Genomic DNA, 115,343 nt, shown 5'->3' with positions numbered 1-115,343 from the left:
TGAAAACCTTACCAAGGTACTTTATCCTAACGATGAGAACCTCTCCGGCAAGGAACTTCGCTTAAAACAACAATATTTCTTTGTTTCCTGTTCGCTTCAGGATATCCTGCACCTGCACCTGTTCCAGGGTAGAAGTTTGGAGAGCCTGCACGAAAAATTCACCATTCAGCTTAATGATACCCACCCTTCAATTTCAGTAGCAGAACTTATGCGGTTGCTGGTGGATCGCCATGATATGGAATGGGATACCGCGTGGGAGGTTACAAGACAAACCTTTGCCTACACCAATCATACGCTTTTACCTGAGGCTTTGGAAACCTGGCCGGTAAGCCTGCTGGGGCAAATTTTGCCACGCCATCTGGAGATTATTTATGAAATAAACAGTCGTTTTTTACATGAATTGAGGGACCAGAATTTTAGCGGGGAGCAAATTGCCGGGATGTCTATTATAGATGAGCGGGGAGAACCTTCAGTACGTATGGCACATCTGGCAACTGTGGGCAGTTATAAAGTTAACGGAGTTTCAGCCCTGCATTCTATGTTGTTAAAGAACCAGGTGCTTAATGATTTTGCAAGTTTTTGGCCAGAAAAATTTACCAATGTAACCAATGGAATCTCCTACCGGCGGTTCCTGGCAGTGAGTAATCCCGGCCTGGCGGGACTTATTACAGAAAAAATTGGAGAAGGTTGGTATACTAACCTTGAGGAAATAAAAGCTATAGAAAAGTATGTGGAAGATGAAGAATTCCAACAAAAATGGGCAGCAGTAAAACTGGAAAATAAAAGAAACCTGGCTCGTTATATACAGGAGCAAACGGGAATTTCCATAGCTCCTGAAATGCTTTTTGATGTGCATGTAAAAAGGATACATGAATACAAACGCCAACATCTTAAAATACTTCATATTTTAAGCCTTTACCTTAAAATAAAAAATGGAAAGGCCGGCGAAGTTGCTCCCTGTGCCTTTATTTTTGGAGGCAAAGCCGCCCCGGGATATTTTATGGCCAAGCGCATTATCCGGCTTATTACCGCGGTTAGTGAACTGGTAAATAATGATGCAGATGTAAATGATAAAATTAAGGTTGTTTTTCTGCCAAACTTCAGTGTAAAACAGGCGCAAAAAGTTTATCCCGCGGCCGATCTTTCCGAACAGGTTTCCCTTGCTGGCAAGGAAGCCTCGGGTACGGGGAACATGAAATTTGCCTTAAACGGGGCATTAACAGTGGGAACACTAGATGGGGCCAATGTGGAGATATGTGAACAGGTGGGGGAGGAGAATTTCTTTCTTTTTGGCCTTACTGCTTCAGAAGTGCAGGAGGTTAAGGCAGAAGGTTACCGGCCTTATAAGTTGTATGAAGAAAATGAACAACTAAGGCAGGTACTTGATTTCCTTGTTTCAGAAGAACTTTCTAACGGAGACCCTGAACTTTTTCGCCCGGTTTATGAGAACCTTTTGCAACAGGATCCTTACCTCTTGCTTAAGGATTACCAGTCTTACATGCACTGCCAGGAGCACATTCATGAAGTATGGCGTAATAAAAAAGAGTGGATTAAGAAATCTATCCACAATGTTGCTAATATGGGGAAATTCTCTGCAGACCGGTCTATACGAGATTACAGTGTCGAAATTTGGGATGTGGAACCTGTTATAGTGGAATGATATTAGCAGCCGAGGTATTGGGCCAATGCTGCTGAAATGTTTTGCCTGCAATTTGTTTCATAATGACTATAAGCGGGACTGGGATTCATTTCAAAACAATAATATTTCTCCTCTTTAGGATGATATTTGAAGTCGATGCCAGAAAAGTGCATTCCTGTACTCCTGGTAAGTTTTATACAGGCTTTGCTTATTTTCTCCGGAAGGCTAAAGCTTGTGTAACTGGCTTTTTGGTCGTATCTATAATCGGTTTTTGCTGAGGTGATCCTGCTGGCAAAAACCGTTTCTCCCAACACATGCACCCGCACATTGTCCCCCGCAATATATTCCTGGAATTGTGTTGGGCACCAGCATATTTTTGGAAGTTTTTGGAGATCTTCCTCCTTAAGTGTTTTTACAATAGAGCGTTCCCCGCTGGCAGACTTATAGATAATCGTTCCTTTTTGCCTGTAAAAGTGAACTACTTCCTCCGGCCGGTTGGTAATAAGGGTTTCGGGAACAGATAAACCGAATTTTTTAATAAGGTTTATCTGGAAAGGTTTGGACATATTGGAAGTCATGGAAGAATTTTTGTTCAGGACTTTTGCATTTGTGACTTCAAACCACTGCATCAGGCTTTCATGTAAAACACGACATTTAATTTTAATAATTTCGTCCTTTCCGGCATACTCAGGAATAGTACTGTAATTTACCAGGCGGTTATAAATTCCGGTAAATTTTTGGAGATCATATGGTTTATTTTCAAGGCCAAGGCTTCCTGTAATTTTTCCTTCGGAAATCTGGAAATGAAATTCAATATTTTCAAAATTTCGCTGGTTGAAAATAACATGAGGGATATTTTGCTCCTTCAGTCGCTGGACCAGGAGCGCCACGGGTTTTTCAGAAGGAATTCCGCAGACTAAGACCATATCAATTTACATTCTTATTTAACATTACGCCTATTTCATCTACATTAAACCGGTCCAGATATTTCCTGAAATCTGGTAATAACGTGGCATTACTGAACAACCAGTTTTTATCGTTTATAATAAAATTGAACTCTATTGTAGGGTTATTGCTCCATTTTGAAAGATTAAGGCATAATTCCCTAATCCCGGCAGGAATTGGAATACTGCTGAAAAGCAATTCTCCAAACAACACCAGAATTGAAATTTCCCGGGCAGGAATCGCGCCTGGTAAAATGGGATAATCTATAGTTTCGCCTCCTAGAGCCAGTACCTTTTTTAGCCATACCGGTATAGGCAAAAGGTTGCCGTGTAAGCAATTTGGAGTGGGAGGATTGTTGATTTTGTCTTCAAAAGAGGCCAGCGCGGCAAACAGGATCGCATGGGACTCCTGCATGGCATATTGCAAATCTTGCTGTTGCACCTGCACTGCATGTTCAAGAGGAATTTTTTGAAGCCTGTTAATAATATACCCGGTGCCATTATTTGAAATATAAGTACCGTCTTCCAGCTTTACTGCAAAGCCGGAAGATGAGGTGCTTATACGTAAGCTGAAATACCGGTTATACCAAAGCATTTCTTCAGTTACCAGTTTCAGGTTTTTAACCTGTGGCCGGAGCAGCTTAAAAAGCCAAAATGCTGAAAGGTCATCTGTGGAAGAGAAAATATAGTTCACCTTTATTTTCTTTTAATACAGATGTTCAGAATCTTTTTGATCTTTATACTGCTTGGCTTTTTTAGATTTTTGCCTGTATTCTTTTTGAAGGTCCTGCTCATTTTTATAAGAACTGCGGGAAAGATCTGGCCGCAGGTTACTTTCAATAAAATGTGACAGCTGATTAACCGTATTTTCCAGCGCCTCAATTCTCCTGGTTATTGGATTGTTGAAGTTGTCCCCGGGATTTTCGAAAATATCCTTATCCTTCTCTTTAAACTCCTTACGATCCTTTTCTTTTATTTCCTTGAGCTCTTTATCTTTATCCTTTTCCTTCTCCTTAAATTCCTTGACTTCTTTATCTTTCTCTTTTTCTTTGATTTCTTTTCCTTCTTTGTCTTTCTCCTTTTCTTTTTCTTTAATTTCCTTTCCTTCTTTTTCTTTTTCCTTAATGTCTTTGTCCTTATCTTTTTCCTTGAATTCTTTTACCTCTTTAAACTCCTTATCTTTTTCCTTTTCCTTGATTTCCTTCAATTCCGGTTTTCTCTTTGGCAGGCAAACACTTACATCCATTTCGGTAAGCACTTCTGCTATGGGGTTTGCAATACCAAAAACTCCTTCTTCCAGGATAATATTTCCGTCATCATCCCGCTGTTCAATATTCCCGGCAAAATAAAGGCCTATCACTTCATTGCTTGCGTTTACCACCACAGAGCCGGAGTCTCCTCCCAAACCAAAGGCATTGCTCTGGGCAGTGTCCACATCAATCCCAATCTGATCGGTAAGTGTAACATCTCCAACCCCGTCGTAATTAATGATTACGGTAAGGTCAATACTGTCTATAGTCCCGTAGGTAAGTTCTGTGGTTCTTCCCCTTTTTCTCACATTCTCACCAATAGAAGCAGTAGCGATACCACTTATATCTCCAATGTCCTGGATGCTGCAGGCCACATCCCTCTCAGTATCCAGAGTGGCAACCGCGCAATCCACACTGCCTCCAAGCGAAGCACGTGATAATTCGCCTACCACATCTGCGGGGCAGCTGCCACCATCAACCCGGCTGGGCTGCGCCATGGTATCCCCGGCAGACCAGCTGTTATTAAGTGCCATCACGTGAAAATTGCTCAACATCATTTGGTCATCGGTAGTATTGTCATTAACAATCATCCCTAAGGTTCCAACATAAATATATCCTCCAACTGCCCGGCAGGGACCAATACTTATGCCGCCCTGCAGGGGATCATATCTTCCCGTATCTGCCATTAAGGCCAGTTCAGACACTTTTTTCCTGACTACATGCGGCCTGAATTTCATCTGGATAACATCGGTTTTAAACTTTCCCACTTTAGAGGGAATTTGTTCATCATCAGGAATGTCTTTTTTGGCCTTTTTATCGGTTACATAGACCCTTATGGCGAGCTCATCGGTTCTTTTTCCCTTTACAATTTTCTTTCCCACATCCACAGCATTTACTCCTGGGATCTTAAGCAGGGAATCTTCAACTTCTTGTTTTTTCTTTCTAATGCTGGACAAATCTTTCATGACTTAGATATTTAATAGAGGTTAATATTAAATTAGGATCTAAAACCTGAATAAATTGTGGGTAGAGTTTACAATTTACTGTAAATAAGTGTTTTATGCTATTTTTTCACCCTGTTTTTGATGTTGTGGATTCTGCAGAAAGAAAATTTTTATATAGTGTGGAGAAGGAAATATGATCAATAAGGCGGTTATCAGGAGCATTTTGGCAGGAAGCCGGGCAAATTAAATTTTTTTTAGAAAAAATATCTCTTAACAAACGTAAAGCGGTAAAAAGCCAGTTAAACCTTAAATTTGATATAACCTGAAGCAAAAGCTATGGAAAAAAAGGACTACAAAATAAATATTGTTGGCGCAGGATTGAGCGGACTTACCGCCGCCAGGATTTTAGAAGCTAATGGTTATTATCCCGCAATTTATGATAAGGCAGAAAAACCAGGCGGCAGGCTGCAAACCGATATTGTTGAAGGTTACCAGCTGGATCGTGGGTTCCAGGTTTTATTAAGCGCCTATCCAAAGCTAAAGGAATATGCAAATATGGATGCTTTAGAACTACAGCCGCTAAAACCCGGGGCAGTTATTTTTTCTGAAGGCAAAAAGCATCGTATTGGAGATCCATTTCGGGATCCTTCAGCGTTATTGCCTACAATATTTTCTAATATTGGTGCGCTTGCTGATAAGTGGAAGATTTTAAAGCTTACGTTGGAACTTCGGAAGAAATCACCTGAAGAAATTTTTAGCAGTAAAGAGATGAGCACTTTGCAATACCTGCAGGAACAGGATTTTTCAGAAAAAATCATTAATAGTTTTTTCAGGCCTTTCTTTGGAGGTATTTTTTTAGAACCTGAACTAAAGACCTCTTCCCGGATGTTCAAATTTATATTTAAGATGTTTGGAGAAGGCAGGGCGGTGATCCCTAAAACCGGAATAAAAGCCCTACCTGCTCAAATGGCCGCAAATCTTAAACATACCACCTTTCATTTTAATAGCACTGTAAAAGAAGTACGTAATGAAGGTTTGATTTTTTCAGAAGAAAAAAAAGCAGCTTCCCATTTTACCATTATTGCCACTGAGGCGGAAGAACTGGTTCCCAACTTGCGGGGACAGGAAGTGAAATGGAAATCCTGCTATAATTTCTATTTTACCACTAAGAACAGAGTGATAGACGATGCGGTTATTGGTTTAATAGCAGATAAAGAGGCTTTGATTAATAATATTTTTTATCCTACAGCCATTGCTGTAGAAGAAAAGGGAGAGCAACAACTCTTATCTGTGACGGTAATTAAAGAAAGCCCTCTTTCTCCTGAAGAACTAAAGGAAAAGATTATCCAGGAGCTGCGCCGGTATTGCGGGATAAAGGTGCAAAAGTTTATAAAATATTACCGTATTAAAAAGGCACTACCAGATCTTACCCAATGCCAATATGATATGGACCCTACAGAAACCAGGCTAACTACTCAAATATTCATGGCCGGGGACCAGCTGTTAAACGGATCGCAAAATGCTGCCATACTTGCAGGAGAACGTGCCGCATGGGGAATTATTAGCATCCTTGAGGAAGGTGCAAAGCCTTCAGGATTTACCAGTGAGTATAGATAGATTGTAAAAGCTTTGGTTTAAAAACCAGGTAAAGCCCACCCTGTATTTTCTTTTTTGGCTAAAAAATAATGTAATTTTAGCACAAGATTTCAAATAACTTCATGAAGAAATATCCTAAAGCAGCATCAACTGCTAAAAGATCCTTTGTAACGGCTATTGTAGATACAGTGAAGGAACCCGTGGTGGTTATCCATAAAAGTGGTGAAATTTTAAGTGCTAATCCATCCTTCTATAATGTTTTTAAATTAGAGGAAAGTCCTGAGGAGGAAGTATACCTGGCCAATTTTCCTTTTTTTGCAGAGCTGGAAGTACGCCTGCAGGAGATAACTTCAGAAGAAAAATTAAAGGATGTAAGGATTGCTTTTCAGCTTAATTCGGAAATCACAAAGATTTTCCTGGTGAATGCCGCCATTTTAGAAGGAGAGGAGCTGGCTAAGGATCTTATCCTGGTTTCCTTTTACCCGCCAAAAATAAGTTTTAATAGTACTGAAGATGAATCGGCAAAAGATGACCTTAAAAATATAAGGAAAATACTTTCCCAGACACCAGCGATGATATGTGTACTGCGGGGCCCCAATCATATTTTTGATTTTGCAAACGATAAATATCTTAAATTAACCGGGAACCGTAATATTCTTGGAAAACCCGTACGGGAAGCGCTTCCGGAAATCGAGAGTCAGGGATTTTTGAAAATCCTGGACAAAGTATATTCCTCCGGAAAAGTTTTTATAGGAAATGAATTGCAGATCAACCTGGAAACAGGACAGGATCAATTGAAGAACTCTTACCTGAATTTTGTTTACCAGCCGGTTTTAAATAACCTGGGAGAAGTGAGCGGGATATTTGTTCATGCGGTGGACGTGACAGAAAATGTTATGGCGCGCAAAAAACTGGAAGAAAGTGAGCACGAATTGAGAAAAGTTATAGATACCGTTCCCGCCATTATCTGGATTACAGAGCCCGGTGGAAAAAACAGTTATCTCAACAAGAAATGGTATGAGTATACCGGCCAGTCTGTAGAAGAGAGCAGTAATTATGGCTGGTTAAATGCGTTACATCCTGAAGAGCGGCTAAAAGTAAAGGCCGCGTTTAAAAAGGCCAACAAACGGCAGGAAGATTACAGTGCCACCTTTAGGGTACGCAACCGGGAAGGAAAATACCGGTGGGTTTTGGATAGTGGAAGCCCAAAATATGGTTCAGACGGCAGTTATGAAGGAATGATTGGCACGGTGGTGGACATTCATGAAGATAAGATAAAGGAACAGCTGGTAAGGGAAAAAGAGCACCGCATAAGGTCTATTATAGAAGAAGCTACGGTCGCAACAGCGATTTATACCGGCAGGGATATGAAAATTGAAGTTGCCAATGATGCCATGATCAAGCTTTGGGGGAAAGACCATTCGGTAATTGGAAGTACCTTGCGGGAAGCTTTGCCTGAACTCGAGGGGCAGCCTTTCCATAACTTACTGCAGATGGTTTACACTACGGGGGATACCTACTGGGGCAAGGAAGATCCTGTAGATTTAGTGATTGATAATAAGCTGCAAACCGGCTATTTTAATTTCACCTATAAAGCCCTCAGGAATGAAAAGGGAGTAATCTACGGTATTCTTAATATGGCTATAGATGTTACCGAAATGGTTAAATCTAAAGAGCTTTTAAAACAAAGCGAATCCCGTTTCCGGCAACTGGCAGATTTGATGCCGGAGAAAGTTGCCGGTACAGATGCTGAAGGTAACTTTACTTATTTTAACCAGAGTTGGCTGGAATATACCGGCCTTAACAATAATGAACTTATTAGCAGGGGCTGGTCAAATTCCATTCATCCGGAAGAGAAGGAGGCATTTTATAACAACTGGCAGCTATCTCTAAAATCAGGAAAAGATTTTGAAATGGAGTTCCGCTACCTTAATGAAAAGAATAAATACAAATGGCATCTTAGCCGGGCAGAGGCAATTAAAGATGAAAACGGAAATATTAAGATGTGGATTTGTACTGCAACAGAGATCCAAAAATTAAAGGCAGAAGAAAAGCGAAAAGAAGATTTCTTAAAAATGGTAAGCCATGAACTAAAAACGCCGCTTACTTCCATGAAGGGATATGTGCAGCTTCTGCTAAGCCTATTGCAAACTGAAGAAGAGGCAGATCTAAAAAAGCTGCCGGTAAAAAAATACCTGGAGCGCGTAGACCATCAAATGGGCAGGTTAACCAGGCTAATTTCTGAAATGCTGGATCTTTCCCGTATAGAAAAGAACAAACTGGAGCTTAAAAAAGAAACCTTTTCTCTTAATGACCTTATTCTTGAAACCATCCAGGATATTAAATATACTAATTCCGGGCATAGCATCACTTTTAGCAGTGAATACAATTGTGAGATAAATGGAGATAAAGACCGGATAGGCCAGGTCCTTATTAACCTAATTACCAATGCTATAAAATACTCTCCTGTAAATCATCAAATTGAAGTAAGCATTAAAAAGCTAAAAGGGGAAAAGGTAGGCGTAAGTGTAAAAGATTCCGGGATAGGAATAGGTAAGGAGAACCAGAAGAAAATCTTTAAAAGGTTCTATCGCGTAGATGGAAATAATGAAGAAACGTATTCTGGCTTTGGAATAGGGTTATACCTTGCCAAGGAAATTATTAGGCGGCACCGGGGAACGCTTGTAGTAAAAAGTGAAATGGGAAAAGGTTCCGTTTTTACCTTTACATTAGCCGTTGCCGGATAGTCCTGTATTCCTTTCTTTCTCTAAGCAAATCTATTGAAATTTAAAAAGAACCTGGGATAAGGTTTTAAAATTTCTTCATAAGCATACTCCAAAAAGTTTCAGGAAATCCTTTTAGTGATTAAATAAAGTACTTAAAATCAAATTACGGGTGGTTTAGATCATTTAAGGCTACAGCACCCGCACGTCCTCTATATTTGAAGTAAATAATGTAGATAAACACATACAAGATATAAGATCTTTGTTTTCATGTTTAGCATTATTTGAATTAGCCAAAAGAAGAACCAGCGTGCAGCTGGTTTTTCATTTTATAAAGATCGCCGGCTGCTTTTAACTTCCGGCCTTCGGGTGCATTTACGCTGATAAAAAAAGTTTCTGTATGGCTTCAGATAAAAAAATATTTACAGGAACCCGGGAAATGTTTAAATACTTAAAAAAGAATTTAGATGCCAGGCTAACCGGTTATCTGGCTCTTTTCTATTTTGTAATTTACCTGGTGGGTATTTCCAAAACGCTATACATCAGGTTTTTTGTTTATAAAAGGGAAGGAGATTTTACTTTGCCCCAGCTTTTTTGTTTCTGGTTCCTGGACTGGTTATTTGTGGTGGGATTCATGACCCTTATAGCTGTAATCATCAAAAGAATGAAGGAGCGTGGCATTAGATGGAAAAAGGTATTGTTTCTCAATCTATTTTTTGCTTTACTAATGGCTGCTTTTGCCCAGCTGCTTTTCGATTTTGCGAAGTTTTTTGTTTCTTCAGGGAGCCTGTCTAAATTTAATCCACACCAGAGCCTTATCAATTTTATAGCCTTGCTGGATATTAACCTGCTGGTGTATGCCAGCCTTGTATTTGCCATTTATATCTATTATTACATTAAAGAATTAAGGAAGAAAGAGGCAGAGAAACTGGCATTGCAATCGCAATTAGCTGATGCCAGGATAAGGATGCTCACCGGCCAGTTGCAGCCGCATTTTCTGTTTAACTCCATCAATACCGTTGTTGGCCTTATAGATATAGACAAACGAAAGGCGCAGGATTGCCTGGTGGATTTAAGCGATTTCTTCAGGGAAGTGTTGTCTAACAGTCAGCAGAACCTTACCAGCGTAGGAAGGGAAGTTTGTATTCTTGAAAAATATCTAAATGTAATGCGGGTGAGATATGGGGAATATTTACAAATAAAGAAAAAGATCTCCAAAGAAGTCCTGGATTTCCAGATTCCTGCCATGTTGTTACAGCCGTTGGTGGAAAATGCCATAAAACATGGCTATTCCAGGGAGAAAAAATATTTGTCTGTGCACATAAGCGTCACTTTAAAAGGGAAATATTTAAGGATTGAAGTAAAAAATGATGGTAATCCCATTACAGATATTGATCGTGTTTTTACCAATGGAGTGGGTTTATCTAATTTACGCAAGCGTCTTTCCAGATTATACAAAGAGGACTATAAACTAAAGGTAAAGAACCTGCCGGAGCTAACCGGCGTGGGCATTTATATAGAAGTTCCTGCCGGGAACAGGGCTTCGCGAACTGCGAAACCCAATTATTTTACTGGTTAAATATTTACAGGCTCCTGCCTAATTATATATGCCAAGGCTTTTCAGGAATTCTTTCTTATGGGATTTACTTACCCTTATAAGTTTATTATCCTTCATGCGTACATCAATTTCAGAATAATCTGAATGTACAATTTCATGGATAAAATCTATATTTACTATAGAAGACCTGTGAATGCGGCAAAATTTTGCCGGTTCCAGGACTTCAGTTAAATTGCTCAGGGACTGGCGCAGCACATATTTGTTTTCTTCTGTAAATATTTCGGCATGATAGCCAGAGGCGAAAATGTATTTAATATCATCTACCTTAATAAGAATGGTTTTATTGCCCAGTTTAATAGGAAGTTTTTTTAGCAGTCCGTGTTCACTTTTGCTCTTTTTTAATTCCAAAAAACTTTCCAGTTTTTCCCCGAATTGCTGTTCCAGTTGCTGTGGCTTTAATTTTTTAATCCTGTCCAGGCTTTCGTGAAAACGGTCTTCTTTAAAAGGCTTCAGCAGGAAATCTGCAGCATTATTATCAAAAGCTTTTACCGCATAAGCCTCATAAGCGGTAACAAAGATGATAATGGGTAATTTTTGGCCTTTTAGTTCAGAAATTACATCAAAGCCAGACATATCTTTAAGATCTACATCAAGAAAAAGAAGATCCGGCTGATATTTTTCAATTTTCACGATGGTTTCTTCCCCGTTGCGGCATTCCTGAATTTCACCTATCTCTTCCCGTTCTTTAAGCAATTTTGAAATCCTTTTACGGGCGTAAGTCTCGTCGTCTACAATAAGCGCTTTCATAATAGTTGTTTTTTGATTGATGAATGATGATGTTTAATAAGGGATGATATATAATGGACGATGAAAAATCCACTTTGTTACTAATATTCCAATTTTTTTGTTGAAAAAACAGGAGATTAGCAGAAATAGAACGTAATAATTAACGTATTAGTGTGTGGTATAGGAAAGTATGCGCCAGATCTTTTTCTGAACAGCAGAAAGAAGAAAGTTTTTATCCCATCATTTTTCTTCTGAAAAACCCTGAATGATGTAGCTGTGCCAGGACGCTTATACTTCAAATCTGGTCATTCAACACTTTCAAAATATTTTCTGAAGCAGGAATAGAATGATTCAGAGCAAATATTAAGGAGCTTAATTCATTGAAGACTGCTGCAAAAGCTCTCCCGCTTACTTTTAACCGCGTTAACTCAAATTTTAATTATTACATAATGAAAAGCAAACTACATTTTCTTTATCTCGTAGTATTCCTGCTGCCGGCTTTTTCTCTTTTTGCCCAGGAGAAAACGGTTACAGGAACGGTTACAGATGAGCAGGACTTGCCACTTCCGGGGGTAAACGTTCTGGTGAAAAACACTTCTACCGGAGTGCAGACAGATTTTGATGGAAATTATTCCATCTCGGCCGAGCCAGGAGATGTTCTGGTATTTTCTTTCGTGGGACTTGAAACCAAAGAAGTAACGGTGGGCACCCAGGATGTCATTAATGTTTCCCTTGCATCAGATGCTTCAGAGCTGGACGAGGTAATTGTTACCGCTTTTGGCGGTACAAAACAAAGGCGGGCTACCACTTATGCCACAGCCACAATAGATGACGAGGAGCTTAATGAAACTGCCCCAACAAGTATTTTTGAATCACTTTCCGGAAGAATTGCCGGTGCCAATATTACCACTCCGGCGCAGCCAGGTGCTTCTTCAAAGGTTATTATACGGGGTTTTACCTCTATTACGGGGTCTAACTCTCCTTTGTATATTGTTGATGGAACTCCTATTAATGCCGATCCTACGGGCTCTACCGGGGAAACCACAGCTATTGGTTCTTCTATAGACAGGACTTTTGATGCCGGGAACGGGATTAGTGATATAGATCCTAATATAATTGAAAAAATCACCGTCCTTAAAGGAGCCGCCGCTACCGCTTTATACGGGAACAGGGCTGCCAACGGGGCTATTCTTATTACCACTAAAAAAGGTAAGCAGAATGATAAAATAAGTATCGATTTTTCTTCAGCTGTAGATTACCTGGAGGTTTCCCGTGTTCCACATTTCCAGAACGGCTGGGGCCAGGGATGGGCGGGTGCCAGTTATTCCAGCCTGCCAGACGGCAGCCAGGGGGCAAGTAACGAAAATGGCTCCTGGGGAGCAGCTTTTAACGGAAGTATTCGCCCATGGGGCCAGATTGTGGATAATTCGCAGTTGATTAAACCTTACAGTGCTTTAGAAGACAATGTGAGGGAATTTTATGATGTTGGCCAGTCCTTTTCTAATTCCATTCGCTTAAGCGGCGGAAATGAATTCTCCACTTTCGCCCTTACCGTATCAGATTTAACGCTTGATGGTGTGATTCCCACCGAGGCAGATAAGCTAAACCGAAGGGCCATGAATTTTAACGGCGGGATGAATGGGGAAAACCTTTCAGTAAAACTCAGCGCCAACTATGTAAAAAAGGATCAAAATGTGGTAAATACCGGGCAGGGGGATAGTGCCGGCCAGGGAAGCACCTTTATGCAGGAGATTATCCAGGTGCCAAGGGATATAAGCCTTCTGGATTTGCGCGATTATATAAACAATCCTTTTAATACGCCGGGGAACTTTTATACCCCATACGCCCAGAACTCTTATTTTGTTCTGAATGAAAATGCTACTACGGTAAAGGAAGACCGCCTTTTTGGAAACATAAACCTGAAGTATAATTTTGATGATTTCCTGTATGCCGTCTGGCAGATTGGCGGAGATATTCGTAATGAACGCGTGTCAAGTTACGGGGCTATTGTAGATTACCCTGAAGGTTCTCCCCAGGATTTGCTTAATGCAACCGAAGTTGTTGGGGGAGTGAGCGAGCTAAAAAGGACCCGCAAAGAATACGACACCTATTTTAATGCCGTTTACGACCGTTACCTTACTGAAGATCTTAATCTTGGAGTGGTTGCCGGGATTAACTATAACGAAAGGCAAACCAATTATTTAAATGTTGCGGTAACCGGGCTTGATATTCCAAATTATTATGAACTGGGAAACAGTGCCAACATGCCCGAGGTTGACCAGGCAGATCTAAAAAGAAGGTCTTACGGTATATATGGCCAGGTAGAACTCGGTTTTCTGGACAGGTATTTCTTAAACCTTACTGCACGTAACGACTGGTCTTCTACCTTGCCGGTAGAGAACAACTCTTTTTTCTATCCTTCGGCTTCTTTAAGTGCGATTTTGCTGGATAATAATGTACATTATTTTAAACTGAGGGGGGCATGGTCCCGCGTGGGCAACGATACCGATCCTTATTTAACTGAATCTACTCTTATCCAGGGAGTATCAGATGCCTATTTTGGGGAGATACAATTTCCTATAGGAGGAGTAAACAGCTATGAACTCGCCTCGCAATTAGGAAATTCTGAACTAAAACCTGAAACCACCGAAGAGGTGGAAGTAGGTTTTGAATCCACCTTTTTTAATAACCGCATCAGCCTGGATGTAGCGCTTTACGACAAGCAAACATCAGATTTGATTGTAAACCTGCCTATAGACCCTTCTACCGGTTTCTCTTTCTTCGCCGGGAACTTTGCCGATGTGCAAAACCGCGGAATTGAAGCTGTACTCGGGTTTACCCCGATACGCACAGAAGACCTGAAATGGGATTTCACTTATACCTTTACCAAGAATGAGAATGAGGTTACCAAATTACTGGGAGGTCTGGATAAGTTGAGCTTAACCAATGCCTACGGAGTTAATTTTTATGCCCTGGAAGGGCAGCCTCTGGGAGTTTTCTATGCCACTGTGCCAAAAAGAACCGAGGATGGCGAATACATTGTAAATGCGGAAACAGGTTTTTACGAAATGACAGATGATGAACAGCCAATCGGTACTTCTCAAAGAGATTTTATTATGGGATTGTCCAGCAGGATTACCTATAAAAACTTCAGCCTTTCCGGAAGCATGGATTGGAAAGAAGGAGGTAAAATGTATTCCTATACTGCAAGGCTATTAGGCTTTACAGGTAATTCCATAGCGACAACTTTTAATGAAAGAAAACCATTTATCATTCCTAATTCCGTAGTAGAAAACGAGAGCGGCGGATATGAAGAAAATACCATTCCTGTGGCTTACGATCAGATTACCAATTTTTATAATGCCAGCCAGAATGGAGCTATTGAATACACCCATGTGATCGATAAAACTTTTATACGCCTTAGAGATGTTTCTTTAACCTATACCGTAGATAGTGATCTTGTGCAAAAACTTGGGCTGCGTACCGCCTCGGTAAGCGCATACGGAAAGAATATTTTCATGTGGACCCCGGCAGAAAACCCTTATGTAGATCCAGAAGTGAGTACTTACGGTTCCGGCCTGCTGAGTGAGTTTGGGGAATTCTCTGCCAACCCGGCACAAAGGTCGTATGGAGTAAAGTTAAACATAGGACTATAAATTAATAATGACACAAATGAAAAGAAGATTTATAATTTTTGCCGCCGTATTTAGTGTGATGTGCGGGGCAGTGAGCTGTGAAGATCAGCTGGATATTAACAGGGACCCAGATAGTTTGTCCCAGGGAGGAGTAGCTATGGCTACAGAATTCCCCGCGGCTATTACCGGGATTGTGGGAGCTCAGGGTTCTTATGGCGCGCTTGTGGGCGGCTTCTGGTCCCAATACTGGACCCAGAGTAATGCCTCTAATCAGTACAAATCCCTGGACGATTATTCTGTCCTGGGAACTTCAGATTATTCAAACAGTTTTTGGTTTGCCATGTTTGATGCCCTTGGAGATGCCAGGAATGTAAAGAGAATAGCTTTAGAACAGGAAAACTGGAATTACTACCTGGCTGCCACAACTTTAGAAGTTTATGCTTCCCAAATTATGGTAGATTTCTTTGGAGCCATTCCTTATGAGGAAGCCAATAATGCCAGTATTCTACAGCCTCATTTTAACACCGGCGAGGAGGTTTATGACCTGTTAATTGAGGATTTAAATTCTGCCTTAAGCCATGATCTTGAAGAATCCCAGGGAAATGCACCTGCGGCAGATGATTTGCTTTTTGGAGGGAATATGGAAAACTGGGTGGCCTTTGCAAACACTCTCAAATTAAAGATTTTCCTGAGGCAGCAAAATGCCCGCCCTCAGGTGGCACAAAGCGGGATAAATGACCTGTTGAACTCCGGGGTGGAATTTTTGGATACCGATGCAGCAATGACCCAGTTTGAAGATGCCCCAAATAAAAGTAATCCTTTATATGAGACTAACGAGCGGCAGTTAAACAGTACCACCAACTTAAGGGCAAGTACAACGATGTTTTCTTTTCTTGATTCCAATGGAGATCCCAGGTTAAGCGAGTATTATGAGCCGGGAAACCCTTTAAACCAGGGAGACTTCAACAGTACCGTGGCACCTAACTCTATAGCTATTGTAGATTTAAGCCCAACTACTCCTGTTTACTTAATGAGCAGGGAAGAAAGCCTTTTTTTGCAGGCCGAAGCCCAGTTAAGATACGGTTCAGAAGAAACCGCGGAAGAAAGGTATAATGCCGGGGTTATAGAAGCTTTAAGTAAATATGGCATAGATGGGGCACCATTTGTAGCAGAAGGAGGCGTATATGCTTATCCAGAAGGCAGCCAGATGGAAAACCTGGAATCCATTATTACCCAGCGTTGGGTAGCAGCATTTCCCGGCAATGGATTTGAAGCCTTTTTCGCCATAAACCGTACGGGAATTCCTGCAGTTTCAGAGGTTTCTCAGGATGATGAGAATTACATCCCCGGGGAGCTGGCTTATCCCGTAAATGGTACTACCGGCGGAGATTTTCCTAAACGTTTGCCTTTTCCAAGCAACGTGAGGGCAAGAAACACCAATGCTCCGGATATTGTGGATATTACTGTTCCAGTCTGGTGGGCAGAATAAATTAAAAGATTTTAATATGAGTAATATGAAGAAAATATTTTTTGTGATAAGTATCCTGGCTCTGGGTGTAACTACCTCTTGCGATACAGAAGATACTGCCGGGGTTTCCCAGGTGACCAATTTTGCGGTATTTACCCTTGAAGGGGAGCAGGAAATCCTGCTTGAAAAAGGAGAAGAATATGTGGAACCGGGAGCTACCGCAGAAGAGGCGGGAGAACCGGTGGAGGTGAGCACTTCCTCTGCAGGGATTTTTCGCGGGGGAGAACTCGATACCGATGTTGCCGATATCTACAACGTGTTTTATTCTGCTGTAAACCAGGACGGCTACGAAGCCTCTGACACCAGGACGGTGGTGGTGGCTGATAATGGTGATCTTGTAGAAGATATTAGCGGACTTTACCGCTCTACGGTGGTGCGGGACGGCACGGCAGATCCGCAGTATGCCAATATGGAGTATGTGCTTATCTGGGAAAAATCAGACGGGACTTTTGAAATTTCCGATGGAATAGGAGGCTATTATATGTTCGGAAGAAATTATGGAGTGACCTATGCTGCCAGGGGTGCCACGGTGACTGTAAACGGGCTCAACGATTACAGTTTTGGCCCTGGCTTTAGTGTGGGCGCGTTTGGCGGAAGCGCTGAAATTACTGAAATGACCGTAGATCCCGATGCCGGCACTATAGATTTTACCACCGTATGGGATGCCGGATACAGTTTCGCGGTGCATTTGGAGCAGGTTGAATTATAATTTTAATATTCAGAAAAAGATGAAAAGAACAAATAACATAAAATTCCTTTTATTACTATTTATTGGAATAGCTTTAGTATCCTGTGATGCAGGAGGAGATCCCGATCCCGGGGAGACAGAAGTAGTGGAACTTGCAGGAGACTGGTATGTGCAACTCCTTATTGACGGGGAAGATGTTCACAACCTTGGGTATAACCTGATCTCCACCTATAATACGGCTGAAGATAATGGAGAAGAAATGTGGGTAGACGATCATGAGTTATGGCCCATGAAGGTGAGTACTCCCGTAAATGTGCAGGAACTTACTTTTTCCGGCAGCAGTTTAAACAATCTCTATTCTTATGAAGATGATGGAGAAGTGATTTCTCCTGAAGTGGATATTACCAACGGAAAGGTTTTAATAGGTGCTGCCACTACCACAGGTGGAAATATTACCGACAGTATTCACATGAACCTGCAATTTGCAGATAATCCCGGTACTATCTACACCCTCGCTGGATATCGCAGAACAGGTTTTCTTGAAGATGAACATTAATCATTTTTACTTGTTTTGATTAATTTTATTAATGCTGAAGAAGGCTGTCTGCAAAGGCAGCCTTTTCTAATAAAGGCAAGAAAGGCCTTATTCCCATGAACAATTTAGTTCTTCTTGAAATTTATTATTTTTTGCATTGTTGTCCGGTAAAGCATTTACAAAATCTGTAAAAGTCCCATGGAGATAACAATTTGAAGCTGTTGTTGCCTTTAGGGCTTGTTTTGATATTCTTTCAATTTACATTATTTCCAGAACAGGATAACTCTAAAATTATGATCAGGTAGTTACGATCAAATTTTTATTCTTGCTTCTTGCAGCGAAGCGGTCTTTGATCTGTAACCGGCAATTACTGATTTTTTATCCCTCACTTAACTTGGACTGGCTGGAGGAATTTTCCAGGCTCTTTATAAGCCTTATAAACTCTGCCCGGTATCCCTCTCTATCTTTTCCACGTCCTTTTTCTGCCAGTTCTTTTACCAAAGCTGTGCTCTTACCGTTAGTAAATTCAGATTCCCTGAGGTTCATTCCGAAGAGTGCTAGCGCAGAAATAAAATTTAGATCTTCAGAAGGATTGCCTTCATCTTTGGTGTAAACCACCTTTTCAAGCAATTTACTCTTGCTGCCATCAGGATCTTTATACCTGAATTTTATGGTAAGCAGTTCGTCACTATTATTTCCGGTAGGAACTTGTCTGGTGTATTTATATCCGTCAATTTCCTTTAAAAATTCACTGTTCACACCAGGCGGAATAACTTCATATAAAGCAGTAACCGAATGGCCGCTTCCCAGCTCCCCGGCATCTTTCTTATCGTCGTTAAAATCTTCATCGTTCAGGAGTCGGTTTTCATAACCAATCAACCTGTATGCCTGTACATTATCGGGATTAAATTCTACCTGGATTTTTACATCCTTGGCAATGGTATAAATCGTTCCTCCAAATTCGGTTCCCAGAACCCGCTGCGCTTCCTGCATGGAATCTATATAGGCGTGGTTCCCGTTTCCCGTCTGGGCGAGGGTTTCCAGTTTAGAATCTTTATAATTCCCCATTCCAAAACCAAGGGCTGTTAAAAACACACCTGATTCCCGTTGTTCCTTAATAAGGTCTTTCATGGCGCTGTCACTGCTCTGGCCTACATTAAAGTCCCCGTCCGTAGCCAGGATCACCCGGTTATTTCCACCTTTAATAAAGTTTTCTGTGGCGGTTTTATAGGCCAGTTTTATGCCTTCACCACCCGCGGTAGATCCACCGGCATTAAGATTATTAAGGGCTTCTTCTATTTTAATTTTTAGATCCCCCGGGGTAGGTTCCAGTACAAGGCCTGCAGCCCCGGCGTAAACTACAATGGAAATTTTATCTTCCTTCCGCAACTGGTTGGTTAGTAATTTAAAAGCAGATTTTAAAAGTGGCAATTTGTTAGAAGCTCCCATAGACCCTGAAACGTCTATAAGAAAAACCAAATTGGAAGGCGGTACATCGTCCAATGGAATCACCTTCCCCTGCAGGCCAATTTTTACCAGTTTCGTATCCTTGTTCCATGGAGTCTGGACCAATTCTGTGTTAATAGCAAAAGGATGTTTTCCTGTAGGCAGGGAATAATCATAATCAAAATAATTGATCATTTCCTCAATTTTTACAGCATCCTTGGGAATTTCAATCCCGTTATTGATCATTCTTCTAATGTTACTATAGCCGGCTTTATCCACATCTATGGAGAAGGTTGAAAGGGGAGAGGCTTTTACGAGTTTAAAGTTGTTTTCTTCTATTTCCTTATAAGATTCATTCGCGGTTACAGGTGTGGCATTAAAATTACTTACACCTCTAATTCGAATACCAGGGCTGTATCCGGTTACAACCACTTCGGCAAGCCCGGCATTGTCCGCTTTTAAGCTAACATTTATCGTCTTTTGATCTTTTACACGGACTTCCTCAGTCTTCATGCCAACAAAACTAAATACGAGAATATCCCCTTCTTCCGCTTCAATAATATAATTCCCGTCAAAATCGGTCTGGGTTCCTGTTTTGGTATTTTTAATCATCACATTTACCCCGGGCAAACCCTGCTGGTCTTTATCGGTCACCTTTCCGGTTATTGTCCGGGCGTTAATGTTCAGGCTAAGCAATAGCGCTAAAAAACAAAATAATCTCATGAGTATTGTTTTAGAATGAAAAATCAGTAGTAGGGAAACCGATAAGTTGTTTGAATATACTGAAAATTTGTCAATTTCAGCCTTAACAGCAACTTGTGGGAAATTTTATAATGCTATTCCTAAGAGAAAATAGAAGAAAACCGGATAACATTCAGCAAACAAAAAGGAGACCCAATTTGAGTCCCCTGTTTTGTTTATTTATTCAGGCTCCGCTTCCGCTAAAATTATTTTATCAGCTTCAAAAGGCTCTGCGGAATCCAGCTAAAGAATTACTTCGTCATTAAAGAGGTAAACCCTGCTCCCTGAAGTTTAAAATTGGCAGTGCCATTAGTTACTTTAACAGAACCTGTTTTCTTATAGGAATTCTCTTTATCTGTAAGGTACATTTCAAGACTGGTAATTCCTTCCGGTAAGCCGGTAAGTTCAACGTTTCTTGTAGCTCCCTTATTTACCATATGTATCGCGTAGCTTCCTTTAGATTTATCTCCAAAGGCAGCAGCGGTCACCGCTTCTTTATTTTTGGTGACAGGGATGGCAAAAAGTCCTTTTGGAGTGTTTCCTAATTGTTTTAAATTGAAGAAACGCTGTGTAGGATAAAGCTCATCCTCATCATTTCCAAATATCCCGCCACCGGAAAGTGGAGAATAATCGGCAGTAAGTTGCCATTGAAGAATGGTAAGAGGAGTGGCAATATTGAGGATTTTCAGATATACTTCAATCTCGTCAAGCGCATACGTGGGTTCTTCAAAAATCTGGGGGTAGCGCCATGCGCCGGCATCTATGCTTCCTTCGCCAACAAAAAGGGGCGCGTTTACCCTATTGGCAATATCTGCCCACTTCATTAAGTTTTCCCTGGTCCAGCCTCTCCAGGAGTGGAAACTTACGCCTCCAATATAAGGGAGGGCTTCAGGATCTGTAGAAGCCAGGGTGGTAAAATCCCATCCATTGGCATCTGCCGTATCTCCCAATAAAAATTTAGTTTGAAGGCCTGCGGCCCTTAATTTTTGCCCCATTTCTTTTATTAGCTGATCATGTTCTTCAGGGGTTTGTCTCACATCAATACCAAGATCAGATTCATTAAAGGAGAACATTTTTGTTTCCACCCCATATTCCTCTTTAAGAAACTGGATGTAGGCGGTTAAGGATTCATAAATTTTATCTTTCTTGGAAAGGTCCAGGGAATTTCCCATAGTCCCGTCTGGATGCTTTCCTTTAAACGGCTCTCCAATTATTGCCCATTTTGGTGGGAACCAGGCAGCGAGAATTACCGGAATGCCCATTTTATCCAGGCGTTGCGCCATTTCCATAGCGGCTTTTACCTTTGGGTGCAGGTTCCCTTTTCTGGCTTCTTCCAAAGGATCAACATTTTCATCCTGTTGCCACTCCCTCCATGGTAATTCTACCCGGGACCAGGAAACCCTAAGGTTTTCAAGGCTGTAATCTATTACCTGGGGATCGGTTTCAGCATTTTGCAGTCTGAAGTTCCCTCCAATCCCGGCAAATTTATCGCCTTCCTGTTCAGGATAGATTTTGAGTTTTAGAGGAGAAGTATCAATATCTCCCGTGGCTTTTATGGTAAAAGTGTTCTGGTAAGTTTTTCCTCCTTCTATCTGCCCGGTGGCAAGGGCAATGTTCAGCATTATTTCCGGGTTCAGGGAATCTTTGGTAACAATGGCAACCCCTGCGGAATGCGCAAAGTTTATCTCGAGCTGCCGGGTAGGGGATTTTATGATGATCCCTTTGGCGGGAGCCTTATAATTGGCTTCAGAAGCGCTCCTGGTGATATCTTTTACGCCTACTGTTTCCGGATTTCTTAAGCTAAATTGTGTATCACTTCCAAATTGTTCCGGTAAAGAAATACTTAAATATGCTCCGTTCAACACCGTATCGTGTGGAGAGGTAAAGGAGATTTCTACCTCTGCCATACCTTTTCCGGTAGATTTAATAGACTTTGTCCACTTAAGGTCCCTCATTTCATAAGCGAAAATTTTCTTATCTCCTTCACGGTGAAAATCTATTTTCTGGCCTTCCTTGCGGGTGCGCCAGGTTCTGTTTTGTTGATTTTCTATTGCCAGGCTGGTATTAAATTCCATAAGCTGGTTATCTACCCTTATTCCCGTCATATTTCCCCAGGTGGTAAATTCAGCCTGGGCATACTGCTTATAAGGGAAAAACATGCAGGCAAACAGGCTTGCAATGGCTACGTAATTTCTGATCTTCTTATTCATTGATTTCAATTTCATTTCGGGTTAGGGTTTTTGGGTAATTATAAATTTCCTGTACTCTTTCAGGCGTATTTGCAGTTTCCAGCCAATTGGACCATACCATAAACCAGGACCATTTTGGCTGTGCTTCCAGAATGGCCGGTTTTGGCAATTCTCCTACTTCCCCCAGGGCGATTGGCTTGCCGTCTGCCAGGGTAAGTAATTCTTCATAATCTTTTTGTTCATAATCGGAATGATAAACATCGGTCGCCAGGATATCTACATAATCTTTTCCGGGATAAAAATCTTTGTAGCTATAGGCTTCATCCTGTGGGATGTCCCTTGGTCCGTTGGCATTCCAAACCCAGATGAGGTTATTTAGCCCGTGATAATCAACAAGTCTTTCGTATAATTGCTTCCATAGTTTTTGATAGCCATCGGGACCTTTTTTATTTCCCCACCAAAACCAGACTCCGTTCATTTCATGATAAGGCCTCCACAGCACCGGGATATTTGCTTGCTGTAATTGTTTAAGAGGTTCAGCAATAACATCTACCTGCTCCAGCCATCTCTTGTGCAGTGCAGTTCCCGGGGTGACCAGCTCCTGCCATTCTGTATCAGATAACGTGTTTTGCACGCTTTCTTTCCAGCCATAAGGTGCATCGTCTGTAGGCCTTCCCACGTGCCACATAAGGGTAATAATAGCGCCCTCCTTATATTTTTGTTTAGCGGCTTCCACAATGCGGTCCCCAGGATTTTCCTTCCGGTTCCAGTAAAAATCGGTGCCCCAAACGGCGGGGTACTGGCCCGCAATTTCTTCAGCTTTGTTATAATATTTTGCAGGTTCCTCATTGTAACTATGTTGCCCCGCAAGAATACTGTCTCCAGTATTTGCTATAAACCTATATAATTCCCTGGCCTCTGCGGTGGCATTTTTATTTACCAGGCTCTGCGAAAAACCGGTGATAGTAAAGAAGGAACATACTATTAGAAGTATTTTATTCATTTTCATCAAATTTATTTTTTGGTGTTATTCAGGAGATCATCAGCAGCGAGGATAAGGAACAGGTAATCTGTGGTGCCGCCACCTAATACATATTCGGTTTGTTGCCATAAAAAGGGCCATTCGAGCAATTCCGGAAAATCCGGCCTTATCAGCGCTGTACCGGAACCTATCCCGCCGGGAATAAAGGAAAAATCACCGCGGTTCATCCCATAGGCCTGAGTAAGGGAACGCGAGCCAACGCCAGAGGCAAAGGAAGAAGTATTTACCCCGGGATGCACTCCAAGCACAAAATTCATAGCATTGAGCATGTATTTTTTCGGAAAGATTTCAGGAAAGCTGGTATGTAAATAATATTGTTTCACCCCAAAATCCTGAATGCCCCAGCCTGCACCCCAGATATTAGGTTCATAGGGCATTCCATAAGGAGTCTTTTCTCCTTGTTTCTCTACCGTCTCTAAATATCCTTTCACCGCTGTGCGCACTTCATTTTTAAATTTCTGATTGTTAATAAGTGGCATGGCAGGGCCAACCACCCATCCGGTACGATCAATATTTTTGGAGATAAGAGCGGTATTAGCAGTCAGGAAATCGGAGTACTTTTGCTCTTTCGTAGTGCGCAGCAACTCTACAGCCAGCATTAGCCTTTGGAGGTTATCCTCAGGCTCTGTAGTACTCCATATTTCTTCAGCAATATTTAAACTTTTATCTGCCAGTTCTGGATTGTAATCCTTAAGCACGCGGGCAACAGCAGCGAGGGCCGCCGCGGTATTCAGTTCCCGGCCAGGATTAACTTCAGTAAAAACCCAGCGATCATCTGGTGCGCCTTCCAGGCCTACCGGGATAGTTTCATCTTCCGGCTTATTCGAAAAAATCTCATTATCACTATGGTTAACAGGATCTCCTAAAAGCACATATTGTCTTTTAGTTGGAACGATTATTCCGCGGTAAAACCTGTTCATAGACTCATATCCTCCCACGATAGATAAAGTTCCATGTTCTATTTGCTGAAGCACATCGGGTTTGCCATCGGGCCTCATAATTTCCACAACCCGGGTATCCTCATTTATGCTGGTATTGTCATAATCTACATTGAATATTTCATAAATATGTGCCAGCCCCTGTATGGTTGAAGCCTGGGATTCCACACGAAGGTCGTAATCCCCGGCATCGTGCCAGCCCCCAATATTGATCCCCGGTACATGTTCGCCGGGTTCGTATTTGGTAAGGGTTTTAGAGCCCTGGAGGTATCCGTCAAAATGGTTGGAATCTATAGGAGCCATGCGGGCATCGTCCATATGGCACAGGCCATGCCATACCTTATAGCGGTCATTTACGCGCATATGGCACATTTGTACCGGGAGAAAATATTCCAGAGTGGGTTGCCATACATCCCTTTTAAACACATTTTTATTGATCTGAAAAGGTTCGGTGGTATAATTGCCATATTTCACCACATACATCCCCGGCTCTTTTACTGCGGAAAAGTCCAGTTGGTAGTAACGGTAGCGAAGAAAATCCCCCCATTCCTGTGGTTGTTCTGAAATTACTTCGGAAAAACCTCCTTCCGGTTTTACCTTTAATAATTTTGCTTCCTGCAGGTTACTGTCATTTTTGTCGGTTTCAATAACCGCTATCTTTTCCTGTTCAGGGTGATAGCCTACCTGTGAAACCTGCACTACCGGCTCGTAAGTAAAATTTTCAATCACATTTGGAGTAACCAGCCATTCAATTGCGCCTTTTGTAGCCCCGGCGGGAACAAGAGAGCGCACTACAAACCAGCCATTGCTGTGGCGGGCACGGCCATCAATAAGTTGAAGCTCATTTTCACCTAGATTTTTAATACTCAGGGTTTGTTTTGGATCTTCAGGTACCACCACGAGTTCCTTCCCGGTAGCCATCGGTTTCAGCTGAAATTCTCCATCTTCATCATAAAATCCGGGGCCGTTTGCCTGCCGGTTAAAAATCCCGAAATCCTCATCCATGTAATAAGATTTTCCGAAGAGAATACCCGGGAACAATTCTATATTCATTCCTACTTTGCCCACCCATTCTTCTGGCAAGGGCTTATCCAGGTCTACTATAATTCTGAAAGATTTACCTTCCGGCTTTACCTTTAAAGTATATGAAAAATCCAGATCGGGATAAACAATTGGATTAAAACCTGTACGGTCTTTGGAAGGATCGGGATAGCTCATCCTAACGCTGATGGTATTGTCTTCACGATTAACCATTCTTTCCCCAACCTTGGGAACCGGCTGCCATTGTCCAGGCGTGGGTTCCAGCCGTAGGTCTCCATTGGTCGCCACACGAATTCCGTTCTGAATAATTCCCACGCCACCCTGGTGGCTTTCAGGATAAAAGTCATGCGCCAGCATTACATTAGCCCCTCTTCTTTCAAGATATTCCTGGAGATTTATAGTAAAAACATCTGAAGAATCTTGCGTTTGCTGGGCATAAGTATTTGCTATACAAAACAATAGTACAACACGGAACAGGGTTTTCATTTCAATGTTAATTTAATGAATAAAACTAGGGGAATGCAGGAAGTCATACTTAATACTTTTTTATCATTTACGGATAGAATTTTTTCAGCAGTTCTCAGAATATTACTAAAATTCTATCTTTATTATAAAAATACGATAGTTATGAAAGTTAAGGCTTTTTCGGTTTTAGTCCTATTCTATTCTGTAATTGGTTTTAGCCAGGAGCAGGAAAATGGAATCCATTATAAGCAACTAAAAGATGATTTTAAAACTTCAGCAAAAGAACAATTGCTGGATAAATGGTACCCCCTGGCCATGGATATTGAAGACGGGGGCTTTTATAGCGATATTACTTACGATTTTAAGTTGGGAGAGAATCATAATAAAATGATTGTCACCCAGGCAAGGCATGTGTGGACCAATGCTGTTGCTGCTGAAATTTTTGAAGAAAAGAGATATCTTGAGTATGCAACACACGGTTTTAAATTTTTGCGCGATGTGATGTGGGATGATCAAAATGGTGGTTTTCATCAGCTGGTTAGCAAAAAGGGAGAACCCATTTTACAGCAAGGGCAGGAGAAAACTGCTTACGGCAATGCTTTTGCAATTTACGGGTTAGCCGCTTATTACCGGGCTTCAGGTAATGAGGAAGCGCTGGAGCTTGCTAAAAAGTCTTTTCAGTGGCTGGAAGAACATAGTCATGATCCTGAAAATGGTGGCTATTTTCAAACCCTTCACCTGGACGGGACTCCTTTAGTGCGTACCAATGCCACTCCTTCAACTTCAGATGTTGGGTATAAAGACCAGAACAGTTCTATTCACCTTCTTGAGGCTTTTACCGCGCTTTATGAGGTTTGGCCGGATGAACTTTTAGCAGAAAGGCTTCAGGAATTATTGCTAATTGTAAGGGATACAATTACTTCAGAAAAAGGCTATATGCGGCTTTTCTTTGAAGCGGACTGGACGCCGGTAAGTTTTCAGCAGGAATCAAAAGAGGTGATCGCAGAACATTATTACCTGGACCACGTTTCCTTTGGGCATGATGTGGAAACAGCTTATCTTATGCTGGAAGCGTCACATGCGCTGGGAATAGAGAATGACAGCCTTACTCTTATTAAAGGGAAAAAGATGGTGGACCATGCGCTTAAGACAGGCTGGGATGTAAATGTTGGCGGTTTTTATGACGGAGGTTATTATTTTAACAATGCTGAAGGAATCACTATTGTGAATGCAGATAAAAACTGGTGGTCCCAGGCAGAAGGTCTTAACAGCCTTCTTTTAATGACACGTTATTTTCCTGAAGATGAAATGGACTATTACCGGCATTTTCAAAAATTGTGGAATTATACTGAAGCTTATCTTATGGACCCAAAATATGGTGGCTGGTATGAATGGGGACTGGATGAAACTCCTTCTTCTGAACATGACCGTAAAGGACATATATGGAAAGCAGCTTATCATAATTTCAGGGCGCTTACCAACTGTATGCATCAGTTGGAGCTACTACAGAAAGATATGAAATAAGCCGGGCGCTTTAAATAAAAAAAGGGGCCGAATTTTACAAAACTCAGCCCCTTTTTTATAATGGAAGAAATTATTTTTTAGGAGAAAGCCTTAGTGTTAATACATCGTGAGACGGAACTTTAACTTTTAGAGTTCTATTGGTATTTTTTAATTTTTGATCTTTCCATACATTTTCCATTTCAAAAGTGGTATTGCTGAAATCAACGGAATAATCAAAATCCGGGTCTTCAATTTGATGTTCTTTCCAGTCAAATTCCACATCTCTTGCTTCATCAGCCCGGTTCAGGAAAGTCACAGCCCAATCTCCGTTTGAAAGGGGTTTAAACCAGGTTTCCAATCCCTCTTCATCATTATATTTAAAGGCCTGCACCCCCAGGGAGTCCTGGTTAATGGCGATCATCTTTTCATTGGTAAGTATAGCTATGGTTTCTTCCCTCATATTGCTAAGATCATTACCGGCAATAAGAGGCGCTGCCAACATGCTCCACATGGTAAAATGGGCGCGGTCTTCATTTAGAGACATTCCGTTGCCAACTTCCATCATATCAGGATCGTTCCAGTGGCCGGGGCCGGCATATTTTCTAAGGCCATCCTGCATGTCAAGAATTCTTAAAACTCCCCAGGAAGACCAGTCACCGTGATCTTCTTCGCAGTCCCAACAGGGATAAATGTCTCCTGTGGTTCTCCACATGTGGCCAATATCCTCTGCCCATTCCCATGGCTGGTTATCTCCCCATTCGCAAATAGCAAATAATACGGGGCGGCCGGCTTCATAAAGGGCATTTCGCATGGTGGTATAAGAAGCTTCAGCGTTTTGCGTTCCGGTATTGCACCAATCGTATTTAAGATAATCCACGCCCCATTTGGCATAGGTGATCGCGTCCTGGTATTCATGCCCGCGGCTGCCGGGTTCCCCGCCACAGGTCTCGGTTCCCGCATCTGAATAAATTCCAAATTTCAGGCCTTTGGAATGCACATAATCCACAAGGGCCTTCATTCCGGAAGGAAATTTTTCTTCATCTTCATGAATAAAACCATTTTCATCACGTTGCCCATGCCAGCAATCATCAATAATAATATATTCATAACCTGCGTCTTTCATTCCACTTTCCACCATTGCATCGGCGGCGTCTTTTATGACCTGTTCATTAATGTTGCAGGCAAATTTGTTCCAGGAATTCCAGCCCATGGGCGGTGTTTCAGCGAGATTATCAAATTTTTGGGCTATACCTGTAAAACTTAATGCCAGGCAAAGCAGTAGTGAGATCTTATTTTTCATCTGTTTAATTATTAATTCTGGATTGGATATATCATGTAAAAAATATTCCCTGTAAAAAATGATTTACAGGGAATATTGCATTAAGGCTAATTCTTATTTTAATTGAATCCTATGTTATCCACATATATGGTATAGGAGTCACTTACATTGTTTTTTATCCTTATTTCTCCTAAAGAAGTGTCGGTGAAGCTGGATAAAGGTATGCTAAAATCTGTCCATTCTCCTTCCACTACCTGAACTTCTACTCCTGCATCACATCCACAAAGGGATACCAGAAGGGTTTTAGTTCCCGAGCCAGGAGCTCCGTAAGCAGAGAAGTTAAAGGTAGAGTATCCTGAAAGATCCGGAATAGGATCTGCACCACCTATTTGCATTGCGCCATAGGAGTCTGCATCATATTCCAGCTTAACAGCTGTGGTACCATCCTGAACCTGTTCTGTACTTGCCCAGGTATAGGTGCCTCCCCAACCATCCCAGGTATCGTTGAAACCAGATTCTGTACCTTCATCATAATAGACAGGCAAGGCAAAGCTGGGAGCAGCTGGAGCCATTAAATCAAAACCTATATCATCAACATAAATGGTGCTGGCCGCTTCGTCATTGTTTTTAAACCTTATAGCACCTAATGAGGTATCAGTAAAATTACTGATTGGAATAGAGTAAGTAGTCCATTCTCCTTCTTCTACCTGAATTTCTACTCCTGCATCACAGTCACACAAAGATACCAACACATTTGTTGTACCAGATCCTGGTGCACCGTAAGCTGAGAAGTGGAAGGTGGTGTAAGAAGAAATATCCGGAGTAGGACTGGGGCCACCAATCTGGATAGCACCATAAGATCCTGCTTCGTATTCTAGTTTTATAGAGTTGCTACCGTTAGATACGTTTTCTGTATTATTAAAGGTGTAGGTTCCTCCCCAGCCATCCCAGGAATCCTGGAAGCCAGATTCTACAGTATCATAATAAACAGGCAAAGCAAACTCAGGAGCGCCTGTAGCAGGTACCGGATAACCCAGTGCAGCTGCATCTTCAGCGGAAACCAATACATTACCAATCTGGTGTATCACCCCGTTCATCGCACCAATATTGGTGGTTTGCAAGTTTGCGTTAGGAGCATACTCATAAGAAGGTACAAGCCTTCCTGCGCCGGTCTCTACAGTTAATTCGTCTCCCTGAACAGTAGATAATGCACCATCTGTTAAAGCGCTGCTCATCACTGTACCGGCATGTAAGTGGTACTCCAGTACACTTTTAAGCAATTCAATTTCTTCCGGAGTTTCAAAATCGTCCAGGCTATCAAAATTCTCGATTGTAGATAAGAAAGTGTTGAAAGCTTCATTGGATGGGACAAAAACAGTTAATTCTTCTGTCTCCAAAGAACTTGTTAAGCCAGCTTTTTCTGCAGCTGCAAGAAAAGAAGTATAGCCTCTGTCCTCAAGCCTGTCTTTAAGATTTAAAGTTTCATCAAGAATGCTCTGGAAAACATCATTTGGAAGTAAAACTTTATCTATGGCATGAATTACGCCGTTGGTTCCCTGGATATCGGCCGTAGTAACATTAGAAGTGGAGTAGCTGGCATCTGAGATAACACCGTCTGCATCTATAGAGAAAGTTTCTCCAAGCATTGGAGTTTGTTCTGTATTGGCAAGAGTTTCAGCAACTAAATTTTCACCTCCGATTACATGATATTGTAAAATTTCTTTTAAAACATCTGTAGGAATATCACTAAGACTGGACCATCCAAAGGCTCCGTTTAATTGCATCATTAAATTTTCAAATGCTGCATTGGTAGGAACAAATACTGTTAGAGGATAGTTAGGGTTTTCAGTATCAGTAACTTCCATAACAGAAAGCGCATCGGTAAGGCCGGCCATTTCCACAGCTTCAGTAAAAGTGGAAAATTCAGGATTTGCTTCAGCATGATCTAAAACAGAGGGAGGCATTAGTATTCCGTCTACCACGTGAAGCACCCCGTTAGTAGAGCCTACATCTGAAGAATTTGGAACAAGGGAAACATCCTGGTTCAAAGTAATTCCATTGCTGGTATTTACATAAATGCTAAGATTGGTTTCCTCGGGTCCTGTTGCCATTGTAGATAAATACCCTGTAGAAAAGGTAGAGGCAAAGTCAGCAGTGGTAGTATTGATCACATGGTTAAGCAAGACATTTTGCCTTTCTTCTTCAGAAAGGGAAGATAGATCCACCCCTTCAAAAGCTGCATTTGTAGGAGCAAAAACCGTATAAGTACTGGTCTCTCTTAAAGTGGAATCAAGATCTGCTGCTACAATTGCCTGGTATAAAACAGAAAGGTCTGGAGTTTCCGAAAGGATTTCATTCAGGTTCCTGGGATCTTCCCCAAGTTGTGGATAGAGTTCATCATCATCGTCGCAGGAGTAAAGGCTCGCCACTATTGCGAACAATAATAGATATTGTAGTTTTATTATTTTCATTTTCTAATGTTGTTTTTGAACTCGAAAGTTTCCAGGGAATCTAACACTCCAGATTCCCTGGTTCCTTCTTTATTCATTAAGTTGAATTCTTCTTACGTACGCAATTGACTATAGGAATCCAAAGTCATCCACGTAGAAGATGTATTGCGGTTTTCCTGTATTAGATGCTTCCTGGAAGTCTATCCTGGTAATAGTAGCAGGAGCTCCTCCATTTGGATAGAAATCTGATAATGGGATAACAAATTTAGTCCATTGGTTTGGTACAAGTTCAACCCCTACTGTTGCGGCAAAATCATTTAAAGCAACATTTACCATATCTCCCGGGTCACCGGTTCCATATATTGAAACAGTTATAGCATCGTACTCGGTAAAAGAAATTGGTGTTGTAGGATTAAAAGTTAGTCCAGACCAACCTTCTCTAACACTTTGGATGGAATATTGTCCAAGTGCAGGATTTGTAACCTGTAGGTCGTAAGTACCACCCCATTGGCTCATTGTCCAGTCTTCGTTAAGAGAGTCTATGTAAATTGAATAACTAAATCCATAAGAGTCAGATTGTGCTACAGCACCTCTGGCAGTTTCAACATAAATATATGCCTGTTCTACCCCGTCTGGTACAGCAACAGTTACTTCTGTTTCTGAAACTGATAGAATTTCAGCAGGTCTTTCTACAAGGTTCCCCGCTTCTTCAGTTCCTGATACAAAAAGTACAGAAGAAGTTTCTGTAAAATCACCACCGGTGAGCGTCACAGTTTTTATTCCATCTTCAGTAGTGGCTTCTGTAAAGTCCTCAATGGTAAGCAGAGAGAAATCATAAGATGACTCTCCGGCCAGATTTACAAACCTTAACTTGTTTTCCTGGCCCACATAAGGTGCTTCTTCCGGAATAGTAACAAAGGTTAAATTATCTGTAGTGAGGGCTGGATTAAATCCTGCCCGCATCCCGTTAATGTATATTTCTGTAAGTGTGGCAAAGTTTTTACCTCTTACAATATAGGTATTCTCAAGTACCCCTTGTGTAACAGGAATGTCCTCCTGTACTTCACTAACGCTTTCAATTACAGGTGGTTCATTCCCTCCTTCAATTTCGTCTACATCAAACTCACTTTCGCAGGAAACTGTTGAAAAAACCAATGCCAGTAACAGGAGCGGGTAAAATCCTTTTTTGTTAAAAAATATATTTTTCATAATTCAGATTATTAGATTAATTACTCCTGATCTTCACTTTGATTAAAGTCGTAAGGCACAGGTTCTTCCAACAACGCAGGGTTGTTCTGGATCTCGTTTGTAGGATAAGGAAATAAAAGGTCATCCATAGTAGGAGTGAACTTCTCTGAAGTCACTACTGCAGGGGTAACGCTTTGATCATAGGTACCTTTTTCCTGGTCTGCAAGAAAGTCTACAGCAAAATCAGGTCCCTGTCTTACTACGTCATACCAGAATTCTCCTTCCAGAGCTAATTCAACTCTTCTCTCATGGAAAACATCTTCAAAAGTATAGGAATCCAAAGGATCCAGCTCTGCTCTTTCACGAACCTCGTTAAGAGCTTGTAATCCTTCGTTAGCCGGGCCTCCACCTTTGATAGCGGCTTCAGCTTTAATTAACAATACTTCTGCATATCGCATAATGTAAGTGTTGTTTGGATAACTTTGCTGAGCACCACCAACATTACCTACTACATATTTTTTAATTCCTACTCCGGTTCCCTGGAAGTTTGTACTTTCAGGAACGGTATATCCACCGTTTAGATCAGGATAATAAGCACCTGGTTCCATAATGGTAGCATAGTATCTACGGTCACCTTCTTCATAGGCTTCCTGTAAGCTAATTGAGGGCCCTAATGCGGACCATCCGTCAGCGAAACCAGTAATCCCTGATGAACCATAGAAAGACTGCAGTGCATTTCCTTCAGAATAACTACCGGAATCAGTCCACTGCAAAGCAAAAACAGATTCTACATTGTTATCATTTTCAAGAAGGAAAAGATCATTATAATCTTCCATAAGGCTAAAGGCGCCGGAATTTATAACTTCATTAGATAATTGATAAGCCATATCCCAGTTTTCTTCGTACAGATACACTTTTGCAAGCATAGCTTTAGCAGAATTACTGGAAACACGTCCTACTTCATAATTTGGGTTAGAAGTCCTGTCGTAAAGATTTTCAACAGCATACTCAAGATCCATTGTGATGAACTGGTAAATGTCTTCTACACGGTTACGTGGAACCTGTGGGTCCAATACATATTGGGTATTATCTTCAATAATTGGAACCGATCCAAAAATACGTACCAGGTAGAAATAGGCAGTAGCCCTTATCATCCTTGCTTCTGCAACAGAGTTATTGGTTACATCCTCAGATATGTCTGCACTTACATTTGTAGGTAAGGTATTTATTACTGAGTTTGCCTGGGCAATAACCGCATAAAGGCTCTCCCATGCCTGGGTAAGGGTACCATGAGCACCGGTAATGGCAAAAGTTCCAAACTCTGAGTTTCGGGCATCCCATGTACGGGCATTCCCGGAACTAAGTTCTCCAATTCCCCAGGAAACATTGCTCACAAAGTTAAACCATGGTCGGGAATAAAGGTGATTTGCAGCAGCAGCAACTTCAGCATTGGTAGAATAGAATTCCTCCACGTTATAAGAATCTTCCGGCGGTCTGTCCAGGAAATCTTCACTGCAAGATGCGAAGCAAAAAACAGCCGCAACTACAACTAAAATCTTAGATTTAAAATAATTCTTCATCATATTTTTTTTATAATTCGACATTCAGTCCTAATGTAAAAGTCCTTGGAGATGGGTATCGTCCATTATCTACTCCCATCAACAGGGTGTTTTGATTAAAAGTACCTACTTCAGGATCGTATCCCTCGTAGTTTGTAAGGGTATAAAGGTTTTGAACACTTCCATAGATTTTAAGATTATTAAGATGTAATCTTTCGCTAACATCAGATGGAAGAGTATATCCAAGGGTTAAGTTCTGAACCCTTAAGTAAGAACCATCATCAATATACCTGTCTGAGATACGGATGTTTGGGTTTGCCTCACTACCCCTTACCAATCTTGGTTGCTGCCCGTCTGTGTTATTAATATTGTAGTAATCCAATACTATTGGAAACTGATTAACATAATAGCTACTTCCCGCGGTTAATGTACGCTTTACACCATTAAAGATGTCGTTTCCATAAGATCCTTGCAGGAATACGCTCAGGTCAAAGTTTTTATAAGAGAAATTGTTCTGGAAACCAAAGGTAAAGTCTGGATGTGGATTACCAATTACTGTACGGTCATCACTATCTACCACGCCATCTCCATTCACATCTTTGTATTTAATATCTCCTAACCAGGTAGTTCCAAATAACGCGTCATCAACCGGTCTGCCAAACTGTATTGGGGCATTTTCTAAATCTGCAGTAGTTCTAAAAAGGCCTTCTACCTGATATCCGTAGAACATCCCAACAGGTTCACCTACTTGTGTTAAGGTAATGTTCTGGTTAGAATCACTTATATAAAGTGCCTGGTTAATTACAAGATCTCCTAACAGTTTGGTTACTTCATTTTTGTAATGAGAAAATGTAAGGGTAGAGCTCCAGTTAAAATCAGAATCTCCAATGGTGTTATAGCTTAAAGTTACGTCTATACCTTTATTCACCATTTCTCCTAAATTTATATACGGTGCTTGTATAGCTCCCGGAGATGCACCACCAGTAATGAAATCTGTACTGGCAAATTGGAAAAGGAAGTCTTTAGACACTTTGTTATAAACCTCTACTGTTGTATTCAACCTGGAGTTAAATAGCGCAAAATCTATACCAAGGTTAGTCTGTGTAGACGATTCCCAGGTAAGGTCTTCGTTCTTATAGTTGGCGTACTCAAATCCTGTTCCCAAACCTGTTGAGATAGGAGTAAGTCTTACCCCATAGGCGAAATTAGGAATGTTTTGATTTCCAACTTCCCCATAACCTCCGTATAGCTTAATATTCTGGAGGGTTTCGAAATCTTCCATAAAAGATTCGTTAGAAATTCTCCAGGATGCTGAAACCGATGGGAAATATCCCCATTTATTACCTTCAGCAAATTTAGAAGACCCATCTGCTCTAAGGGAAGCCGTTACGTTATACCTGTTACTATAGGAGTAAATGGCCCTACCAAAATAAGACTCCAGGGCAGAACTCCCAATATACTGGTCTACAAGATCATTGGCGTTACCCTGCCCAAGTACGGGTAGGCTGTTGCTTACAAATCTTCCATCCTGGGCAGTTACTCCCTGCCAGCTGGACTCCTGAACTTCCTGTCCCAAAAGGACCGTAAGATCATGGTCTTCGTTAAAGGTATTAGTGTAAGTTAACAAGTTTTTCATGATCCAGAAGTCACTGTTCTCTCTTGTGGCACTATATTGATTTTGGCCACTTTCAATGTTACCATAGGAGTAAGTAGGTTGGAACCTGTCTCTTAAGGTATTCCCGAAATCTCCACCTAGCTCTGTTCTGAATGAGAAATTATACGGTAAATCAAATTCCAGGAAGATATTTCCGAGAACACGGTTTCTTTCCACTGTATTTTGGATGCTTAGAGCCTCCGCAATTGGGTTTCTTGTACCATAGGCAATTTCATCTGCAGTCACAGGACCCGCAAAAGAACCATCTGGATTATATACAGCGGTTGCCGGGTTGTTAAGCAGCGACAAAGAGATAATACCGTTGCTGGCATTGTTCAAAGTAATTTGATCATTGGTTCTACTGGCAGTAATATTAATACCGGTTTTAATCCAGTCTTTAATATTGGCATTAATATTTGCCCTCACCGTTAGCCTGTCAAAAGCAGATCCAATAACAGTACCTTCCTGATCTGTGTAGGAAGAAGAAATAAAGTAATTAATATCTTCCTGAGCTCCTGAGAAGGAAATCTGGTGATTTTGCTGAAGCGCATCATCAAAAATCTCTGCCTGCCAGTCTGTTCCAGGTCCTAATAAGCTTGGATTAAGGAACTCCATTTGAGGATCTAGTTCGTAAATGGCAGCAACATTGTTCTGGTGAGTAGCATACTGCTGAAGGTTCATCACATCCAGTTTGTTGGTTGGACGCTGTACAGCTATATAGCCGCTATAGGATAAATTACTTTTTCCTATTTTACCCTTCTTGGTAGTAATCAATACCACCCCGTTAGATCCCCTGGATCCATAAATAGCGGTTGCAGATGCGTCTTTAAGAACGTTTACAGATTCAATGTCATTTGGGTTTAAAGCGGCAAGAGGGCTTAAACCTTCTGAACCAGCTTCTCCTGAAACCGGGACACCATCAATAATGTAAAGAGGTTCACTTGAACCTGTAATGGAGTTTACCCCACGAATTCTTACAGATACTGCAGCCCCAGGCTGGCCTGAGTTTTTGGTAACGGCTACACCTGCTGCACGACCCTGCATCAATTGGTCCACACTTACCTGAGGAACATTTTCAAATTCCTCTGCGCTAATTCTGGATACAGAACCACTAATATCTTCTTGAAGCTGTGTACCATAACCTATGACCACTACTTCTTCAAGACTTTGGGAATCTTCATCTAGCGTAACGCTAATTTCTTCTCCGGCAGAAACGTTAATTTCCTGGGATAGAAAGCCCACAAAACTAAAGACCAGCGTGCCGGTGTCGCCTACAACGATTTCGAATTCACCATCAAAATTAGTGGTTGTACCGTTGTTTGTTCCCTTTTCAATAACATTCACCCCAAGCAGAGGAACTCCCTGGGAATCCGTTACAACACCTGTTACGGCGTCCTGTGCCGCAACTAATTGCGTAATTAAACAAAAAGCTGCGAAGAATAGCATTTTGCCTCTCCGGTTTAGCCAGCTTTTACTTCTTGGTAATTTAATGTACATAAGAATAGAATTGTTTGAATTGTTTAAACAATTATGAGTTTAGGATTTTTCCTCCTCATAGATAAGAACATTGCTAAAATACAGTCCTTTTTTTTTATAATTCCCAAAATTAGGAGTAAAGTTAAGCCTTGGTTAATATTATTTTATCATTTAGTTGTGATATTTTTTCTATTGCCAGGCATCATAATCAGGTATTTAAACCGGAAAAAAATGCCATTGACCCCTTATTGTATGTACTTTACCTCTATTATTTACGTGATAAAGGCCTGTATGGTTTTAATATTATTAAATTTAAATGTTAAATTTTAGGATTGTTTTGTAGAATCGCTCCTTAGGCGATTATTTTTTTGTCATTCTTCCTCCTTTAATCGTTCTTTAACAATTTTGCCTGATTCGGTTAGAACTTCTGGTTCCTTTAAATCTTCCGGGGTGGTGCCGGGAAGCAGGGCGGCGGATTTTTCATCTTTATCGGCTATAGACCAGTTGCACCAGGAAAGATTGTTTTCTTTGGCGAAATCCCACCAAATCACAGATTCTTCCTTGTCTACAATTTCATCACCATTAGCCTTTGTAGTGCCAAATTCGGTTATAAAAATTGGTAATCCGTTATTAATAGCTTGCCTGGCAACTTCTCTTAAGTCCGCTTTATGGGTGGCGGCGTAATAGTGAAGGGTATAAGCGATATTCTCAAAATTTAAAGGATCTTTGGCAGCAAGGTCTACACGCTGAGACCATCTGGGTGTTCCGCAAATAATAACATTATCTGGGTCTTCCGCTCGTATTGCAGTGATTACAGCGGTATGGTAAGGTTTCAGGACGTCACTCCACGAAACTTCCATAGGTTCATTAAAAGTTTCATACAAAAGGTTAGGGGTGCTGCCGTATTTTTCAGCTAATTCAGTAAAAAAATTAACTGCAGCCTCCTGGTGTTCATGCGCATGGTGATCATGCCAGTCCACAATAACATAAATTCCCATAGCTATGGCGGCATCAATAACATCATAAATTTTTTGTTTTTCCTTTTCCGGGTTTTCAAGATAGCCTCCGTTTTCCACAGCCATTGCCGCTCTAATCACGGTTATGTTCCAGTCTTCTGTAAGATTTTTTATAGTTTCATAATTATAAAATTCCGGTTCCCACTGGCTCCAGAAGAGGGACATGCCTCTTAGCTGGATATCATCATTGTTTTTATCCAGCAGTTTATTTCCTTCTATATGTAGCTGCCCGTGTTCAGAAACAAAATTTCCATTGCTAATGGATCCTTCTTCTTCTTCTTCTTCTTCTTCTTCTTCATTGGGGAAATTTTCTTCCTCTGTTATTTGTTCCTCCTGTCCCATTTCTGGTGTTGCGGAATCATTTTCCTGCGCCACTGAGCAGCTAATCATAAAGAGGAGGTGGAATAGTAAAAGTGAAAGTTGATATTTTGTTTTCATGGTTTTGATAATATAGTATTGATTGTTATAGCACTCTTTTAATTCCGCTAAATTCCTCTCTGTATTGGCTTGGGGTACAGTTTTTTGTTTTTTTAAAGACACGATTAAAATTTGCAATATTATTAAAGCCACATTTAAATGCGACTTCAGCGATGCTGAGATCTTTTTCAATAAGCCACCGGGCAGCATAGCCTATCCTGGTATCATTTACATATTCTATAAAGGTCTTGCCAGTCCTTTTTTTAATGAACCTGTTAAAGGATACAGGACTCATATTTATTAGTGCTGCCATTTCATTCAGGCTTATCTTGTTTTGATAATTTTCCTGTACATATTCGTAAATGGTTTTGATCTTATCGCTGTTTTCAAAATCTTTATTTTGAGATACATACGTAGATAAAAGGCGCTGCTTCCTGGAATTGGCGAGATCGTGCAGCACAGAGATAAGTTCCAGAAAGTAATCTATGCTGTCTATCTTTGATAACCTGAGGATCTTTGGTTTTATTTCTTCTGAAATTTTAGCTGAAAATAGTATACCATGCGCAGACCTGTCAAACATGTCTTTAATTGGCTTCATAATTCTCCTGCTTAGCAATTTTGGATCAAAAAGGTCATTATGGAAATGAATGGTTACCTCATGTATATCCTTATTTTTGCAATTATGAAGCTCCCAGCCATGCTGAAGATTTGGCCCTACAAGCACCAGTTCAATATTATCTATTTCTTCCATGCTGTCCCCAACAATTCTTCTTACCCCTTTTCCATTAGCTATAAAATTAAGTTCGTATTCCGGGTGAAAGTGAATGGGGAAATCAAAGTCATCTTTAACGCGATCAAAAACAAGAAAGCTGTCTTCAGGAGAAAGTTGGGTGATTTCCCGGTGAATATCTTTATACATTCGAAAAAATATTATATAATTTTATTATTAAATGATAATATCATATTAATATAGTAATTTGAAGTATCCTATTTTTGGGATTCTTTAAGAAATTTTATGTTAAAAATACTTTTCATAAAAAAGCTGATGATAAATATACTATAAGCTTTTAGTAATATGAAAATATTTTTTCATTTATCTTCATATTTTGACTATTGCATATGAAAAATTTTATCAAATTCTTTACGTTTTTTACTTTGCTGGCTTTATTGCAAGCTTGTGGCACATCAAAAAACCTTGACTATTCGTCTATAAAAGTGGTAGATAAACATGCAGATCTCGCTGCTAAAGAACTGTATCATGTTATAAAGGAAATACAAAAAGAAGGTATTGCATTTGGTCACCAGGATGCCACTGCCTATGGTATTGGTTGGAAACACTCCGGTAAATTTTCCAATTTAAGAAGTGATATTGAAGAGGTTACTGGAAAATATCCGGCAGTGCAGGGTTTTGACCTGGGTCATATTGAGTTGGGTGATACCTACAATTTAGATACCGTGGCGTTTTCACTTATGAAAGATCATATCCAGAAGATGAATCGTAAAGGAGCTATTTTTACCTTTAGCTGGCACCTCGATAATCCCGTGACAAACGGAGGTTCCTGGGATAATACTTCGGCCGTATCCTCTATTTTAAAAGGAGGAGAGCAACGGGAGAAATTTGAGCTATGGATAAAACGATTATCAGTATTTTTCAATTCTCTCAAAGATGAGAAAGGAGATCCAATTGCAGTAGTTTTTCGGCCATGGCATGAAATGAATGGTTCCTGGTTTTGGTGGGGCAAAGGCAACTGCACCCCGCAGGAATACCAGCAGCTATGGAAGGAGACCATAGCCTTGCTTCAGGAGAATAAGGTACATAATCTATTATATGCCTATTCGCCCAATATAATATCCGGAATGGAAGAGTATAATACCTATTACCCCGGCGATGCGTATGTGGATATCCTTGGTGTAGATATTTACAACCACGGGGGAAACGAAGTTTTTGTGAAAAACCTAAAATCCAATCTTGCGGTGGTAAAGGAGAAGGCAGGGCAGGCTGATAAGCCATATGCTCTAACTGAAACCGGGAACAATAATTTTGGCCAGGATGAAAATTGGTGGACTCAATATTTGTACCCCGGAATAAAAGATAGCGGGATTGCCTGGGTTCTTTTGTGGAGGAACGCACGCCCATCGCATTATTTTGCTACCTATAAAGGTGAAATTTCTGAAGAGGATTTCAAGGAATTTGAAGGCTACGATGATATACTGTTTTTGGATGAAGTGGAAAAAATTTCCAATAATTAATTCCTGATTTTAAAAAGATAAACCCGAATGCTACAAGGCTTAGATATTGCAATAATTTTACTCTACCTGGTTGGAACAGTTATAATAGGACTGGCACTACGTAAAAAAGCGCAAAAAAGTAAGGACGATTATTTAATGGGAGGTAAAAACCTGCCCTGGTATATGCTGGGATTATCCAATGCTTCCGGCATGTTTGATATCTCCGGGACCATGTGGCTGGTTACCTTAACCTTTGTATATGGCTTTAAAAGTATCTGGATTCCCTGGCTCTGGCCGGTTTTTAACCAGGTTTTCCTTATGGTTTACCTTTCTGCATGGTTAAGGAGGTCTAATGTTACCACTGGTGCCGAATGGATCCTTTTTCGGTTTAGCAGCGGCAGGGGAGGGAGATGGTCACATACCATTATCGTGATTTTCGCCATCCTCAGCTGTCTTGGTTTCCTGGCATATGGCTTTATTGGCCTGGGGAAATTTGTTGAGATCTTCATCCCCTGGGAAATTGTTTCTAATTACATTCCTTTTGATATTCCTCCTGCTTACATTCCTCATTTCTACGGAACAGTTTTTACACTGTTCGCCGTTTTCTATTCCGTTTTAGGCGGGATGTCTGGAATTGTTTGGACAGATTTACTGCAGTACACTATTATGACTGTTTCTTCAGTTGCTATTGCCGTTATAGCATATCTTGCTTTGGGAGAAAATACCCTCAATGTGCCTGATGGCTGGATGAACCCCTTCTTTGGATGGGAATTAAATATGGACTGGAGCGGGATCATTGATGAGGTAAATACTAAAATTGTGGAAGATCAATATTCACTTTTTGGTATTTTCTTTATGCTAATGGTGTTTAAGGGAATACTTGCCAGTATTGCCGGTCCTGCGCCAAATTACGATATGCAGAAGATCTTATCTACAAAATCACCTCTTGAAGCGGCTAAAATGAGCGGTTTTGCCATTTTTGCCCTAATGCCCACAAGGTACCTTATGGTTGGAGGTTTTTCCATCCTCGCCATTCTGTTTTATGACCAACTGGATCTAACTACTGCCGGAGTACTGGATTTTGAGAAAGTACTTCCTGCAGCCATAGAACAATTTGTGCCGGTTGGGCTGTTGGGGTTACTCCTTGCGGGATTGCTGGCTGCCTTCATGTCTACCTTTGCAGGAACCCTTAATGCTGCGCAGGCCTACCTGGTGAACGATATCTATTTAAAATACAGGAATCCAACAGCTTCTTCATCAAAAGTTAAAAAGATGAATTATGCCAGTGGGATTACAGTGGTAATTATAAGTATTATTTTAGGCTTCTTTGTGCAGGATGTAAATTCTATTTTGCAATGGATTGTTTCTGCGCTTTATGGAAGCTACGTGGTATCTAACGTGCTTAAATGGCACTGGTGGAGGTTTAATGGAGAAGGCTACTTCTGGGGAATGCTGTCTGGTATTATTCCTGCGCTCATATTTCCAATTTTTACCGATACTTTAGACCTTTACTACTTTCCTGTAATTCTCCTTATCTCCATTATTGGAAGCATAGTGGGAACGTATTCAGCGCCGCCAACAGATGAGCGTACGCTTATGGATTTTTATAGTAAAACAAGGCCATGGGGATTCTGGAAACCTATTTATGAAAAATTAAAAAAGGAAGACCCTAATTTTGAAAAGAATAAGTCCTTTTCCAGGGACATGTTTAATGTACTGGTAGGGACAATAGGCCAGACTTTACTGGTAGTGATTCCTTTTTACATCATTTTACGCGAAAATGTACCACTTGTAATTTCCTGTGTAATTCTGGTGATTACCATTATTATTCTCAAGAAAAACTGGTGGGATAAGATTAAAACCGAACCAAACATCACAAGAAAAAATTAATAATAATGGATTTGAAAGAACAAAAAGGGAAATCCAAAATCCCTAATTACGATAGTCTTAGGCAGAATCATCAGGAATTAATTGAAAAGAAAAACCAACCCGAAAAATTTTCCAACGGGATATATGAACGTTATGAAAATCCGGTAGTTACCGCAAAACACGCTCCGTTGGAATGGCGTTATGATTTTAATGCGGAAACAAATCCGCTTGGGCTGGAAAGGATAGGGATAAATGCCGCTTTTAATCCCGGGGCAATGAAATGGAATGACAATTATGTGCTTGCTGTTCGGGTTGAAGGGAATGACCGTAAATCATTTTTCGCTATAGCCGAAAGTCCAAACGGGGTAGATAATTTTAAATTCTGGGAAAAGCCGGTTGTACTTCCTCAAACCGATGAGCCCGATACCAACGTCTATGATATGCGCCTTACAAGGCATGAAGATGGCTGGATTTACGGAGTTTTTTGTACAGAAAGAAAAGATAAAAGCAAGCCGGAAGATACTACTGCTGCAGTGGCCAATGCCGGGATTGCCCGTACCAAAGACCTGGTGAACTGGGAGCGCCTGCCAGATTTAATTTCAAATTCCGGACAGCAGAGAAATGTGGTATTGCACCCGGAATTCGTGAACGGGAAATATGCGCTTTACACCCGGCCCCAGGATGGATTTATAGAAGTTGGAAAAGGAGGCGGCATAGGCCTTGGCTATGTAAAAGATCTTCAAAACCCTGTACTGGAAGATGAAAAGATCATCAATCATAAAGCCTATCACACCATTTACGAGATGAAAAACGGGCTTGGGCCCGCCCCTATTAAAACTGAAGAAGGCTGGCTGCACCTTGCCCACGGAGTAAGAAATACGGCAGGTGGATTGCGTTATACCCTGTATCTTTTTATGACAGACCTTCAGGATATTTCTAAGGTGATCTACCAGCCGGCGGGCTATTTTATGGCGCCCAATTACCAGGAAACCGTGGGAGATGTACCAAACGTTCTTTTTGGAAACGGATGGATTGCAGATGAAGATGGTAAAGTTTTCATTTATTACGCTTCATCAGATACGCGCTCTCATGTGGCGGTTTCTTCAGTTCAAAGGTTGGTGGATTATGTGAAAAACACCCCGCAGGATGAGTTTACTTCCGCAGCTTCCGTTCAGAATATCATTAAACAGGTTGATAAAAATCAGGAATTAAAGTAATGCAGGTAAGCTCCCGCGAAATATTAAAAAAGGAATTATCAGAAGAACTGGATAACATTCAGGCGTTCTGGGAAAAATTCAGTATAGATGAAGAAAATGGTGGTTTTGTTGGAAAACGGGACCACTATAATAAGCTGGTTCCCAATGCTCCTAAAGGGATCATCCTTAATACAAGGCTGCTCTGGACCTTTTCTGCTATTGGTAATTTTAAAAAGGATAAAAGTACTCTCAAATTTGCTGAAAGGGCTTATAAATACCTGAAGGAGTTTTTTCAGGATAAAGAACATGGCGGAGTCTTTTGGGAGATGGATTACCTTGGAACTCCGCTCAATACCAGGAAACAGATCTATGCGCAGGCATTTGCCGTTTACGCGCTTTCAGAATACTACAGGCTTTCGGGAAATGAAGAGGCTAAAAATTGGGCATTATCGCTCTTCGATCTTATAGAGCGTCATGGGAAAGATTCCAAAAATAACGGCTACCTGGAAGCTTTTAAGGCAAACTGGTCTCCAATTGAAGATGTGCGATTAAGCGAAAAGGAGGACAATTCAGCAAAAACCATGAATACACATTTGCATGTTCTTGAAGCTTATACCACGCTTTTAGAAGTTACCGGCAGCAAAAAAGTAGGAGCAGCCCTGGAAAACCTGGTGCATTTATTTATGGAGAAGTTCCTGAACAGCCAGCAGAGCCATTTTCATCTCTTCTTTGATGAAGAATGGAATAGCACGAATAATATAGTTTCCTACGGGCATGATATTGAAGCAGTATGGCTTATTATTGAAGCTGTAAAACCCTTAGACAAGCCTGAACTTCTTAAAAAAGCAGAAGGAATAGCAGTGAAAGTGGCAAAGGTTTTTCTTAAAGAAGCTTACGTGAAAAGCGGCGGGGTATATAATGAGATCAATCTGGATACCGGGGCGCTGGACAAAGACCGGCACTGGTGGCCCCAAATGGAAGCTATGGTAGGCCTGGATTTTGCGAACGGGGTTGAGCATGACCCTGCATTTGAAGAAGCTATAAATGATATTTGGAATTATACCAAAACCTATCTCATAGATCACGAAAATGGAGAATGGCATTTTAGGGTAAATAATGGCCATGTGCCTTATCCCGAAGAAGATAAAGTAAGTATGTGGAAGGCCCCTTACCACAATTCAAGAGCTTGTATGATGTTTTTAAAAAAATAAGATTATGAAGAAGTTAAGTTATGTACTGTTAATGGCCGCTGTGGTTTTTTCCACCGGCTGTAGTAAAGATGATGTTGAAAAACCAGATCCTGTGGAGCAAACCCCGGATCCTGAACCCGAGCAGCCGGAGGAACCGGCAGAGCCGGAAGAACCCGAAGAGGAAACTCCCGAAACGTATGCTTTTACTCCCGGCGAAACCAGGGGGTATATGGTAGATGCTTCAGCTACTGAAGAAACTGTGGCCTTGTTCTATCATCTTAAAGCGATATCAGACACCCAGTTTATTGTTGGCCAGCAGGATGCTTTTAACGCGTTTTATGAAGACAATGATGGTTTTTCAGATTTTAAAAAGTTAACCGGCAGTGATCCGGGCATGCTTGGCTCAGATTTCATGTTTATAACCGACGATAATAATAGCGGCCAGGCTTCTAATTGGTTTTATCAACAGGAACAAACCATCATTGCAGATGTAAAGGAAGCATATAGCAAAGGAATGGTGAATGCTTTCACCTGGCATCTCAGGGAGCCTTACGAGGGGCAAACCTTTTATACCGATGAAATGACGGAATTCCAGAAGAATAATGCTTTTAAAAGTATTCTTCCGGGCGGTGCAAATCATGAATATTATAAAGGAAAATTAGATAAGATCGCAGAAGTGGCAAATAACCTAACCGGGGAAGATGGGAATCTTATTCCATTCATCTTCCGTCCGTTTCATGAATTTGAAAAAGATTTTTTCTGGTGGGGAGCTGCCTGGAGCACGCCTGAAGAATTTAAAAGTGTATGGCGTTTTACCGTGGATTACCTTAGAGACGAGAAAGGAGTGCATAATATCCTTTATGCTTTTGCCCCGGATAACAGCTACACTACCAAATCTGGCTACCTTGAAAGATATCCGGGAGATGAGTATGTAGATATTCTGGGAATGGATAATTATGGAGATGTTTCTCCTCAGGACGGATCCAGAATAGCAATTGCAAATCAAAAATTAAAAGTAGTTTCAGATTTGGCAAAAGAAAGGTTTAAAGTGGCTGCACTTACGGAAACCGGCTATTTTGTGACTCCCGGACAAACTGCGCTTGCCCCAGACTTTTATTCTGAAAATATTTACAACCTGCTTACAAATAATGAAATTAACATAGGCTTTATGATGTTCTGGCAAAATTATTCAGATTCCTATGCTGTTCCCGTACCGGGAGCTGAAGGAGACGATGATTTTATGGATTTTATTGCAAAAGAAGAAATCCTCCTGGCCGATGATTTGCCAAATATGTACCTGCTGCCTGCAGGCAATTAAGGAACAAAAGAAGTATTTTGTATTATTTGCGCCTAGATTTTCGGAAAGCAGGAATTTTAAAGCGCCGGCACTAAGGACTGCAATTTTGGTGATTTGCAAAGCAAAGGCTGGCATTGCGGCGGCTGCTCTTAAATAATTAATATGAAATTCTAAAATAAAAAGAAGTATGAAAAAGATTATCAATATCCCAGTGCTGATTATTTGCGTGATTGGTCTGCTCAGTTTTAATAATCATAAAAGAAGAACAGAATCCCCCATGGAAACTTTAGCTTATGAAAAGGATACCATATCCACTAAAATAGATTCCCTTTTAAACATCATGACGCTGGAAGAAAAGGTAGGCCAGATGAACCAGTACAATGGGTTTTGGGAAGTTACCGGCCCGCCTCCTGAAGGTGGAAGCGCTGAGGAAAAATATGAGGATCTCCGCAATGGCCTGGTGGGCTCTATGCTTACGGTACGCGGAGTAAAGCAGGTGAGGGCGGTACAGGAACTCGTGGTAAATGAAACACGCCTGGGCATTCCGCTTATTATAGGTTTTGATGTTATTCATGGCTATAAAACCCTAAGCCCTATTCCTTTAGCTGAAGCAGCAAGCTGGGACCTGGAGGCTATAAGAAAGTCGGCTGAAGTTGCTGCTGCAGAGGCTGCTGCCTCTGGTATTAACTGGACTTTTGCACCCATGGTAGACATTTCCAGGGATGCAAGATGGGGCAGGGTAATGGAAGGTGCCGGGGAAGATCCTTACCTGGGGAGTAAAATTGCTGCGGCCAGGGTAAAAGGCTTTCAGGGAGACGACCTTTCCAATCCGCTTACCATTGCGGCAACCGCAAAGCATTTTGCCGGTTACGGTTTTGCTGAAGGAGGAAGGGAATACAATAAAGCCGAAATTGGCACAGTAACACTCCATAATATTGTTTTACCTCCTTTTAAAGCTGCTGAAGAGGCCGGGGTAAAGACCTTTATGAATGGTTTTAATGTGCTGAACGGAGAGCCGGTTACAGGCAGTGAGCATCTTTTAAGGGATATCCTGAAGCAAAAATGGGGCTTTGAGGGTTTTGTGATTTCAGATTATGCCTCTATAGATGAGATGACCATGCACGGGTATACCGAAAACAGGAAAATGGCAGCCAAAAAAGCTGTCGAAGCCGGCGTAGATATGGATATGGAGGCTTATGCCTACGTAAATGAACTGGTTTCCCTGGTAAAAGAAGGCAAGCTTGATGAAGCGCTTATTGATGATGCGGTAAGGAGAATTTTGAGGGTGAAGTTTGAACTGGGCCTTTTTGATGATCCTTACAAATATCTGGACGAAGAAAGGGAGAAAGAAGTTGTTGGTAATCCTGCTCATCATGAAGCAGTGCTGGATATGGCTAAAAAATCTATCGTTCTTTTGAAGAATGAAAATAATTTACTGCCGCTTAAAAAGCAAGGACAAAAAATTGCAGTAATCGGCGCTTTGGCAAATGATAAGAACAGCCCGCTTGGAAGCTGGAGAATTGCATCAGATGATAATACGGCGGTATCTGTACTTGAAGGAATGCAAAATTATAAAGGCAATGAACTTGTTTTTGAAAAAGGTGCAGATCTTGTAACTGGCCGCGTAACCTTCATCAATGAACTTAATTTCAATACTACCGATAAAAGCGGATTTGATGCGGCAATAGCAGCAGCCAGGGATGCCGATGTGGTGGTTATGGTTGCAGGAGAACATGGGTTCCAGAGCGGTGAGGGCAGAAGCCGTACCAACCTGGACCTGCCGGGAGTACAACAGGAATTGCTGGAAAAAGTTTATGAAGCCAATAAAAACCTGGTACTGGTGCTTAATAATGGCAGGCCTTTGGCTATAGACTGGGCTGCAGAAAATGTTCCTGCAATCGTAGAGGCATGGCACCTGGGAACAGAAACCGGCAATGCCGTGGCTCAGGTACTTTATGGAGATTATAACCCCAGTGGGAAATTGCCTATGTCTTTCCCAAGAAGCGTGGGGCAGGTACCGGTTTATTACAATCATCAAAATACGGGAAGGCCCGATGAGGCTGCAGACGAGATGGTTTTCTGGTCTCATTATACCGATGAAGAGAATACGCCTCTTTATCCGTTTGGCTACGGACTTAGTTATACCAGTTTTGAATATGGCAACCTGAAGCTTGATAAAAAGGAAGCTCCTGTTGATGGTGAAATAAATGTAAGCGTAGAAGTTACTAATACCGGTAATTATGACGGCAAGGAAGTTGTACAGCTTTATATTCGGGATTTATATGCCAGCGTAATACGGCCGGTAAGAGAACTTAAAGGTTTTGAACTGGTGGAAATTCCAGTGGGAGAGACGAAAACAGTGAATTTTTCACTTACTCCTAAAGAATTGGGATATTACAATGCTAAAGGGGAATTTGTTGTGGAACCTGGAGATTTCCAAGTATTTGTTGGAGGAAGTTCTCAGGCAGAATTGCAGGATTCATTTAAGCTTACAGAATAAGCCAATATTAAAGCTTAATATTTGGAAATTAAAAGCCCCTGATGTTGTGGAATTCAGGGGCTTTTTTAATGTCAAAAATTTTTATAATTCTTCAAGGAAACTGGAAGCAGGTAAGCCCGAGGCATTAAATACATTAGAGGTACTGGTGTTCCCCCAGCTATACCTGATGGATTTTGGTTCTTTTACCTTTGCCGACTTTACTATAATCCTATCGTCCTTTAAACTGACCTTGGCGGGATAGAATTCCCCGTTTGCCCCGGCAACTTCAAACTGGCTATCTTTGTTCTTTTTGTTTATATGAAGCCCTTCAGCATGGGAAAACTGAATCTTAACTTTGCGGCCATCCACTTCAGCTTTCTCAAACTGTGGTGCGTAGGCATTTTTAATATCTTTATTATAAACCTCTTTCAGCACAAGGTTTGCGAACCGTAAACCGGGATCAAGCTTGTTCTTTGGATGTATATTTTCGGTATTGCCAATATCACTGGTCATGATCATGCCGGTTTTGGGCAATTCCAGCACCTGTCTTTGGGCATTCCTTATGGTTACCCCGGCATCATTATCGCCATAGTTAAAAGGGGCAATTTGCGCATAATAAAAGGGAAATTCTTCATCCCACTGCTTACGCCAGCTTTGGATCAAGGTAGAAAAAGTCTCCTGGTAATAATCGGCATTATCGGTATTAGATTCTCCCTGGTACCATAGCACACCTTTAATTTTAAGGCCGGCAAGCGGGGCGATCATGGAATTGTAAATGAGCCCGGGTTCTTTTGGGCCCCATTCCACTTCGGGCAACATAGCAGCTCCTTTTGTTAAGCGTTTATTGGAGGTTATTGCTTCAGAAGGCGTCCAGGCTTCAGCGGGAGTCCCGCCCCAGCTGGAATTAATTAGCCCAACCGGAACATCAAGTTCTTCCTGAAGTTTTTTTCCGAAGAAATAAGCGATCGCGCTGAAGTTTTTCATGGTTTCAGGTGTGCTCTCCACCCAATGGCCGTCCAGGTCCTGTTGCATATTTTCAGCCGTACGGTGCGCCACCGTAAAAAACCTGATATTTTGATTTTTAGCACCGGCAATAGCTTCTTCAGCATTGGTGATGCCTGAAGCAGCGCTCCACTCCATATTGGATTGGCCGGAAACCAGCCAAACTTCTCCCAACAATACATTTTTAAGTTTTACCTGGTTGTAACCGGTAATTGTGATTTCCTGCGCTCCCTTAGCGCCGGGAGTATTTAGAATAATTTCCCAGCGGGCTTTATTACTGGCTTTTGTGGTGTATTCCTGCTCATCCCAGGTGGTAGTAATATGTATTTCTTCACCAGGTTTTGCCCAACCCCATATTTTTACCGCAGCATTTCGCTGAAGGACCATGTTATCTGAAAAAATTTCGGGCAGGCTTACATTTGCAAATCCGGGTAAGTAGGCCAATAGCGCCAGGAGTACAAGAATTTTTGATTTCATCATCAGGTGGTTTTTAAAATTTCTCTGAAAAAAGGGATGAGTTGCTGCGCCATTTTTTCATGGTCGGCAATATCGGGATGGGAATTGCATCCATGCGGGGTCATGGGTTCAAATTCAAAGACTTTTATTTCCTTCTGCGGAAAATGTTCTTTTACTTCTTTAAGCGATTCCATCAAGAGGTTATTGTTTTCGTTACTTACCATCGGGCTGCTTAAAAGGGCAACTTTCACATTGGGATAACGTTTATAGATCATCTCTACAAACTGAATGTAATTTTGTACAAATTTTTCTTTGCTGAAGTCGCTACGTTCCTTTTCTCCATCTCCAAGGCTAAGGTCGTTGGTGCCAAGGGCTATACTCACAATATCAGGAGTATCTGTTGGAGGAGCAGTTTTAGTACTGTCGGCATTTAATTTCAGGTTCCCGTAAACATCTCCCATTACCGGCTGGTCTTCATCGTTCCAGTTGCGGTACATTCCCATTCCCGAGACACAGTTCAACTCAAAATTGGCATCCAGTGCCCTGGCCACCCTTGGCCCATAGGCAAGATAAGCGTTGTGCTGAAAGTACCATTCTTCAGTCCCGCAGGGATATTCTTCAGTATCGGCTCCCATCCCACAGGTAATGGAATTTCCTATAAATTCGATCTTTGGTTTGTCTTCAGAATCTACTTTTTGTATTGCTCCTGCTTTTATTCCGCTGAAGATCAAATCCCCGGTAGAAGCTTCAGTAGCTTTGTAGATAGAAAGCGAATTGTATTTTGTGCTGTCCGGAAGGGCAATTTTAACCAGGCTGTCACTACGAAAGCGGCCTAAATATTCCCCGTTAAGTTCCAGGGCTGCAAAAGCCGGTTCGTTTTCTGCAGATAAAAAGATAGTGGCACTATCTCCTTTTACCTGCGTTTTTACCGATGCGGCAGAATTGTATAAGGCCACGGCGGTATCATTAATTTTTTCAAATCTTCCGGAGTAAAGGAATGTTTCCTCGCCGGCATTAAAAAATGATTGTTGCATTTCTTCCTTTTCCTGCTGGCAGGCCACGCACATAAGGATCCAGAGCGGTATTAGTTTTTTAAACATGTAATTTAATTTTAGTTTCCCTACGAAATTAGGGCTTTACTTTAAAAACAGTTTAATTAATTTTATCAATGTTTAGTAGGATCTTTCCATATTTTTAATTCTTAAAAGTTATCCCATTCAATTTCTTTTCTTCTGAAGGAAATATCAGGACCTTTGTTAATCAAGGTGAAATTTGTGAAATACAAACATGATACCGATATTGCCTGAATATTTAAACCTGATTTGGGGATCTATAGTAGCAGTCTGTATTGCTCTTTACTTGGCCAGGGTCAAAATTGAAAAAGGCAGCTGGATAAAAATGCCAGATATATAACAAAAATTCTACATATTCCCCTTATAGCGGAATCAACTTAATAAGTATGAATAAACTCCAACACCTTAGCTTTTTATTCCTTTTTTTTGCCGGTACAATCCTGGCTCAGGAGAATCCCACATTTGCCATCCAGTCTCCGGATGGGGAGATTAACCTGGAAGTAAATGTGGAAGAGCAGATTACCTGGTCTGTCCTCAAAAACACCCAGCAGGTTATCACGCCCTCTGCGGTCTCCCTTAGCCTGGCAAATGGAGAAATATTAGGAAGAAATCCGGAAGTGGTACATTCAGAAGAGGAAGAGGTAAGCAACAGTATAGATGCTGTTAATTATAAAAAGGATGTAATTGAAGAGCATTACAAACAGTTAAAGCTAAATTTTGAAAATGATTTTGGACTCGTTTTCAGGGTATATAATTCAGGCGTTGCCTACCGCTTTTTTACCAGTAAAAAGGAGGAAGTAACGGTAACTTCAGAAGAAGCAAATTTTAATTTCTCCGGCGATTATATGAGCTACTTCCCTTATGCCAATGATCCTGTGGAGGATGTCTATCAGATTTCCTTTGAAAACCGCTACACACATATTCCTTTATCTGAAATCAAAAAAGATACCGTAGGTTTTGCGCCGGTACTGGTGGAATTCCCCGGCGGAATTAAAGCAGCCATTACAGAGGCAGATCTTGAAAGCTATCCCGGAATGTTCTTAAAAGCAGGAAATCAGGAATATTCTTTAAAAGGAGATTTTGCCCCTTATCCCTTAGAAGAAGTTCAGGGTGGGCACAATGGTTTGCAGTCTTACGTGACAAAACGTGCAGATTATCTGGCCAAAACCAGTGGAACGCGTAAATTTCCTTGGAGAATTGTAATGGTTAGCGAAGAAGATAAGGAATTGCTTAATAATGATATGGTATATCAACTGGCGTCGCCATCGCGCGTAAAAGACGTTTCCTGGATAACCCCGGGAAAGGTTGCGTGGGATTGGTGGAATGACTGGAATATCTCCGGGGTTGATTTTCCCGCCGGGATAAACACCAAAACCTATAAGTATTACATAGACTTTGCTGCAAAAAATGGTATAGAAAATATTTTACTGGATGAAGGTTGGGCGCCCAAAGGGGAGATTCTGAATACTATTCCTGAAATTGACCTGGAGGAAATCATCAGGTATGCCGGGAGCAAAGGAGTGGGAGTATGGTTATGGTCCGGCTACCTGCCTTTAGCACAACAAATGGATAAAGCCTTAGAAGTGTATTCCCAAATGGGTGTAAAAGGGCTGAAGGTAGATTTTATGAACAGGGATGACCAGGCGATGGTAGATTTTTATTACGAAATTTCAGAAAAAGCGGCCAAACATAAACTCATGCTTGATTTTCACGGGGCTTATAAACCTACCGGGTTACAACGTACCTATCCCAATGTGGTGAACTTTGAAGGCGTTCGGGGGTTGGAAAATGTGAAATGGTCCAATACCGATTTTCCTTTGTACGATACCAGGATCCCTTTTATCAGGATGCTGGCAGGGCCTATGGATTACACCCCGGGAGCAATGAAAAATGCTAATAAGGCTAATTTTCGCGCTGTTAATTCTGCTCCCATGAGCCAGGGAACCCGAGCCCACCAGCTGGCTTTGTATGTTTTATATGAAGCACCTTTTAACATGCTGGCAGATAATCCCACAAATTATATGAAGGAGCCTGAAAGTACTGCTTTTATAGCTGATGTCCCTACTGTTTTTGATGCAACTATAGCCCTGGATGGGAAAGTAGGAGAATTTGCAGCTATAGCCAGGAGAAAAGGAGACACCTGGTATGTAGGCGCAATTACTAACTGGAATCCTCGGGATATCACGCTGGATTTTTCATTTTTGCCGAAAGGTAATTATGAAGCCGTAATTTTTAAAGATGGGGTTAATGCAAGTAGGGAAGGGAAAGATTATAAGCGGGAGGTGAAGCCTATTTCTGAAAATAACCAAATGGAAATACACCTGGCCCCGGGTGGTGGCTGGGCCGCAAAGATCTATCCTGCAAAATAAGCTGTGACTTTTCTCTAATCAGATTTATTTCCGGAAAAAGGGCTCTTCTACTGGTTGCGGTTTTTCTGCAAAAAAAAATTGAAATAAGCTGTTTTCCAGCTTCTTTATGTAGGATAAATACTTCAGAAATGAATAAGAAATTGAAATTCATCTGCTAAGCAGCATTTTTTTCATAAGAAAAAGACTACTTGTATTATTTTTGTGTATGTTTAGATCGGAAAGCAGCTTATTAAGCTTTCCTGATTATAGTGTTGGTAAAAGAACTTGATCCCCAAATTAGAAGTCTTGAAAACCAGGCATGCTTTAGTAATACAAGAAGATAAAATTATCCTGAGGATACTGGAACGCCTTACCAATTCCAGATCATATTCCTGTAAGGCAATTACTTCTCTTAATGATCTTGACATCGAGGATCAGAACATAAACTTCGATGTAATTATCTCCGACATTCTTTTTGATGGCATTGCTCCCCTTGAATTTGTATCCCAGGTGCAGGAGGTAATTTTGCATAAAAACCTGATCATTGTTTCCAATATGGGTCAGGAAAAAATCAAGAAAGATACCATGGCTCTAAAAGGCATCGCCGGATTCTTTGAAATTCCCTTTGATCTGGACAAGGTGGAGCAATTAATAGCAGGATATTAATGGAGTTGATCACTATTATTATACCTGTTCTAAAAATTGGCCTGTTAATTCTTATAGGTTTGTGGCTAGGTACGCTCTTTAGCATGAGTTACAGGAAAAGCCGGACTCGTAAGTTAAAGGAAATAGAAGAAACCTTTGCAGATGTGGTAAGCAATTACCTTTACCCCAATCCCGCGAGTCCTGTGGAACTTATCGAAATACAACGTATTTTAAGAAATATTGGGATTAGGGAATCAAAAAAAAACAACGTACAGTATTTAATAAACCTTATGATAAGGACACAGCGTTCCATACTTGGAAGAAATCACACAAAATTAAAAACCCTGTACAGCCAGATTCCTCCTTACCGTGCTTCTATTTCTAAACTAAAAAAGTATGGCTGGTACCATAAAGCCCTGGGAATAAGAGAAATTTACGAGATGAACCAGCAGCAGTACATTCAGGAAATAATCCCACTAAGAAACCACAAAAATATTTATGTGCGCCGGGAGGCCCAGATTGCCCTTGTTGTTTTTCTTGGCTGGGATAGTTTGCGTTTTCTTCCCTATTTAAAAAGGGATTTAACGCTGTGGCAGCAGATAAAAATTGTGGAAAAGCTTTATGATTTATATAAAGAACCCCAGGTGGAAAAGCTTCGGAACTTATACACCACCAAAAAGTTTTTTGCCAAACAGCTCATCATGAGGATTATTAGAAAATATAATCTGGAAAGTGAAACAAATTACATCCTGGCCCATCTTGAACATTCTAACTACGAAGTACGTGAGGCAGCCATCTATTGCCTGCAAAGTTTTAAGATAAAAGCGGAAGGCATCCGGATGATTAAAAAGCTTTTTTCCAAAATTCCTGTTGCCAGCCAGCAGGGGCAGCTTTTAAATTACATTTTTAAGAATTCTGAAATAGATGTAACATTCTACATGCAGCTGCTAAGAAGTTCCAGTGATGATATAAAGCTTAGGGCTGCGGAAATCCTCTGGAACAGCGGGTACAAAGAGCAGGTACAGGAATTCTATCTCGAGCAGTATTCAAATCCGGAAGTGTATGCCCAATAGTGACTTTTCTTGGGGGAATTTTATATTCTGGACCGTAAATTATTTCTTTTTCTTTTACGGGCTATGCCTTATGAGCATCTATTTTACCGGGATTATCCTGGCCAACCGAGGCATTAAACGAACAAAAAAGCGCTCTGTGTTTTTAAATGTGAACGATATTGTGAGCGCAACAGATATCCCTTCGGTTACCCTTGTGGCTCCGGCTTATAATGAAGGCCTTACCATAGTGGAAAATGTAAGGTCCCTGCTCTCCATTCAATATCCATACTATAATTTTATTTTGGTAAATGACGGCAGTAAAGATGATTCCCTGGAGAAACTTATAAAAGAATTTGAACTGGAACCAAGGGATGCCACTTTTATTACCCAGCCTATTCCCACTGCTTCAATAAATTACATCTACAAAAGCCGTAATAAGAAATATACACAGCTTACAGTAATTGATAAAAACAATGGAGGCCGGGCAGATGCCTTAAATGCCGGGATCAATTTTGCCGATAGCGAGCTGGTAATCTGTACCGATGCCGATTGTATTATCGAGCAGGATGCTTTGCTCAAAATGGTTCGCCCTTATCTTGAAGAAGATGATAAAGAAATAATTGCCTGTGGAGCAGGAATAGGAATCGCCAACGATTCTGTAGTAAAAAACGGGATTTTAAAAGAATTACGTCTGCCAGATAATCTTGTACCCATGGTACAGGTGGTGGAATATATCAGGGCCTTCCTTTTAGGCAGAATGGCCTGGGGAGAAATCAATGGATTAATGCTGGTATCCGGGGCTTTTGGAATGTACCCGTTAAAAAGGGTAATAGAAGTGGGAGGTTTTGATGCGAAAATGGTGGGAGAAGACCTGGAGTTATGCATCAGACTAAGAACTCATATGGAAAATTTAAAGCTGCCTTACAAGGTGGTGTACCTGCCGGAGACTCTCTGCTGGACAGAAGCTCCTCCCACCTACCAGGTGCTAATAAACCAGCGGGACCGGTGGGCCCGGGGTTTGTGGGAAACCATAAGCATCCATAAGCACCTTTTCTTAAATCCAAAATACCGCCATATGGGCTTATTGTATTTTCCTTACTGGCTCATCTTTGAGTTTGGTGCCCCACTGGTAGAGTTTTTGGGAATAATTGCCATTTTTGTCTTTGCCTTTATGGGATTGATCAATTGGCCAAATGCGGTGCTTATCTACGCCTTTATCTATCTTTTAGGCTGCCTTTTTTCTACGGCTGCGGTTTTTATGTATGTTAAGAGTTTTGACCATTATACACGTCCAAAACAAGTGGTGGAGCTGCTGTTAGCTGCTTACCTGGAACCTTTTTTGTATCACCCGGTAATGCTCTACGGCCAGATGAAAGGCTACTATAAAAAACTCTTTAAAATAAAATCAGGCTGGGGAGTGATGACCAGGAAAGGCTTCAAAATTTCCAAAGATTAAAACCGGTACCGGTAACTTGCAAATCCTACTAGTTGGTTTCCTTTAGTTTGCGCATTTATATCTTCAAATAAATATCCTCCGCCAAGCTGGAAAATATGATGAATGCCTATAGATTTATTGATTCCCACGTTAAAGTAGTAGGCTTCCAGTCCCGGGTTTTCCTGTACCTGGGTAAAAATTGCCCTTTCATCCGGGGAAATCCCGCTGCCCAGTCTTGCAAATAGATAATTATCGGCGTTTTTCAGGTAATACCGCAGGTTAAACTGGTAGTTTTGTACCAGTTTGTTCATTCGTTTTGGCCCCAAGAAGGTTCTTAAATTAAGGTAAAAGCTTCCCTGGTAGGCGGTAAGTCCCAGAATTCCTGTAAGATAATTAGTGTTGTTAAACGCCAGAAGCCTGCCGCCCACTTCCCCTTCAAATATTTTGGCAAAATTATAAAAGAGAGAAGCACTTGCTCTAAAGTCAGGAAAAAGGCTGCCATCAGAAAATCCAACATTGGTAAAGGCGTACATCCTGTCGCTAAAAACGGGATAAGCTTCCAGTTCATAAAGGCTGCCCTGGTCATAAGCCCTGTCTGTATAATTTACTCTGGCAATCACGGCAGTGCGGTTAAAGTTATGCTGAAATTCGCCACTAATGGTGTGCCAGGGTTCATCTCTTGAATAATCTTCACTGAAGTTGATAAACTGATAATTTACCCCAATTTCATTAGAAACCGTCCTGTTAAGGATCGTTTGCAGAACATACCTGTTTGCACCGGAAATACCAGAAGTTTCTATGGTTTTTAAGGCAATTTCACGGGCTTCTTTTCTCCTGTTCATTTTTAACAGCAGTTTTGCCTGCTGTATCCTTAGGGAAGTATCCCCGGGATAAATGCTATCCAGCCGCGAGAGGTATTGAAAAGCTTTTTGATCATCCTGAAATTTTCCTATTCGTTGTAAGGCCAGTGGTTTGGTATCTGCATATTGTGGTGCCTGCTTTAGCAGGTAATCCAGGTCTTCATCTGCTTCAGTAAACCGGCCCAGGACCCAAAAATTCCGGATTTCCAGGATGCGAATATCATGATATTCCGGTGCCAGTTCCAGCCCCCGGCGGGTAAGATTTAAAGACTTCTTATAAGTTTGGGTTTTGTAGGCGTTTAAGGCCTTCAGATAAAGGGAATCGGTATTGGTTTCAGAAATTTCCTGTGAAAACCCGGCGAAGGAAGTTAGCGCCAGGAAGATTCCGAAGAAAAAATTTTTCATATTTGGGGAGCTATAAAATTTATTTCAAAAATATGCTAATAAATAGAAACCGAAAGTTTTTCTGATATAAGTTTAGATAGGCCGGAATTTTCCTTTTCGCTTTTTCATCCTATCTTTAGGCTACAAAAAAAATTCTAATGAAGATAACTAATATTAATGGCAGCGTAACTTTAGCAAATGGAGTAAAAATGCCGTATTTAGGACTGGGGGTATATAAAGCCAAAGAAGGAAATGAGCTGGAGAATGCCATGCAGGCAGCATTTGAAACCGGCTACAGGCATTTTGATACTGCCAGCATGTATAAAAATGAAGAAGGCGTTGGTGCGGCTATAAAAAATTCAGGTATTCCCAGGGAAGAAGTTTTTTTAACCACAAAGGTTTGGAACAGTGACCAGGGTTATAAATCAACACTTAACGCTTTTGAAACTTCACTTAAAAAACTGGATAGCGGGTATGTAGATCTTTATCTTATACACTGGCCTGTACCGGGAAAATATATAGAAGCCTGGAAGGCCATGGAAAAATTATATAAAGAAGGCAGGATAAAAGCAATAGGAGTTTGTAACTGTATGCCCCACCACCTGGAAAGTCTTGAAAAGGAATGTGAGATTATGCCAATGGTACTTCAAAATGAATTTCACCCAATGCTCGTGCAACCGGAGCTTTTGGAATATTGCCGTGGCAAAAACATTCAATATGAAGCCTGGTCCCCTCTAATGCGCGGGAGGATTTTTGATAACAAACAACTAAATGAAATTGCCCAAAACCATAATAAAACGCTGGCACAGGTGGTGATTCGCTGGGATTTGCAAAAAGGGGTCGTTACTATTCCAAAAAGTGTGCATAAGGAGCGCATAAAAGAAAATGCTTCGGTATTTGATTTTGAATTAACTTCTGAAGAGATGCAACTAATTGATAGCCTGGATAAAGAAGAAAGGACAGGAGCGCACCCAGATACTTTTATGGAGCAACTTTAAAATTAGAAAAGAAACAAAAAGTAAATTACTTTTTGAAAATAAAAAATAAGCCCTTTAATTTGCACTTCAAAAATCGGGATGTGGCGCAGTCTGGTAGCGTATACGTCTGGGGGGCGTAGGGTCGCAGGTTCAAATCCTGTCATCCCGACTTTGTTAGAAAAATAGATATTTAAAGGGTAAATACATAATGAGTGTGTTTACCCTTTTTTATTTTGTTTAAATGAGAGATTCCTTTTGAAATTGATCCCTTTTTACTGAATCATTGGGCTTCTTCAAGAAAGATTTCCTGGAAAAATTTATATTTCTGCATTAGGAATTTATAATCAATTTGGCCATTTCAAATCTCTTGTTTTCAATTTTTTATGCCTTGCAGGTGCCCTTTAGATCTGGAAGTTTAATCTTTATTGTATTTAAAATCCGGATATAATTTTCAGAAGACATAGCTCATTAACATAATGATAACGCTTTAATAGATTTTAATTTCTAAATTTAATACCTCTGCTTACCTCCTAAAAAATTGCTTATGAAGGATATGGAAAAATGGAAACGGAAAGTTCAGGATGATGAATTAAGTGAAGACGAAGAAAAAGTCTTTGATCAGCTTGGCCTAAATGGCACTACCCGCCGGAAATTCTTAAAGCAGATTTCTGCTGCCAGTTTAAGTATTTGGGCCTCTTCATATTTTACTTCGGAATTATTTGCAAATACCATGAAGGATTTGCCCGATAAGCCTGAAGTATTTTTAAATGAAGTCAAGGTGAACCTGCGGGTAAACGAGATGGTAAAGCCATTAACTTTAGATTCCCGTACTTCTTTGCTGGATGCGCTAAGGGAAAGGCTGGCCCTCACAGGTTCCAAAAAAGGTTGTGACCACGGGCAATGCGGTGCCTGCACGGTGATGATCGATGGCAAACGAAAACTTTCCTGCCTTACGCTTGCTGCTACCTGCGAGGATAAGGAAATTACCACTATAGAAGGTTTGGCCCGGGACGGGGAACTTCACCCAATGCAACAGGCATTTTTAAAACATGATGGCTTTCAGTGCGGTTATTGTACCCCGGGACAAATTTGTTCTTCCGTGGCACTTTTAGAAGAGGCTAAAAACGGGGAAGCCAGTTATGTGACCGAGGATTTTAAAAATGTGGAAAAAAACCTGGAGCTTTCCGAAGAAGAAATAAGGGAAAGAATGTCTGGTAATATTTGCCGCTGCGGGGCTTATAACAATATTGTACAGGCCTTTAAAGAGGTACATTCCGGCAATGATGAAATGCCCACCTGGGAGTTTGCCACCCTGGAGCAAATGGAAAAGGCAAAAAACGCATAGGCGGTTAAACCAATCCTTTTGCACAATTAAAAGGATAAAACTTCAATTCACATGAGACCATTCACTTACACAAGTGCCAAAAATAAAGAACAGGCTTTGGAGGCTACCCATGAAAATTCCCATTATCTGGGCGGCGGGACAAATTTAGTAGATTTGATGAAAGAAGATGTGGAGCGTCCCAATGAGCTTATAGACATCAATAATCTGGATTATAAAAGCATTACCAGCAATGAAGATGGAGGTTTAATGCTGGGAGCTATGCTCAACAATTCAGATACGGCCAATCATCCTGAAATCAGGAAGCAGTATCCATTATTATCTATGGCAATGCTTTCTGCGGCGACTGCACAAATAAGGAATATGGCAACTAATGGCGGAAACCTGCTTCAAAGAACCCGCTGTCCTTATTTTTATGAAACCTCTATGCCCTCTAATAAAAGGGAACCTGGAACCGGATGCGGGGCACTTCACGGGATGAATGCTTTACACGCTATTTTTGGCTACAGTGAAGAATGTGTAGCTGTCCATCCTTCAGATATGTGTGTGGCACTTGCCGCCATTGGAGCCCGGGTGGAAGTACAGCAACCGGACGGTTCCTCGCGGATGATTGATTTTACCGATTTTCACCGGCTGCCCGGAGAGCATCCTGAAAAAGACACCAATCTTATGCCGGGAGAGTTGATCACGGCGATTCATTTATCGAAGCCCAGGTTTTCCGATCATTATTATTACCTGAAAATAAGGGAGCGTGCCAGTTATGCCTTTGCCCTAATTTCGGTTGCGGCAGGATTAAATATTAAAAGCGGCGTGATTACTGAAGCCGGACTGGCCATGGGCGGGGTGGCTCATAAACCCTGGAAATTATTTGAAGCTGAAAAATTTCTTACAGGTAAGAAACCAAATCAGGCAAATTTTGAGACGGCTGCAGCACTTGCCATGCAGGATGCGAAACCGCTGGAAGATAATAAGTATAAAGTAGAAATGGGGAAAAAAGCCATTGTAAGAGCCTTAACCCAGGCCTATGAAAAAAAAGCCTGAGGGAATCTCAAAACAAAAAAATTATGATGAAAACATTAAACGCATCTGGAGTAGGAAATCCCATTAACAGGGTGGAAGGCCGGTTGAAGGTTATGGGAATGGCAAAATATGCTTCGGAATTTCCGGTAGAAAATAAAGTGTATGCGCAGGGAATAAACAGCACCATTGCCAAAGGCGAAATTGTATCTGTAGATACTTCTGAAGCAGAAAAGCAGGAGGGGGTGTTAAAAGTAATCACTTATAAAAATGCTGAAAAGCTGAATACTTTTGATGAAGAAATGCCTGCTATTTCTACCAGCAGCATCGCTCCGGTTTTGCAAAGTAAGCATGTAAACTATTACGGCGAATTTATAGGCGTTGTGGTTGCTGAAACTTTTGAGCAGGCACAATATGCGGCCAGGCTGGTGAAATTTGAATATAAAAAAGACCCGGAGCCGGCAATACATTTTGATGAGCTAAGGTCCAAAGCCTACAAACCTAATGAGAATTCAGATTATTCCCGCGGAAATTTAGATGCGGGGCTTTCCGAAGCAGATGAAGTGGTGGAGGAAACTTATAACACGCCAATTGAACATCATCATCCCATGGAACTGCACGCGATTATTGCTACCTGGGAGAATGGGAAGGTTATGGCTTATGCCAGCCAGCAGATGGTAAATGATGCCACCATTGCCATTTCAGATACTTTTCAGATTCCTAAAGAAGATGTAAGGGTGGTAGCATCTTTTGTGGGAGGAGGTTTTGGATCAAAACTGAATATAGAGCGCCATGCTATTATGGCCGTGATGGCTTCTAAAATGGTAGGGCGTCCTGTCCAGTTAACCGTTACGCGGCACCAGATGTTTACCAATACCGGCCTGAGGCAACATAATGAGCAAAAAATGAGGATTGGCGCGAAAAGCGATGGCAGCCTTACCGCTCTTGCCCACGAAACGCTTTCACATACCTCCACTTATCAGGAGTTCCAGGAATCCTGCGGCACGGTGTCAAAAATGTTATACAAGGTGCCCAATAACCTAATAAAGCACCGCCTGATACCCATGAACCTGCAAACTCCATTTGCCATGAGGGCGCCGGGAGAAGCAACAGGAAGTTTTGCACTGGAATCGGCTATGGATGAGATGGCGTGGAAACTTAAAATGGATCCTGTGGAATTCAGGATAAAAAATGATACCCAAACAGATCCCAGTTCAAACAAACCTTTCTCTTCCAGGCTTTTAGTGGAATGTTTAAGAATTGGGGCCGATAAATTTGGCTGGGAAAACAGAAAAAAAGAACCTGGTACAAACCGTAATGGTAATTGGCTGATTGGGCATGGAGTGAGCGCGGCCTCCCGAAGGGCACCGTATAGAGAGACGTCTTCCAGGGTGATTTTAGAAAAGGAAGATGGGAAAGTACATGCCACAATCCAGATGGATGGAACCGATATTGGCACGGGAAGTTATACCATAATAGCGCAAACCGCGGCGGAATACCTGGGGATTCCTGTAGAACAGGTAACGGTAGAACTGGGGGATTCCAGGTTTCCGGTAACGCCCGGTTCCGGAGGTTCCTGGGGCGCGGCTTCTTATTGTAATGGTGCCCGTGCTGCCTGTGAAAATGCAGTAAGCAAATTAAAAGAGAACCGGAATATTGGTGAGGATGAGGAAATTGAATTAACTGCCCTGCTGGAACAAAACGGGGTAAATAAATTTGAAGCTGAAGGTACTGCGGAACCTTCGGAGGAGTTTGATGATTATTCGGTTTTTTCTTTTGGAGCCAATTTCACGGAAGTATGGGTAGATAAAGATACCGGGATGTACCGTATAAAAAGGATGGTAAATGTGGGTTCTGCCGGAAAAATTCTTAATCCGAAGACGGCTTACGGGCAGGTTATTGGCGGATTAACCATGGGTGCCGGAATGGCATTGGCAGAACAGACAAAAGTAGAGCCGAATTTCGGTAATTTTATTACAAGATCTTTTGCCGATTATCATGTACCCGTAAATCTGGACATGGCCAATATAGACGTAATATTTTTACCTGAAGAAGATAAAATAGCCAATAAAATGGGCGTAAAGGGGATAGGTGAACTGGGGATTACCAGCGTAGCCGCTTCTATTGCCAATGCCATTTTTAATGCTACCGGGAAACGGATGCGCGATCTTCCCATTACTCCGGAAAAATTAGTGGTAGCGCCGGTAGAGGAAGGTGTGATTTCTTAGGAAGCCGGTAACTATATAAAGATTAGACTAAAGTATTTAAGTCAGCTTTTCCCAAAAATTATTCAACCTTCGGTATTACCGGAGGTTTTGCTTTTAGCAGGTATTTCAGAAGGTAAACTACTGCATCCTCAATACTCCTGCGAATATCCAGCGGAATTACACCTGGCATCATCTTTAAAAATTAACGGTTGAGAATATATTTTTTTTATATTTGGCGCTTTGCTTAAAAATAGCCTTAAATGAAAAGAGTATTATCCCTGTTTTTCTTCATTTCTTTGATAATTCCAACTGGAAATGCCCAGGAGTTTAAAGCAGGCGCAAACACAGGTTTTCCCTTTGGAAGTGATGGCCAGAATTTTTATTTACTAACAGGGGTGGACCTTTCCTATACATTTCACATTTTTGGAAATATAGAGCTTGGTGGAATCACTGGATATGGTAGGTTTTTTGGAAAAGACAATGAAGGTGTGGATAGGGAAACCTATAGGTATGAAGGTGTTGATTTTAACTATATACCGCTGGCGGTAACGGCGAAATATGCCCTGGGTCACTTTTACAAATGGTTTGGGGGGGTAGATGCGGGATATGCTTTTGCTTTGGGAGATGAGAAGATCAGGAAATTAGCTGGATTTTATTATGCTTTAAAAGGAGGGTGGCAAAATGATAATGTAGAAATTTTCGCCTATTATCAAGGTATTGGTAACTCTGAAACCAAATCTAAAACTTCTGGAAATTTTACTACCTCCACCACTTTTGCAAAATTAGGAGCAGCTGGAGTAGGGATCTTTTATAAATTCTGAAATAAAATTAACCTTAAAATAATTAATGATGACTAAAAAAACTATTTTTCTTCTTCTTGGGATAACGCTTTTGGTAAGTTCCTGTACCGTAGAATGTGAATGTGAAGTTTTAGAAAATGGAGATATTGAGTGCCCATGTTAAAAATAGCTGGTTGCTAAAATAACCTTAAGGCAGAATTAAGTAGTCGTATTTTAATTCTGCCTTTTAAAACCTCCACAGATAATAAGTAAATAGGGTGTGGGCTTTGTTCTCAATTTTATTATCCTATCCCTTCCTGCCTGAAAACATTTCAGGTATTACTTTTCTTCTTTCTCGCGCAATAATAAAATATGCCACAAAAAGATTAGGAACCCAGCTAAGCCAGGCTACAATGTGGTATGCAGGATCAAACTCCCCTGTAACTAATATTAAAACAGGAAGCCAGATCCTTAAGCTAACTGCCGAGAAACATATCGCGTAACTATATATCATTAATTCCTGATGTAGCCGGATGTGACGATTTCTAATAGCAGTATAGCCAAAAATGCTTGTGGATAACCATATTAACGCACTTAAAGTAAATCCTATGCTATTGAAAATTCCACCTGTGGCAAAATGCGCAATGTAAACTCCACATAACCCACTAATAAGTACTGCTATCAGGTAAATTCTTCCAACAATTTGGTGAAGCTTCTTTCTTCTTTTTCTAACCTTTGGGCTAAATTGTATCCACCCAATTAGTAAGGCAATTCCCCCCAGGGTAATGTGCCCGTAAAAGGCAAAATTCCAAATAAGGTCATTTAGTAACTCCTGTGATTTGGAAGATAACAACCCAAACTGCCTGTCAATCAAAAAGTAAAGCAGAGGATACAAGCCAATGGAAACGCTCAATGTCCCAAATAACACCCATTTTGTATTATTGATAATTCTTGACAAGGCTTCTAACTAGCAATGATTTACGTTCTTGAATTTAATTCATTTTCAGTTTATTTCATAAAAAAATAAACTTTAGGTCTATTTCTTTTATTTCAGATTTCTAAAACTGCGTGGTGATCTTTAGCAATTCTGCCTGGCTTTTGAGATATTTCATGATAATTTCAATCTCTTTAAGCCTCGCATTAATAAGAGAATTCTCCCTGTTATTTACCAGAAACAATGAACTGTCTCCCAATTCAAATTTCCTGCGTTCAGCTGAAACAAGGGTTTCATAATTAGTTACCAATCCACTCATTTGAAACCGCTGTTGCCTGAAAGATGTTATTTCATTCTGAATGGACCTTAACTGGTTCAGGATTTTCTGGTTGGTATTAATAAGTTCATATTTTAGATTTTCGACTTCAATCTTAGCCAGTTGAAGCGCACTGCGTTCCTTTCTGAGGAAAAGTGGCAGGCTAAAATTAAATCCAAATTTGTAATCTGCAGTATTAATTCCCTGCCATTCCTCCGGCTCGCTGCTAAGAAAATTATAGTTGAGTTCCAGATTAGGCAAAAGTTTATTAGCACTAAGCCTGCGCTCAACCTCCTGCATTCCCACCTCGTATTCCAGGTATTTTATCTTCGGGTTATCCTGAAAATTTTCAATGGCAGTCAGCTCATTTTCCAGCCACATTTCATTTACTTCTTCAAATAATTCTTTATTGGGAATAACTTCTGAAGTAATCTCTAATGGGATATTATCCTGGGCCCAGAGATAATTTGAAATTTTAAGCGAAGCTTTGTAAAAATCCAGTTGCGCCTGTTGTAATTCAAGTTGCCTTTTTTCGTAGGTGATCTTTGCCTCCAGCGTATCTACGGCAGGTTTGTCACCAGCCTGAAATTCTGTTTTTACAGATTCCAACCGGAATTGAGCGTTACCTAAAAAGGTTTGATAAAGGGAAAGGGCTTCATAAGCCGCGAACCAGTTAAAGTAAGCTGTGGAAGCCTCATACAATACCTCTGCAGCCAACAGGTCCTTTTTTACCTGGGATTGCTGGCGGTAGAGCTTAGCCTGTTTTAACGCAGCCATACGTTCGCTAAGAAAGATCCCGTTGGTTACGTCCAGCGAAACTCCCGCAGAATATAAACCTTCATCGGGAACAGTGTTTTGAGGGTTGAGGTACTTCCCATAATTTTCTTCATATTTTGCATTAAATTCCAGCCCGTAATAAGTAGGGATTTTGAAAGCCGAATTAAATAACTGATAGTACTCGGTAGCTTTGAACTCTTTTTCAGAAAAATCGGCTTCAATTTTAGGATCAAAAGCCCCCCGCGCTTTCATCAGTTTAAAATTGGCTTCATCTACCACTAATCCCGCCTGTTTTACCAGCGGGTGGTATTTTTTAACGATAGACAGGTATTCCGAAAATTCAAGCTGGCTTCTTTCCTCTTCCTGCGCGGCCAAAGGAAGAAAAACCAGCAGGCCTAATATGAAAATAATTTTTTTCATTTTTTGGAATCTGTAATTTTTGTTTCAGTTTCAGGAGTGTAGTAGTTGGGAGGAAAGCCGTTTAACTGCCGCCATATTTCATACCAGATAGGGACATCTTCCAATAGGGCAAGAGTGGAAGCTCCTGCTCCAATTTTAATGCCTTCCGGCCAGTTATGATCTTCCTCATTTGGTGCCAGCAATACCCGGTATTTTCCATTAGCGCTTATAAAATTTTCTATAGCGACTATTTTTGCCCCGTAGGTCCCGTAAGAACTATTAGGCCACCCGCTAAAAACTATGGCAGGCCAGCCATCAAACTGCACTCTTACTTCTTCGCCCACATGGAGCAGGGGCATATCTATGGGAGCCACATAAGTTTCCACAGCAAGCTCATAATTAGAGGGCATTATGCCAACCAGAGGTTCTCCCTCTTTAAAACTTTCGCCAATTCCACCTTTAATAGCCTTATTTATATAACCTGCCTGCGGTGCTTTAATGTAGTACATACCCCTGCGGGTATCGTAATTGGCGTAAGAGGTTTCCAGTTTGCTGATATCTGCCTGGGTTTGGAACATTCCGCTTTCTGCAGAGGAGCGGTCACTTTGGGCTTTGGAGATCTTTTCGCTGTACTCTGCACCAATCCGGTTAAGCTCTATCCTGGCATTAATTATTTCATTTTCTGAAGCCAGGACCTTGTTTTCCTGTGCCACCCGTTTGGCCTGGGCCTCCTGCAGTTTTAGCCGGTAATTTTCCAGGTCGGTAGTAGATTTTAAACCTTCTTCATTAAGGGTTTGTGCCCGTTGAAACTGCCTTTGGGCTATTTCTAAATTGGTTTTAGCCGCTTCCAGGTCTATACTGTCACTGCGGAATTTTAATATGCTTTGTTTTAGTTTATTTTCGGCCTGATTTGTTTTTAATCCTCTTTCCTGTTGAAGGGCATTAATCTGGTTATTTAAAAACTGAATTTTATTTTCATAGGAGTTACGTGAGCTTTCCTTCACCTTTATCTGGTCTCCAGTACGATCTACAAGCTGTGGATCAAAATATTCATTTTTTATTTCTGAAATATGAAGGATGGTATCTCCTTTTTCTACAAAGTCCCCTTCATTTACAAACCATTTTTCAATCCTGCCGGGAATAGGGGATTGTATGGTTTGTGGCCGCTGTTCAGGAGTAAGCGTGGTAACATAACCTTTACCTGCCACACTTTGCGTCCAGGGCAAAAACAGAATAATGATCAAAATAATTCCAAAAGCGATCAAAAACCGGTTAAAATATTTCTGGTTGCGCTCATTGAAAACCTTTTTTCCAGATTCGTACTGCAGGAGATCTACTTTCTCATGCAGTTTGTTGTTGGTTATATTCAGCATACTCAGGCGTTTTTGTTTATTTTTCCCTTATCAATACTTATAATCCTGTTGCAATAGCTTTCCCACTTTTTATCACTGCTGGAAGCTATTATGGCCCAAGGATTTTCCTCGCTAAAAAGGAAATTTAAAATCCTTACTTCCTCCTCATGATCCAGCTGGTCCAGCGGGTCATTTAAAATAAGCAGCGCCGGGCGCTTAACCACGCTACGGGCCAGAATGATCTTTTTTGAAATGGAGTAGGGCATCTGGATGCCTTCAGGATAGATCATGGTATTTAAACCTTTGGGCTGTTGTTTCACAAAATCCTGTAAGCCGGTATTTTCCAGTGTCCACTGTATATCCTCTTTTGGGATGTTCTTATCCCCAAGGGTGATATTTTCCAGAATGGTTCCTTCAAAAGGGGACTCTTCTGTTATAGAATGTCCCAGCAGGGCCCGGTAATGGTTTATTTTTATAGTCTTTAAAGAAATATTGTTTACATAAATTTCCCCGGTTGCGGGCTGTATAAGCCCTGCCAGCAGTTTTAGTAAGGTGGATTTTCCCGCCCCGTTTTTCCCTTTTAAAAGTATTTTGTCACCGGGTTTAATGCTAAGGCTTATGTTCCTCAAGATCTTTTGGTTGTTGAAGCCTCTGTAATTCACCTCATCCATTTCTATAGTGAGCGGTTCCCCAACCTGAAAAGGTTCTTCCCCGGTTTGTTCTTCCAGTTCCTTATCTACCACCTGTCCCATTTTTTCAAGCGAAGTAAGAATGTCATAAAAAGATTCTACACCAAGGATGATTTTTTCAACAGATCCTATAATAAGAAGGATAATAATTTCTGCCGCCACAAACTGCCCAATGTTCATTTGTTGATTAAGCACCAGCATTCCTCCAATGGCCAGTAACCCAGACGTAACCAGCACTTTAAAAACAATAAGCTGGATAAACTGGATACGAAGCACCTGGAAATGCCCTTCCCTGGCATCCAGATAATTTGTTAGCATACGGTCATTCCTGGAAATGGCCAGGTTGGTGCGTCCCGAAATTTTAAAACTAACCAGTGCCCTTGCAACTTCCTGGATCCAGTGTGCAATGTGATATTTATATTTAGATTCGGCTATACTGGCATCCAGGCCTTTTTTTCCCGTGATGCGGAAGCCAATATAAATAAGCAGGACCAGCAGGATCCCGTAAATTATAAAGAACGGGTGATACAGGGAAAGCAAAATTAATCCGAAGATCACCTGGGTCATTGCCGCAGGAAAATCTATAATAACTTTTGAAAGGCCTTTCTGTATGATAAGGACATCAAAAAACCTGTTGGCAAGTTCAGGGGGATAGAAATTCCTTAACTGGTCCATCCTGATTTTGGGAAAGCGATAGATAAATTCAAAAGAAGACCTGGTAAATATTTTTTGCTGAACATTTTCCAGGATCCTTATTTGCATTAATTGTAGAACGCCTACAAAAGCCACTCCCAGGGTTACCAGGATAACCAGTACTATCCAGGAGGTTGAAATCCTTGCACCCTGCATCAGGTTTACAATAGCCTGTATCCCAAGAGGTACAGAAAGGCTTACCAGGCCGGCAAAAATTGCGTAGTAAATAATTTGCAGAAAGTCTTTACGTTCCAGCTTTAATAATCCTACAAATCTTTGAAAAGGGCTAAGCTTGTTATTCATTATTTGGGAATTAAAATTTTGGATACCATATGTTTAAAATATACCGAGGGTGTGATCTCGTTGGTGCAGTCGGTAATATTAGAAAAATGCTTACTCAGGAAATGTTGATGTAAAGAGCCGTCTATAACAGTGGTGGCAAGGCTAAACGGATATTCATAAGCGGGATCTACTTCGCTAATCATCTTGCTCACCCTGTTCACCAGCCGTTTGTATAGCATGAAATGACCGTGCTTGTTTTCTTCATCAACCTTTTTAGTTAAATAAGATTTAGAAGATTCATTAATGATAATGTTGTTTAGAGCAACTTCGTTAATGTGTTTAAAGCGTATATCCTCTTCTACGGGGTGTGCCAGGACTTCAATGGCTTTTTGCAGCCTTTCTTCAACATTGGTGATGCCGTAAGTGGCAATGGTGAGCTGAAATTCTTTCCAGCCCCAAAACCAATTGGTGATATACACCAGAAAGCTGTGCTTGTTTTCAAAATAACGGTACACAGAACTTTCGTTTGACTTTATCTTTTCTCCCAGTTTTTTAAAAGTGAATTTTTCAAAGCCAATTTTATCAATAAGGATAATCCCGTTACCAATGATCTTTCTTCCTAACTCGCTGGATTCGGGATCCTTTAAGTAAAGGCTGTCGCTAACCGATATTTTCAGGTTTTTTAGAAGCTCTTCCATTTAAAAGTAATTTCCCCAAAAATAATAGTAATACTATTAAATAAAAAAGTTTTACTTTTATTTAACGCTTGTTCTATTCGGATTAGATTTTCCGCAATTAAAAAACCGGCAACTTTTGTTACCGGTTTTATATCCGCTTCCTGCGGAAAAAATTATAAAGAAGTCTTGTTACTGAAGACTTGAACTGGTCATCTTCAATTTTGGATCTATGGTGAAAGTTCGCTGAGTCTCCCCGTCATTTATCCTGAAGACAATGCTGTAAGATTCCAATCCGCTCACATAGTCTTCCCTTATCTGGCCAATAAGAAAGCCTTCCAGGCTGGAATCGGTATAAACATCTGTTACAATAACCGGTCCTCCTTCAGGTTTACGATATGCATCCAGGATCTCTATAGTTACTCCATTCCCCGGGTTAAGAGGCTGCCCCATCCAATAGATTTTCATGCCTTTATCCACGAGGGCCACGTGGCTGTCAGGATCTCCAGGATTTTCTTCAATAGTACTTCTGTTATCAGTAAAAACCACCGTGGTATTAAAATTCTCTTCTGTGATATTTTCAGTATCTATGGTAAGTACCACATAGGTATCCTGGCCGGGTTCTTCAGAATTATCACAATTAATAAAGATGTGTTCATATTCTGCAGTGGTTCCGTCGTCATTCAATAATTCCTGTACCTGGTTCCAGCTAAGGGTTCCGGTTTCCACGTAATTGCCGGCAGTTCCGTAATTGCCAGGCCAGTCTGCCAGGGTAAGTTCATAATATAAGTAAGGATCATCTGCTCCTATCCCTTCTTCCGGAGCGGGAACGGCAAGGCATACCGGCTCTGCATAGTAATCTTCGTTATCCATACCTGTTACCGGGGCTTCATCGAGATATAAAGGAGTGCCGGCAGCCGAAGTTCCCAGGTACAGGTCCAGGCTGTAATTTGCAGTGTAGTGCCTACCCGCAGGGGTGCAGTAATTTGCAAAGAAACAAAGTGTGGAAAGGGGAGTGGGAACAATATCAAAGAAGAGATACCCGTAAAGATTCACCTGCCGTTGGTCAAAACAAAGCACCTGGATATCCCTGTAGGTTTTTGATCCTGCCCTCAGGTCCCAGGTTACTGGCAGCGCCTGGTCCACAAAAGCGGCATATTCACTTCCTGTTTTTGGAGCGGCCCATATAATTTCTCCCGGGGAACCTCCATCGTCACTCCATACCAGAAAATCTGTTAGCGTAACAGAAACTGTTGTAGCCCCAGAAGGCACAGGGATTTCGAGTTCATCATCATAGGCGGTAAAAAAGCCGTTTTCATCACTTAAAATACTTACGGTAACATCAACAGGTGTGTTTTCATCTCCGTAAGTTAAGGAGAGCTGCGCGTAAGCTGGAGTGGCATCAGAACAAATGGGAAGATCTGCCACCTCCTGTTTTAAGGGCGCTCTGTTCATCATATTGTTTAATACCGGGCCAAAAGATAATACAGCGAAGTCTTCAGAGGTTTCCGGGGTTTCTTTAACAGGTTCGTCTTTATTACAGGAGGTGAGCAATAGTCCAAATACGGCCATAAGGACGAGGTGAAATTTAATTGTTTTCATAACTTTTTTTGGTTTTAGATTAATAATAAAAATGGCATTTTTTGTGACAGTCCTTTTTTAAACTTCTGAAAAACCATTTTTTTTGGTTTTATCTTCTGGCTTTAGTGAGGATATCATTATGAATACTTTAAATGCTAAACTTCTTTAACTTAAGCAGAAAGGGGCAATAGGGTTTCCTTTAAATTGCGGGGGGCGTAAACGGGAAAGCAGGATGCATTGTTTTTTGAGGCTAAAGCAGCCAGAAGGTAAAGTCCTGGTTCTTCTAATAAAAAAAGGCGGAAAAATGACCACCTTTTTTTGCCCCAAATCTACCATGAACTTAACCTACTTATGTTTATGGTATTACTAATTTAAACAAGAAGAAGATACTTTAAAAATATTTTAGACTAACAGCCTGGTAAATCGCTAAAATACTGCTAATGAGTATTTAGGGTTTCTATTTAAATATTTTAGTAGGAAGATAACCTGCTGGATTGAAAGAAAATTCCGGAAGTCATCAGCCCTGCTTTCAGGCCGGGGAAACTATTGCTCCGTGGGATGGATCTATTTGGTCAAATTATAGAAGATGTGAATTCTGTTTTAGTATGGCGCTCAAAGTTGACTTAATATAGATTTTACTCTCTATGCTGTTGTACAAAATACATTTTCATTTTTCCTTTGTTCTTGACCTCTATTTCCCCCCTGTACCTGCACTCATATTTATCTTTAATTATATTATAGGTATTTTCAGAAATATTAAGCTTACCCGCCTCACTGCAGGCTTCCATTCGGGAAGCGATGTTTACGGTATCTCCCCAAATATCGTAGGCAAATTTTTTCCTGCCCACCACTCCCGCGATCACTGGGCCACTGTTAATCCCCACGCGCATTTCAAAACGTGTTGCCTTTTCCAGGTTTTCTTTTTTCACCTCCAGCACAAAATCTATCATTTCCAAAGCGGCTGCCACCATCCTCTCTGCATGATCTTCCAGGGGAAAAGGGACTCCGGCAGCACACATATAAGAATCTCCCAGCGTCTTTATTTTTTCCAGCCCGTATTTCTCAACAATTGTATCAAATTTGGAAAAATAAAAGTCCACGCTTTCCACAAGTTCTTCCGGGGAAAGGTGTTCGGCATAATTGGTAAAGCCTTTAAAATCGGTAAAGAGCACACTTACATTCTCAAATTTTTTGGCTTTAACCCTTCCGCTGTTTTTAAGCTCGACAGCAGTTTCTTCAGGAAGAATATTCAGCAGCAGGTGGTCGGACCTGTTTTTCTCCCTTTCTATAATCAAATTCGTTCTCCTTATAAACAGGTTGCGGCGGTAAAGGCCTACTGCCAGTAACATGAACAGGATAAGGGCAATACAAACGGCAATAACTATATTTTTTTGATACCGCCTTTGCTGATGTAAAAGATCTACTTCTGCCTGCTTTTGGGAAACTTCAAAATCTGTACGTAAATCGGCCATCTTACGTACAGATTCCAGGTTGGTAACACTATCCCGGAAAGTTATATAATTTTTATAGTATTTATAAGATTTGGCAGAATCTCCGGATGCTTCATATAACTCCGATAACTTTAAATTGGAGGAAGAGATCTGATCCTTTAAACCGTACCTTAGCGCCAGGTCCAGGCTTCTTGCGGCATATTCCAGCGCCCTGTCCTCATTTCCTTTTTCGTGGTAAATGTCTGCCATATAGGTGAGAAATTCAGAAATGGCATTATAATCTTTAAAGGCTTCCAGCAGGTTAATGGCATTTTCAAGATACTTTTCTGCCTCTACATCATCTCCCGACTTTGCAAAAATTCTTCCCAGGTTGCCAAGGCAGTAGGCCTGTCCTATGGGAAATTCTTTATTTTCAAAAATAGCAGCAGCTTCTTTGGTATAGTCCCGGGCAGTTTCGAGCTCATTAATCCTCAAAAATTCATCCCCGGCATTGTACAAAGCTTTACCCAGCAATAAAGAATCTTTTCCCTTTCTAAAAATTTCCAGCCCTTTTTTATAATAAAACCCGGCATTAGAAGCATTCTCATTTAAGGAATATACATTCCCGATTGCGATATAACAGGAAGCTACATCATTGTCGTCCTTGCTTTTCTTGGCGTAATCCATCGCCTGGAAAAATGCTTCCAACGCCCGACCATAATCCCCTTTTAAATTAAATGAGGCTCCTTTTTGCATATAGCCTTCATAAATCATAGAATCTGCATGGGCCCTGCTTATAAGTATTTCAGAATATTTCAGGCTGCTGTCCGGGTTGATTTCATTTACCGCAATTTTTCTTAACAAATCAAGTTTATCATCCTCTGCTCTTCCTGAATTGTAAATCTCCTTCAGGCTATCTGCCTTCTTCTGGTCCTGGCAATTTCCTGCAGAACAGAAACAGCAAAGTAAGAGGAAGTAAATAATTTCTTTTGGACCCATTATTATACCTTGATTATTATCATTAGCAGGAAAATTCATGTAGAATTGGGTATGTTGTAAAAATTGTTCATTTTTCAACAATATGAATAGAAATAAGGCTACACCTGAGGTTGTGGCATTTTTTAAGCCAGCTGCTTTTAGTTGCTTCCTATTTTTCTCCTTTTGCTGAAGCCGATAAACACAGAGCTGTTTCTTTAAATTTTTTCACTTGCAGGAATTAAAAATCCCGTCTTTTTCCACTTCTGAAGTAAAACTCCTTATAACTTACTGTACAAAAGGATGTTGAAGGTATAAAAAATCCGCAAAATTTTGGTAAGTTAGAGGAATGGATTTCATTATTTTAAACGAAATTGTGCATTTTTGAAAAACCAGTGAGGATTAATGAGATTTTCTTTTTTTCTAGAGTTTCTCCTTTCTGAAAAATTATTCTTTTCAAAAATCCTGTATGGGCACTATAAAACTAAAACTTATTTAATGGACCTATTCCATCAGATTTATGCCAGAGTAACCTCTAATCTTGAGAAAAACCTTCCCTCCTGGCTTCATTATCACTGTGCAGATCATACCAGGCATGTGCTGGAACAAACCATTTTTATTGCCGATAAAGAGAATGTAAAGGAAGAAGATTTATTCCTGTTAAAACTGGCCGCTTTATACCATGATACCGGTTTTATGAAGAGCAGGGAAAACCATGAAGAAATAAGCTGTGGCATTGCCCATGAAGAATTAACGAGGGATGGCCTGAAGAAGGAGGAGGTAGATAAAGTTTGTAAAATGATCCTGGCTACTAAAATTCCGCAGAAACCCAGGACAAAACTGGAAAATATTATTGCAGATGCAGACCTGGAATACCTGGGCACTGCTCGTTTTGATGAAATAAGCAACAGGTTGTACAAAGAGCTGCTTCATTACAGGCCTACTTTAAGCAGGGAAGAATGGAACGAAATCCAGATTAATTTTATTTCAAAACACAGGTACCATACCAACTATTGCAGGCAACACCGCGAACCTATGAAACTGGCTAACCTGGAAAAGCTGAAAAAAGAAGTTCGCAACCAAAGCTAAAGCCATAATTCTTAAATTGTGGTAGCTGCTTTACAAGGGACAGGGACGTGCCGGAGGGGGAAAATACGGGAACAGTAAAAAGAAAACCCCTGCAGTCTTTCGACTTCCGGGGTTTCCCAAATCAAACAATAAAGAAAAAGATTAATTCCAGCCGCCACCTAAAGCCTGGTACATATTTACCATGGCATTCATTTGCTGCATTTTGGTTTCCACCAAATCAAATTTAGATTCCAGAGCATCCCGCTGGGTTAGCAAAACTTCCATATAATCTGCCCGGGCAGACCGGAACAAATCATTAGAAATAGTTATAGAGCGGTTAAGCGCTTCAACTTCATCTTTTTTCAAATCATAACTTTTTTCAAGATTTACAATTTTAGAGAGTTGATTGCTCACTTCAACATAAGCGTTCAAAATGGTCTGCTCATAATTATAGACTGCTTTTATCTGCTCTGCATTCGCGCTGCTGTATTCTGCTTTAATTGCATTCCGGTTAATAAGCGGGGCAGCGATATCGCCGGCAATGGAGTACAGTAAAGACTCCGGCGTATCCAGCAGGTATTCGGGATTAAAGGCCTGGTACCCTAAATTTGCCGAAATACCCAAAGAAGGATAGAACCTGGCCCTGGCTACTTTTACATCCAGTTTGGAAGCTGCAAGGTCCAGTTCTGCCTGTTTAATATCAGGGCGGTTTTTTAATAATTGAGACGGAAGCCCGGCATTTATGGTTTCCGGCACTAAATCTACAAATGCCAGAGCATCGCGTTCTATATGTTGCGGATAGCGTCCTACCAAAAAGTTTAACCGGTTCTCTGTTTCCGTGATTTTCTGCTGAATCTCATACTGGAGGCTCCTGGTGTGCAGTACTTCAGCCTGAAATTTGCTCACGGCAAGTTCTGTCACCCGTGCGGCTTCCTTCTGAAGTTTTACAATTCTTAAAGCATTGCTTTGTATTTCGATATTTCTCTGTACGATTTCCAGCTGATTGTCCAGCGCCAGCAATTCGAAATATGAATTGGCAATTTCAGCCACCAGGTTGGTCACCATAAAATTCCTGCCTTCCACAGTAGAAAGGTACCTTAAAACCGCCGCTTTTTTGGCATTATGCAGTTTGTTCCAGATATCTACTTCCCATTTTGCCTGTAAGCCAATCATGTAATCGGGTAGGGGATCCGGAAATTCCTCACCCTCCACATCCAGGTTTTCTTCCACGGCACCGGCACGGGTATATCTAGCCGATTTTTCTACCCCGGCGCCGGCTTTAATTCCTATAGAAGGAAGATATTCGCCTTTTCTCACCCTTACTTCATTTTTGGCAATTTGCAGCTCCTGCAGGGTCATGTTTAACTCCTGGTTGTTTTCCAGGGCTTTCGAAATAAGGCTGTTCAGGTAAGGATCTGTAAAAAAATCCTTCCATTGTATTATGGCTGAATTTAAACTGTCTTCTTCAGCAGAAGCCTTGTAATCCTCAGGGAGCGGTGGATTTGCTTCCTTTACTTCCCTGGTCGGGACACAGCTGTAGAGCACTATGGTTACAAAGATGCCCAATAGCCATGGCCTTCTTTTCTTAAATATGAAGAATGCTTTTTTATTCATCTCCTTTTCTTTTCATTAATTTTTTCAATTGCTTATTCATTTTGCGCAACTTCAGCCTAATGCTGCTCTCACGCATAAATTCTTCAGACATTGGCTCGTCATGTTCATCCTTAATAAGGCTGCGGCCTTCGGCCATTTTTCCGAAGATAAAATACAGTCCGGGAATAAGAATTACCCCAAAAAGAGTACCTATAAGCATACCTCCCATTGCAGAGCCTCCAATGGTCCTATTCCCAATAGCTCCTGCACCGGTGGCGATTACAAGTGGAATAAGTCCCGCGATAAACGCGAAAGAAGTCATTAAGATGGGCCTGAACCGCATCCTCGCACCTTCTATGGCAGCTTCAAGAACAGTTGCGCCCTGCCGGTGTTTTTGCACGGCAAATTCCACAATTAATACGGCATTTTTACCAAGAAGCCCAACCAGCATAATTACCCCAATCTGCGCATAAACATCGTTGGACAGCCCCATGATTTTGAGCAGCAGGAAGGAGCCAAATACCCCAACCGGTAAAGAAAGAAGTACCACAAACGGCAATAGGAAACTTTCATATTGGGCCGCAAGTACAAAATACACGAACACGAGTACGATCACGAAAATAAAGAGCGCATCATTTCCCCTGTTGGCTTCGTCGTAAGAAAGTCCTTCCCAGGCAATATCGTACCCACGCGGAAGTTTTTCCTTAGCCACTTCGCGTATGGCATTAATAGCATCCCCACTGGTGTAGCCCGGCGCGGGAAGCCCCCTAATTGCTGCGGAATTATAAAGGTTGTAACGGGTAATTTCGTTTGGCCCCAGCTTTTTCTCCATTTTCATGAAAGCCGAATAAGGCACCATTTCACCTTCTTCATTTTTTACGTACAATTTCTCTAAATCTGAAGGAATACGGCGATACTCCGGAGCAGCCTGGGTATAAACTTTAAAAAATCGTCCAAACCTGATGAATCCCTGCTCGTAGGTACTCCCAATAAGGATATTAAGGTTTTCCATGGCTTTGCTTATGGAAACGCCTTTTTGCATGGCCGCTTTGTTGTTGATACTCAACTCATACTGCGGATAATTTGCAGCAAAAAAGGTAAACAGGCCAGATAGCTCTTTTCGTTTCCCCAGTTCTTCAAGGAATTCGTTGTTTACCCTTTCAAATTCATGGTAATCTGTAGAGTTGGTCTTGTCCAGCAAACGCATGGAAAAACCTCCCGAAGAACCAAAACCTGGTACTGCGGGCGGTTCAAAATATTCTATAACCGCGCCCAGATCTTTGGTTTCCTCTTCCAGTTCTTCCATTATCTCGTGTACAGAATGTTCCCGCTGAGACCAGGGTTTCAGGTTGATAAGGCAGGTACCGGCATTGGATCCCCGGCCTTCGGTCATGATCTCGTACCCGGCAAGGGAAGAAACAGATTCCACACCCTCAATTTCTTCTGAAATTTTCTGAAGTTTCTTAGCCACTTCATTGGTTCGTTCCAGAGTGGCCCCGGGAGGAGTCTGGATAATGGCATAGATCATCCCCTGGTCTTCACTGGGTATAAAGCCTGCCGGCAGTACCTGATTGGTAAGGAAAATCCCGGCACAGAACGCCAGTAAAATTCCGAAGGTAAGTACCCTTCTATTCACGATATATCTCAAAAAGCCAACATATCTTCCGGTAAGTCTTTCAAAACCTCTGTTAAACCAGTCGATAAATCTTGCTGCAGGAGATTTTTTCTTTTTCTTCCCGTGATTGTTCTTTAGCAGCATGGCACATAAAACCGGAGTAAGGGTTAAGGCGACAATTGCTGAAATTACAATGGCGCCCGCCATGGTAATAGAGAACTGCCGGTAAAATACGCCCACCGGGCCAGACATAAAGGAAATTGGTATGAAAACCGAAACCATCACCAGGGTGATGGCAATAATGGCTCCTCCAATTTCCCCCAGCACTTCCTGGGAAGCCTTAAACGGTGTCAGGTTTTCTTCTTCCATCTTCACGTGCACGGCTTCCACCACCACAATGGCGTTGTCTACCACAATACCAATGGCCAGTACCAGCGCAAAAAGTGTGATAAGGTTTATGGACAACCCAAAGATTTGCATGATAAAGAAAGCTCCAACCAGAGAAACGGGCACCGCGATAATAGGGATAAGGGTGGAGCGCCAGTCTCCCAGGAATAGAAATACCACAATGGCCACCAGGATAAAGGCATCTCTTAGCGTGTGCAACACCTGTTCTATGGACGCGTCCAGAAAGTTGGAAACATCGTAACTTATCTGGTAATCTATTCCCGGCGGCAGATCTGCCTTCAGTTCTTTCAGTTTGTCCTTTACGTCCTTAATAACATCGCTACCATTACTTCCAAAAGTTTGTTTAAGCACTATGGAAGCCGAAGGTTTGCCGTCAAGATTGGAATAAATATCAAAGAATTCACTCCCCAATTCCACATCGGCAACATCTCCTAATTTTATAATTTCTCCTTCTTTATTGGCTCGCAGGATAATATCCTTATATTCTTCAGGTTCGCTGTATCTTGAGCGATAGGTTAGCACATATTCCAGGGACTGGGCTTTTTTGCCGGAGCTTCTACCAATACGGCCGGGCCTGGCGAGGATACTCTGCTCCTCCATGGCTTCCAGTACTTCTTCCGCAGAAATATTATAGGCCCGCATCCTGTCCGGCTTCAGCCAAACCCGCATGGCATATTTGCGGCTACCCAAAATCTGGGCGCTGGCGATCCCTTTAATTCGCTGAATTTCGGGTACTATCCTGGTGTAGGCATAGTTATAAAGGAATTTTTCGTCACTGTTTTTATCCTTGCTGTACAGGTTCACATACATTAGCATACTGGGCTGTACAGGGGTAATGGTAACACCTTCGCGTTGCACCAGTTCCGGCAGCAATGGCATTACCTGGTCTACCCGTGTTTTTACCCTAACCACGGCCTCGTTGGGATCTGTACCGGGATCAAAAATCACCCTCACGGTTCCCTCCCCGGCACTGGTGGCATCGGAAGCGATATATCGCATTCCCTGTACCCCGTTAATAGAAGTTTCCAAAGGGATAAGGGTAGATTTTACAAGTACATCTGCACTTGCCCCGGGATAGGCAATAAAAATATTGACCGTGGTTGGGGCAATTTGCGGGAATTGTGATATTGGCAATTGCTTTATGGCCAGTAATCCCGTGAAAACAATAATTACCGAAATAACAATGGCCAATACCGGTCTATGAATAAATTTTTTAAACATTTTGTTTAATCATTTTTAGATTACTATTCGGCATACATGTCCAGGCCGGCCAATACCTTTTCCGGCTTTTCAAATTCATAATTTATCTTCTCATTATCCTTCACCATGCGTATGCCCTCCAGCAGAATTTTATCATTTTGGGTTAATCCCTTCTCCACTGCGAACAAATGAGGCATTTCTGCTCCAACGCTCACCTCCTGCTGGTGTACCACATTGTCTTTTCCAATAACAAAAACATAGTGCTTGTCCAGGATCTCGAAAGTTGCTTTTTGGGGGATAAGCAGGGCATTGTCCAGTGGGATCTTCATCAAAATGCTGCCTGTTTCTCCATGCCTTAGCAGCGCATTTGGATTATCAAATGCTGCACGAAAGGCGATGTTTCCCGTTTCGTTATTAAATTCTCCTTCAATGGTTTCCACCACGCCATGCTGGTCGTATTCCTTATTATTTGCCATGAGCAGGTCCACCTGTGTGTCTTCCTTTTTGCTGTTGGTAGCGGCGTAATCCAGGTATTCTGCTTCAGGGACATTGTAGTACACCCACATTTTGCTGTTATCTGAAAGGGTGGTAAGCAATTCTCCTTCTTCAACCAGGCTGCCCAGTTTTAAATGAAGACGGTCCACAATTCCATCAAACGGAGCCCTTATTTCGGTAAAGTTGAGGTGCACCTGGGCAAGCGCCAGTTCAGCTTTCGCCTTGTCATACTGGGCTTTGGCCATGGCAAGTTCATTGGGCGCGACCACATCATTATCGGCCAGTTTTTTGGTGTTCTGGTATTCAATTTCTGCAAAATCTGCTTCGGCTTTAGCTTTTTGTAATTCGGCCTGGTAAAGCGTAGGGGTAATTTGAAATAAAAGCTGGCCTTCTTTTACTTTTTCACCTTCGTCTACATAAATTTTTTGAAGGTAACCTTTCTCCTGGGCCCTTATCTCAATGTTCCGTATGGAGTTAATTTGTGCCACATAATCTTTGGTGATTATCGTGTCTTTTTCTATCGGACTTGTAACCAGAAATTTAGTTTCGGCTTCCTTTTTTTCTTGTTCAGATTTACAGCCTGTGCTGCAAAAAAGAGCGCACAAGCCCATTATCATGAGAATTTTCCTCATCATCATTAAGGTTTTAAATAAAATATATTAGTTGAATTTGTTCCGGAGAGGACAAAAAAATGCTTTGCCATAAAGTTCTTTCAGAAGAAAGACTGAAGAATCCGCGGCAGCATAGAAGAAGCAGGCGCAGTTATTTATGGCCCGCTTAAATTTTAATCAAATTCGAAGTACACAGAACCTGATATATGCAGGACTGTGTGTTTGAAATAGAATGGAATTACGGCTATGGAATAAATTATTGTTGGGATAGCCGGAAAGGTATTTTGATAATAGGGCGTAGAAGAGGACTTCAAAATGGCTATTGTCAACGTCTTTTTTAAAGGAGTTTAAATCTTCCTGTGATTCTTCAATCTCAGTTTCTTCGGGTTCAGAATATTTCTTCTTGGTTTCTGAAGAATTGTAATCCCTGATGCAGGCCCAGTCATTTTGCGAAGTAATGCTCCCCTGTGCGGCATTATTGGTTTTAACCTGCTGGAAACAGGTAATATCCTGCTTAGGCAGGTTATTGGCAAACACCTGTCCTAATCCGCTAAAAAGCAGGATAAAAAGCGCTATAAAAAATCTGAGGAGCAATTTCATATGCGTCGGCAAAACTATATAATGTTCTAAATAAGAACAAGAAGATATTCAAGAAAGTTTAAAAATTTTTATGCGAGGTCATAAAGATCTAACCTACTGCCGCCAGGATTTCTTTTATAAAAGTATCAATATTAAACTGCGGATCTTCGGTAAGGCCAAATCTAACAATCACCATCTCTTTTGAAGGAATAATAAAAATGTACTGGCCCTGGAAACCATTGCAGGAGAACATGTCTCTGGGAACATTGGGATATTTTCCTTCGGCATTTAACCAGAAATGGGCGCCGTATTCTCCCTTGGAAGTATTGGTTGGTTTAGCCGAATAATCTACCCAGGATTCATTTAAAATCTGCTCATTTTTCCATTTGCCTTTGTTTAAATAAAGCAACCCGAATTTTGCCCAATCCCGCGCCGTAGCCCAGGCGTAGGAGGAACCAATATAGTTTCCGTTTAAATCGGTTTCAATGGTCATGGAATTCATCCCAATCTTATCTATAAGCTCCTGGTACCAGAAATCCAGGTATTCCTGGTGACTGCTAAATTGCTTCCTGATAAACCAGGATAAAAGATTGGTGGTCCCTGAAGAATAATTCCAGCTTTCATTGGGTTTCCCGGTAAGGGGTTTTTTCAGCTGGACTTCAGGCATATTCTTTTCCATAAAGAGCATCCGGTTTACATCTGAAAGGGTGGTGTAATCTTCTTCCCATTCCAGGCCGCTGTTCATTTGTAATAAGTTATCCAGCGTAATGGCTGCCCGTTTATCATTTTTCCATTCTTCGAATAAGCTGTCCTGGTTCAACGATATTTTGCCCTGCTTTTCCAGTATTCCCAATATGGCACTGGTAATACTTTTTGTGATGGACCAGCCCAAAAATTTTGAATCTTTTGAAAATCCGTTTGCATATTTTTCTGCAATTAACTGCCCTTTATGCAAAACAAGAACGGCACGTGTTTTTTTGGAATTTTCGCCCTCTTTGTCAAAAGCATTTTGAACGGTTAGTTGTAAGGCGGGCCCATCTATATTTGAAAAATCTGGAGTTTCAGGTTTATCCTGCCCAAAAGGATAAGCAGATCTATCTGGCGAGAATTTTCTAACAGGTTTAGGAACAGCAGGAGTATTAGCATCATAATTTTCGGGTAAGAGAATACTACCAATCCCTTCCTTAAAAACTGCGGTTCTCTTTTTTAATCCTAAAATGGAAGAGGAGACAGATCTTTCCTTAAAATTGATCTCATTTTTAGCATAATAAACCGGCAGAAAATTATTATCCCCGGCCTCGATAGATTCCAGGCTGCGCCCGGCTTCAAATATGCAGGAACAAACATTCTTGGCAGCAAAACCGGTGAGGATGTTTAGTTTTGGATAATTTAGGTATATAAAATAGGCTAGCGAAGGGATACCTGCCAGCAGGCTGTATTTAACTTTTTATTCATTTACGGGAGGTTACGCCATAAAATTAAGCATAAACAATTTTGATGATAAGATTCCGACTCTTAATTTTTTGCGAATTGTTACTATCGGGAAAAACCAAGACCTGCATCGGGAATAAAACCTTATTTTTGCGGTAAATTTTAGGAAATTTTAAAGGCTTGAGTATCATTTGAGGAGGCAGGCTTATACCATTGCATCAGGCCTGATTTTGTTGTACAACCTTTTCTCTGGTCCAATCTTATATATTATGAATTTATCATCAATATTTTTAGAAGTTCAAGGCACTAAAATGATTTTTCTTCCCGGGTTGAGCAGGAACTTCATTCTCCTGCTGATTTTTCTGCTGATTTTTTCCCGGGTATCTGCACAGCAAGAGGAAATTTTGCATGAGCTTATCAAAACCATAGAAAACACTGCTGAATACGATGCAGCCAAAATTCAGCGCATTAATGAACTAAAGGTTGAGCTGAAGGCGCAGCCAATCGGGGAATTCCGGCAGCGGTTTGATCTAAATAGGGCTTTATTTTATGAATATAGGATTTTCAAACAGGATTCGGCATTTAAATATGCCCTGATAAGCAGGGAATTTGCAGAAAAACTGGGAGGCGAACAGTTGTTGGCAGAGACCACGCTAGATCTTGCAAATGTTTGTGTTTCTGCAGGAATGTTCAGGGAAGCTTTGGGATATCTGGACACCGTTGTGCTTGAGGGGCTTCCGGAGACTACAAGGTTTACGTATTTTGGTTTATTAGGAAGATGCTATACCGATATGGCAGAATATAGTAGTATCTCTTATTTTTCCAGGCGTTATGAAGAGACAGCAGAAGATTATCATGAAAAAGCACTTTCCCTTGCACAACCCGGCACATGGGATTATATAATGCTGCATGGTTACCTGGAGTACAAGGATGGTAAACTGGAAGAGGCCTTGAAAGATTTGCTTCCGCTTTTGAAAAAGAATCAGGATATAAGGGCACAGGCAGTAATAAACTCAGTTCTGGGAGATATTTATGCACAAATGGACAATAAAGAAAAGACCATTTTTCATTTATCCCGGGCCTCAATCGCAGACATAAAATCATCAGCAAAAGAAAATTTGGCAATGATACGCCTGGCAGAATTTCTTTTTAAAGAAGGAGAAATAAAACTGGCTTCGGAATTTATAAAAAAAGCCAATCAGGATGCGGAAAGTTATGGCGCACAACAGCGAAAAATCAGGGTTGGTGCAATATTGCCTCTAATTGAAGAACAAATTATAGAGCAGGTGGAGACGCAAAGGCAACGGCTGTACAGGCAAAACATCATGCTTTCTGTTTTGCTGATCTTTGTGCTGGTACTGGCTATTGTTACCTATTCCCAGGTGAGGCGGTTAAAGAAGGCACGAAGAGCCCTTGTGGAAGCACATCATGACCTCCAGGTAAAAAATGAGCAGGTAATTCATGTAAATGAAGAAATAAACCTTAAAAATAATGAGCTGAACAGTCTAAATAACAAATTACTGGAAGCGAATAAGATTAAAGAAGAGTATATCGGCTTTTTCTTTACTCAGGATGCCGATATTTTTGAAAAATTTAAAGAATTTAAAACACGAATCGAGGAAAACCTGAAAAAGGAGAATTTGGACGGTATAAAATACCTTGCTAATAGTTATGACCTAAAGCGGGAGAAGAAAAAGTTACTTAGAAATTTTGATGAAGCCTTCATTAAATTGTTCCCTGATTTCACAGAGGAATTTAATTCCCTTTTAAAAAATGAAGAAAAAATAAGAATGAAGGAGGGGCAAATCCTTAATAAGGAGCTACGCATTTTTGCCCTGATGAGATTGGGAATTACCCACAACGAAATTATTGCTCAAATTTTAGGTTATTCTGTTAATTCCATCTACGCCTATAAAACAAAAATCAGGAAGAAATCCATGTTCGATAAGAAGGATTTTGATCGAATGCTTCTTGAAAACACCCGTTTAAAGCTGTAAAACTTGCAATTTAAAGGTAATATTTTCTATATATAGACATGGAGTTTTTTGTAGTTAATAAACTTAAAATCAGTATTTTAAGTTTAAATTATGCGCTATATTTTCTATATGCTTTTTGGAATAAGTTATACCAGCTTTTAAATTATTCAATTTTGTACTGTCTGTAATTATTTATCACGTTCAGATATTTTTTAACCCGATGTATTTTTTCTGATGCAGGAAAAGTTTTCTATTTCGATTCATCTTTTGGGATGTTAGCGAAAACGTTTTCAGCATAGAAACCATCAGGATAAGTAAAAATTAACGTCAAAAATTATTAAATGAACAGAGAGTCTATGAAACAATTATTTAAAAGCTTATGGTTGATACTCTTTATGCTACCAATGAGCTTTTTTGCCCAAAATGTAGTTAATGGGGTGGTAACCGAAAGTGCTACGGGGCTACCCATTCCCGGAGCAAATATTATCGTTAAGGGAACCACTAATGGAACTGTAACAGATTTTGATGGAAATTACAGCATTGATGGGATTGAGGAAGGGGACGTGTTGACGTTTTCATTCCTTGGCTTTGCTACTCAGGAAATTCCTTATCAGGGTCAAACAACAATTAATGTTCAACTTGAAGAAGACCAGGCAACCTTGGATGAGGTTGTAGTAGTTGGTTATGGGACCGTGCGAAAAAAAGATGCCACAGGAGCGGTAAGCCAGGTATCTACTGAAGATTTCAACAAAGGCCAGGTCACTACTGCTGAACAGTTAATCACCGGAAAGATTGCCGGGGTTAATGTAACCTCGGGTGGTGGTGCTCCGGGTGAAGGCCAGAATATCAATATTAGGGGTATTGGGTCTATTTCCTTAAACAGTAATCCATTGTATGTGATTGATGGTATACCTTTAGACAATGGCAATGTAGGAGGCTCCAGAAACCCGTTGGATTTTATCAATCCTAATGATATTGAAAGCATTACAGTTCTAAAAGATGCTTCTTCTACAGCTATTTACGGTTCTCGTGCGGCTAACGGCGTAATCCTGATTACCACAAAAAAAGGAAAAGGCCAGGAATTTACCTTTAATTATACAGGTTCAACCACGCTTTATCGTCCTACAGATTATGTGGATGTGTTGAATGCTGATGAATTTAGGGATGTGGTGAACGAGGTTGGAAATGATGCGGCGATAGCAAGATTGGGAGATGCCAGTACAAACTGGCAGGAACAAATTTATACTGAGGCCATAGGTTTTGAACATAACCTTAGTGCTTCGGGAAATATTGGTGGTTTTATGCCTACACGTGCATCTGTGGGGCATACCAATCAGGATGGTATCCTTAAAGGTGGAAATTTCTCCAGAACCACAGGATCTCTAAATTTACGTCCCAGCTTTATGGAAGGCCATTTAAAAATGGAATTGAACGGGCGCGGGATGTATACAGAAAATACTTTCGCTAATCGTGATGCCATAGGCACTGCGGTAGATTATGATCCTACCCAGCCCATTTATGATGAAGCATCACCGTTTGCTAATTACTACACCTGGCTTACGTACAATGCTGAAGAAGACAGGTATATTCAAAACAGCCTGGCGCCAACTAACCCTGTGGCGTTGCTTAACGAAAGAGATGATACGGCAGAAATAAGAAGGTTTATTGGGAATGCCAAAATAGATTACCAACTGCATTTCTTTCCTGAGCTTACTGCAACTGTAAATGTTGGCCTTGACAAAACCAACAGCCACGGCAGGAATATCATTTCAGAAAATATGCCTTCTTCTCAACTGGACTGGAACGGTTCATATTCCAATTACATTAATAGATCTACAAATAAGCTTTTTGATGCTTACCTCACTTATGAGAATGATTTTAATGACCATTCCTTAAATGCTGTTGCAGGTTACTCTTATCAAAGTTTTGAATACGATAATTACAGTTTTGATAGTGAAGCGGAAGAAGAAGGCAACGATTCTGAATTTATTGATAGATCCAAGAATGTTTTGCTTTCTTACTTTGGAAGGGCTAATTATAATTATGCCGATAGGTACTTAATTACTGCCACTTTAAGAGCAGATGCTTCTTCTAAATTAAATCCTGATGACCGCTGGGGTTATTTCCCTTCTTTCGCGGTAGCCTGGAACATCAACAATGAGGAATTCTTCAATTCTTCTACCGTAAACCAGCTTAAGCTAAGGGTAGGATATGGTGAAATTGCTAATGTTAACGGCCTGGGGGATTATTTGTTCCTCACCAATTACACCGGAAGCAGGTCTAACGCATATTACCAGTTTGGATCCAATTACTATCAAACTTATCGTCCGGAAGCTATCAATGAGAATTTAAGATGGGAGGTGGGGAAAACTCTGAATGTAGGTGTGGATTATTCCCTGTTTGAAAGCCGGATTTCCGGTTCGGTGAATGCCTATCTGAAAAATACGGAAGATATGATTACTTACGTAACTGTAGATCCTTTTACAAACTTCTCCAATACTATTCCTAAAAATATTGGGGATATGGAGAATAAAGGGCTTGAACTTGAACTGAATTTAATTCCTGTTCAAACCGAAGATTTCACATGGAGCATCGGTTATAACCTTGCTTATAATGATAATGAAATTACCAACCTGCCAGACCAGGTAGAAGTTGGAGGTATAAATGGTGGTACAGGTAATACCATCCAGTTACATAAAGAGGGATATTCTCCTTATTCCTACTGGGTATATAAACAGGTTTACGATGAAGCTGGCAGGCCGGTAGAAGGCGCTTATGTAGACAGGAATGCTGATGGCCAGATTAATGAAAATGATAAATACATTTTTAAAGATCCTTACGCCGATTTTACCATGGGCTTAAACACCAATTTAAATTATAAAAACTGGGATTTGGCAGTAGTTTCGAGGGCCAGCCTTGGTAATTATGCTTATAATAATATGGCTTCCAGCAAATCTTATGAAGTAAGAGTTAGCGAGAACAGCATCTTAACAAATCTTCATAGAGATTACTATAACACGAGCTTCCAATCTTTAACAGAAGAAAATTTACAGAGTGATTATTATATCCAGGATGCATCCTTCTTTAAACTGGATAATATTACCCTGGGCTATACTATAGAGGAAATTGTTAATGATTCTAACCTGAGATTGTTCGGTTCTGTACAAAATATATTGACCATTACAGATTACGATGGTCTTGATCCTGAAATTACCGGCGGAATTGATAATAATTTCTATCCAAGGCCCAGAATTTTCACTGTTGGTGCAAGTCTAAACTTTTAAAAAAAGAATGATGAAAATGAATTATATAAAAAAATTGATCTTAATTGTGCCTGCACTTTTATTGGTGTCCTGCCATGATGATTTAGATCAAACTCCTATCGATCCTGATAGTTTTACAGAAACCGATGTTTTTGCAAATGCTGATGAAGCCCGGGGCGCACTCGCGAAATTATATGTGAGTTTGGCATTAACCGGCCAGGAAGGGCCTGCAGGACAACCCGATATAACCGGGATAGATGAAGGTACTTCCCAGTATTCAAGAATGCTGTTCAGCCTTAACGAATTAACTACCGATAATGCCGTGGTAGGTTGGGGAGACCCGGGCCTTCCGGCGCTGCATGCCCTAAGCTGGGGAGCCGGTAACGATTTTACTACGGCAATGTACTACCGTTTGGCGCAGGAAGTTTCTTTTTGTAACTCCTTTATTACTAATGCCGAATCTTTGAGCGATAATACAGAGGTTCAGGACTATATTGCTGAAGCAAGATTCCTAAGAGCTTTTGCCTATTACAATCTTATCGATCTTTTTGGAAATGTGCCACTGGTTACCGTTGTTTCAACAGAATTACCGGAGCAGGATTCCAGAGAGGAAATTTTCAGTTTTGTAGAATCGGAGCTTCTTGGGATTCAGGATCAGCTAAAAGAAAGTGGCGCCAACGATTACGGTCGTGTAGATCGTGTTGCCGCATGGGCGCTACTATCTAAACTCTACCTGAATGCGGAAGTATGGACCGGGGAAGAGCGCTATACCGATGCCATAACTTATGCGCAACAGGTGATCAATTCTTCTTATTCCATAAATACCAATGACGCCAACGGGAACGGTTCTGCATACGACGAACTCTTTCTTGCAGATAATGATACTAACGGAGCGCAGAATGAATTTATTTTCGCTTTAAATTTCGATGGTAATAACTCCAGGACCTACGGTGGGACAACTTTTCTTGTTCACGCAGCAATTGGCGGTTCTATGGATGCCTCGGCATTTGGCGTTAACGGTGGCTGGGGAGGCTTAAGAACAACCAAAGCCCTGGTTAATAAATTCGATTACGCGGTTACAGAAGAAGATGAAGACGGCAATCCGGTAGCCTGGGCAGACGCCAGGGCGATGTTTTATACAGAAGGGCAATCTCTGGAGATCAATACCATCGCCAATACTTTTACTGATGGTTATGCCGTTACGAAATTCACTAATATCGATTCTAACGGGGAAGCCGGTAGTGATGAAGGTGGAGATTTTGTAGATACAGATTTGCCTCTCATCCGTGTGGCCGAAATCTATCTTAATTATGCCGAAGCTGTTCTGAGAGGAGGTTCCGGTGGGGATGCTGGTACTGCCGTTACTTACATTAACGAATTAAGAGAAAGAGCTTTTGGCGATGAATCCGGAAATATTTCTGCCGGAGATCTGGACCTTCAGTTCGTTTTAAATGAAAGGGCCAGAGAATTGTACTGGGAAGGCCAGCGTCGCACAGACCTTATCAGGTATTCCGATTTTGTAACTGCCGATTATTTATGGCCATTTAAAGGAGGGGCACCTACAGGAACAGCTGTAGATAATTACCGCAGGATATTCCCATTACCGTCCAACATTATTTCCATCAATCCGAATTTAACTCAAAATCCTGGTTACTAATCAAACACAGATAAATATGAAAAAACTAATAAAATTAGGAATAGCTTTAGTAGCAATCATTAGCTTGAATGCCTGTACCGAAGATGATGGCTTTACCTTTATAGCGAAAGAAGATCCTGATGGATTGACGTTTGCCAATACCCCTTCAGGCAGCTATACACTTAGTGCTGCGAACGCTGATAATATGGCCGAACGTTTTGTTTGGAATGCCGTGGATTTTGGGGTGCAAACTCCGGTAAGCTATGAACTTCAGGGCGCTGCGACCGAATCTTTTGATAATATCACAGTAATACCGGCAGGAAACTCTACTAATGTGGCCGTTACGGTAAGTGAAATGATGGATCTTGCTGAAGAAGCAGGATTAGACAACGATCCTACAACAGCAGAGCCGAATACCGGGATTATTTTCTTTAGGGTTAGAGCCTATGTTGGAAGTAATGGAGGCAATGTGGTAGATCAATTTTCAGACGTGATATCGGTAACTGTAAACCTTCCTGAACAATCTGAAGAGGACGATGAAGACCTTCCAAAATTATATGTAGTTGGAAACTTCCTTTCAGCAAGTGGTTACGGAACCGACTGGACCGCGACCGATGGAGTGCCAATTGCTGCTGAAGCTGAAGGAAATACCGCTTATGAAGGATTTGTTTATATGAATGTTGATGCCCCTCAATTTAAAATTTTACAAACCAATGAGAATTTTGATGGAAACTACGGGGATGCTGGCGATACCGATGGAGTTTATACAGGAACACTTGAAAGCCCTGGGGTAAATGCAGGAACACCAGGCGGTACCGGCGGTTATTATTTGGTGAATGTAAACACCGAAGCCCTTACGTATGAGCTTACCGAAACCAGCTGGGGCGTTATTGGTAATGCCACCCCAACAGGATGGGATAGTGATACAGATATGACTTACGATCCGGATACCCAAACATGGAGCGTGACCTTAGAACTTACCGAACAGGAAGCAACAGAAAACGGGTTCAAATTCCGAGCTAATGACGCATGGGATCTTAATTTAGGTGATACCGATGCTGATGGTTCTTTAGAGTTTGCAGGAGATAATATTGGCGTTCCGGAAGATGGAAATTATACTATTACGCTGGACTTGAGCAATCCGCGACAGTATAAATATTCTATTAGTAAAAACTAAATATAAGGAGTCCGTTATAAAGTGCAATAATCTTTTTAAACGGACTCTTCTAATTTTATTAGGATGAAATATAAATTAATAAATCCATTAAGCTATTTGCTTATTTTGATCATATTCTTCAGCTGTTCTTCAGATGATGACGCTATTATTTCAGAAACAGATGATGGCACCGTAACCGAACAGCCAAATACTGCGACGGCCCTTGACCTTTCAGAATATGACAATGGCAGCCGTGTAATGATGCAGGCATTCTATTGGGATGTAGAGCCAAGGTTTGAATGGTGGAATACTATAGCAGATGAGGTACCCGCCTGGGCAGATGCCGGTATTAACAGGATCTGGCTGCCTCCGGCAACCAAAGGTCAATCCGGAGGATACTCTATGGGATACGATATTTCCGATTATTTCGATTTTGGGGAATATGAGCAGCATGGAACAGTAGAAACCCGTTTTGGAAGCCGTGAAGAACTGGAAAACCTTATTGCTACCGCCCACGAGAATGATATTGAGGTAATTGCAGATATTGTGCTAAACCATAACAGTGGCGGGGGTGAAGAATACAATCCTTACCGCGGGAAAAACACTTATACGCTTTTTGATGAAGAACACGGCAACGCTTCAGGCATGTTTAACCGAAATTACGAATATTTTTACCCCAACAGCGTGAGCGATTATGACGATGGCAGTTTGTTTTATCCGGAGCAGAATCTAGATCATCACCGGGAATATGTTCAAAACTGGCTTTGGAAAGATGAAAATTCTGTAGCCAAGTACTATAAAAACGTCATCGGTTTCGATGGCTGGCGGTTTGATTATGTTTTGGGCTTTGAATCTTTTGTAATTAAAGACTGGCTGGATGAAGTTGGTGGCTTTTCTGTAAGCGAACTATGGGATGCCGATGCAGATCTAATAAGGGAACATATTGAAGCAACTGGAAGCAGTGCTTTCGATTTTGCTGCATTCTACAGGATGGAGCAGGCTTTTGAAAGATATGAAGATCTAAAATACCTCACCCGAGACCAGGTTTGGCAAACAAATCCTGATAAGGCGGTGACTTTTACGGCAAATCATGATACCGAAAAGGATGGCAATATTGATAACTATCTCGAAGCTGAAAATAAACTTAAGGCATATGCTTTTATAATGACACATCCCGGTTATCCAACCGTATTTTATCTGGATTATGAAAATGAGGAATTTCAGGAAGAAATTAAACGGCTTATCAGCATTCATAACACGCTCGCAACAGGAGATCTGGAAGTTTTATATGTAGATAATGATGAATATATAGCTAAAAGAAGTGGTAATGCCAATAATCCGGGTTTAATTGTTTATATCACTACCAACGATAATATTAAGAGAAGGCAGGTAAACACTAACTGGAATAACGTGGAACTCATGGATTACTCTGAAAATACGACTTATCGTGCTACCACTAATGAAGAAGGTGAGGTAATGCTTGAAGCCCCGGCCAATGGTTATGCTGTATGGTCAATTATGGAAGAAACTTCAGCAGAATAATGTTTTAGAAAAAGGTAAATTAAGTATATAGAACAGCCGGATATTTCGATAAGTAGTGTTCGGCTCTTATTTCAATTATGAGAGGAAACATAAGAAGAATAATATTTTCAGTATTAATAATTAGCCTTTGCAGCATAAGCGGATATGGGCAAATAGAAAGGGTGGAACCGCCATTCTGGTGGGCCGGAATGAATAAATCTGAAATCCAGATTCTTTTCTACGGAAAAAATATTGCCGATTATCAGGTGTCGTTACAGGAAGAAATCCCGGTTACCAGCATTACTAAAACCGAAAATCCCAACTATATTTTTATAAATGTGGAAACGGATGGAGTCACGCCGGGAACGCTGCATTTCGATTTTCAGCAAAAAAACGGGAAAAACTTTACCCGTGAATATCAGCTAAAGGAAAGAAGGAAAAATTCTGCAACACGCCAGGGTTACAACAGCAGCGATGTGATCTATCTTTTAATGCCCGACAGGTTTGCCAATGGAAACCCCGGTAACGATTCGGTAGATGGGCTGACGGATAAGCTGAACCGTAAAGAAAAAGGTGGCAGGCACGGCGGCGATATACAGGGAATTATAGATCATTTGGATTATCTGGAAGATTTGGGCATAACCGCCGTTTGGAGCACGCCGCTTTTAGAAGATAATGCCCCCAGATATTCGTACCACACTTACGCCCAGAGTGATGTGTATAAAATTGATCCGCGTTTTGGAAGCAACGAAGATTATAAAAATTTATCTTCAGAATTGCATAAGAGAAACATGAAGCTGGTTATGGACTACGTAACCAACCATTGGGGAAGGGAGCACTGGATGATAAAAGATTTGCCAACTTACGACTGGATTAATCAGTTTCCCGGTTACGCCCAGTCCAATTACCGGATGGAAACGCAGTTTGATCCCCACCGTTCCCATCGTGACCATAAATACTGCGTGGAAGGCTGGTTTGTACGAACGATGCCCGATTTAAACCAGGAAAATCCGCTGGTGCTTAACTACCTTATCCAAAATGCTATCTGGTGGATTGAAAATGCCAATTTGGATGGGTTTCGTGTAGATACCTACAGTTATAATGACAAAGAGGGAATTGCGAAGTGGACCAAAACTATCATGGATGAATACCCTGATTTTAATATTGTAGGCGAGGTTTGGCTGCACGACCAGGCGCAAATTGCTTACTGGCAGAAAGACAGTAAAATTGGGGCGATTCAAAATTACAATACGCATTTACCCTCGGTAATGGATTTTACTTTGCATAATGCTGTGGAGGAGATGTTTGCTGAAAATGGAGCCTGGGGCAGCGGAATGAATAGAGCCTACGACAATTTTGTAAACGACTTTCTCTATCCCAATCCAGATAACCTGCTGGTATTTATGGAAAATCACGATACCCGGAGGTTCAATGAAATTTATGATCAAAACATTGAAGATTACAAACTCGCCCTAACGCTTATAGCCACAACAAGGGGTATTCCGCAGTTGTACTACGGGTCAGAAATTGGTATGCGCGGCAACAAAGATAAAGGTGATGGCGATATTCGCCGTGATTTCCCCGGCGGCTGGGCTAAAGATGAGGTAAATGCCTTTGATCCTTCAGAAAGGACAGCACAACAGCAGGAATTTTTCAATTTTACCAGTAAAATTTTAAACTGGAGGAAATCTTCAGAAGTTGTTCATAAAGGCACGCTTACGCAGTTTATTCCTGAAAATAATGTATACGTCTATTTCAGGAGTTTAAATGATAAAAAAGTGATGGTGATTTTAAACAATAGTGAAGAAAACCAAACTTTAAACCTGGAAAGGTTTGCTGAAGAGCTTCAGCAGAATACTTCAGGAAAGGAAATCTTAAGCGAAAAGCAAGTAAACTTAACCGGCGAGTTGCATATTGATGCTAAAACTCCCATGATAATTGAATTGAATAAATAAAAGATGAAGAAGAACTTTTTAGTATGGTTGGTGGCGATAATGGCAGGATTACAACCTGTTTTTTCACAATCGGCCAGCATTACAGAACCCGGTGTGGCCGTATTTTACCCGGCAGATTTCGATTCCATTAGAACCCTGCCGTCCCTGGCGATAATCAAAGAATTGCCCAAACGCGATTCGTTGCCACAGGACTGGAGCGTCAGGCCGAATTTTGTTAAAATTGAAGGCAAAAATGCCGTTCGCTTTAATTTAGATGAAGAAATAGACCTTTACGGAACCGGGGAAGTTATTGGCGATCTACGCCGAAATGGAACCGACGTGACTTTATGGAATACCGATAATTATGAATATGCCAAATTTGAAGGTAAGCAGCTGTACCAGTCCCATCCCTGGATTTTAGGAGTACGACCAGATGGTTCTTCTTTCGGAATTCTGGCCGATAATTCCTGGAGACAAGAAATTGTGCTTGAAGATGATGCTGAAATTATTAGCGACGGGCCATCCTTCCGGGTTATTGTGATTGAAAAAGAAAGTCCGCAGGAAGTGATGAAAAGCCTTGCCGACCTAACCGGCACAATGGCTTTGCCACCTATATGGGCATTGGGCTATCAGCAATCCCGTTATTCTTATTATCCCGATACCAATGTGAAAGAGCTGGCAGATGAATTCCGCGACAGGAAAATTCCTGCCGATGTAATCTGGATGGATATTGATTATATGGAAGGATTTCGCGTATTCACTTTTGATGATGAAGGATTTCCCGATCCTGCCGGATTAAATGATTATCTTCATAACAAAGATTTTAAATCGGTTTATATGATAGATCCTGGTGTGAAACAGGATTCATCCTATTTTGTTTACCAGCAGGGAAGCAAAGGAAAACACTGGGTCTTGGATTCGTTAGGAAATGAGTACAACGGCGAAGTATGGCCCGGGCAGGTTGCTTTTCCCGATTATACCCGCCCCGAAACTCAAAAATGGTGGGCTTCATTGTACCAGGATTTTATGGAGCTTGGCATAGACGGCGTTTGGAACGATATGAACGAGCCCGCAGTTTTTGACGGCCCCGGCGGTTCTATGCCAGATGATAATATTCATCGTGGTGGCGGAGAATTGCCACAAGATATCCACCTACGTTACCACAACGTTTACGGTTTACTGATGGTGCGTTCCAGCCGGGAAGGCATTATGGAAGCAAATCCTGAAAAAAGGCCCTTTGTACTTTCCAGGGCAAACTTCCTGGGTGGCCAGCGCTATGCCGCCACCTGGACAGGTGATAATTCCGCAACATGGGAGAATTTGAAAATGTCTATTCCTATGTCGCTTAACCTTAGCCTTTCCGGTCAGCCGTTCAACGGGCCAGATATTGGTGGATTTACCGAGAGCCCTTCAGCCGATTTATTTGGAAACTGGATTGCACTGGGTGCTTATTATCCGTTTTCAAGGAACCATACTTCTAACGAAACCGAGGCGCAGGAACCCTGGGCTTTTGGTAAAAAGATAGAAAATGTCTCCAGAACGGCTATTAACCGCAGGTATCGTTTAATGCCGTATTTGTACACTCTTTTTCATGAAGCTTCGGTTACCGGAATGCCAATTATGCGCCCCGCCTTTTTTGCTGATATTACCGATGAAGACCTGCGGGACGAGCAGCAGGCCTTTCTTTTAGGTGAAGACCTTTTAATTGTTCCTGCGTGGGCAGAAGACGCGGCAATCCCTGAAGGAGACTGGAAAACTGTTCAATTTGAAAAAGAAGATGACGAGTACCAGGCTACGGTAAAATTACGTGACGGCGCCATAGTGCCGATGGGGCCTGTAATCCAGAGTACTGCGGATTACAGCACAAAACAAATAACTTTAATGGTAAACCCAGATAAAAATGGTAATGCTTCAGGAATTTTATATGATGATGCCGGGGAAGGATTTGGCTATAAAGAAGGAGATTATGCCATACTTAATTTTACTGCTTCAAAAACTTCAAAAAACAAGCTGAAAGTTAAGGTGGAACAAACGGAAGGTAACCGCACAATATCCCGGGAGTATAGAATAGGATTAGTGAAAAAAGGCAAAATCAGATACTCTAAATGGTCTTCAAAAAATAACCTGGAAATAAAAATTAAAGATTAATCCTAATGAAAAAATTTGTAATATATGCTATAATCTTCTGTAGTATGGGCATAGCAAAATCTCAAAATCTCAAATTAAAATCTCCGGATGGGCAGCTGGAAATACAGTTTTCCCTGAAAAACCAGGGAGCTCCCTTCTATCGGCTTTCCTATAAGAGTAACCCTGTAATAGAACCCAGCAGCCTTGGATTTCAGCTTAAAGAGGAAGAGGACCTTTTACATAATTTTGAGGTGGAAAAGGTAGATACCACCACTTACGACGAAACCTGGGAACCGGTTTGGGGAGAACAGAAAGAAATCCGCAATCAATATAAAGAACTTGCGGTGCATCTTCAGCAAAAGGAAACAGAGCGAAAATTGATCATCCGGTTCAGGCTTTTCAATGATGGGTTAGGCTTCAGGTACGAATTTCCGCAGCAAAAAAATCTTGGGCATTTTGTGATTGTAAATGAAAAGACGCAATTTGCCATGACCGGCGACCATACTGCTTTCTGGATTCCTGGGGATTATGACACGCAGGAATATGATTATACCGAGTCCAAGCTTTCTGAAATTAGGGAACTTATGGCAGGTGCTATTACTGAAAATGTTTCCCAAACTTCCTTTTCACCTACAGGAGTGCAGACCGCGCTTATGATGAAAACTGATGATGGTTTGTATATCAATTTACATGAAGCGGCTTTGGTGAATTATCCGGTGATGCATTTAAATTTAGATGACGAAAATTTTGTTTTTGAATCCTGGCTCACTCCAAATTTTGAAGGAGATAAAGCCTATATGATCGCTCCTTCCACCACTCCATGGAGAACTGTAATTGTAAGCGATGATGCGAGGGATATTTTATCTTCAAAAATCACGTACAATCTTAATGAGCCTTCAAAAATTGATGATACTTCCTGGATAAAACCCATGAAATATGTTGGGGTTTGGTGGGAAATGATTACGGGTAAAAGCACCTGGTCTTACACCAACGATTTTTCTGCGGTACAGCTGGGAGAAACCAATTACGAATCTGCAACGCCAAATGGTACCCATGGCGCGACCACAGCACATGTAAAAGAATATATAGATTTTGCTGCGGAAAATGGTTTTGACGGGGTATTGGTTGAAGGCTGGAATGTTGGCTGGGAAGATTGGTTTGGAAATTCTAAAGATTATGTATTTGACTTTGTAACTCCTTATCCCGATTTTGATGTGGAAGAAATCCAGGAGTATGCAGAAAGCAAGGGAGTGGAAATGATCATGCACCATGAAACATCAGCTTCTGTGCGTAATTATGAGCGGCATCTGGATACAGCCTATCAGTTTATGAAAGAGTATGGTTACAATGCTGTAAAAAGTGGATATGTGGGAGACATTCTTCCGCGTGGGGAGAACCATTATAGTCAGTGGCTGGTGAATCATTATTTATATGCGGTCAAAGAGGCGGCAGATTATGAAATTATGGTTAATGCACATGAAGCGGTACGTCCTACAGGCCTTGCCCGTACCTGGCCAAATCTTATTGCAAATGAATCGGCTAGAGGAACAGAATACCAGGCCTTTGGAGGCTCAAAACCAAATCACGTGACAGTGTTGCCTTTTACAAGATTGATTGGTGGGCCAATGGACTACACTCCCGGAATCTTTGAAATGGACCTCAGTAAACTAAATCCTGAAAACACTTCCCATGTAAACAGTACCATTGCCAATCAGCTGGCTTTATATGTTACCATGTACAGTCCGTTGCAAATGGCGGCTGACCTTCCCGCAAATTATAAGCGCTTTCCGGATGCATTTCAGTTTATAAAGGACGTTGCTTTAGACTGGGACGAGAGTATTTATCTTGAAGCGGAACCAGGCGATTATGTTACCGTGGCCCGGAAAGAAAAAGGAAGTGATAACTGGTTCCTTGGAAATGTAAATGGCGAAAGCCCGCGTACTTCTAAGATAAAATTTAACTTTTTAGATAAGGGGCAAAAATACATTGCTACCATATATTCCGATGCTAAAAATGCACATTATAAAACCAATCCGCAGGCTTATGAGATCAGGAAAGTGGTGGTAGATAGTAGATCTAAGCTTTCACAGTTTTCTGCCCCTGGCGGTGGTTATGCCATCAGCATTGTTCCGGCAGGAAAAGGGGAGACAAAGGGTTTTAAGAGGTTGTAGAGAGGATTGCATTTTCATAAATTAACAGGAAGCGGCAGTTTATTTGCCACTTCCTGTTTTGTGATTAGCCATGTCTTGAGAAAGTTTATTTTGAACCTGTCAGCAACTGGATTTATCCATCCGCTAAAGATCACTCATGGAGGAGTAGCTAAAAATCCATTAAAAGATTAGCTTGCGGAAAAATAAATGATCACTAACAACCTTTCAGTTTAAATGAAGCCTAACAGGAAATTATTTAATTCAATCTTATTTTTATCTATTGCTGCTATTTTCGGCGGAAGTTCCGCTTTTTCACAAGACAATGCGCAGGATTTCGCTCAATATGTAGATCCAATGATTGGAACTGCCAAAATGGGGCACACCTACCCGGGAGCTACGGTTCCGTTTGGAAGCATTCAGCTAAGCCCAGATACCGATACTATTCCATATGCCGTGGATGGGCATTATAATCCTGATGTATATAAGTATTGCGCGGGTTATCAATATGATGATTCCACAATTGTTGGTTTCAGTCATACCCATTTCAGCGGAACGGGACATTCCGATCTTGGTGATTTTCTGATCATGCCCACAACAGGAAAACTTCAGCTGAACCCGGGAACGGAATCCAATCCGGAAAGCGGCTACCGTTCCCGTTTTTCTCATTCCGAAGAAACCGCGGAAGCCGGCTACTACAGCGTGATGCTTAAAGATTATAATATCAAGGCCGAAATGACTGCTTCTACCCGGGTGGGAATGCACCGATACACTTTTCCGCAAGGGGAAAAAAGCCACCTGGTTTTTGACCTGATGCACGGCATTTACAATTATGAAGATAAGAATGTGTGGACTTTTGTTCGGGTTGAAAATGATACTTTGGTTACCGGATACAGGCAGACCAATGGCTGGGCCAGGACCCGGAAAGTCTATTTCGCGATGACGTTTAATAAACCGATCAAGGAATACGGAAGAGAGCGCTATGATAAGCAGCCCTATCACGGGTTCTGGGGAAAATTCGATCAAAGCCATAACTTCCCTGAAATTGCCGGAGAACAGATAAGAATGTGGTTCGATTTTGATACTTCAGAACCCCTGGAAGTAAAACTGGCTATTTCGCCGGTGAGTACCGAAGGAGCCATTCAGAATATGAAGGAAGAGATTCCCGGTTGGGATTTTGATGAGGTTCGCCGGCAGGCCAGGGAAACCTGGAATATGGAACTTTCTAAAGTAGATATTTCCGAAGAAGACCAGGAAGAAAAAGTCAATTTTTATACTGCTATGTATCACGCTTTTCTCGGCCCGACGGTTTATTTGGATACCGATGGGCAATATATGGGAATTGACAGGAACCGTCATGATGCTGATGGTTTTACAAATTATACCAGCTTTTCACTTTGGGATACGTACCGCGCGTTGCACCCGCTTTTTAATGTTCTGCAACCGGAAAGAAATCAGGATATGGTGCAGGCCATGATGGCGCATTACGACCAGAGCGTGCATTCCATGTTACCGGTCTGGTCTCACTACGGAAATGAGAACTGGTGTATGATTGGCTATCACAGCGCTTCGGTGATTGCTGATGCCATAGTGAAGGGAAATGCCGATTTTGATAAAGAACATGCTTTGCAAGCTATGGTAAATACCGCAAAGACCGGCTATTACGACGGACTTCAGTATTATATGGATATGGGTTACGTTCCGGAAGATAAAAATGGAGCTTCGGTTTCCAAAACTTTGGAATATGCATATGACGACTGGGCCATCGCTCAGGCGGCGAAAAAACTTGGAAATAACCAGGTTTATGATGAATTCATGCAACGTGCTGAAAATTATAAGAATGTGTACGATCCAAAATCAGGCTTTATGCGTCCCAAGTTGAGCGACGGAAATTTCAAAAAAGAATTCGATGAACTGAATACACACGGCCAGGGATATATTGAAGGAAATTCCTGGAATTACAGTTTATATGTGCCGCATGAACCGGCAGAGCTTATCAAAATGATGGGCGGGAAAGACCAGTTTTCTCAACACCTGGATTCATTGTTCACTATGGAACTGCCAGATAAATATTTCGAAAATACCGAAGACATTTCCCGCGAAGGGATCATCGGGAATTATGTGCATGGTAACGAGCCTTCTCACCACGTGGCTTATATGTATAATTGGACCAATGATCCATGGAAAGCTCAGGATAAGATCAGGATGATCCTGAAGATGAAGTATAAGAATGGCGCAGATGGGCTGAGCGGGAATGATGATTTTGGACAGATGAGCGCCTGGTATATTTTCAGCACGCTTGGTTTTTATCCGGTTGCCCCGGGATCGGTTGATTATGCCATTGGAAGTCAGGCGATTAGTGAAGCCACACTAAACCTGGACAGCGGGAATACTTTTAAAGTGATCGCCCAAAATCAGAGTGATAAAAATGTCTACGTAAAAAAAGTGGAGCTAAACGGAAAAGAACTAACAGAACCCTTTATTCAGCATCAAGATATTATGAAAGGTGGAGAACTGAAATTCTGGATGAGCAGCAAACCAAATAAGAAGTTGTACCAGTAATAAAACCGAATTAAATCTGAAAATAATTTATGTATTAACAGATTCCAATTATCAACCTGCTGTAATATTTTTTTACTAAAATTTATACCTACGTATTTATACTAAGTATTTTTACTTATATTTGTTTCAAATACGTAGTCATGAAAAGAATAATAGTAGTAGGAAACGGAATGGTAGGACATAAATTCTGTGAAAAGTTGATGTCCCATCCCTCCAGGGAAGAATATGAAGTACTGGTGTTTGGAGAAGAACCACGTTCCGCTTATGACAGGGTTCATTTAAGCGAATATTTTTCCAGGCAGTCTCCCGATGAGCTTTTGCTGGCGCCGGTAAGCTGGTATGGCGAAAATAAAATTGAATTACATACTTCAGAACTTATAAGTGAATTAAAACCTGCGGAAAAACAGGTGGTAACTTATAAACAGGAAACCTACAATTACGATTATCTTATTCTGGCTACAGGTTCATATCCTTTTGTGCCGCCTATTAAAGGATCGGACAAATCTGGGGTTTTTGTTTACCGTACCATAGAAGATCTGGATGCCATGAAGGCTTATGCTTCCAAGATCAAAGCCGATGGGAAAAGGAAAGCGGCCGTTCTGGGAGGCGGGCTTCTGGGACTGGAAGCTGCCAATGCAGCAAAAGAACTCGGGTTGGAAACAGATGTGGTGGAATTTGCCCCGCGTCTAATGCCAAGGCAGTTGGACCAGGCTGCAAGCAATATGCTTAAGGCGAAAATAAAGGAGCTCGGCATAAATGTACATCTGGAAAAAGCTACTATAGAAATTTCAGGAGAAGAAAACATTGAGAAAATGGAATTTTCTGATGGTACTTCCCTGGAAACAGATATGTTGATAATTTCAGCAGGAATAAGGCCCCGGGATGAACTTGCCGTAAAAGCAGGTATCAAAACCGGGGAAAAAGGCGGGGTTTGGGTAAATAACAAAATGCAGACTTCAGAAAAGGATATTTATGCCATAGGAGAGGTGGCGCTTTATAATAATGGGGTCTATGGCCTTGTAGCTCCCGGCTACGATATGGCTCAGGTGGCGGTGGAGCAAATCACCGGCGGCGATAAAGTGATGGCAGAGGTAATAGATATGTCTACCCAGCTAAAGTTAATTGGTACCGAGGTGGCGAGCTTCGGAGATCCTTTTATTGATAATGAAGAAGTAGCCACCATTGTTTACGAAAATAAACGTTCCGGAATTTATAAGCGGATTAACGTAAGTAAGAAGGGTGAAAAGTTATTGGGCGGAATATTGATTGGTGATTCTTCAGATTATAACAATCTCTTCCAGATTTTTATTAACAGCATAAAATTGCCTGAAAATCCGGAAGATCTTATTATTCCTTCCAAAGATCCAAAAGGAGGAAGTGCCATAGGAAGCGCTATGGATTTTCCGGATACTGCCCAAATTTGCTCCTGCGAGAGCGTGACAAAAGGCGCTATTTGCGGTTCCATAGAAAGTGGCGAATGTGAAAACCTTGGGGGCGTAATTAAAGCTACCAAAGCCACTACCGGTTGTGGTGGTTGCAAGCCCATGGTGGCAGATCTTGTTAAAGGCTCACTTAAATCCATGGGGAAAGAAGTAAAGGAAACTTTATGCGTGCATTTTAACTTTAGCCGCCAGGAACTTTATGACCTTATAAAAATCAATAAGGTAAAAGATTATAATGAGGCGCTGAACCTCTTCGGAAAAGGGGATGGCTGCGAAATTTGCAAGCCTGCCTTATCTTCGATTTTTGCCAGTATTTACATGGAAACTGCTAATAAGCAGGTTACCATTCAGGATTCTAATGACCGGTTTCTGGCCAATATTCAGCGAAACGGAACATATTCTGTAGTGCCGCGGGTTCCCGGTGGGGAGATCACTCCCGATAAACTAATGGTATTGGGCCGCGTAGCCAAGAAATATGATCTGTATTCTAAAATAACCGGGGGGCAGCGTATTGATCTTTTTGGGGCAGAATTGCATCAGCTTCCGCATATATGGCGCGAGCTTATAGATGCCGGTTTTGAAAGCGGGCATGCCTATGGAAAATCCCTTAGAACTGTAAAAAGTTGTGTGGGTTCCAGCTGGTGCCGTTATGGAATGCACGAAAGTGTGAGCTATGCCATAAGAATTGAAGAAAGGTATAAAGGCCTTAGGTCTCCTCATAAATTAAAAGGCGGGGTTTCCGGCTGTATAAGGGAATGTGCCGAAGCAAGAGGTAAGGATTTTGGGATTATTGCTGTGGAAAGCGGCTGGAACCTTTATGTATGCGGTAATGGAGGCGCTACTCCAAAACATGCCATTCTTCTTGCGGAACAACTGGACGATGAAACCTGTATTAAATACCTGGACAGGTTCCTTATGTACTATATCAGGACTGCGCCGCCACTTACAAGGACTGCTCCCTGGCTGGAAAAGCTGGAAGGCGGAATAGATTATCTAAAAGAAGTAGTGGTGGAAGATTCTCTTGGTATAGCTGAAGAGTTGGAAGCAGAAATGCAGGAACTCGTAAATAAATACAAGTGCGAGTGGAAAGAAGCGATTGAAGATCCCGAAATGATGAAGCGCTTTAAGCATTTTGTGAATTCAGATGATTCTGATGATACGCTGGAATTTGTCCCAATGAGGGAACAAAAAATGCCAAGGCCCTGGTAGAACTAATCTTATAATCCTGAAAAATGCAAAATTTGATCACTCAGTATAATTCCGTTCCCGAAACAGCAGTAAAAAACTGGTTCCTGGCCGGGAAAATTAACGATTTTCCTGAAGATGGCGGCGCATGTATAAAATATGGCAGCAAACAAATTGCCGTTTTTAATTTTACCCGAAGGTCTAAGTGGTACGCCTGCCAGAATCTTTGTCCGCATAAGCTGGAAATGGTACTTTCCAGGGGCATGATTGGAGAGGAAGAAAATATACCCAAAGTAGCCTGCCCTCTTCACAAAAAAACTTTTTCCCTGGAAGACGGTCGCAATCTGAATGGTGATGAGCTGGAAATTGCGGTGTATCCTGTGAAAATTAAGGAAGGAAATGTGTATATTGGTTTTTCAGATTAATGCATCAGCAATGGAGAACAAGTTTGAGGAGGCCATAAAGCGTATAGATCAAAAAAATTCCGAAGATCCGCATACCGAGGAAGACGGCGGCAAAACTTATCCGAAGGAACTGCTATATTCCAAAAGAATGTTCCATCAGCTTCTGGAATTTGATCCGGATGCTTCTGAAGAGCTTCAAATTGCCGCCCGCGCCCAGCATATCTGCAGGTGGCAGGTGCCCAGGAAAGATTATCCTATGGATAGGGTTGGCTATTTAAAGTGGAGGAACGATCTTAAAAAAATGCATGCTGAAATCACCGCTGGTATCCTGGAAGAGGTAGGTTATGATAAAACATTTATTGACCGGGTTACTTTTTTAATTCAGAAGAAGAAGATTAAAAAAGATGATGGTTCCCAAACGCTGGAAGATGTGATTTGCCTGGTGTTCCTTCAGCATTATTTTGAAGATTTTGCGGCCAAGCATGAAGACGAAAAAATAGTGGATATCATTAAAAAAACCTGGGGCAAAATGTCTCCTGAAGGCCATGAGGCGGCATTAAAGCTTGATCTTTCCAATAAAACCCAATCCCTGGTAAAGCAGGCGCTTTCATAATTTTACTACATGCCTGGCAAAGAATTTTCCCTGGATCAAAGGACGTTTAGAAAATTAAGCCGGCTTTATATCATTGCGCTAAGTGCTATTGCCCTTTCTGTAATGGTAAGCCAGGTATTAATTCACAGGTTTCTGGATGATCAGGAAAGCGATTCTACCGTGGTAAATATCGCGGGGCGGCAGCGTATGCTGAGTCAGAAAATTGCCAAACAGGCATTGTTGCTTTCCATTGCGGAAGAACCTCAGAAAAAGGCAATTATCAGGCAAGATCTGGGCGAAACAGTAGCATTGTGGAGCTTTTCCAATAAAGCCTTACGGGAAGGAAATGACAGCCTTGGACTGCCGGGGAATAACAGCCTGGCGGTAGCTGAAATGTTTATAGATATTGATCCTTCTTTTAAGGCGATAAAAAATGCTGCTCTTAAAATTGTTAATGATCCTGGTTTATCTTCAGAAGAATTTGCAGCAGCAGTTTCTTCGATACAGCAAAATGAAGAAATTTTTTTAACAAAAATGGACCAGCTGGTAAATCAGTTTGAACAGGAAGCCAGTGAAAAAGTGGAGCGCCTGGGCCAACTGGAATATTTTTTAATGGCCCTAACATTATTAATTCTTTTAAGCGAATTAATCTTCGTCTTTTTACCGGCTGCCCGGGCGGTAAAAACAACAATTAGAAGATTGTTGTTTGCTGAGAAGAAGGCAGTAAAAATGGCCCGGGATGCAGATGTACTTAGCCAGGCCAAAGAGAAATCGGTAAAAGAATTACGTGCGCTTAACCAGGCAATAAACCAGACCTTACTTTTTGCCAGGCTTACTTCAGACGGGAATATCATAAATTTCGGGGAGAAATTTTCCCGCTTGTTCAAATTCAGAAAATACAGCGAATTTTCAAAATTTTCAGAATTGCTTTCTACAAAGGAAGATGAGCAAGCGGAAATTGAAAAACTGCTGGATCAAAATGCGCGCAAAGGCTGGCAGGGAGAAGTAAAAGCCACTACAAAAGAAGGGGATCCGGTATGGCTGGAAATGTCCCTTATTCCCTTTAATCCTGAAGACGATAAATGGGAAATTTTGGTTATCGCTTCTAACATTACCACCCGTAAAGAGGCCCAACTGGAAATTGAAAGATTAACGCAGAAGAGTTTTGAGGAAAAAATGAACCAGCAAAAGCTCATTTCCAGCAAGATTATCGAAAACCAGGAAAAAGAGCAGAACCGTATTGCTAAAGATATTCACGACGGAATTGGCCAGATGCTTACCGGCCTTAATTTTAACCTTCAGAGCATAGATATAAGTAAAACCGAAAAGGCCGCCCAAAAAATTGAAAATCTGAAGGATCTCACCGGAAAGATAATTAAAGGAGTGCGAACGGCTACTTTTAATCTTATGCCGCCCGAACTTCAGGATTATGGCATTGTACCCGCCCTTACCAAGCTCACCCAGCAGCTTGGCAAATTAACCGGCAAAAATATCTTGTTGTACGATAAAACCGGGTTTAACAGGCGTTTGGATTCACTTATAGAAATCAACATTTACCGTATTACCCAGGAGGCGATTAACAATGCCATAAAATATGCCCACTCTACGCATATTATAGTAAGTGTGTCTCACAGTAGCAGTATACTTAGTGTGATTATTGATGATAATGGGAAAGGATTTGACCCACAAAAAGCAAAAGCGGGGAAAAGCGAGGCCGGCGGCATGGGAATGACCTTTATGCAGGAAAGGATTAAATACATTAACGGCAGGCTTTTTATTACTTCTGAAGTTGGAAAAGGAACAAGAATTACATTGAATGTTCCTCTGGAAGAACAGCTGGCTTAAGTAAAATCACTAATTTTGTACTTATAAAGTATAATAATATAAGATGAACAATATACGTATAGTCCTTGCCGATGATCATGTATTGGTTAGAGATGGCATTAAAGCTTTACTGGAAGATGAAGCAGATATAGAAGTAATAGATGAAGCTTCAGATGGTTTGGAAGCCATAGAAATCCTGAAGGATTCCGATGCCGATTTATTATTGGTAGATATACGTATGCCAGGTATGAACGGGATTGAGGTGGTAAGCAAAATCAACGAAAATAATTGGCCGGTTAAAACGCTGGTTCTTTCTATGCATGATTCCGAAGAATACGTAGTGCAGTCTATACATGCAGGTGCCGATGGTTATTTGCTAAAAGGAGCCAGTAAAGGAGAGTTACTTAAAGCACTACATAAAGTTGCTGAAGGCGGAAAATATTTCTCTGGCGACATTTCGTCCATACTTGTTAATAACTTCACAAACGCGGCCACCGTACCAAAGAAGCAGGCTCCTGTAGAAGATCCTTTTAATCTTACAAAAAGGGAAAAACAGATACTGGCTCTGGTGTTGCAGGGGAAAAGCAATAAAGAAATAGGTGAGGAGCTGTCAATTAGTAAAAGAACGGCTGAGGTGCATCGTTTTAACTTGATGAAAAAACTGAATGTCAAAAATCTTATAGAACTTACCAACGTAGCCAGGGAATATCAGCTGGCTTAGTAAAACTCACTACTTTATTTTTAATTTTTTACTCCTGAGGCGGGTAATCTGCAATTTCAGCAAAAAAGGCTAAGTAACAGCTATAAAATTATCGACTACGTAATTTTTTTATTAATACGTATTTTATAAGTATTAATTAAGTAATTATACTTAATTTAGTTTTTGTAAAATATTGATATTATGAAAAATTCAACTTCTGCAAAAGCAACAAAATTTGATCTTCTTAATGTAAAAAGCATTCCTGTTCGTACTTTTTGGATTACGTCTTTTGCCTTCTTTCTTTGCTTTTTTGCCTGGTTTGGGGTAGTTCCATTTATGCCGGATGTAGTTAAAGACTTAAACCTGACTCCTGCCCAAAAATGGAATTCTGTAGTACTTGCAGTTACGGGAACTGTGTTCGCCAGGCTGCTAATAGGAAAATTATGTGACCGCTACGGCCCAAGGCTTTGTTATACCTGGCTGCTTATTTTAGGTGCAATTCCGGTAATTCTAACCGGCTTTGTGCAAACGCCCCTGCAATTTCTTGTCTGCAGATTATTGACAGGATTTATAGGTGCTTCTTTTGTAATTACCCAGGTTCATACCTCTCTTATGTTTTCATCAAATGTTGTGGGAACCGCTAACGCAACTTCCGCAGGCTGGGGAAATCTTGGAGGCGGGGCTAACCGGCTGGGAATGCCTGTAATTGCAGCATTGGTAATAGGCTTTGGCGCAGCTGAAGCTTCAGCATGGAGATATTCCCTGATAATTGCGGGAATTCTTTGTTTTACTATGGGACTGGTCTATTTTTTCTTTACCAAAGATACCCCGGAAGGCAATTTTAGTGAACTCGCCGAAACCGATGATCTTCCGGAAATGAAAAAAGACCAGGTTGGTTTTCTTACCGCATTAAAAGATTATCGGGTTTGGATCCTGTTTATGGTATATGCCGGCTGCTTTGGAATTGAGTTAACGGTCTACGGCACTATGGACGATTACCTTCAGAATACTTTTCAACTGGAAAGAATAACTGCGGGTAATATTGTACTTTCCTTTGCCCTTATGAATATTTTTGCCCGAACTCTTGGCGGCTTCTTTGGAGACCGGTTTGGCAAATTAAAAGGCCTGCGCGGGAGAGTGGTTTTTCTGGCATCTATAATGGCTGCCCAGGGAGTAATGCTTTCTACTTTTTCCCTGATGACTAATCTTTATATAGCAATAGTCTTTCTTATTCTGTTCAGTTTATCTGTTCAAATGGCTGAAGGAGCAACTTTCTCTGTAGTGCCTTTTATCAACAAAAAGGCTATCGGTTCCATTTCAGGGATTGTTGGTGCAGGTGGAAACGTAGGGGCCTTTCTGGCTGCCATGCTGCTTAAATTTAAATCGGCAGCTTCAGAGAAAGTGGCTATCGCGGCAAACCAGGGCATGGGCGAAGAAGTAATCCGTTCGGCACAGGCAGCAGCTTCGGCACAGGCAGTTTCCGAAGGTTATCTATTAATAGGGGCAACTGTAGTGGTTACCGGGGTTGTGGCGCTGGCGATACGTTTTTCTGTTAAAGATGAAAAAGTGGCCCAGAAAGAGCTGGAAGGTGCTGCGGCAAATGCCGTACCTGCAAATGCTTAAACAGGACTTGCTTAAAATCAGGAAAAAAGAAAATGAAAAGCGCTTTTTTGGTGATTTCATAATAATGAAGCCGGCGCTTTTCTTATGTGTTTAAAAAAGCCAAATTTGTAATTAAATATTCGGCATATGCTGGAAAAAGAAGTGAAAAGTACCTGTTCATACTGTGGAGTTGGATGTGGAGTGGTGGTGAAAAAAGATGCCCGCAACCGGGTAACTGTGGAAGGGGACAAAGATCATCCTGTTAATAAAGGTATGCTTTGTTCCAAAGGGATGAACCTGCATTATGTGGTTAATGACACTTCAGACAGGGTACTTTATCCTGAAATGCGCTGGAGCCGCTCCCATCCCCGCGAACGGGTAAGCTGGGACGCCGCGATGGAGAGAGCAGCCGGGGTTTTTAAATCTACTATCAGGAAACATGGACCCGATAGCGTGGGATTTTATGTATCCGGGCAATGCCTTACCGAAGAGTATTATATCGCTAACAAACTTACCAAGGGTTTCCTTGGAACCAATAATATCGACACTAATTCCAGGCTTTGTATGAGCTCGGCGGTGGTGGGCTATAAAAAAAACCTTTGGAGAAGATTCTGTGCCGGGCTGTTATGATGATATTGAACTGGCCGATGCTTTTCTTATTGCCGGGGCAAATCCCGCGTGGTGCCATCCTATTCTCTTCAGGCGACTGGAAAAGCATAAGGAAGAAAATCCCAATGTGAAAATTATTGTTGTAGATCCTCGTAAAACCGATTCGGCTAATTTTGCCGATTTGCACCTTCAGCTTATCCCGGGAACAGATGTAATTCTGTACAATGCCATAGGCAGGCAATTGCTGAAAAAAGGATTTATAGATAAAAATTTCTTAAAAAACCATACTGAAGGTTTTAAAGAATATAAAGACCAGGTGCTTTCCATGTCTTTGAACGAAGCTTCTAAATTATGCGGGGTACCTTCCGCAGATATCAAAAAAGCGGCGAATATTATAGGCCGCTCCAAAGCTTTTATAAGTATGTGGGCCATGGGGCTCAACCAAAGCGTGGTAGGATCTGATAAAAATTTCTCTTTACTGAATTTATCTTTGATTACCGGGCAGGTGGGGAAACCCGGTTGCGGCCCTTTTTCCCTAACCGGCCAGCCTAATGCCATGGGTGGGCGTGAAGTGGGTGGAATGGCCAATTTACTTGCCGCGCATAAAGATCTTGCCAATCCGCAGCATCGTAATGAGGTCGCGCAGTTTTGGGGAGTAGATAAAATTTCTTCAAAACCAGGCTATACGGCAACAGAGATGTTTGATGCTTTGGAAGAAGGAAAACTGAAGGCTGTCTGGATTGTATGTACAAATCCCGTGGTGAGCCTTCCAAACGCCAGAAAAGCTGAAAAGGCCCTGAAAAATGCCAAATTTGTGGTAGTGCAGGATATCTCCCATAAATCTGATACGCTGCCTTATGCAGATTTGGTACTTCCTGCAGCAGGATGGCTGGAAAAAGAGGGGACCATGACCAATTCTGAAAGGCGCATCTCTTACCTGAATAAGCAGATTCATCCTCCCGGAGAGGCGAAACCAGATGTTGAAATTCTTTGTGATTTCGCTAAAAAAATGGGCTTCCGGGGTTTTAATTACGGCAGTACCGCAGAAATTTATGATGAATATGCCGCTATGACGGCGGGCACAAATATTGATATTTCTTACCTCAATTACGACAGGCTGAAGAATGAGGGCACATTTCAATGGCCGGTAAACGAATACCGGCATTCCGGCACGCCCAGGTTATTTGAGGACAGGCAATTTTATACCCCTTCAAAAAAGGCCGTTTTTAATGTTCCCGAGCAAACAGAAAATCAATCTCCAAAACCTACAGGAGAATTTCCACTTATTTTAACCACTGGCCGGGTGAGGGACCAATGGCATACCATGACGAGAACGGGCAAAGTTGCCCGGCTAAAAACCCATTATCCAGATCCGGTGCTGGAAATTCATCTTGTGGACGCTTACCTTAACGGTATTAAAAACGGGGATGTAGCCGAAATTAAAAGTCCGAACGGAGTGGTAAGGGTGCGGGCAAAAGTTACCGAAAATGTACGTAAAGGAGTGGTGTTTTTGCCTATGCACTGGGGAAAACAACTTAAAAATGACCTGAACAGGGCGAACAATTTAACCCATACTTTGGTGGACCCTGTTTCAAAAGAGCCCGATTTCAAGTTTACTGCGGTATCGGTTTCAAAATATAAGAAGAAGCAGGAAAAAATCCTCATTATCGGGGCAGGAGCGGCTGCATTCAGGTTTATTCAGAATTATCGTGACCATAACAGGAGTGATGAGCTGCATGTTTTTTCAAAAGAAATTCATCCATTTTATAACAGGGTTTTGCTTCCGGAATATATCACCGAAGAATTGAGCTGGGAACAACTTTTAAAGATCAAAGAGAAAGAACTAAAGAAGCTGCGCATAAGCCTGCATGGGAACAGCTTTATTACTAAAATAGATTCCGAAGAAAAAACGGTTACAGATAATAATGGCAATTTTCACACTTTCGATAAGCTTATTCTTGCTACAGGCAGCCGTGCTTTTGCTCCAAAAGATGCGCAATTGCACCTTCCGGGCAGGTTCACCATGAGAAGTAAAGAGGATGCCGATAGTTTTAAGGCTTACCTGGAAAACACAAAATTACCGCCTTCACAACAGCATGTGGTGATTGTGGGTGGTGGCCTGCTGGGGTTGGAACTGGCTGCGGCACTAAAGCATAAAAATATTAAAGTTACCATTGTACAACGCTCTTCCCGATTAATGGAACGGCAGCTGGACCTCACTTCAAGTAAACTGCTTGCGCAGGATGTGCAGGAAAGGGGCATCCAGATTTATTTTGATAATGAGGTAAGCACGGTTTTTAATGATGAAGAATCAGCCGAATTAAATATTAGCTTGAAAAGTGGTAAAAATCTTTCGGCACATGCCATTGTATATGCCATAGGAACGCGGCCTAACATAGAAATTGCCAAAGAAAGCGGCATCGCTTGCGGGCGCGGGGTAAAAGTGGACCAGCATATGCAGTCTTCTAACCCTGATATTTTTGCTTTGGGGGAAATTGCTGAATTCAGGAACCAGCTTTTCGGGATCACTTCTGCCGCAGAAGAGCAGGCCGCGATTCTTGCCAACTTTATGGCAGGAGATGTGAGCAGTACCTACAGAGGTTCAGTTTTAATGAATATTTTGAAGTTCAATGATCTCGATGTCTGCAGTATTGGTGAAATAAATGTTCCTGAAAATGATGAAAGTTATGAAGAGATTGTATTTACAGATCTGCGGAAGCGTTACTACAAAAAATGTATCGTAAAAGATGATTTACTGATAGGTGCAGTGCTGATGGGAGATAAAAATGAATTTGCCGAGTTTAAAAATTTAATAGAAAGTAAAATAGAGCTGTCAGATAAAAGGGAGCAATTGCTCCGCAGTTCCGGGAATGCCAAACCTGTGGTGGGAAAACTGGTGTGTTCCTGCAGCCAGGTGGGCGCGGGAAATATAGAAGAAGCCATTGCAGGCGGATGTACAAATTTTACCGAACTCTGTAATCAAACCGGCGCCGGCCTTGGCTGCGGAAGTTGTAAAACTGAAGTTCGTGAGCTTTTAAATACTTCAAAAGAACTGGTATGAGAAAAAATCTTCCTAGAATCCTGATAAAGGGAGGAGTGCTTTCTCCCGCAGAATTAAAACAAATTGCAGAAACTGCCGGAGAAGCAGGACTTAACACTATTTCTTTCGGCTCCAGGCAGGATATTCTTTTTCCGGAGAATTTAAACGAGGAGGAATTGAGCAGGTTCAAAAATTTGCGCATTGTAAAATCTCTCGAAGAGCCTACAGAAAATATCGTTTCTTCGTATGTTTCCACAGATATCTTTCCCACCACCTCCTGGATTACCGGCGACCGTTATCTAAATATTCTGGAACAGATAAGGTACGAGCCTTCCCTGAAGATAAATATTACTGAACCCAAACAGCGGCTTGTGCCCCTTTTTACGGGCCACCTTAACTTTATAGCTTCAGAACATGAAGATTACTGGTACTTATACGTAAGATTGCCAAACTGGGACAAAGCAGAGATGTACCCGGCCCTTATTTATAGCTGGGATATTGCAAAAATTGGGCAGGCAATAGAAAATGTTCTTCAGGAGGAGCCGCAAAATGTGGAAATGATTTTTGATCTCGTTAGTGATGCGGTAGAAACCGATAATCGCACTGTTGATAAACCCCTGCAGGTGCCTTTTTACCCTTTCCCTTATTATGAAGGGATGAATCGTACCATTACCGGTAAATACTGGCTGGGGCTTTACTGGAGAAACAATAAATACGACCTGGAATTCCTGAAAGCCATGTGCGACCTTTGCGCCGAATCTAAAATCGGCCGGATTTGCATCACGCCCTGGAAGTCTTTTATCGTGAAAGGAATTCCCGCAGAATCCAAACTGCAGTGGGAGAAACTGCTTGGGAAATTTGGGATAAACGTAAGGCATTCTATGCTGGAACTTAACTGGCATTTGCCTGTAGCCAATGAAGAAGCGCTGAAACTTAAAAAATACCTGGTGGCCAATTTTGACCAGAATGACATCAGCACGTATGGTTTAACCTTTGGGATTGCCAATTATACCCGCCGGGTATATTATTTCACCTCTGTGGTTATAGAAAAAAATACCACTCCCGGGCAATTTTCAGAATTTCAGATAAGGGACACTTACAACCTGCTATACGCTAAAAATTTTGATCCTAACACCCGGGAGTATATTACCCATGTGCAGGATGTGGACCAGGTGGAACTCCCACGCTTATTGATGGAACTTAGCCAGATGTATTTCGAGCAATTGGGTAGTAAAAAAGAAGAGGAAGTGCCTGAAACCCCATCCAGGGAGGTGTTGGAAATTGAGGTTTATCAATGCCGGGAATGTCTTACGCTTTATGACGAAACGTATGGAGATAAAACGCAGGGAATTGCACCCGGAGTCCCCTTTAAAGATTTAGCTGAAGACTATACCTGTGCGGTGTGCGACGCACCTAAAACCAATTTTACCAGCAAAATTTTTACCCGCCAGGTAGATTGATTTTAGTTTAACCGAAGCTGTTACAGCTTACGGAAGAAAGTGAATTAATTACCGTTATTCAAAAACGCTTATACATACACGTTGTAGCAAATGCTAAAAATCCGTTTTCACAAAATTTCTTGCTTAAAAGTAAATAATAATTTACCTTTGTGGTCTAATCGAATTAAAGCTGAATGAAATGTTCCGAACTTTACAGAATATTGACAAAAGATGGTTGGTATGCGGTATCGCAAAAGGGATCACACATAAAAATGCGACACGAAACGAAAAAAGGAACAATTATTTTTCCGAACCACGGTAGCCAAGAAATGGGTAAAGGGCTGGAAAAGAAAATTCTTAAAGACGCTGGAATTACAAAATGAAAATTATGGCTAAAAAGAAAAAAATAATAATGACTGTTGAGAAAACAGATACTGGTTTTTCTGCGTATTCAGAGGATTATCCAATATTTACGACAGGACAATCCATTCCTGAACTGATTAACAGTGCGTATGAAGCGACTGAATTTTATTTTGAGGAAGAAAAGGTAAAAGTAGAACCGAAGGATATTAAATTTGAGATAGACTTCAAACAGTTTTTCAAGTATTATAAAGTAATTAACGCTAAATTTTTAGCTGAAAAAATTGGGATGAATGCTACTTTACTTTCACAATATGTTTCAGGAACAAAAAAACCCTCTGCGAAACAAGCTGAAAAAATTTTAAATGGAATCCACCAAATCGGACAAGAACTTTCTGGAATCAACTTACTGCAGACGGCATAGCAGAACGCAAAAGTACTTGCTACAATAACGTATCCATACAAATAGCTGCGCCTTTTCCAACCGGAAATTTAAACCGCCAAATCTTTTGATTTGGCAAATAAAAAGAAAAAGTAGTTACAAAATACAAAAGGTTTGGCTTGTGGCGTGGCTGAAAGGGACTATCTCAAAAACTGTGTAAGTAGAAAATATCGGGGTTTGCAAACCCCGATATTTTTTTAATCTTGCCTGTAA

Annotated in this window: 73 protein-coding genes, 1 tRNA gene and 1 pseudogene (1 of these 75 running past the window's edge); 45 read left to right on the top strand and 30 right to left on the bottom strand. The window is 41.2% G+C overall.

Features of this window, described 5'->3' with window-relative positions; genetic code table 11:
- Positions 1–1,660, top strand: the 3' portion of a protein-coding gene (locus AB8M93_RS05360; protein ID WP_373056547.1) for a glycogen/starch/alpha-glucan phosphorylase. The gene continues 827 nt to the left of window position 1, outside the view; the window shows 1,660 of its 2,487 coding nt (coding positions 828–2,487); the start codon falls outside the window, past its left edge; its stop codon occupies positions 1,658–1,660.
- Between the two features lie 2 nt (positions 1,661–1,662).
- Here AB8M93_RS05360 and AB8M93_RS05355 read toward each other — a convergent pair whose 3' ends face one another.
- From AB8M93_RS05355 to AB8M93_RS05345, 3 genes are read right to left on the bottom strand one after another with little or no spacing between them, the layout of a single operon-like run.
- Positions 1,663–2,565: an ATP-grasp domain-containing protein gene (locus tag AB8M93_RS05355; RefSeq protein WP_373056546.1), complete on the bottom strand. Its 903-nt coding sequence runs from the start codon at positions 2,563–2,565 to the stop codon at positions 1,663–1,665.
- Between the two features lies 1 nt (position 2,566).
- Entirely contained in the window at positions 2,567–3,277 is a 711-nt protein-coding gene (locus AB8M93_RS05350) for a hypothetical protein (protein WP_373056545.1), read from the bottom strand.
- Between the two features lie 12 nt (positions 3,278–3,289).
- Positions 3,290–4,798, bottom strand: coding sequence for a chymotrypsin family serine protease (locus tag AB8M93_RS05345; RefSeq protein WP_373056544.1), 1,509 nt, complete (start codon positions 4,796–4,798; stop codon positions 3,290–3,292).
- A 315-nt stretch (positions 4,799–5,113) separates the two neighbouring features.
- On the opposite strand from AB8M93_RS05345, the gene AB8M93_RS05340 reads away from it, so the two are divergent.
- The 3 genes from AB8M93_RS05340 (at position 5,114) to AB8M93_RS05330 (ending at position 10,675) form a co-directional block, all read left to right on the top strand.
- Complete coding sequence (locus AB8M93_RS05340) at positions 5,114–6,394, top strand: FAD-dependent oxidoreductase (RefSeq protein ID WP_373056543.1); 1,281 nt, start codon at positions 5,114–5,116, stop codon at positions 6,392–6,394.
- A 101-nt stretch (positions 6,395–6,495) separates the two neighbouring features.
- Positions 6,496–9,120, top strand: a complete 2,625-nt coding sequence (locus tag AB8M93_RS05335) for a PAS domain S-box protein (protein WP_373056542.1) — start codon at positions 6,496–6,498, stop codon at positions 9,118–9,120.
- A gap of 376 nt (positions 9,121–9,496) precedes the next feature.
- Positions 9,497–10,675 (top strand): sensor histidine kinase, encoded by a 1,179-nt coding sequence (locus AB8M93_RS05330; RefSeq protein ID WP_373056541.1) that lies wholly within the window; start codon positions 9,497–9,499, stop codon positions 10,673–10,675.
- 18 nt (positions 10,676–10,693) lie between these two features.
- Here AB8M93_RS05330 and AB8M93_RS05325 read toward each other — a convergent pair whose 3' ends face one another.
- Positions 10,694–11,461, bottom strand: a complete 768-nt coding sequence (locus AB8M93_RS05325; RefSeq protein ID WP_373056540.1) for a LytR/AlgR family response regulator transcription factor — start codon at positions 11,459–11,461, stop codon at positions 10,694–10,696.
- Between the two features lie 428 nt (positions 11,462–11,889).
- Between AB8M93_RS05325 and AB8M93_RS05320 the strand changes: the two genes are divergently transcribed.
- From AB8M93_RS05320 to AB8M93_RS05305, 4 genes are read left to right on the top strand one after another with little or no spacing between them, the layout of a single operon-like run.
- Entirely contained in the window at positions 11,890–15,096 is a 3,207-nt protein-coding gene (locus AB8M93_RS05320) for a SusC/RagA family TonB-linked outer membrane protein (protein WP_373056539.1), read from the top strand.
- A gap of 16 nt (positions 15,097–15,112) precedes the next feature.
- The gene (locus AB8M93_RS05315; protein ID WP_373056538.1) at positions 15,113–16,564 is read left to right on the top strand and encodes a SusD/RagB family nutrient-binding outer membrane lipoprotein; all 1,452 of its coding nucleotides are present in this window, start codon (positions 15,113–15,115) and stop codon (positions 16,562–16,564) included.
- A gap of 25 nt (positions 16,565–16,589) precedes the next feature.
- Positions 16,590–17,312, top strand: coding sequence for a BT_2262 family domain-containing protein (locus AB8M93_RS05310; RefSeq protein WP_373056537.1), 723 nt, complete (start codon positions 16,590–16,592; stop codon positions 17,310–17,312).
- 19 nt (positions 17,313–17,331) lie between these two features.
- Positions 17,332–17,847, top strand: a complete 516-nt coding sequence (locus tag AB8M93_RS05305; protein ID WP_311535379.1) for a lipid-binding protein — start codon at positions 17,332–17,334, stop codon at positions 17,845–17,847.
- 357 nt (positions 17,848–18,204) lie between these two features.
- Here the strand turns inward: AB8M93_RS05305 and AB8M93_RS05300 are convergent, their stop codons facing one another.
- The 4 genes from AB8M93_RS05300 to AB8M93_RS05285 form a co-directional block, all read right to left on the bottom strand.
- Entirely contained in the window at positions 18,205–19,995 is a 1,791-nt protein-coding gene (locus tag AB8M93_RS05300; protein ID WP_373056536.1) for a vWA domain-containing protein, read from the bottom strand.
- 269 nt (positions 19,996–20,264) lie between these two features.
- A complete protein-coding gene (locus AB8M93_RS05295; RefSeq protein WP_373056535.1) occupies positions 20,265–22,223 on the bottom strand; it encodes a glycoside hydrolase in 1,959 nt (652 codons plus the stop codon).
- Positions 22,216–23,205 carry a glycosyl hydrolase gene (locus AB8M93_RS05290; protein ID WP_373056534.1) on the bottom strand — a complete coding sequence of 330 codons (990 nt, stop codon included), beginning with the start codon at positions 23,203–23,205 and terminating at the stop codon, positions 22,216–22,218. Before AB8M93_RS05290 ends, AB8M93_RS05295 begins: the two co-directional genes overlap by 8 nt.
- Before the next feature lie 11 nt (positions 23,206–23,216).
- Positions 23,217–25,709: a glycoside hydrolase family 9 protein gene (locus AB8M93_RS05285; RefSeq protein ID WP_373056533.1), complete on the bottom strand. Its 2,493-nt coding sequence runs from the start codon at positions 25,707–25,709 to the stop codon at positions 23,217–23,219.
- A 141-nt stretch (positions 25,710–25,850) separates the two neighbouring features.
- Here AB8M93_RS05285 and AB8M93_RS05280 point away from each other — a divergent pair, with 141 nt between their 5' ends.
- The gene (locus AB8M93_RS05280) at positions 25,851–27,212 is read left to right on the top strand and encodes an AGE family epimerase/isomerase (RefSeq protein WP_373056532.1); all 1,362 of its coding nucleotides are present in this window, start codon (positions 25,851–25,853) and stop codon (positions 27,210–27,212) included.
- 70 nt (positions 27,213–27,282) lie between these two features.
- On the opposite strand, the gene AB8M93_RS05275 is transcribed toward AB8M93_RS05280, so the two are convergent.
- The 7 genes from AB8M93_RS05275 to AB8M93_RS05245 form a co-directional block, all read right to left on the bottom strand.
- The gene (locus AB8M93_RS05275) at positions 27,283–28,491 is read right to left on the bottom strand and encodes a glycoside hydrolase family 27 protein (RefSeq protein WP_373056531.1); all 1,209 of its coding nucleotides are present in this window, start codon (positions 28,489–28,491) and stop codon (positions 27,283–27,285) included.
- Positions 28,492–28,589: 98 nt separating this feature from the next.
- Positions 28,590–30,941, bottom strand: coding sequence for a fasciclin domain-containing protein (locus tag AB8M93_RS05270; RefSeq protein ID WP_373056530.1), 2,352 nt, complete (start codon positions 30,939–30,941; stop codon positions 28,590–28,592).
- A 108-nt stretch (positions 30,942–31,049) separates the two neighbouring features.
- On the bottom strand, positions 31,050–32,129 hold the full coding sequence (locus AB8M93_RS05265) for a hypothetical protein (RefSeq protein ID WP_373056529.1): 1,080 nt from the start codon (positions 32,127–32,129) through the stop codon (positions 31,050–31,052).
- 20 nt (positions 32,130–32,149) lie between these two features.
- On the bottom strand, positions 32,150–33,691 hold the full coding sequence (locus AB8M93_RS05260; protein WP_373056528.1) for a RagB/SusD family nutrient uptake outer membrane protein: 1,542 nt from the start codon (positions 33,689–33,691) through the stop codon (positions 32,150–32,152).
- Between the two features lie 7 nt (positions 33,692–33,698).
- Positions 33,699–36,818, bottom strand: coding sequence for a SusC/RagA family TonB-linked outer membrane protein (locus AB8M93_RS05255; protein WP_373056527.1), 3,120 nt, complete (start codon positions 36,816–36,818; stop codon positions 33,699–33,701).
- A gap of 350 nt (positions 36,819–37,168) precedes the next feature.
- A complete protein-coding gene (locus tag AB8M93_RS05250) occupies positions 37,169–38,251 on the bottom strand; it encodes a glycoside hydrolase family 5 protein (RefSeq protein ID WP_373056526.1) in 1,083 nt (360 codons plus the stop codon).
- 25 nt (positions 38,252–38,276) lie between these two features.
- Complete coding sequence (locus AB8M93_RS05245) at positions 38,277–39,149, bottom strand: AraC family transcriptional regulator (RefSeq protein WP_373056525.1); 873 nt, start codon at positions 39,147–39,149, stop codon at positions 38,277–38,279.
- A 200-nt stretch (positions 39,150–39,349) separates the two neighbouring features.
- Here AB8M93_RS05245 and AB8M93_RS05240 point away from each other — a divergent pair, with 200 nt between their 5' ends.
- The 6 genes from AB8M93_RS05240 to bglX all read left to right on the top strand — a co-directional run bounded on the left by AB8M93_RS05240 (position 39,350) and on the right by bglX (position 48,511).
- Positions 39,350–40,480: a glycoside hydrolase family 26 protein gene (locus tag AB8M93_RS05240; RefSeq protein WP_373056524.1), complete on the top strand. Its 1,131-nt coding sequence runs from the start codon at positions 39,350–39,352 to the stop codon at positions 40,478–40,480.
- A gap of 27 nt (positions 40,481–40,507) precedes the next feature.
- Positions 40,508–42,349, top strand: a complete 1,842-nt coding sequence (locus tag AB8M93_RS05235) for a sodium:solute symporter family protein (RefSeq protein WP_373056523.1) — start codon at positions 40,508–40,510, stop codon at positions 42,347–42,349.
- Positions 42,350–42,354: 5 nt separating this feature from the next.
- Positions 42,355–43,545, top strand: coding sequence for a glycoside hydrolase family 130 protein (locus AB8M93_RS05230; RefSeq protein WP_373056522.1), 1,191 nt, complete (start codon positions 42,355–42,357; stop codon positions 43,543–43,545).
- On the top strand, positions 43,545–44,735 hold the full coding sequence (locus tag AB8M93_RS05225) for an AGE family epimerase/isomerase (protein ID WP_373056521.1): 1,191 nt from the start codon (positions 43,545–43,547) through the stop codon (positions 44,733–44,735). Before AB8M93_RS05230 ends, AB8M93_RS05225 begins: the two co-directional genes overlap by 1 nt.
- Positions 44,736–44,739: 4 nt before the next feature.
- Positions 44,740–46,032: a glycoside hydrolase family 26 protein gene (locus tag AB8M93_RS05220; protein ID WP_373056520.1), complete on the top strand. Its 1,293-nt coding sequence runs from the start codon at positions 44,740–44,742 to the stop codon at positions 46,030–46,032.
- Positions 46,033–46,198: 166 nt separating this feature from the next.
- Positions 46,199–48,511, top strand: coding sequence for a beta-glucosidase BglX (gene bglX / locus AB8M93_RS05215; RefSeq protein ID WP_373056519.1), 2,313 nt, complete (start codon positions 46,199–46,201; stop codon positions 48,509–48,511).
- Positions 48,512–48,592: 81 nt separating this feature from the next.
- Here the strand turns inward: bglX and AB8M93_RS05210 are convergent, their stop codons facing one another.
- Positions 48,593–49,972, bottom strand: coding sequence for a sialate O-acetylesterase (locus AB8M93_RS05210; protein WP_373056518.1), 1,380 nt, complete (start codon positions 49,970–49,972; stop codon positions 48,593–48,595).
- Entirely contained in the window at positions 49,972–51,048 is a 1,077-nt protein-coding gene (locus tag AB8M93_RS05205; protein WP_373056517.1) for an SGNH/GDSL hydrolase family protein, read from the bottom strand. Before AB8M93_RS05205 ends, AB8M93_RS05210 begins: the two co-directional genes overlap by 1 nt.
- Before the next feature lie 359 nt (positions 51,049–51,407).
- Between AB8M93_RS05205 and AB8M93_RS05200 the strand changes: the two genes are divergently transcribed.
- From AB8M93_RS05200 to AB8M93_RS05185, 4 genes are all read left to right on the top strand, one after another.
- On the top strand, positions 51,408–53,390 hold the full coding sequence (locus tag AB8M93_RS05200; RefSeq protein ID WP_373056516.1) for a retaining alpha-galactosidase: 1,983 nt from the start codon (positions 51,408–51,410) through the stop codon (positions 53,388–53,390).
- 285 nt (positions 53,391–53,675) lie between these two features.
- Positions 53,676–54,035, top strand: a complete 360-nt coding sequence (locus tag AB8M93_RS05195; RefSeq protein ID WP_373056515.1) for a DNA-binding transcriptional response regulator — start codon at positions 53,676–53,678, stop codon at positions 54,033–54,035.
- On the top strand, positions 54,035–55,087 hold the full coding sequence (locus AB8M93_RS05190) for a hypothetical protein (protein WP_373056514.1): 1,053 nt from the start codon (positions 54,035–54,037) through the stop codon (positions 55,085–55,087). The genes AB8M93_RS05195 and AB8M93_RS05190 overlap by 1 nt, the downstream gene beginning before the upstream one ends.
- Positions 55,077–56,522, top strand: coding sequence for a glycosyltransferase family 2 protein (locus AB8M93_RS05185; protein ID WP_373056513.1), 1,446 nt, complete (start codon positions 55,077–55,079; stop codon positions 56,520–56,522). Before AB8M93_RS05190 ends, AB8M93_RS05185 begins: the two co-directional genes overlap by 11 nt.
- Here AB8M93_RS05185 and AB8M93_RS05180 read toward each other — a convergent pair.
- Positions 56,519–57,766 carry a YaiO family outer membrane beta-barrel protein gene (locus AB8M93_RS05180; RefSeq protein WP_373056512.1) on the bottom strand — a complete coding sequence of 416 codons (1,248 nt, stop codon included), beginning with the start codon at positions 57,764–57,766 and terminating at the stop codon, positions 56,519–56,521. The genes AB8M93_RS05185 and AB8M93_RS05180 overlap by 4 nt on opposite strands.
- Before the next feature lie 137 nt (positions 57,767–57,903).
- Between AB8M93_RS05180 and AB8M93_RS05175 the strand changes: the two genes are divergently transcribed.
- The 6 genes from AB8M93_RS05175 to AB8M93_RS05150 all read left to right on the top strand — a co-directional run bounded on the left by AB8M93_RS05175 (position 57,904) and on the right by AB8M93_RS05150 (position 64,109).
- On the top strand, positions 57,904–58,743 hold the full coding sequence (locus AB8M93_RS05175) for an aldo/keto reductase (RefSeq protein WP_373056511.1): 840 nt from the start codon (positions 57,904–57,906) through the stop codon (positions 58,741–58,743).
- Between the two features lie 74 nt (positions 58,744–58,817).
- Positions 58,818–58,891: transfer RNA gene (locus tag AB8M93_RS05170), tRNA-Pro, on the top strand.
- A 384-nt stretch (positions 58,892–59,275) separates the two neighbouring features.
- Positions 59,276–60,067 carry a 2Fe-2S iron-sulfur cluster-binding protein gene (locus AB8M93_RS05165; protein WP_373056510.1) on the top strand — a complete coding sequence of 264 codons (792 nt, stop codon included), beginning with the start codon at positions 59,276–59,278 and terminating at the stop codon, positions 60,065–60,067.
- Positions 60,068–60,118: 51 nt separating this feature from the next.
- Positions 60,119–61,105: an FAD binding domain-containing protein gene (locus AB8M93_RS05160; RefSeq protein WP_373056509.1), complete on the top strand. Its 987-nt coding sequence runs from the start codon at positions 60,119–60,121 to the stop codon at positions 61,103–61,105.
- A gap of 23 nt (positions 61,106–61,128) precedes the next feature.
- The gene (locus AB8M93_RS05155; protein WP_373056508.1) at positions 61,129–63,309 is read left to right on the top strand and encodes a xanthine dehydrogenase family protein molybdopterin-binding subunit; all 2,181 of its coding nucleotides are present in this window, start codon (positions 61,129–61,131) and stop codon (positions 63,307–63,309) included.
- Positions 63,310–63,548: 239 nt separating this feature from the next.
- Positions 63,549–64,109: a hypothetical protein gene (locus tag AB8M93_RS05150; RefSeq protein WP_373056507.1), complete on the top strand. Its 561-nt coding sequence runs from the start codon at positions 63,549–63,551 to the stop codon at positions 64,107–64,109.
- A 265-nt stretch (positions 64,110–64,374) separates the two neighbouring features.
- Here the strand turns inward: AB8M93_RS05150 and AB8M93_RS05145 are convergent, their stop codons facing one another.
- From AB8M93_RS05145 to AB8M93_RS05115, 7 genes are all read right to left on the bottom strand, one after another.
- On the bottom strand, positions 64,375–65,025 hold the full coding sequence (locus tag AB8M93_RS05145) for a DUF2306 domain-containing protein (protein ID WP_373056506.1): 651 nt from the start codon (positions 65,023–65,025) through the stop codon (positions 64,375–64,377).
- A gap of 100 nt (positions 65,026–65,125) precedes the next feature.
- Positions 65,126–66,514 carry a TolC family protein gene (locus AB8M93_RS05140; RefSeq protein ID WP_373056505.1) on the bottom strand — a complete coding sequence of 463 codons (1,389 nt, stop codon included), beginning with the start codon at positions 66,512–66,514 and terminating at the stop codon, positions 65,126–65,128.
- A complete protein-coding gene (locus AB8M93_RS05135; protein WP_373056504.1) occupies positions 66,511–67,866 on the bottom strand; it encodes an HlyD family secretion protein in 1,356 nt (451 codons plus the stop codon). Before AB8M93_RS05135 ends, AB8M93_RS05140 begins: the two co-directional genes overlap by 4 nt.
- Before the next feature lie 2 nt (positions 67,867–67,868).
- Entirely contained in the window at positions 67,869–69,530 is a 1,662-nt protein-coding gene (locus tag AB8M93_RS05130) for a peptidase domain-containing ABC transporter (RefSeq protein WP_373056503.1), read from the bottom strand.
- Positions 69,530–70,207: a TetR/AcrR family transcriptional regulator gene (locus tag AB8M93_RS05125; protein WP_373056502.1), complete on the bottom strand. Its 678-nt coding sequence runs from the start codon at positions 70,205–70,207 to the stop codon at positions 69,530–69,532. The genes AB8M93_RS05130 and AB8M93_RS05125 overlap by 1 nt, the downstream gene beginning before the upstream one ends.
- A gap of 168 nt (positions 70,208–70,375) precedes the next feature.
- On the bottom strand, positions 70,376–71,785 hold the full coding sequence (locus AB8M93_RS05120) for a hypothetical protein (RefSeq protein WP_373056501.1): 1,410 nt from the start codon (positions 71,783–71,785) through the stop codon (positions 70,376–70,378).
- Positions 71,786–72,399: 614 nt separating this feature from the next.
- Positions 72,400–74,193, bottom strand: a complete 1,794-nt coding sequence (locus AB8M93_RS05115) for an adenylate/guanylate cyclase domain-containing protein (RefSeq protein ID WP_373056500.1) — start codon at positions 74,191–74,193, stop codon at positions 72,400–72,402.
- A 474-nt stretch (positions 74,194–74,667) separates the two neighbouring features.
- Here AB8M93_RS05115 and AB8M93_RS05110 point away from each other — a divergent pair, with 474 nt between their 5' ends.
- Positions 74,668–75,258, top strand: a complete 591-nt coding sequence (locus AB8M93_RS05110) for an HD domain-containing protein (protein ID WP_373056499.1) — start codon at positions 74,668–74,670, stop codon at positions 75,256–75,258.
- A 141-nt stretch (positions 75,259–75,399) separates the two neighbouring features.
- Here AB8M93_RS05110 and AB8M93_RS05105 read toward each other — a convergent pair whose 3' ends face one another.
- The 5 genes from AB8M93_RS05105 to AB8M93_RS05085 form a co-directional block, all read right to left on the bottom strand.
- Entirely contained in the window at positions 75,400–76,851 is a 1,452-nt protein-coding gene (locus AB8M93_RS05105) for a TolC family protein (RefSeq protein ID WP_373056498.1), read from the bottom strand.
- Complete coding sequence (locus AB8M93_RS05100) at positions 76,844–80,074, bottom strand: efflux RND transporter permease subunit (protein WP_373056497.1); 3,231 nt, start codon at positions 80,072–80,074, stop codon at positions 76,844–76,846. Before AB8M93_RS05100 ends, AB8M93_RS05105 begins: the two co-directional genes overlap by 8 nt.
- Positions 80,075–80,097: 23 nt before the next feature.
- Complete coding sequence (locus AB8M93_RS05095) at positions 80,098–81,180, bottom strand: efflux RND transporter periplasmic adaptor subunit (protein WP_373056698.1); 1,083 nt, start codon at positions 81,178–81,180, stop codon at positions 80,098–80,100.
- A 156-nt stretch (positions 81,181–81,336) separates the two neighbouring features.
- Entirely contained in the window at positions 81,337–81,759 is a 423-nt protein-coding gene (locus tag AB8M93_RS05090) for a hypothetical protein (RefSeq protein WP_373056496.1), read from the bottom strand.
- Positions 81,760–81,847: 88 nt separating this feature from the next.
- A complete protein-coding gene (locus AB8M93_RS05085; protein WP_373056495.1) occupies positions 81,848–82,693 on the bottom strand; it encodes a serine hydrolase domain-containing protein in 846 nt (281 codons plus the stop codon).
- Positions 82,694–83,438: 745 nt separating this feature from the next.
- On the opposite strand from AB8M93_RS05085, the gene susR reads away from it, so the two are divergent.
- The 19 genes and pseudogenes from susR (at position 83,439) to AB8M93_RS04990 (ending at position 115,112) form a co-directional block, all read left to right on the top strand.
- Positions 83,439–85,166 carry a SusR family glycan utilization regulator gene (gene susR / locus AB8M93_RS05080; protein WP_373056494.1) on the top strand — a complete coding sequence of 576 codons (1,728 nt, stop codon included), beginning with the start codon at positions 83,439–83,441 and terminating at the stop codon, positions 85,164–85,166.
- 335 nt (positions 85,167–85,501) lie between these two features.
- Positions 85,502–88,429, top strand: coding sequence for a SusC/RagA family TonB-linked outer membrane protein (locus AB8M93_RS05075; RefSeq protein WP_373056493.1), 2,928 nt, complete (start codon positions 85,502–85,504; stop codon positions 88,427–88,429).
- A 10-nt stretch (positions 88,430–88,439) separates the two neighbouring features.
- A complete protein-coding gene (locus tag AB8M93_RS05070) occupies positions 88,440–90,065 on the top strand; it encodes a RagB/SusD family nutrient uptake outer membrane protein (RefSeq protein WP_373056697.1) in 1,626 nt (541 codons plus the stop codon).
- 16 nt (positions 90,066–90,081) lie between these two features.
- Positions 90,082–91,221, top strand: a complete 1,140-nt coding sequence (locus AB8M93_RS05065; protein ID WP_373056492.1) for a SusE domain-containing protein — start codon at positions 90,082–90,084, stop codon at positions 91,219–91,221.
- 63 nt (positions 91,222–91,284) lie between these two features.
- Positions 91,285–92,742, top strand: a complete 1,458-nt coding sequence (locus tag AB8M93_RS05060; RefSeq protein ID WP_373056491.1) for an alpha-amylase — start codon at positions 91,285–91,287, stop codon at positions 92,740–92,742.
- Between the two features lie 77 nt (positions 92,743–92,819).
- Positions 92,820–94,676: a glycoside hydrolase family 13 protein gene (locus AB8M93_RS05055; protein WP_373056490.1), complete on the top strand. Its 1,857-nt coding sequence runs from the start codon at positions 92,820–92,822 to the stop codon at positions 94,674–94,676.
- Positions 94,677–94,679: 3 nt separating this feature from the next.
- The gene (locus tag AB8M93_RS05050; RefSeq protein WP_373056489.1) at positions 94,680–96,803 is read left to right on the top strand and encodes a TIM-barrel domain-containing protein; all 2,124 of its coding nucleotides are present in this window, start codon (positions 94,680–94,682) and stop codon (positions 96,801–96,803) included.
- 5 nt (positions 96,804–96,808) lie between these two features.
- Positions 96,809–98,953 carry a glycoside hydrolase family 97 protein gene (locus tag AB8M93_RS05045; protein WP_373056488.1) on the top strand — a complete coding sequence of 715 codons (2,145 nt, stop codon included), beginning with the start codon at positions 96,809–96,811 and terminating at the stop codon, positions 98,951–98,953.
- A 213-nt stretch (positions 98,954–99,166) separates the two neighbouring features.
- Positions 99,167–101,491: a GH92 family glycosyl hydrolase gene (locus AB8M93_RS05040; protein ID WP_373056487.1), complete on the top strand. Its 2,325-nt coding sequence runs from the start codon at positions 99,167–99,169 to the stop codon at positions 101,489–101,491.
- A 140-nt stretch (positions 101,492–101,631) separates the two neighbouring features.
- Positions 101,632–104,142, top strand: a complete 2,511-nt coding sequence (gene nirB / locus AB8M93_RS05035; RefSeq protein ID WP_373056486.1) for a nitrite reductase large subunit NirB — start codon at positions 101,632–101,634, stop codon at positions 104,140–104,142.
- A gap of 23 nt (positions 104,143–104,165) precedes the next feature.
- Complete coding sequence (nirD, locus tag AB8M93_RS05030; RefSeq protein WP_373056485.1) at positions 104,166–104,543, top strand: nitrite reductase small subunit NirD; 378 nt, start codon at positions 104,166–104,168, stop codon at positions 104,541–104,543.
- A 10-nt stretch (positions 104,544–104,553) separates the two neighbouring features.
- Positions 104,554–105,135, top strand: coding sequence for a DUF4202 domain-containing protein (locus AB8M93_RS05025; RefSeq protein WP_373056484.1), 582 nt, complete (start codon positions 104,554–104,556; stop codon positions 105,133–105,135).
- Positions 105,136–105,144: 9 nt separating this feature from the next.
- Positions 105,145–106,959 carry a sensor histidine kinase gene (locus tag AB8M93_RS05020; RefSeq protein WP_373056483.1) on the top strand — a complete coding sequence of 605 codons (1,815 nt, stop codon included), beginning with the start codon at positions 105,145–105,147 and terminating at the stop codon, positions 106,957–106,959.
- 43 nt (positions 106,960–107,002) lie between these two features.
- On the top strand, positions 107,003–107,659 hold the full coding sequence (locus AB8M93_RS05015) for a response regulator (protein ID WP_373056482.1): 657 nt from the start codon (positions 107,003–107,005) through the stop codon (positions 107,657–107,659).
- 180 nt (positions 107,660–107,839) lie between these two features.
- On the top strand, positions 107,840–109,261 hold the full coding sequence (locus tag AB8M93_RS05010) for an MFS transporter (protein WP_373056481.1): 1,422 nt from the start codon (positions 107,840–107,842) through the stop codon (positions 109,259–109,261).
- 126 nt (positions 109,262–109,387) lie between these two features.
- Positions 109,388–112,910 (top strand): annotated as a pseudogene (locus AB8M93_RS05005) (molybdopterin-dependent oxidoreductase).
- A complete protein-coding gene (locus AB8M93_RS05000) occupies positions 112,907–114,349 on the top strand; it encodes a rubredoxin (RefSeq protein WP_373056480.1) in 1,443 nt (480 codons plus the stop codon). The pseudogene AB8M93_RS05005 and the gene AB8M93_RS05000 overlap by 4 nt, the downstream one beginning before the upstream one ends.
- A gap of 173 nt (positions 114,350–114,522) precedes the next feature.
- Positions 114,523–114,711, top strand: coding sequence for a type II toxin-antitoxin system HicA family toxin (locus AB8M93_RS04995; protein ID WP_373056479.1), 189 nt, complete (start codon positions 114,523–114,525; stop codon positions 114,709–114,711).
- A 5-nt stretch (positions 114,712–114,716) separates the two neighbouring features.
- Positions 114,717–115,112: a helix-turn-helix domain-containing protein gene (locus AB8M93_RS04990; protein WP_373056478.1), complete on the top strand. Its 396-nt coding sequence runs from the start codon at positions 114,717–114,719 to the stop codon at positions 115,110–115,112.
- Positions 115,113–115,343 lie beyond the last annotated feature (231 nt).

Origin of the sequence: Autumnicola aciditolerans (assembly GCF_041679265.1) — a bacterium.
GTDB lineage: Bacteria > Bacteroidota > Bacteroidia > Flavobacteriales > Flavobacteriaceae > Autumnicola.
This window is presented reverse-complemented; position numbering and strand designations above follow the sequence as displayed.

Coding starts and splice junctions, on each gene's coding strand:
- AB8M93_RS05125 (WP_373056502.1), bottom strand. CDS start 70,207: ATGGAAGAGCTTCTAAAAAACCTGAAAATATCGGTTAGCGACAGCCTT.
- AB8M93_RS05140 (WP_373056505.1), bottom strand. CDS start 66,514: ATGAAAAAAATTATTTTCATATTAGGCCTGCTGGTTTTTCTTCCTTTG.
- AB8M93_RS05150 (WP_373056507.1), top strand. CDS start 63,549: ATGAAAAGAGTATTATCCCTGTTTTTCTTCATTTCTTTGATAATTCCA.
- AB8M93_RS05015 (WP_373056482.1), top strand. CDS start 107,003: ATGAACAATATACGTATAGTCCTTGCCGATGATCATGTATTGGTTAGA.
- AB8M93_RS05120 (WP_373056501.1), bottom strand. CDS start 71,785: ATGAAAACAATTAAATTTCACCTCGTCCTTATGGCCGTATTTGGACTA.
- AB8M93_RS05075 (WP_373056493.1), top strand. CDS start 85,502: ATGAAACAATTATTTAAAAGCTTATGGTTGATACTCTTTATGCTACCA.
- AB8M93_RS05270 (WP_373056530.1), bottom strand. CDS start 30,941: ATGAAAATAATAAAACTACAATATCTATTATTGTTCGCAATAGTGGCG.
- AB8M93_RS05100 (WP_373056497.1), bottom strand. CDS start 80,074: ATGTTTAAAAAATTTATTCATAGACCGGTATTGGCCATTGTTATTTCG.
- AB8M93_RS05070 (WP_373056697.1), top strand. CDS start 88,440: ATGAAAATGAATTATATAAAAAAATTGATCTTAATTGTGCCTGCACTT.
- AB8M93_RS05225 (WP_373056521.1), top strand. CDS start 43,545: ATGCAGGTAAGCTCCCGCGAAATATTAAAAAAGGAATTATCAGAAGAA.
- AB8M93_RS05255 (WP_373056527.1), bottom strand. CDS start 36,818: ATGTACATTAAATTACCAAGAAGTAAAAGCTGGCTAAACCGGAGAGGC.
- AB8M93_RS05325 (WP_373056540.1), bottom strand. CDS start 11,461: ATGAAAGCGCTTATTGTAGACGACGAGACTTACGCCCGTAAAAGGATT.
- AB8M93_RS05020 (WP_373056483.1), top strand. CDS start 105,145: ATGCCTGGCAAAGAATTTTCCCTGGATCAAAGGACGTTTAGAAAATTA.
- AB8M93_RS05330 (WP_373056541.1), top strand. CDS start 9,497: ATGGCTTCAGATAAAAAAATATTTACAGGAACCCGGGAAATGTTTAAA.
- AB8M93_RS04990 (WP_373056478.1), top strand. CDS start 114,717: ATGGCTAAAAAGAAAAAAATAATAATGACTGTTGAGAAAACAGATACT.
- AB8M93_RS05310 (WP_373056537.1), top strand. CDS start 16,590: ATGAAGAAAATATTTTTTGTGATAAGTATCCTGGCTCTGGGTGTAACT.
- AB8M93_RS05230 (WP_373056522.1), top strand. CDS start 42,355: ATGGATTTGAAAGAACAAAAAGGGAAATCCAAAATCCCTAATTACGAT.
- AB8M93_RS05235 (WP_373056523.1), top strand. CDS start 40,508: ATGCTACAAGGCTTAGATATTGCAATAATTTTACTCTACCTGGTTGGA.
- AB8M93_RS05280 (WP_373056532.1), top strand. CDS start 25,851: ATGAAAGTTAAGGCTTTTTCGGTTTTAGTCCTATTCTATTCTGTAATT.
- AB8M93_RS05115 (WP_373056500.1), bottom strand. CDS start 74,193: ATGGGTCCAAAAGAAATTATTTACTTCCTCTTACTTTGCTGTTTCTGT.
- AB8M93_RS05165 (WP_373056510.1), top strand. CDS start 59,276: ATGGAAAAATGGAAACGGAAAGTTCAGGATGATGAATTAAGTGAAGAC.
- AB8M93_RS05220 (WP_373056520.1), top strand. CDS start 44,740: ATGAAGAAGTTAAGTTATGTACTGTTAATGGCCGCTGTGGTTTTTTCC.
- AB8M93_RS05055 (WP_373056490.1), top strand. CDS start 92,820: ATGAGAGGAAACATAAGAAGAATAATATTTTCAGTATTAATAATTAGC.
- AB8M93_RS05335 (WP_373056542.1), top strand. CDS start 6,496: ATGAAGAAATATCCTAAAGCAGCATCAACTGCTAAAAGATCCTTTGTA.
- AB8M93_RS04995 (WP_373056479.1), top strand. CDS start 114,523: ATGAAATGTTCCGAACTTTACAGAATATTGACAAAAGATGGTTGGTAT.
- AB8M93_RS05245 (WP_373056525.1), bottom strand. CDS start 39,149: ATGTATAAAGATATTCACCGGGAAATCACCCAACTTTCTCCTGAAGAC.
- AB8M93_RS05315 (WP_373056538.1), top strand. CDS start 15,113: ATGAAAAGAAGATTTATAATTTTTGCCGCCGTATTTAGTGTGATGTGC.
- AB8M93_RS05190 (WP_373056514.1), top strand. CDS start 54,035: ATGGAGTTGATCACTATTATTATACCTGTTCTAAAAATTGGCCTGTTA.
- AB8M93_RS05300 (WP_373056536.1), bottom strand. CDS start 19,995: ATGAGATTATTTTGTTTTTTAGCGCTATTGCTTAGCCTGAACATTAAC.
- AB8M93_RS05240 (WP_373056524.1), top strand. CDS start 39,350: ATGAAAAATTTTATCAAATTCTTTACGTTTTTTACTTTGCTGGCTTTA.
- AB8M93_RS05000 (WP_373056480.1), top strand. CDS start 112,907: ATGAGAAAAAATCTTCCTAGAATCCTGATAAAGGGAGGAGTGCTTTCT.
- AB8M93_RS05355 (WP_373056546.1), bottom strand. CDS start 2,565: ATGGTCTTAGTCTGCGGAATTCCTTCTGAAAAACCCGTGGCGCTCCTG.
- AB8M93_RS05205 (WP_373056517.1), bottom strand. CDS start 51,048: ATGTTTAAAAAACTAATACCGCTCTGGATCCTTATGTGCGTGGCCTGC.
- AB8M93_RS05050 (WP_373056489.1), top strand. CDS start 94,680: ATGAAGAAGAACTTTTTAGTATGGTTGGTGGCGATAATGGCAGGATTA.
- AB8M93_RS05275 (WP_373056531.1), bottom strand. CDS start 28,491: ATGAAAAATAAGATCTCACTACTGCTTTGCCTGGCATTAAGTTTTACA.
- AB8M93_RS05180 (WP_373056512.1), bottom strand. CDS start 57,766: ATGAAAAATTTTTTCTTCGGAATCTTCCTGGCGCTAACTTCCTTCGCC.
- AB8M93_RS05025 (WP_373056484.1), top strand. CDS start 104,554: ATGGAGAACAAGTTTGAGGAGGCCATAAAGCGTATAGATCAAAAAAAT.
- susR (WP_373056494.1), top strand. CDS start 83,439: ATGAATTTATCATCAATATTTTTAGAAGTTCAAGGCACTAAAATGATT.
- AB8M93_RS05060 (WP_373056491.1), top strand. CDS start 91,285: ATGAAATATAAATTAATAAATCCATTAAGCTATTTGCTTATTTTGATC.
- AB8M93_RS05065 (WP_373056492.1), top strand. CDS start 90,082: ATGAAAAAACTAATAAAATTAGGAATAGCTTTAGTAGCAATCATTAGC.
- nirD (WP_373056485.1), top strand. CDS start 104,166: ATGCAAAATTTGATCACTCAGTATAATTCCGTTCCCGAAACAGCAGTA.
- AB8M93_RS05175 (WP_373056511.1), top strand. CDS start 57,904: ATGAAGATAACTAATATTAATGGCAGCGTAACTTTAGCAAATGGAGTA.
- AB8M93_RS05010 (WP_373056481.1), top strand. CDS start 107,840: ATGAAAAATTCAACTTCTGCAAAAGCAACAAAATTTGATCTTCTTAAT.
- AB8M93_RS05160 (WP_373056509.1), top strand. CDS start 60,119: ATGAGACCATTCACTTACACAAGTGCCAAAAATAAAGAACAGGCTTTG.
- AB8M93_RS05130 (WP_373056503.1), bottom strand. CDS start 69,530: ATGAATAACAAGCTTAGCCCTTTTCAAAGATTTGTAGGATTATTAAAG.
- AB8M93_RS05320 (WP_373056539.1), top strand. CDS start 11,890: ATGAAAAGCAAACTACATTTTCTTTATCTCGTAGTATTCCTGCTGCCG.
- nirB (WP_373056486.1), top strand. CDS start 101,632: ATGAAAAGAATAATAGTAGTAGGAAACGGAATGGTAGGACATAAATTC.
- AB8M93_RS05290 (WP_373056534.1), bottom strand. CDS start 23,205: ATGAATAAAATACTTCTAATAGTATGTTCCTTCTTTACTATCACCGGT.
- bglX (WP_373056519.1), top strand. CDS start 46,199: ATGAAAAAGATTATCAATATCCCAGTGCTGATTATTTGCGTGATTGGT.
- AB8M93_RS05210 (WP_373056518.1), bottom strand. CDS start 49,972: ATGATGAAATCAAAAATTCTTGTACTCCTGGCGCTATTGGCCTACTTA.
- AB8M93_RS05200 (WP_373056516.1), top strand. CDS start 51,408: ATGAATAAACTCCAACACCTTAGCTTTTTATTCCTTTTTTTTGCCGGT.
- AB8M93_RS05105 (WP_373056498.1), bottom strand. CDS start 76,851: ATGAATAAAAAAGCATTCTTCATATTTAAGAAAAGAAGGCCATGGCTA.
- AB8M93_RS05265 (WP_373056529.1), bottom strand. CDS start 32,129: ATGAAAAATATATTTTTTAACAAAAAAGGATTTTACCCGCTCCTGTTA.
- AB8M93_RS05155 (WP_373056508.1), top strand. CDS start 61,129: ATGATGAAAACATTAAACGCATCTGGAGTAGGAAATCCCATTAACAGG.
- AB8M93_RS05260 (WP_373056528.1), bottom strand. CDS start 33,691: ATGATGAAGAATTATTTTAAATCTAAGATTTTAGTTGTAGTTGCGGCT.
- AB8M93_RS05185 (WP_373056513.1), top strand. CDS start 55,077: ATGCCCAATAGTGACTTTTCTTGGGGGAATTTTATATTCTGGACCGTA.
- AB8M93_RS05305 (WP_311535379.1), top strand. CDS start 17,332: ATGAAAAGAACAAATAACATAAAATTCCTTTTATTACTATTTATTGGA.
- AB8M93_RS05045 (WP_373056488.1), top strand. CDS start 96,809: ATGAAAAAATTTGTAATATATGCTATAATCTTCTGTAGTATGGGCATA.
- AB8M93_RS05345 (WP_373056544.1), bottom strand. CDS start 4,798: ATGAAAGATTTGTCCAGCATTAGAAAGAAAAAACAAGAAGTTGAAGAT.
- AB8M93_RS05295 (WP_373056535.1), bottom strand. CDS start 22,223: ATGAATAAGAAGATCAGAAATTACGTAGCCATTGCAAGCCTGTTTGCC.
- AB8M93_RS05040 (WP_373056487.1), top strand. CDS start 99,167: ATGAAGCCTAACAGGAAATTATTTAATTCAATCTTATTTTTATCTATT.
- AB8M93_RS05135 (WP_373056504.1), bottom strand. CDS start 67,866: ATGCTGAATATAACCAACAACAAACTGCATGAGAAAGTAGATCTCCTG.
- AB8M93_RS05340 (WP_373056543.1), top strand. CDS start 5,114: ATGGAAAAAAAGGACTACAAAATAAATATTGTTGGCGCAGGATTGAGC.
- AB8M93_RS05090 (WP_373056496.1), bottom strand. CDS start 81,759: ATGAAATTGCTCCTCAGATTTTTTATAGCGCTTTTTATCCTGCTTTTT.
- AB8M93_RS05110 (WP_373056499.1), top strand. CDS start 74,668: ATGGACCTATTCCATCAGATTTATGCCAGAGTAACCTCTAATCTTGAG.
- AB8M93_RS05285 (WP_373056533.1), bottom strand. CDS start 25,709: ATGAAAACCCTGTTCCGTGTTGTACTATTGTTTTGTATAGCAAATACT.
- AB8M93_RS05250 (WP_373056526.1), bottom strand. CDS start 38,251: ATGAAAACAAAATATCAACTTTCACTTTTACTATTCCACCTCCTCTTT.
- AB8M93_RS05095 (WP_373056698.1), bottom strand. CDS start 81,180: ATGAGGAAAATTCTCATGATAATGGGCTTGTGCGCTCTTTTTTGCAGC.